Origin of the sequence: Streptomyces sp. NPDC048696, from assembly GCF_043198895.1 — a bacterium.
Classification (GTDB): Bacteria; Actinomycetota; Actinomycetes; order Streptomycetales; family Streptomycetaceae; genus Streptomyces.
This window is the reverse complement of record NZ_JBICVJ010000011.1, coordinates 1-112557: the sequence shown is the minus strand read 5'-3', so window position 1 is coordinate 112557 and position 112557 is coordinate 1. Positions and strand designations below refer to the sequence as shown.

Genomic DNA, 112557 nt, shown 5'->3' with positions numbered 1-112557 from the left:
TGGCCGATGGTGGCCGGGACTGCTGGCGTCCATGGCTGCTCGCCCCCTTCCTCTGCCGGGCACGGTGGGCCTGGCGGCCGGTGCGGGAGGTGCGGTGCCAAGGCCGCAGTGCGGCGGCCCTGGAACCGTCCGTGCAGGTCGACGACCGGCACACCCCAACACTTGCACGGTTACGCAATAAAGAGCAAGGGGTGGTGTGACAGGAGAGCCGGGGATGGCCCCGCTCAGCCGCCAGGAGCTGGCCGCGAGCACGCTCGCAGACCCGCTCGGGGTCCGTGTCGCCGCGGTCTCCCAGCACTTGGCCCAGCTGCGCACGCTGGGCCTCGTGCCGCCGCGCCGGGAGGGCACCCGCATCTACTACCGCATGGGCCCGGCAGGCGTGCGGCGTCTGCTGGCAGACGTGCGGCGCCTCACCGACGCCCGCGAGAACGACGATCACGAGGCCCTGGGCCCGGCCAGTTCGGGCACGTAGGTGTAGCCGACCCGGCGCACGGTGGTGATCGCGGCGGCGTGGGCCGGGCCGAGGGCGCGGCGCAGTCTCGCGATGTGGACGTCGACGGTGCGCAGGTCGCCGATCGGGGGCTTGTCCCAGACGGTGTTCATCAGCTGGCCGCGGGTGTGCACTCGGTGCGGATGCGCGAGCAGGTGGGCCAGCAGCTCGAACTGCAGGTAGGGCAGGTCCAGTGGCCGGCCGCTGACGGTGACCGTGCGCCGGTCGCGGTCGACGACGAGTCCCGGGGCGGGCTGGGGCGCGTGCGGCGGCTGCGGGCTGGTGCCGTTTTGGTAGTCGGGGTGCAAGTGGTGGGCGCGGCGGTAGGTCAGAGGCATGTCCGCTCCGGAAGGGACGATGGCGGGTTCTTCAGGGGGTGCCGATGGTGGAATGGTCAGCACGTGGGCTGGAGGAATTCGAGGCGGTTGCCGGCCGGGTCGAGGGTGAAGAACCGGCGGTGGCCCGGGAGTTGGCCGTCCCAGACGATGGGTGCGCGGTGGGTGCGCAGCCGGTCGGCGAGCGCGTCGATGTCCGTCACGCGCAGGCTGGGGTGAGTGCGGGTGCCGGGGTGGTAGGGGCTTTCGGCGCCGAGGTGGAGCTGGGCGCCGCCGTGTTCGCCGGTGAACCAGCAGCCGCCCCGCACCGCGAGCATGTGCGGGCCGGTGACCTCCCGCATGCCGAGCAGGTCGGCGTAGAAGGAGCGCAGCAATGGCTCGCAGCCGGCCAGGGCGGTCAGCCGGACGTGGTCCAGGGTTGCCAGCATGGCAAGGAGTCCTCCAAAGCGACGTCGCAGACGCGAAGTCGGCGGGTCAGTTGCCGTGGTGCCAGTGGGATTCGAGGTGGCGGTGCCCGTCGGGGGCGGTGACGGTGCGCCAGTGGGCGTGCGGCCGTGCGGGGGCGGAAGCCCAGGCCCGCTGCGGTGGCGGGGTGTGGGGGGCGGCCGCGCGCAGCACGCTCTGGTCGAGCGGGCTGGCGGCCAGGCGCCGCAGGACGCGGGTGAAGAGGGCGAGCAGGCCCTGGGCGAAGGGCCGGGCGGCAGTGCCGGTGTACCGGATGGGGTGGTTGATGAGTGCGGACATGGAAGTCACCTCCGTGAACGGCAAGGTGCGGCGAGTACGGGTGGCTGAGAGCGGGTCAGCGGCGTCGTGCGGCGGCCGTGATCTCGCGTGCGGCGACCGGGGGCAGCCCGGTGAAGCGGGCCAGCCAGTCGGCGTCGTGGCCCTGCTGGGCCAGCAGGTAGGCGAGGTGGACCCGGGGATCGTGGACAGGGTCGGTGTCTGCCGTACGAGCGGACGGCACAGGTTCGTCGAGCAGGTATGGGCGTTCGGTCTCGTCGGCCAGGATCAGCCGCAGCACGGTGAGGGTGGAGCGGGACATCGCAAACCTCCGGGCTCCCGGGAGACACCGCCGCCAGGGCACGGCGGCGGCTAGGGCCTGTCCGGACTGCCAGGGCCCGGACCGGGTGGAACACGACGTGGGGTCGCCACCGCCCCCGGTTACGGCAGCGGTTCGAGGGATTCGAGGCGGTTACCGACCGGATCCTGGGTGTAGAAGCGGCGGCAGGTCGGCAGGCTGGCGTTCCACACCACCGGCGCGCCGTGGGATTCCAGCCGGGCGGCCAAGGCGTCGAGTCCGGTCACCCGGATGGCCGGGTGGGCCCGGCGGGGCGGGCGGAACCCGTCCTCGACCCCGACGTGGATCTCCAGGTGGCCGCCGTCGGCGGCGGCGAACCAGCAGCCGCCGCGGCGGGCCACCCCTGCGGGTCTGGGGATCTCCATCATCTGCAGTGCGGTGAGGTAGAAGCTGCGCAGGACGTCCTCGGAACCGGCCGGGGCGGCGTGCTGGACGTGGTCGAGTGCGGCGAGCATGACGAACGGACCTCCGTTCGGCGAGTGGGGCCCAGGTGGCGGTCAACCCACCCGGGACCGGAGCGATTTCAGTGGCCGAGGGCAACCTGGACGATTTTGATGACGACCAGCACCATCGCGATCAGGAGGTAGGTGCGCAGGGCGCCCATGCCGATCTTGCGGGCGGTGGACATGGTCGGCTTGGCCAGCGTCTGCAGTGGGGGCATCCGCCAGTTCTCCCGGCCGGTGCGGTCGATGGGGTCCTCCTTGGTGGCGGTGCGCCGCCGTGTGAAGGAGTACCCGGCGGCCAGAACCCCGGCGATACCGCAGCCGGCCATGATGTCGAGGATCGCGTTCGAGGAGATGTCCGGGAACAGGACCGAGGCGGTCAGGATCACCGACAGGGAGACCAGCACCCCGACGACGGCCGCGGTGAACGCGTTGGTCTTGGGCCCGTTCACCCATGGCCCCAGCACCTGCTTGTCGTTGCACAGCAGCAGCAGGAACACCGACGCTGAGGGCAGCAGTACTCCGGCGAGGGTCTGCACGCCCTGGGTGAGCAGGCCCAGCGGTGAGCCGGGGATGAGGACGATGGCTGCGGCGGCAGTCACGAGTCCGGCGTAGACGGCGTAGAAGCCCTTGGCGCCCTGCACGCCCCGGTGCAGCGAGTGCTTCATGCCGAAGACGTCGCCGATCGCGTACGCGGTGGACAGCGACACCGCGAAGGCGCCGATGATCGAGGCATCGAGCAGGGCGATGGCGAAGAGGACGCCTGCGACCTTGCCGGCCTTGGCCTCGATCCCGGTGATCAGGCCCGCGGTGTCGTCGAAGTTCCCGACCCCGTCGGTCCCCGCGAACGCGGCGGCGACCAGGCCCATCATGGCGGCCGCGCCGATGATGACGATGGCGATGCCGATCCACAGGTCGGCCTTCTCGTACTTCATGAACCGGGGGGTGATGCGCTTGTCGATGACGTAGGACTGCTGGAAGAACAGCTGCCAGGGTGCGACGGTCGTGCCGACGATGCCGATGATCAGGAGCATCACGGTGGCCAGCTCGCCGTTACCACCGGGGATGACCGGGACGACGAAGTCGTGGGCCATCTGCGACGACTTCGGGTGGATCATGAAGTACAGCGGTACAAGCAGCAGCGAGGCGGCGCACAGGGCGATCGCGACGCGCTCGAAGCGGCGGAAGGAGCCGGTGAACGCGGAGGCGATGATGATCGCGGCGGCCAGGATCACCGACCCGGTCTTGGGCAGGCCGAGGTAGCCGGCGGCCATGGTGATCCCGATGAACTCCGTGACCAGGGTCAGGGCATTGAGCAGGAACAGGTCGATGACGGAGAACGCCCCCCAGAACTTCCCGAACCGCTCCAGGATGAGGCGGGCGTGCCCGACCCCGGTGACCGCGCCCAGACGCAGCACCATCTCCTGGTTGACGTACAGGACGGGAATGAGCAGGAGGAGCGTCCACAGCAGCTGCGTGCCGTAGTTCTGCCCGGCCTGCCCGTACGTGGCGAACGCTCCGGCGTCGTTGTCGCCGACCATCACGATCAGGCCGGGCCCGACTATCGCGAGCAGGGTCTTCAACTTGGCCGACAGGGTGCGGCGTTCGCCGCTGTCGTGCTGCTTGATGGTGCCGAGCGCGCCCCGGATGTCACCGAGGTGGGCGTCGTCCAGGACCGCCGAGCGCGGGGCCGGAACCTTCGGGGTGGTGGGTGCGGTGGTCATGAATGAGCCTCCCAACTCCCCGGGCAGGGGGAGGAATTGGGGGCACGCGGACACTCCGCGCGGGCGCGCCGGACCAGCCCGGGGACCCGGGACGGCCATGGGCCGTACGGGTACCGGGCGAACCGGGTGCCTGCGTGGGGTGAGTGTGGTTACCGCGTGCCGAGGACGAGCGAGGTCAACAACGTCATACGGATACGGGGCCGACTGTGGCCCGGACTACTACAACTGCAATCCATGACTTTCCCTCGCCTCCTCCCGGCCGGGGCGCACGCGGGCGCCGAACGACACGGCAAGGAGCGGACCCGCCCCGATGGCGGGTTCACCCCAACTCGTCAGAGCTTTGGCACTGCACGGCGTAATCCCCCTACAGAGGAAGCCACTTGGGGTCACCCCTTAAGTCGGGGAGACCTGTCCTGACCCTGGGCGTCTCTCGACGTCGTGGGGTCAGTGGCCTGTGTCCGCGCAGACGCCTCACCGAACGAGGTGCCTTCTTCAAACCTCCAGAAGGATAGCCCCTTCCTTGCGTGATCGCGCAACTTCTTGTCGGGCTCTTGACCCTGCGGTGGTGTGACGTCGGCCATGGTCGACAGTGACGTCCCGACGGCCGGTGGGTGCCCTGCGTCTCGTTCCAGCAGGGCCAGGGGCGGCATACGCCAGCTGGTCGCTGGGGAGGCATCTGGACCAGCCTGAACGGCGATGAACGAGACCAGAACTGAGACCGAATCCATGACCGGGGCCGACGCTCGGACTCGGAACGGCCGTCGAGAAACCTGCGCGTCCCGAGCGTGGATGGAGTCCCGTGGCGCGGCTTCGTAGCGATCCTGGCGTGCCCCCCGGTCGGGTGACGGCATCGGCGACTCGGTCACGGGCCAAGCCCACGCGCCGGCCAGGCCAGCGGTCAGCTGGATTCAGTGGGACTGCTTCCGCTTCCGCCCCCTTGACAGTCACGTCCCATTACCCGGAGTATCACTGCCGTGAACCTGTCAGACAGCCAGACAGGTGGTACGGGATTGCGGCGTGTCAGCGCCATGGAAGCGGTCCTCACCCACCTTCGTCGCGCCATCGAGCGCGGCGACTACGTGATCGGTGACAAGCTCCCCTCCGAGGCGGAGCTCTGCCGCACCCTGGAGGTCAGCCGCCCCGTGCTGCGCGAGGCCCTGCGGGCTCTGCAGACCATGGGGCTGACCGTCTCCAAGACGGGGAAGGGCACGTTCGTCGTCGCCAGCACCATCGAGGACCCCACCTTCGGCGACTACGCGGCCAGCGACCTGCTGGAGGTGCGCCGACACGTCGAGATCCCGGTCGCCGGCTATGCGGCGCTGCGCCGCACTCCGGAGAATCTCGATCACCTGGCCCACCTCCTGGACCGGATGGAGCGGGAGACCGACACCACCGCGTGGGTCGCGATGGACACGCTCTTCCACCTGGCCGTGGCCGAGGCCGCCCAGAACCCGGTGTTCCGCCGGATCATCGAGGAGATCCGGGACGCGCTGGCCCGTCAGTCGGCCTTCCTCAACGAGCTGGGCGGTCGGCGCGAGCAGTCCAACCGTGAGCACCGGGCGATCGTCGAGGCGCTGGTGGACGGTTCCCAAGACGACGCGGTGGAGGCCATGGCCCACCACCTCGACCGCGTCGAGACGACCCTCACCGACATCGTGCGCCCCCCGCGCACGGACATCCCCACGGAAGGCGGACCCGAGGCGTGAGCGAGCAGTCCCTGCAGGAAGAGTCCGATCAAGCGGACATACGCACCCCGTCCGGTCACATCGACGCCGGTGACGCGGGCTACAGCAAGTCCCTCAAGTCCCGGCACGTCAACATGATCGCCATCGGCGGCGCCATCGGCACCGGCCTGTTCCTCGGCGCGGGCGGCCGCCTCGCCGACGCCGGCCCCTCCCTCTTCATCGCGTACGCGGTCTGCGGCGTCTTCGCCTTCCTCGTAGTCCGTGCGCTCGGTGAACTCGTCCTGTACCGGCCCTCATCCGGCGCGTTCGTCTCGTACGCCCGGGAGTTCCTCGGTGAGAAGGGCGCCTACACAGCGGGCTGGATGTACTTTCTCAACTGGGTGACCACTGGCATCGCCGACATCACCGCCGTGGCTACCTACACCCACTACTGGGGTCTGTTCTCCGACATCCCGCAGTGGGTGATCGCGCTCGTCGCCCTGGCCGTGGTCCTCACCGTGAACCTCATCTCGGTGAAGATCTTCGGCGAGATGGAGTTCTGGTTCGCCATCATCAAGGTCAGCGCCCTCGTGATCTTCATGGCGATCGCCATCTTCCTGCTGGTCACCCGGCACCCGGTCGACGGCGCCACCCCCGGCCCTTCGCTGATCACCGACCACGGCGGTGTCTTCCCCAACGGCGTGCTGCCGATGCTGCTGATCATCCAGGGTGTCGTCTTCGCCTACGCCTCCGTCGAGTTGGTCGGCGTCGCGGCGGGCGAGACCGAGAACCCCGAGAAGATCCTGCCGAAGGCGATCAACTCGATCATGTGGCGCGTCGGCCTGTTCTACGTCGGCTCGGTCGTCCTGCTGTCGATGCTGCTGCCCTGGAACAGGTACTCCGCAGGCCAGAGCCCCTTCGTGACGGTCCTCTCCCACATCGGCGTCCCGGCGGCCGGCGCCGTGATGAACCTCGTCGTGCTCACCGCGGCCATGTCCTCGCTCAACTCCGGCCTGTACTCCACCGGGCGCATCCTGCGCTCGATGGCGATGTCCGGCTCGGCACCGAAGTTCACCGGCGTGATGAGCCGCACCCAGGTCCCCTACGGCGGCATCCTGCTCACCAGCGGCATCTGCGTCCTCGGTGTGGGCCTCAACTTCGTCGTCCCGGCGGACGCGTTCGAGATCGTGCTCAACTTCGCGGCGATCGGCATCCTGTCCACCTGGGGCATGATCATGCTCTGCCACCTGCTGTTCTGGCGGAAGACGCAGACGGGCGAACTGTCCCGGCCGAGCTACCGGCTGCCCGGCTCCCCGTGGACCGAGATCGTCACGCTCGGCTTCCTCCTCTCCGTGTTCGTCCTGATGTACGCCGACGGCGGCGCCAGCCGCACCACCGTGCTGTGCGTGCCGCTGATCGTGGCCGCCCTGGTGGCCGGCTGGTACGGCGTACGCGGGCGGGTCGCCCGTACGAAGTCCTCCAAGGTGAATGTGTGAACCACGCAGTGCTGTACGGAAGTCCGGTGGCTCAGGCTCAGGCTCCTGTGATTCGGGAGCCCCGCCACGCCCCGGTCGCCCACCTCATCCGCGGTGGAGTCGTCGAAGGCGTCCACTACGGCTCGGTCGTCCTCCTCGGCGCCGACTCCGCCGTGGATCTCCAACTCGGTGACATCGAGGCCGCCTTCTACCCGCGCTCGGCGCTCAAGCCGCTGCAGGCGGTGGCGATGGTGCGGGCGGGGCTGCCGCTCGACGGGGAGCTACTGTCGCTGACCGCGGCCAGCCACTCCGGCGAGGCACCGCACCTCGTCGGCACCCGTCGCATCCTGGAGCTGGCCGGGGTCGGTGAGGACGACCTGCGCAACGTCCCGGACCTTCCGTACGACCCGGTTGTGCGCGACACCTGGGTGCGCGAGGGGCGCCTGCCGTCCCGGCTCGCGCAGAACTGCTCCGGCAAGCACGCGGCCATGCTGTACACCTGCGAGCTCAACGGCTGGTCGCTGGAGGACTATCTCGACCCCGCCCATCCCCTCCAACGGGCCATCGCCGAGACCGTCGAGGACCTCACAGGACAGGCGATCGCCCAGGTGACCGTCGACGGCTGCGGCGCGCCCCTGTTCACCGTCTCGCTGCACGGGCTCGCGCGTGCCGCGGCCCGGATCACCACCTCGCCGGCCGGCACCCCGGAGGCCCGGGTGGCCGACGCGATGCGCGAGCACGCCGAGATGGCCTCGGGCTCGGGGCGCGACGTCGCCGCGCTGATGCGCGCCGTGCCCGGGCTCCTCACCAAGGACGGCTTCGAGGGTGTCCAGGTCGCCGCCCTGCCGGACGGCCGGGCCGTCGCCGTGAAGATCTCCGACGGGGCGAACCGGGCGCGTATACCGGTCGTTGCCGCGGTCCTCGCCCGCGCCGGCATCGACCGGGCGGCTCTCGCCGAGTTCGCGGGTGAACCGCTGCTCGGCGGCGGCAAGCCGGTCGGCAGCGTCCGGCCGGTCCATGCGCTCGACCCGCTCTCCCCCACGCAAGCCTGACCGAGCGAATCGTCCACCTCCGAAAGAGGCCCACACAGCAATGACCTCCGCAGCCCACCGCAGCGAACACGACCTGCTCGGCTACCGCGACGTACCCGCCGAGGCGTACTGGGGCATACACACCCTGCGCGCCAAGGAGAACTTCGCCATCTCGGGGACGCCGATCTCCGCGTACCCGCACCTGATCGACGCCCTCGCCGCCGTCAAGGAGGCCGCCGCCCTCGCCAACGAGGAACTCGGCCTGCTGGAGCCGAAGAAGGCCGCCGCCATCGTCGAGGCATGCCGCGAGATCCGCGACGGCAAGCTGCACGACCAGTTCGTCGTCGACGTCATCCAGGGCGGTGCCGGTACCTCGACGAACATGAACGCCAACGAGGTCGTCGCCAACCGAGCGCTGGAGCTGCTCGGCCACGCCAGGGGCGAGTACGAGCACCTGCACCCGAACGAGGACGTCAACCTCGGCCAGTCCACCAACGACGTCTACCCGACCGCCGTCAAGATCGCCACGGTCTTCGCCGTGCGCGGTCTGCTCAAGGCGATGGCCGTGCTCCAGGACGCCTTCGCCCGCAAGGCCGTCGAGTTCCGCGACGTCCTGAAGATGGGCCGCACCCAGCTCCAGGACGCGGTGCCGATGACACTGGGGCAGGAGTTCTCGGCGTACGCGGTCATGATCGACGAGGACCGCAGCCGGCTCGCGGAGGCCGTCGAGCTGGTCCAGGAGATCAACCTCGGCGCCACGGCGATCGGTACGGGCCTCAACGCCCCGGCCGGATACGCCGAGTCGGCGCGCCGCCACCTGACCGAGATCACCGGCCTTCCGCTGGTGACGGCCGCCAACCTGGTCGAGGCCACTCAGGACTGCGGTGCCTTCGTGCAGATGTCCGGCGTGCTCAAGCGGGTCGCCGTCAAGCTGTCCAAGAGCTGCAACGACCTCAGGCTGCTGTCGTCCGGGCCGCGCGCCGGTTTGAACGAGATCAACCTGCCGCCGGTGCAGGCCGGTTCGAGCATCATGCCCGGCAAGGTCAACCCGGTGATCCCCGAGGTGGTCAACCAGGTCGCCTTCGAGGTGATCGGCAACGACGTCACCATCACCATGGCCGCGGAGGCCGGGCAGCTCCAGCTGAACGCCTTCGAGCCGGTCATCCTGCACTCCCTCTCCAAGAGCATCATGCACCTGGAGCGCGCCTGCCTGACCCTCGCCGAGCGGTGCGTCGCCGGGATCACGGCGAACGAGGCGGAACTGCGGGCCGCCGTGGAGAACTCCATCGGCCTGGTCACCGCCCTCAACCCCTACATCGGCTACGAGGCGGCCACCGGCATTGCCAAGGAGGCCCTCGCCAGCGGGCGCGGCGTCGCCGAACTCGTGTTGGAGAAGGGCCTTTTGCCGGCCGAGCGGCTGCGGGGGCTGCTGCGGCCCGAGGTGCTCGCGGGGAGCGGTTCGCCGCAGCTCTGACCCCGGCCGCCGAGCGGGTGGAACGCCCCCCGGGCCGTTCTTCCAGCCACTGCTGTGCAGCCGGCACGAAAACCGCGGCCGAGCGGCTTCCAGTTGCGGGTGGTCGCGGGCTCCGAACGGCGCCGGACCAATGCAACCAAAGCTGCGACCAGAGCACACGATGGCCCCGACCGCCGCTGAGCGGTCGGGGCCGTCCGGGATGCCTCTACGGGTCCCGACCTGCGGCGATGCGATTCGTTGGCCGCATCCTGAACGGCCCTGAACAGCGGTGAATGCAACCAGAACTGTGGTGGGAGCTGCTGGACGGCTTGGTCGCCGCACTGTGCTGCTGTACAGCGGGTGCTGTTGCCGGCGCCCTTTCGGGGCTGGCCCCGGCCGCCGTGGGCGGGGCAGCTTCCTCCGCGGTGTGGGTTCTGGTCAGGCAGGGATCGATTCGAGCCAGAGCCAGTGGACCGCCGGGTTCGGACGGGCGGGGCTGCTTACTGTCGATAGGTCTGTTGGCACTTGTCCCCGGGCGGGGCGCGCGGCTTCGAAGGATCTGGGCGGGGCGGCAGCAATACCCCGCGTCCGCTGCGCGTCTTCTGCCCGCGTCGTGTGAAGCCAAGGTAGGGAGTCATTACCGTGCCCTCCGAGCTGCACTACCAGATCGTCACGGATCCGACGTCGCTTCAAGCCTCGCGCCCCGGGGCGCCGTCCGTCGGGGCGGTGCACGTGGTCATCTCCAATACGCACCTGATCGACATACGCGTACGGCACATCGATGTGGTGATACCGACCGGCAACGACAGCGATGCGCTGACGGACAAGGTCGCAGCGATCAAACCGCGTCTCACCCAGCCCTACGCGACACCGCCCGGTGAGGAGGACCCGGAGTTCACTCGGCACAGCGGGAACCGTTTCCGGCTCAGTCGCCGCTCGAAGCAGCTGATGACGTTGCCCGCACAGGAGTACTTGGTCCTGAAGCTGGAGAACATCCCTGTTTCCGAGCATGCGGGCCTGGCCCTCCTGGTGATCCATGAGATCGCCGGCAGGGGGCCTCTGGGCACGAATCCTTCTTGCACCGCTCTCGCAGTGGTGAAGCAGACGCCGCAGGTCCCGCAGAACTTCCGCGCGGACGAGTCCCTGGTGGGAGCCGACAAGAACGTCGTCCTGCGCTGGGACGGCCCGGACAGCCTGAAGTACTGGATCCGCTATCCGGACGGGGGGCCCTTGGAACCCGTCAACCCGCCCGTGCGGCCCACTCCAGTGCCGTACGGGCCCCACAGCCACACGCCTACCCGCCCCTTGAAGCGGGGCTCCACGTACACCCTCGTGGCCGGGACCGCCGACAACAGCGGGCAAGTGCAGGAGGGGTACTTCCTCACCACCACCGTCCATGCCCGCATCCCCGAGTTCGAGAGCGGCACGCGCACACCGTGGGTCGAGGGGACGACGGACAGGGGCCGGGTCACCTTCACCACGGACGGCGTGAAGGTCGAGACCGACGACCCCAAGCATGTCCTGGGAACGGTCAAGGCCCGGACTGTCGACGTGCACGACGTGAAGGCCGACAAGGTCAAGGGACAGACCGCCGCTTCCGGCTGGATCGACTTCCCGGACACGGGCATCCACGTCTACCACGGCCCGAACCCGGACCTCGGCGTCGTCACCGCTGACCGCACGGACGTCAACGGCGTCAACACCAAATGGGTCGGCGACCACGCGGCCGGTAACGGCTGGATCGAGTTCCCCAAGTCCGGGACCACCGTCCACAAGGACGGCAGCCAGCAGTTGGGTACCGTTTCGGCCCACACGGCGGCCCTGAACAGCGTGACCGCGCAGTGGGTCGAGGGGCCCAACGGTACGAAGAGCCGCCTTGCCTTCACCGACACGGGAGTGAAGATCACCGACCCGGACAAGCACCGGGGCACCATCGTGGCGGGTGAGACCAATGTTCGCAGCGTCGTCACCCCTTGGGTGTCAGGGCCTATGCCCGGAGCGGGATGGATCGCCTTCCGGGTGGAGGGGGTGGACGTGATGCGGGACAGCGAGGTCTCCTTCGGCACGATCCGAGCCGCCACGTACGAGGTCAAGCAAGGGGGGACCGGACGCGCCCTGCACCGAAGGCTCCCCGCTTACGAGTGGCCGCCGAAGTCAGGCAACCAGACACCGTCCACCTCCGGCAGCAAGCTGCGCGAGGATCCGGAGTAAGTCTCGGCCCAGGCCTTTTCCGTCGGATCGAAGCGGGCCAACGGCGGCGGTCGAGGCCGTGGCTCGGTGCTCCGCTGGTACCGAGCACCGACTACGGCACGTGGAAGCGGCTGCTTGCCGATGCCAGGCTGCGGGACGGTCGGTTCCACGGTGCCCGCCATACGGCGGCCACGGTGCTGCTCATTCTCGGCGTCCCCCAGCGGGTGGCGATGCAGGACGCGAAGGACCAGGCGCAGCCCCCGGAGGCAGGTCGTTGAGACTGTGAACGCCAAAGGGGCTGCACCGCTGAGCGGTGCAGCCCCTTCGAGCTGGCGGAGGATACGAGATTCGATGCCGCCCTGCGGCGGCGGTGCGTCAGCTCTGTGCGGTGTCGGCGCCCGTCTGCCCGTCGCCCTCGGCTGCGCCTGCCTTCTCGCGCATCTTGCGCACCAGCTCCGCCTTCTGTTCGGCGGCACTCCGGCGGTCGAGGTTACGGTGCGGGCCGTTGTTCTGGCGTTCGGCGCGGGACAGCTTCTTGCGCTGGCCGCCGCCCTGGCCCACGGGGTTGTTGATGTTCTTGCTCACGGTCATGGGTTCTCCCGGTAATGATGTGAAGTGATCTACGGATTCATCGGTGGGGGCGGGCGCGGCGACGTCGCAGGACGTCAGCAGGGGCCCGTCACGCGCTCACTCGTAAATCGGCGTCTGGAAGAACATGACCAAGACGTTACATGGTTCCGTCGGCCCCGCGCACCACACCTTTTGGGGCCCATAGGCGCCCGCACCAAGGGCGGGGCCCTCGGCACTCCCGGTTGCGCGTCGCCCACGCCTCCGCCGGTCCCAAGCGGTCCGGGCGGTGCTGGCTTGCCGTACTCCGCTCGCTCGGTCCGCGGGCGATGGAGGGCGGACCAGCGGGAAGGCGTCCACATCCGTACGGCATCCGCTGCTAGGTGGTTGCTGAGGCGCTGCCCGGGTGCCCGGGAGCGCATTTCGGCCAGGGCATTTCGCGAGACTCCCGGCAACTGAGCGGGGTCGGCTGCCTGTGGCGTGGGAGCCAGGGCGCGCGGCGTGGGCCAGTCGGCCAGGACTGTGGCCTGTTGACTCCTTTCGGCCCGGGTTCCGGGGCGGCATGCTCGTTGATCTGTGAACGGTATGCAGCGGACTCACCTGAGCGTCTCCGCGCGGGCCGTGGCCGAAAGACCACGGGCGGAGCACGGATGAGGACGGAACACCGGGCCGGCGTCCGTTCATGCTTGGGGCAGGAGCGGGCGGTGGGCCATGGCGGCCTGCCGCGTCCAGCCGGTCCGAGGGGGGCCGCCGGGGCAAGGTCGCAGCCCTCATGAAAGGGGACCTTCCCCATGTCACACAGAACTCCGTGCGTCGGCGAGAGCAGATCGTCGACAGCGCGGCCGCGCCGGGGCGGCCTGACCAGGCGGCTGACCACACTGGCTGTGCCCGGCACGATGGCGCTCGCGCTCGCCGGCGCCGGGCTGATCGCACTATCGCCCCCGGCGCTGGCCGCGACGACGACGGTCACCTTCTCCTACACCGGCAGCGCCCAGTCCTTCACCGTGCCCGCCAACGTGTACGCGATCAGCGTGGACGCCTTCGGGGCCCAGGGCCAGAACGGGCCCGAGGGCGGCAGTACGGGCGGACTCGGCGGGGAGGCCCAGGGCCAGCTCGCTGTCACGCCGGGGCAGGTTCTGCAGATCAACGTCGGTGGCTCGGGCGGCTTCGGCGGCTCGGGCGCCGCAGGTGCGGGCGGTGACCGCACCGTCGACGGCGGCGCCGGAGGAGGCGCCTCAGACGTACGCCAGGGCGGCAACGGCCTGAGCGAGAGGCTGTTGGTGGCCGGTGGTGGCGGAGGCGGAGGCAACTGGATCGGCAGCGCCGTCAGTGGGGCCGGCGGCAGCGGGGGCGGCATCAGCGGTACCGCCGGCGCCAACGGGAGCGACGGGGCACAAGGTGGCGGGGCGGGAACCGCCAGTGCCGGCGGGGCCGGTGGGCTCGGCGCGAACGGCGCCGGAACCGCGGCAGGCGGAGCCTTGGGCCTCGCAGGCACGGGCGGCGCCGGCGCCAGCGGTGCAGGTGGAGGAGGCGGCGGCGGGGGCTGGTTCGGTGGCGGAGGAGGCGGCGGCATCATGAGCAGCCCCTCCGGCACCGTCGGCTCAGCGGGCGGCGGCGGAGGCAGCGGGTACGGTCCGGCCGGCACGGTCTTCCACAGCGGTGTGCGCTCGGGCGACGGCTCGGTGAACATCACGTACGCCCCGGCCGTCGCGGACATCGCTGTGCACGTCACAGCCCAGCCGCGCCTGGGCATCCTGGTGCCCTACCTCCGCTACAACCTGACGGCCGACAACACCGGCCCGGACGCAGCCGCCTCGGCCACGATCACCGCGTCCCTGCCCCGAGGAACGACCGCGACCGGCCTGTCCGCCGGATGCACCAGCAGCCCGGGAACCGTCACCTGCACTTACGAGGCGATAGCCAGCGGTGCCGGCGCGACCAAGTCCTTCGACATCCCCCTGCATCTGCTCTCGCTGGGCCGCGTGTCGGTGACCGGCGCACGCACCGCGTCCACGCCCACCGACCCCAACGCCGCCAACGACAGTGACACGGCCGACTGCACTGTGGTCTCCATCCTCCTGACCACCTGTTCCTGACATCCCGGAGGCGCACCGGGTCCACCCCGAGTGGGAAGGTGACATTCCGTTGGGTCGATCCGGACACGGCCGTTCTGCCCGCCAAAGACCCCGTCGTTGTCGCGCGGTTGGTCGGGTCAGTCGTGCGGGGTGAGCAGGGCGATCGGGATGACACGGTCGGTCTTCGGCCCGGGGCCCGTCGTCGTGCCGGGGCAGGCGGGCGGTCAGGTGTTGTCGTGACGGCCCGCCCACACGACAGGGGTCCGGTGCGCCCAGGGAGCGGCCTGCTCCAGCTGACCGGCGACGCGGAAGAGGACGTCCTCGCGTCCGTATCCCGCGGCGAACTGGATGCCGATGGGGAGCCCCGTGGCGGGGTCGGTCTCCAGGGGGACGGACATGGCGGGGGTGCCCGCGACGTTGAACGCGGCGGTGAAGGGCGAGCGGTGGAAGAGTTGCCTGAGCCAGCCGAGACCGTCGGCGCCTTCGGCGCCCTCGGCGTACGTGCCGAGGAGGATGGGCAGTTCGGGCAGCGTCGGGGTGAGCAGCAAGTCGTACTCGGCGAAGTACTGGCCGATCGCGCGCGCGACGCTGTTGCGCATCGCGAGGGCGTGGACGAACTCGGCCCCGCTGACCTGCTGTCCGTAGGCGTAACTGGCCAGCATCTCGGGTTCGACGGTGGTGGCGTCGACGGGCCGCTCGAAGGCCGCGGCGAAGGCGTCGATCCACGTCACCAGATTGGTGCTCCACAGGCGGGCATTGGCCAGGATGAACTCCTGCCAGTCGATGCCCAGGCCGACCTGGACCTCTTCGACCCGGTGCCCCAGGGACTCGGCGAGGACCGCGGAGCGGAGTGCGGCATCGACGATCGTGGCGTCGACAGCCCGAGCGCCCCATGGCCGCGTGAGGACGCCGATCCTCAGCCTGCCCGGGGAGCGGTGGGTCTCCTGCGCGTAGGGCCGCTCCGGCTGCTGGGCGGCATAGGGGTCGCCTGTCTCGGGGCCCTGGACGAGGTCCAGCAGCGTGGCGCTGTCGCGTACCGAGCGGCTGAGGACACCGTGGACGGCGAGCCCGTTGAAGACCTCGTCCGCGTCGGGGCCCATGGACACCCGGCCACGGGTCGGCTTCAGTCCGAACAGACCGTTGCTGGCGGCGGGGACACGGATGGAGCCGGCCGCGTCGGTGGCATGCGCGATCGGGACGATGCCCGCGGCGACGGCGGCTCCCGAGCCGCCGCTGGAGCCGCCAGGAGTGCGGGTCGGGTCCCAGGGATTACGGGTGGCGCCGTACAGGACGCCTTCCGTGGTGGTGCTGTACGCGAACTCCGGGGTCGCCGTGCGTCCGAGCGTGACCAGCCCGGCGCGGCGGAAGCGCGCCATGAGCGATGAGTCGGCCCCGGCGACGTTTCCCGCGGCGATACGGCTGCCCGACTCCACCCGCTTGCCCGCCATCGCGACTGCGAGGTCCTTTATGGCGATGCAACGCCCCACCGGACCGACGAGGGGCGGTATGGCGGGCATGGAGAGAGCCAGCAGGCAGAGCAGGGTGGCCAAGTTGCCGCCCCGGGAGCGAATCCTCGACGCGGCGGAGGAACTCTTCTCGCGTGAGGGGATCAAGGCGGTGGGTGTCCAGGCGATCGCCAGCCGGGCCGAGACCACCAAGATGGCGCTGTACCGCCATTTCGCGACCAAGGACGCACTGGTCGAGGAATGGCTCCGCATCGTCGCGGCCGACTACGCCGCCGCGTTCGACCAGGCGGAGGCCTCACACCCCGACGATCCCCGGGCGCAGATCCTGGGGATCGCTCGGTTCATCGCCGACGGGCTTCCCGAGATCTCCCACCGGGGCTGCCCGTTCATCAACTCCATCGCGGAACTGCCCGACCGCACCCACCCGGCACGCAAGCTGATCGAAGCCCACAAAGCCGGCCAGGTGCGCCGGATCGCCGACCTGTGCGCCCGCGCCGGACTGGCCGATCCGGACGAGGCAGCCACGGAGATCACCTTCGCCCTTGAGAGAGCCCAGGTGAGCGCCCAGAACAGAAGCATCGAGCACGGGGCCGAGCCGCTCATGAGGATCGTCGAGGCCGTCCTGGACCGCCACTCGCCGCTCAAGGCTGCCCCGTGAAGGATCGCACCACGCAGGGATCCTGATGTGGTGAAGCGGCCGGCCGGCGGTGAGGTTCGGCCAACGGCCGGCCGGCGGTGAGCTTCGGCTCGCCCCCCCGCGCTTCGAGTCCGTGAGCGAGCCACCGCGCGATGCAGCCGACGCCACAGGCCGGCCTCGGTCCATACCGTGAAGCGGCGATGCGCGGTGGGGCGGGCGACGTGCCGAACGTCCGCGGCAGATGCCGCCAGGCACAGCCGCCGGTCAGCACGAACACCACTGCCGTGAACACGGTGAACACGGCCCGCTCGTCACCGGAGCGGTCACACCACCTTGCGGTCGGGCTAGGAACGACGGCAGCAACGGGACGGCCGGCTCCCAGAGTTCATCGGGAACCAGACGCCGCGGCAGACCCCGCACCCACGACCGGCATCATGCCGCTCGAACATCACGTCACGTGGGACAGCCCCTACGCCTTGACTGATGCGGCCGATCTGGCGGCCTGCTCGATCTTCGCGCAGTAGGCCGCACGGGCTTCCTCGTCGATCTGCTTCTCGTGCTCGGCGCGCAGCCCGGTCCGGCCGTCGAGCCCCTCGCGCAGGATGTCGGCGTGTCCGGCATGCCGGACAGACTCGCTGAGGACATGGACCATGACGGCGAACAGGTTCGTGTTCGGATAAGGCTCCGACCACCACGGCACGTGGCCGGGGGCATCAAGGGGGAGCTCGCTGATCGTCGCGTCCGAGTGTTCCCACGTGCGCCGGTAGAACCCGATGATCTGATCGCGGGTCTCGTCCTCGGCTGCCCACTGATCGCTGCCGTCGGAGTCCTGCCACCGGCACAGCGGTTCCGGGGATGGGCGGTCGAAGACCTCGCCGAAGTACCTGGCCTCGACGGTGGCCACGTGTTTGACCAGGCCGAGGAGGTTGGTCCCGGTCGCTGTCAGAGGCCGGCGAGCGTCGTATTCGGACAGGCCGTCGAGTTTCCAGAGCAGCGCCTCACGGTCCCGCCGCAGTCTTCCGTGCAGGTTGTCCTTCGCGAATTCATCGATCATGCGGCATGAGCCTGCCATGGGCTGCTCGTGGCCGAGCGCACGGCCTCCCCTGGAGAAGGGGGACGCCGTCCAAGCGGCTCGGAGCCGGATGCCGGTCCGAGTCCAGGCCGGGTCCAAGCAGTCGTCAATGTTGACGGATGGCGTGGGCGCCTGTCCCGGTCCTGCCGGGACAGACGCCCTTTGACGCCGGATCAGTTCACTTGCAGTACGGCACCGGGGCGAGGTTTTGCACATAGCGGGCGGCGACCCAGCCGGGCTTGCCCGCGCCGAGCTTGTACCAGAGCGTGTTGCCGTCCACGTTCTGGCTGTTCTTCTTGCACTGCAGGGCTGTCACCGTGCCGTTGGGCAGCAGGTTGAGGTGCTTGGACGCGGTGGTCGCGTCCTGGTGCACCCACAGACCACCGTTGGCGACGACCTTGCCCGTGGGCCCGGCCGCCGGAGCGGGAGCCTGCCGGGCTGACGCGACGCTCGCCGTCACGGACGCCGCCGATGCCGCACTGCTGCCGAGCAGGATCCCCGTTCCAGCAAGTGTCGCAACCGCTCCTGCGGCAACGACCTTACGCATGCCAGATACGTACATTTCTTCCCCTTTCCTTCCCTTTGGGATGTACGCCCTGCAAGACAGCGGATCGCGCCGACCCGTTCCATAAACGCGAAGAACGTCCTTAACCTGTACGTCAGTTGGCGCACCCCTCACGATTTTCGGACAAGCGTGTTCCGGCCCGATGCCTCCCACCCACAGTCCTCTTACGCGCCCGCCCGGCCCGGCGCGCTGGGAGCAGCGATCTCCCAGATGTGGCCGCCCGGATCGCGGAAGCTCGCCGTGCGAACTCCCCAAGGCCGCTCCACCGGTCCGTTGAGCAGTCCGACGCCTCGCCCGGCCAGGCGCCGGCACACCTGGTCCACATCCGCGACCTGAAGCGTGAACTGCGTACGCACACCCTGGTCCGGGGAGGCGACCGAGGCGGGAGCCACCAGCTCGGGAGCAGCGTCGACCGCCAGCAGATTCACCATGGTCCCCCCGAACCGGAACACGGCCGAGCTCTCGTCCTCGAAGTGGACGGGGAGCTCGAACACATCCCGATAGAACTCCCTCGCCACCGCGAGATCCTCCACGAACAACGTGACAGCTTGGATGCTTCCGGGCCAGGCGACCATGGCGGCAATTCCCTTCACGACGAGACGACTTCAGTCACCTGGATGGTCACACAGGGCACTGACATCCCCAGCCGCCACTCGATCGCCTTCGCACAGATCCGCGGCTACCACCAACGCATGGATCAGCCGCGCGGATCGCGGAAGCTCGCAGCCGGATCGGCGATGAGTTTTCGTGCCGGCCCCGGTCTACCCCCCGTACGCAACGACACCACCCACCAGGGAGCCCGACATGCCCACCATGATCTTCGTCAATCTGCCGGTGAAAGACCTCGACCGCTCCAAGGACTTCTTCACCAAGCTGGGCTACTCCTTCAACCCCCAGTTCACCGACGAGAACGCCGCCTGCCTCGTCATCAGCGACACCATCTACGCAATGCTGCTGACCGAACCCTTCTTCCAGGGCTTCACCAAGCGGCAGATCGCCGACACCGCCACCACCATCGAATCCATCGTCTGCCTCAGCGCCGACAGCCGCGAAGACGTCGACCGCCTCGTCGACACAGCACTCACCAGCGGCGGCACACCCGCCAACGACACCATGGAACAAGGACCCATGTACGGCCGCTCCTTCATGGACCCCGACGGACACCACTGGGAAGTCACCTACATGGACCCCACCGCCATCCAAAGCTGACCCCGCGCGGATACGTCACGACGGCTCACCCGGCCGCCGCCGAGGGCCCCGGGAAAGTCCCGGGGCCGGTCGTTCGGGTCAGTAGCGGACCCACAGAACGAAATGTCCTGGCGGGTGGAGCTGAGGGGGTTCACAGAAGAAGATCGGGCCCCCACTCGCGCGTCCCCTGGACTGGACTTCGCTCGCTAAGTCTGTCTCTTTTGAGGGCTAGGCACGTTAGAGCCATTCATTGATGGCTGCCGCGAAGACGGTCGCCTCGTAGCGGACCGAGCCTTGTGGTCCTGGTCGGGTTCCGGTGTGCCGGTGTGCAGCACGCGGTTGACGTGTGCGGTGTCGAGGGCGTGTTCCCAGCGGGCGACGACGAGAGTGGCGACGCTGTTTCCGGCCAGGTTGGTCAGCGCGCGGCACTCGGACATGAACTTGTCGACGCCGAAGATCAGCATGATGCCGGCGGCGGGGACGGTCCCGACGGTGGAGAGGGTGGCGGCCAGGGCGATGAAACCGGCTCCGGTGACGCCTCCAGAACCCTTGGAGGTGAGGATCATGACGGCAAGCAGGCCGAGCTGCTGGCCGATGGTGAGCGGGGTGTCGGTGGCCTGCGCGATGTAGACGGCGGCCAGGGACAGGTATATGGAACTGCCGTCAAGGTTGAACGCATAACCGGTCGGCACCGTCAATCCGACGATGTCGCGACGTACACCGAGTCCTTCGAGCTTGACCATCACCCGCGGCAGCACGCTCTCGGAGGAGGAGGTGCCCAGCCCGACGAGGAACTCTTCGCGCAGGTAGCGCAGCAATCGGAAGATGTTGATCCGGAGCAGGGCCAGGACACCGCCGAGGACCACGACGACGAAGAACAGGGAGGTGCCGTAGAACAGTCCGACGAGCGAGCCGAGACTGGTGAGGGTGGACATGCCGTATGTGCCGATGGTGAAGGCCATCGCGCCGAACGCGCCGACGGGCGCGGCCAGCATGATGTAGTGAAGGATCTTGAACACCACGGCGCTCAGCCGGTTGATGCCGTCCACGACGGGGACTCCCGTCGGTCCCAGGGCTTTGACGGCGATGCCGAACAGCACGGCGACGAAGATGACCTGAAGGATGTTGCCTTCCGCGAAGGCGCCCACCGCGCTGGAGGGCACGATGTCGGTGAGGAAGTGCCACCAGCTCTGGCCCTCGCCGTCCTTGACGTATTGCGCGGCGTGGCCGCTCAGGTGCAGCTCGCCGGGGTGGGCATGGACTCCGGCACCGGGCCGGAAGAGGTTGACCGCGATCAGCCCGACGGCCAGGGCGGCCAGGGTGCCGGCTTGGAAGTAGACCAGGGATTTGAGACCGACCCGACCGACGCGGCGCAGAGTGTCCACTCCGCCGATGCCGGCCACGATCGTCAGGAAGACGATCGGCGTGATGAGCATCTTGATGGCGGACACGAAGGTGACACCCACGGGTTCCAGGGCGACGCCGAGGCCCGGCCGGAGCCAGCCCGTCAGGATGCCGCAGCCGATCGCGGTCAGGACCCACAGGTAGAGCTGCTGGTACCAGGGCTTGGACCGCGGTGCGGCAGGAGGCGGACCGGGGGCGGGGGAAGCGGTTGCTGCCATGGCGTTTCTCCTCGTCGAGGAACGTGGATCCGCAGCGCTCGGTCACAGCAGTTGGAGGATCTTTTCCGTGAATGCGGTGGTCGTGGCGCTGCCGCCGAGGTCGGGAGTGCGTACGTCGGTCTTGGCCAGCACCGCGGCGATGGCGTCGGTGACGTCCTGGGCCGCCTCGGGGTGGCCGAGGTGGTCGAGCATCATGGCCGCCGCCCCGATCGCGCCGAGCGGATTGGCGATGCCGCGGCCCGCGATGTCGGGCGCGGAGCCGTGGACCGGCTCGAACATCGAGGGGTAGGTGCGCTCCGGGTTGAGGTTGGCGGCCGGTGCGATACCGATGGAGCCCGCCACGGCGGAGGCCAGGTCGCTGAGGATGTCACCGAAGAGGTTGGAGGCGACGACCACGTCGAAGCGCGCCGGGTCGAGGACGAACTTCGCGGCCAGGGCGTCGATGTGCTCCTGGTCCCAGACCACCAGCGGGTGAGCGGCGGCGCGCTCGGCCACCAGCTCGTCCCAGAACGGCAGGGTGTGCACGATCCCGTTGGACTTGGTGGCCGAGGTGAGCCGCCTGCCACGCCGCGCGGCCAGCGCGAAGGCGTAGTCGAGGACGCGGGTCACTCCGGCGCGCGTGAACACCGCCTCCTGCACGGCCAGTTCCTCCGGGTGGCCCCGGTTCAGCCGACCGCCGATCTCGCTGTACTCGCCCTCGACGTTCTCTCGTACGACGACCAGGTCCACCCCATCGGCCGTGGCAGTGCGCACGGGGCTGTCCACTCCCTCGAAAACGCGGATCGGTCGCAGGTTGACGTACTGGCGAAAGCCCCGGCGGATCGGGATCAGCAGCCCCCACAGCGAGACGTGATCCGGCACGTGCGGAGAGCCGACCGCGCCGAGCAGGATCGCGTCCTTCTCGCGCAACTGGTCGAGGCCGTCCTCGGGCATCATCGCGCCCTCGCGGACGTACCGCTCGCACGACCAGTCGTAGGAGGCGTAGGAGAAGCCGATGCCGCGACGGGCGCCGACGGCGTCCAGGACCTGCCGGGCGGGCGGCAGCACCTCGGCTCCGATGCCGTCGCCGGGGATGAGTGCGATGCGGTGGTGGGTCATGTGCCGATTGCAGCAACCAGGCCGCGCCGCCGTCCAAGACCGTGTGCCGATCTGCCTTATAGGACCGCCCTATCGATCCTCAGCAGCAGCAAGTGCGCAGGTCAGGAAGGCGCGAGCGGCAGGCGACTGCTCGGCGCGGCGGCTGACCAAGGCGATCCGCAGCGCCGTTGTCGGCTCGATGTCCAGCACCAGTGCGCCGGATCGCTCGGCTGTCGTGCGCCAGGACTCGGTGACCACGGCGAGCCCGACCCCCGCGAGCACCAGCGGAAGGATGGCCACCCGGTGCTCGGTCTGCGCGGCGACGGTGAAGTCGATGCCGCGCTCGCGCAGCCCGTCGACGTACGCGCGCATCCCTGTCCCCCGCTGCCCGACGATCAGCCGCTGCCCGGACAGTTGCTCGCAGGAGACCGGTCGCCCGGCGGGGAAGGGCCCCTCGGGCGGGGTGAGCAGTACGAAACGCTGCTCACCGGCCCCGTGCGAGATCACTTGTTTGTCGGTGAGCGGCTCCGACGTCGCAAGAAGCCCCAACTCGGCCGCGCCGGTGCGCACCATGTCGATGACATCGCGCGAGGTGAAGGCGGCCCGGATGTTGACCGACACCCCGGGGTAGCGTCCGCTGAACGCACGGATCATCGTGGTCAGGGGCTCCACCGCCTGAGACGGCATGGCGGCGATGTCCAGGTGTCCTTGGCGAAGTTCGTGTACGGCCGCGACCCTGGCGCGTGCGGTCTCCAGGCTGCGTACAGCCGCTCGGGCCGGTTCGATCAATGCCGTGCCTGCCTCGGTGAGCACGGCCCGGCGCCCGATTCGATGGAACAGACTGCTGCCCAAGTCACGCTCCAGCGCCTGCACAGCCTGGGAGAGGGAGGGCTGGGAGAGGTACAGCGCCGATGCCGCCCGGTGGAAACCCCCGTGATCGACAATGGCGAGGAAGTACTCCAGCTGCCTGATGTCCATGACCACCCCATCCCTCACATGTTGAAGAACGCCCCTGTCCCGTCAGCTCGTCTGAGGACCTGTCCTATGGCAGCGGCCAAGCGTTCGGCCACCCTATGAGGAATGGCCGGGAACCGAACGGTCCTGGCCCGTTGGGTGCTCTCCTCAACCCTAGGCCGGTGGGAACATGAACAGGTGCCTGAGCTTGGTGGGGTGCGTCCGGATGAGCTGTGCGTCGCTCCCCCGTCGACAGGGAGGACGGGTCCATGCGACATGACCTCACGGACTTCGACCAGGTCGTCCTGCCGACGATCGAGTTGCCGTGGGCCAGCACTCTTCATCCCGATGTCCAGGGGATGCATCTGGCCTTGGTCGACTGGTCCGAGCAGCACGCGTTGCTGCGCGACGACGCCGAGCGCGACCGGTACGCGGGTTATCGATTCGCATGGCTGGCCGGGCGCTGTTTCCCCCGTGCCGATCGGGAGTTCGCCCAGTGGGCCGCCGACTTCATGCTGTGGTTCTTCCTGTTCGACGACGTGACGGCCGATCGTGTGGAGAGCGCGGAGCAGGCGAGCGCCATGGTGCGGAGGTTGACCGCGATGCTGGACGTGGTCGATCTCGACGAGCTCGGCGAGCAGCCTGTGCACGGTGAGGCGGCATGGCTGGACCTGTGCCGCCGACTGCGCGCGTTGGTCCCCGCGCCCGAGCATTACGAGCGGTGGGCGACGGCGATGCGGCTCTGGCTGCTTTCGCTGACGACACAGATCTTCGATCAGGTGTGCACCGACCGGATCAGCCCCCGTTCGTACGCGTCGTTCCGCCGCTACTCGGCGGGCCTCAAACCCCCCTTCGCGGTCGCGGATGTGGCCAACGCGGGCCCCATCACACCCGCGGAGTTCCACGCGCCCCGGACGCGTCGGCTGGAGCGGTACGCGGTCAACGTCGTCGCGTGGTCCAACGATGTGCTGAGCGCCCCGGTCGAGGTCCATGAGCCCTCGACTCGTAGCCTCGTCACGGTCTTCAAGGACGCCGAGCCGAGCCGTTCGTGGCAGGAAGCGGTCGAGCTGGCGGCCGACCAGACGCAGGCCGAGATCACCAGGTTCGCCGAGCTGGCCGAGCAGGTGCGCCGGACCGCGAGTCCCGCGCTGTCCGGATGGATCGACGGCTGCCAGGACTGGATGACCGGCACAGTCAACTGGTCTCTGTACGACAGCGCCCGCTACGGTCACACCGCCGCCGCCCCTCTCACCACCGGTGGAACACCTATGGCTCCCTGACCAGCCGATCCCCGAGTCCGACACGACAAGGCGGTCCCGCACGATGGCCATCACCCGATCGTTACCGCCCGGACCGGCCCCCGATCGCGAGGAACTGTGGCGCCTGGAACAGCAGCCCGCGATGCTGGAGGCCTTCCGGGCCTCCTACGGCGACCTGTTCACGCTTCATCGACCGGACCAGCCGCCTCGGGTCTTCCTCAGCACTCCTCGCCAATTCCGCACCATCCTGTTCCGGCACGACCAGGAGCTCGTCGGCCTGGGCACCACCATGTACAACGACCTGATCGGCCCGCGCAGCATGCTGAAGCTGGCGGGAGCCGAGCACCGACGCATACGGCAGGTCGTGACACCACCCCTGGTCGGCGCCTCACTGCGGCGGCGGGCCGACACGGTGCACCGGCTGATCGCACAGCGGCTGCACGACCTGCGTGGACGTCCCCCGCAGCCCCTGGCCAGGATGACCATCGGGATCACCGCGCGCATCATGAACGCGCTGATCTTCCCCGATCTCCCCGAAGCCACCGATCACGCGATGGAAGACGCGCTCGTCGGCGTACTCAACGCCGTGCACGACGCACGCACGGCAGCTCCCGGGCAACGCGCACAGCTCGACGCGCACTACCGCCACCATCGCACCGCGCTGGACCGCCTCCTGTCGGCCGAGATCGCGCGTGCCCGCTCCACGGGGGCCGACCACGGCGACTCGCTGCTGGCCGCGCTGCTGGCCGCACCTCATCCACTGTCCGACCGCGACATACGCGATCAACTCGTCAGCGTCCTGACCGGAGGCACCACGACGGCCGGCAACGGCATGTCCATGGCCCTGTACTGGCTCCACCACCGCCCCGATGTCGCCGCACGCGTAACCGCCGAACTGCGGACGCTGCCGGACAACGCTTCCACACTCCAGATCGCGTCGCTGCCCTACCTGTCCGCCGTGTGCCTGGAAGCCCTGCGTGTCCCGACGATCACCCCGACCAGCGCGGCGCGGCGCGTGGTGACGCCGTTCACCGCAGAGGGCTTCCATTTCCCCGCGGGCACGGAAATCATCGTGGCGATTCACCTGGCACATCACCACGAACAGACCTACCCCGACCACGGCCGGTTCCGGCCGGAACGGTTCCTCAGCCGGCCTCCCGACCGATTGCGCTACCTCCCCTTCGGCATCGGCTCCCACCGCTGCCTGGGCGCCCAGTTGACCGAACTGGAGATGAGGCTCACCCTGGCCGAGGCTCTACGGCTGGACGGTTTCGGTCTCCTGGGGGCCGACGGCGAGTTACGACCGCGCTCGCACGGGGTCAACCTCACAACCCCTCACTCGATCCAGGTGTACTGCCGCAGTACCTGATCGGGGGGTGGAGTGCGTGCTGTGGTCGCGAGCGTTCCAGGCCGGGATGCCCCTGAAGTGTGCTTCCCCTGCCGCGACTTGATCGTTGGCCTGGCCCGGCCCCTGCTCGGTGCCGTCCACCGAGCCCAGGAGCCGATCACGTTCCGGGCGAACAGACCCAACGGGTCGATCAAAAGTGCGAGACGAGTAGCAGAGCCGCTGGCCAGGGCCGCGTCGTGAGGCAGCCGAATCGTCCCTGCTGCCGCCCGGCCCCGCCCTGCTCCGGTGTCCGCGATTCGTCGTGGTGCTGGCTGGGAAAACGTGGGTCATGTCGGCCGGCCTGCGGGCAGCTGGGCAGTCGAAGAGGGGGAAAACGCATGCCATCGACGTCACGGATCGACCTCCTGGCCCTCTACGACCCCGAGCGGGTCGCCGACGACGGCCTGCGCCCTTTCTGCGCCGCGGTCGCGATGAGCGAGCCGGTCGACTACGTACTCAGCGACGAGACCGCCGCCGCACTCGACCACATCGACAAAGCCGGCGGGTGGCGCCGGCACGCCCGCACCACAGGCGGCGTACTGACAACCGACGATCCGCTCGTCGGTACGGTCGGCGCGCTGGCCGCCCGTGCCGCTGCCCGCCCGGATGACCGGATGCTGCGGTGGGTGGAACCGTATCTGCGCCAGGTCAGTGACCACGAGTACGGCGTCGACCTGCCGGACCGGCCCTGCGTTCTCGGCGGCGGCAGGGGGAACGCACAGATGTGGCGCACAGCGCGGGAGACGGTTTCCGGCGCATGCGAGTCGGCGTCCCGATGGGCCGCCCACTGCCACTCCTCCGACGTCCCGGTCGACGTGGTCATCGCCACCATGCACCTCTGGCCGGTCATCGCCCTCGTCGACCAGCACTATGCCGGTCCGACCTGCGCGGCGGAAGTGGGGAAACTGGCCCAGGTAGCTCTCGATCACCTTCACCCCCGCCTCGACCGGCCCTGTGCGGTCGAGCAGGTGTGGGTGCCGGACCTGGGCAATCTGGTGGCCAACATGGCGACACGACTGACCTCCCGCTACCACGACCCGTCCGTGGTGCCGTTGCCGGACCGGCTGGCGATGCGCGCCGTCGACTCCGGCTCCGACGCCCAGGTCGCTCAGAACGCCTTCTACGCCGGGCTGTCCGGCCATCCGCTGCTCGACGAGTGGAAGATCGCCACGTCGCTGGCCCACGACATGTGGCAGATCCGCCACGACGAGACCAAATCCGGCGACGACTTCAACTCCTGCTCCATGCTCCTGCGGGACGGTGTGAAGGTGGCCGAGCTGGCCGACTACCTCACCTACCTCACCTGCTCCCATGACCTGCCGCCGGCGATTCGCCACTGCTTCGACGCCTGGACCGTCATGACCCTCGCCTCCCGGCGACACGCCACCCACCTGCCCAAGGCGCCACCGCGCCGCGACCGGCTCTGGGACCTCACCACAGTGGCGCGAGTGCGGCGGGCGATCGGCGCCGGCGGTGACGACGCGCCCATCGCCGAGGGCGACCCCAGTCTGTCGGGCGCCGACCTCGACCCGGCCGACATCGAGCGCCTCCTCGACCCCGAGAACTGCCGCAGCTACACAGCCTGCATCGACAACACGGCCGAGGCGAACCGGATGTGGCGGGAGTACGTCTACCGCTTCGACGTCATCCCCGGCCTGCTGTCACGGTCGAAGTACGCTCACGCCGGATAGCCGCCTGACGCTGTCGACCGGCGAGCCCGGCCGTACCCCGCCTGGCTGCGGCAGCAGTTCGGCCGGATCGTGGATCATCTCGGCATCGCCGGAATACCCAGGGCATGGCGGCGGCTGACCTGATCATGGGTGAAATTATTGTGACGGGTGCGACCGGCAATGTCGGTCGGCAAGTTGTTGTCCAACTCCTGGCCACAGGGGCTGCCGTGCGTGCATTGGCGCGTGATCCCGCATCGGCCGAGCTACCGGCCGGAGCCACGCTCGTGGGCGGGGACCTGGCTCAGCCGCACTCGTTGGAGGGGGCACTGGTCGGGAGCGACACGGTGTTCCTGATATGGCCGTTCCTTACGACCGAGGGTGCCCCTGCCGTACTGAAGGCGATCGCGCAGCATGCCCGCCGCATCGTCTATCTCTCGTCGTCGGGCGTGAACGACGATGCCGGACGTCAGACTGACCCGATCAACCAGCTCCACGCCGACATGGAGCTCCTGATCGAAGGATCCGGCGTGGAGTGGACTTTCCTGCGGTCGAACACCATCGCATCCAACGCGCGTGGATGGGCCGAGCAGATCCGCACCACGCACGTCGTTCGCGGCCCCGACATGGCCGCCACCGCGGTGATCCACGAGCGGGATGTCGCAGCCGTGGCGGCCCATGCGCTGACCGATGACAGGCATGCGGGTATGAAACACGTCCTGACCGGCCCGCAGGTACTCAGCAGAGCAGAGCAGGTCCACGCGATCGGAGAAGCGATCGGCCACCCCACGCACTTCGAGAAGGTCCCGGTGGAGATCGCACGTCAGCGCATGCTCGCCGACGGCAGGCCACCCGCTCTCGTCGAGGCCCTGTTGGCCAGCGCTGACACCCGGCCCGAATCGAACCTGATCACCTCCACGGTGGAAGAGATCACCGGAGCACCGGCGCGCACGTTCCGCTCATGGGCGGAAGAGCACGCGGACGGCTTCCGCTAGGCCGGATATCCAGGCCCGAGCGACCCACGGGAGTCGCCCGCGCGGCAGGGCCCGGACCGGCAGATCATCTTGGGCGCACCGAGCCCAACCGACAGGCAGCGCAGGGGATTTCACCGGACCGTACCTGTCCGATCGGCAGGTACGGCCCGTCCCCTGAGCGGCTGCGTCAGCACTTCGAGGGCGCAATCTGGCTGGTTCAAGACCGGCGGACAGCGGCGGGAGAACGTCCGGCGCCCGGACCGGCACGTGGTGTTGGGCGTTACCGGGCGTCTGTCGCCGCAGAGGCCCGGGCCGCCACGTCGTCCGAAGGCGGCGCGCCGCGACCGTTCTCGGACAGCTGCTCACCTGACGCCCCGGCGAGCCCGTGGCTCGGCGGGCCGATGGCCGCGCCGAGGACGGCGTTGTTGGGCAGCAGCATCTTGCCGTCTTCCGTATGCAGTTCGATGAACAGCAGGGACATGTCGGTGACTTCGCCCTCGATGCGGCCGCCCAGCGGGCCGGACTGCACACTGATCCGCGCACCGATCGTGAAGGGGTGGACCACCAGCAGCACCAGTCCGGCGAAGATGTTGCCCAGGACCGGCTGGGCGGCGATACCCAGGACCACACCGGTCAGCGCACCGCCCAGGAGCAGCTTGTCCCAGGGCACTCGTACGAGGCTCAATGCACCCAGGATCACCATGGCGTAACCCGACAGCAGGCATATCACCCGCAACGCCGCGGAGCGGTTGTCGCTGATCCGCCCGGTCAACAACTTCACCAGGTCGTTGGTGGCCCCGCGCACCGCCATCAGGGCAAACACCAAGAAGACACCAGCGCTGATCCCGGCGACGATCCTGGCTGCCAGCGAGTGATGACTGCCCGGGCTCCCGAGCAGCCCGCCGTAGGTGAGCGACACAACGAGCCCGCCCACGGCCAGTGACGTGGTCACCACGGCCCGTCGGGTGCGGATCACCCCCCGCCAATGCGGTCTGTGACCGAGGGCCATGCCGTCCCCAGCTGATTCTGCCTCGCCCACTCGTTACGTCCTCGCTGCGCTTCTGAGATGTGAATGCCGCAGTAGAGTACCCAGGCATCGCAGGGGCCGCTGCACTTGCCCTCCAGCCGGAGTTGCGTGAGTCAGTCGTAGTTCGCTGCTGGTCGTGTGCTGCCCGAGGGGCGGCCGCCAGAGCATCGCGGACCGCCGGGGACCCGCGTTCTGGCTGCCCGGCCAAGCTTCCGCAGATGCAGCGCTGCATCTGGATCTCGACCGGCGGCTCGGCGAACTGAAGAAGCACGCCTTCGGTGAGCTGGAGGTTGGTGAACGGGCCCCAGGACGGCGCTTTTGAAAGCTCCAAAAGCTCGCGGCGGAATTGAGCCGACTCGCTGACCACCTGGACGTCGTTGTCAGCGGCCCAGATACGGACTTCGACGTGCCGGTGCGGGGAGCAGTTGTCCAGCACCACGTACAGCTTCTCCCCGGGCCGGGCTGTCACATCACAGACTTGCACGAGCTTTCCAGGCACGCCCTGTTCGAGGCGAGCGCGGGCACCGCTGCGAGGCCGTCCTCGTAGCCGAGGACCGATGCGATGCCCCGCACATCCGGGTCGAAGGGATCCGAGCCGAAGCCGGCACGGGCGCGTTCGGACGGCTCGATCAGTGTGGCGCGCTCAAGGACCTCCCGGCGCTCCTCGGTCAGGTACTGGGGCAGCTCCGGTGTGGGACGAAGCACGATCACGTGCTCAGCCGCCCGGGCGAGTTCGGCGTTGGTGAGGGAGAACGTACCGCCGTCGATGTACTCCCTGCCCCCGACGTGCACCACGGGCCACAGCCCCGGAACGGCGCAACTCGCGGTGAGAGCATCCACAAGACCGACTGCCGAGGCGCTGTTGAAGACGGTGCGGCTGCCGTCGGCGCGGATGGCGGTGACGTGCAGACGATCACTGGGCCACGTGTCACTCCGGACGCGTCCCGCGACGGCTGCACGGCGCCGGGCCGGATCGATTCCCGCGCGCTGCCGGGACAACTGGATCAAGCGCTCTGTCTTCGTCGCCATGGAGTCCTCGCCGGCGTGTATCGCCAGGACGTCGGGCAGGATGTCGGCCAGTGCCACGGCGGGGGCTAGTTCGTCGCCCCGGCGCGACTTGCGCACGATTCTGTCGAACTCGGCGCTTGCCGATCCGGCCTGGAGCACGGCGGCCGCCACCGCGGCGCCCGCCGACGTACCGATCACGCGGTCGGCCGAACCCAGGCGGAGCACCCCCTGCTCCTCCAGCGCGGCGAGCACCCCGGTGGTCCAGCCGATACCGGCCAACCCGCCACCGCCGAGCACCACGGCTGTTGAGTGTCTGGACATCACTGCTCCCTCCCGGTGAACTGCCCCCTGGCAGCCCGTAGTCCGCACGCTAAACTCCGACATCAATGTCAGAGTCAAGCGGCCAAGGAAGCAGGTCGTGCATGCGGATGAAGGACATGGTCACTCGCACCGGCGTTCACGAGCGGCTGCTGCGCTACTACGAGCAGCAGGGCCTGCTCGCGCCGCAACGACTGCCCAGCGGGTACCGGGTGTTCAGCGAGGCGGACGTGGAATCGGTGCGCCGCATCCGCTGCCTGCTGGCGGCCGGCCTCTCCACGGCGGTGATCGCCCAGGTCCTGCCCTGCCTGACGGGCGACGAGAACGACGCCGCACTCACCCCAGCCTGCCCCGAGCTCGTCAGCGACCTCAAGAAGGAGCGCGCACGGATGACCGAGGAGATCAAGGCCCTGCACAGCTCCCGCGCCATGCTGGACACCATCCTCTCGGCCGCCGACAGCCCCTCCGACTGACGCAGCCAGAACCCCAAGGGTGTCAGCGGCATCGTCATCGCCCGCCCGTGCGGCGATGACGGCGGCCCGCATGTGGAGGGCGCCGCGAGCGGCTGCCTGAGCGGCGGTGGCGGGGGACGAGGTCGCATCGACGGCGACTTCGAGGGCGCGGAGTCCGGCGTGGTGCGCGCCAGCCGCGAAGAACGTCTCCGTGCGGACGTACGCCACCGAGGCGGCCAGGAGCGGGTCCTCGGCCTGGCGGCAGGCCCAGCGCATGAGTTCCACCAGGCGGGCTGACAGATCGTGGGCACCGTACTTGCAAGCGACGGCGTCGGCGGCGCGGGCCGCAGCCACGACGAGGGATGCGGCCTGATGCCGCTGCGCTGCCGCCACGGTGTGGAGGGCGCGCAGGCTGTCTTCCAGAAGATCGGGGATGGTCCGGGAGATCCGCCCGTATTGCGCCCCGAGGCGCCAGTTCACCGACTCCTCGACGGCGGTTTGCAGTTGGCGGAGCGAGCGCGTGGGCAGATCAACGGGGACGTCATACGCCGCGATGGCGGACGAGATCGCAGGTAGGGCAAGGTGGACACGGTGCTCCGTGCGGGCGTAGCCCGTGCGCAGAACAGAGGGATCGACGCCGAGGGCATCGGCGAACGCCTCCAGCGTCGAATCGCTCGGCGACCGAGCGCCGCGTTCCACCGCCTTTACCGACCAGCGAGGTAAATGACGCGCGAGCGAGATCGCTCTGGGTCATACGGCGGGAGCGGCGGGTGGCAGCGATGCGCTGCCCTACTTCACGCGCATTGTCGGCGGGCATACTGACTCCGTTCAGGGCTGCACTCCGAACGGTACCCGTGCGATCACACGCCGGATACGCGAACGGCCCCGCCCGCCAGCCGGGTCGGGGTCGTTTGCGCTTACAGCGTTCCGACGATCTCGCTAATCTCATGCAGTGAGTTGACGCGCCAGTCCGCAGCCTCGGCCTCGGCCGTGTCCGCCCATAGATAACCCCATGGGCCGCGACGGACATGGGCAGTCCGGAGACCAGCGCGCGCCGCAGGACCGACGTCGTTCGCTGGATGATCACCGACATACAGCGTCTCACCGGCGAGTGCCCCACTCTTCGCCGGGCCCCGTGGTCGGCAGACAACCGGCGATCGTCGCCGTCAACGCAGGGAGCGGATCGCCGGGTTGGCGGCGACCACGCCGGCGCATGCCAGGACGGCGCCGCCGCAGACCAGAAACAGCGTCGTCGTGCCGTAGGGGAGCAGGAAGCCGGCAACCACGTACGAGAACGGGTCGAACGCCACCGTGGCCAGCACGACGAGGCTGAGCACTCGGCCCCTCAGTTGCTTGGGCACTCGCTCCTGCAGAGTGACCACGACGACCACTCCGAGGAACGCGGACCCGAGGCCGACGAGTGAGACGACCGCCGTTGCGGCGACGACATGGGTGACGGCGGCGAGTCCGGCAACTCCTGCGCCGATCGCCGCGACCCCGCCGACCACGGTCCAGCCGCGCCGGGCGGGCGGACGCCATCCGGCCAGGAGTGAGCCGGTCAGTGAGCCGGCCCCGAAACCGGAGAGCACGACGCCCAGAGATCCCGCGCCGCCGAGGCGTTGGTCGGCGAGCACCGCGCCACCTACGAGAACGGGGCCCACGACCGCAATGTTGATCAGGGCGACGGCTGCCAGCATCCCTCGCACCAGCGGTTCATGCCAGACGTATCGCAAGCCCGCGCCGAGGGCACGTGCACTGCTGAGCCGCTCACCGTCGATGGCGTCAGGACCGGGGTCGTCCCCGGCACCTTCGCCACGTCGTACCTCGCGGACAAGCGTGCTGAGAACGACGGCGGCCAGCGCGGCCATCGCCGTGATCCCGCCGAGCGTGGCATCAAAACCGACTGCGGCGATGACTGCGGCGGCCACTGCCGGGCCGACCAGATCGCCTCCCGACTCCGCGCCCTGTACCAGCGCGTTGACCTGGGAGAGCTTCTCGGTCGGCACGACGGCGGGCAGCAGTGCCAGGGCCGCCGGGAAGTACGCGGCGTCGGCGGCGCCGAGCAGCCCGGCGAACAGCGCAACCGTTGTCACCGATGGTGAGGTGAGGGTGACCAGGGCGCCGAGGGCGAGCAGGACGGCGACCCGGAGCCAGGAGGCACTGGCCGCGACCCGGGCGGGACCGAGGCGGTCGACCAGTACTCCGGCCGGAAGCAGGAGCGCCGCTCGCGGCAGCGCCACGGCCACAAGAACGAGCCCGGTGGCGATCCCGGGTTCCGACAGTTCGAGCACGAAGAGCGTGAGCCATATGACGAACAGCGCGTCGACCACGGCCGCCAGCCCCTGTCCCACGACCAGGCGGCGCAGGTGCGGATCGCCGAGCGGTTCGCGCGGAAGGGAACGAGCGGTCGGCTCCGTCGTCATTGCTTGCTCCCCGGGTCGCCGAGTGGATCGGTCCCGCGCGAAAGGCTCGCAGGATTCATCTTCGAACCATTGCTTGGCCGTGACGGTGTAGGTGCCGAGGCGGTACGAGGCGTTGGCCGTTTGCCCGGCGGCGGCCCACCCCGCATCGCCCTCGGGTGCACGCTTCGTGGCGCTACGCGATGTGCGTGCCCCCGTCGATCGTCAAGGTGGTGCCGGTGATGTAGGACGCCGCGTCGGAGACGAGGAAGACCAGAGCCGCGGCGAGCTCCTCGGGCGCTCCGACGCGGCCCGAGAGCACCCGCGGCATCATCGCCTCCAGGTAGCCCTCGGCGTAGCCGTCGGTCATCGCGGAGGTGAAGAGGCCCGGCGCGAGGGCGTTCACGCGGATGCCCTTGCTGGGGGTCCACTGCTGGGCGAGATCGCGGGTGAGCCCGAGGATCCCGGCCTTCGACGCCGAGTAGGCGGCCTGCGGCAGGCCGCCCGTCACCAGCGCGAGGATGCTCGATACGTTGACGATGGCGCTGCCGGGCAGCATCACCGCACCCGCGGCCTGGGCCATCCAATAGGAGCCGTTGAGGTTGATGTCGATGACCTCGCGGAACTGCTCCGGTGTCTCCTGCGTCGCGGGCTGTTCACTGCTGACCCCGGCGTTGTTGACAAGGATGTCCACCCGCCCGAAGGCGTGCATGGCCGCGTCGACCAGCGCGCGGCAGTCCTGCGGCTTGGCGACGTCGGTACGAACAGCGACGGCTCGGCGGCCGAGCCTCTCGACGGCCGTGCGCGTGGCCTCCAGCCTCTCGGCGCGCCGCGCCCCGAGCACGACATCGGCGCCGGCCTCGGCCAGCGCGGTGGCGAAGGCGACACCCAGTCCGGAGGAGGCGCCGGTGACCACGGCGACGCGACCGTCGAGCCGGAACCGATCGAGGACGCTCATGACCGCCTGCCCCTGTGAAGAACCGTTCTGTGCACGGAACATCTCCCGAACACGAGCCGAACCGTGCCACGGCTGGGCCCTCCCGCAGCGGTCACCGGTGGTCGGCGATGTAGCTCACCGTCTGGCCGACGGTCCTCAACTCCGCGGCCTGGTCGTCGGGGATCTTCACCTCGAACCTGTCCTCGACCGCCACGTTGATCTCCACCATCGACAGGGAGTCGATGTCGAGATCTTCGGTGAAGGACTTCTCGGTGGTCACCTCGGCGGAGTCGACGCCGGCGACCTCTTCGACGATCTGGGCAATGGCGCTGAGGATGTCGCTGTTGTTCACCACGGGGCCTCTTTCTTGAGATGGGGTCGGCAGGAGTCGGGCGCACCTCGGCGGGGCGTCAGAGCCCGAGGCGCCGTCGGTAGGCGAGGAGGGTGCGCAGGAAACCGTCCATCTGCTCCTCGGTGTGGCCCGCGTGCGGGAACAGGCGCAGGAGCGCCTGGTTGCGTGAGACGGCCGGGTAGGAGAAGACGGGTACGAGGTAGCCGTCCTCGACGAACCACTCCCGCATCTGCAGGGCGGCGGCGTCGTTTCCGATCGGCACCGAGAGCATGTACGACTCGGTCGGCGTCGTCGGCGTGCCGGACTCGTGTATCTGCCGACGAAGACGGGCGGCATGCGCCAAGTAGTCGTCGACGATCTCCGGTTTGGCGGCGAGGGCTTCGATCGTGCGCTCGGCGGCGTGAGCGGTGGGCGGCTGGATGGCGGCCGTGAACATCGAGGTGCCGGAGAGCAGTTCGAAGGCGTCGATGGCCGCCGCGGGACCGGCGATCGCGCCGCCTTCCAGACCAATGGCTTTCGACAGCGACACCATGACGAAGTCGGCCCGCTCCCGGATCGCGGCCGCCTCACGGGCGTACGGACGGTTCTCGGGCCCGTACACCATGAAGCCGTTGGCATCGTCGATCATGCTGATGGCGCCGTGCCGGTCGCACTCGTCGAGAATCTCCGCGATCGGACCCATGGTGCCGTCGGCCGAGTAGATGCTCTCGGCGATCACCACGGTCTTGCGGGCCCGGACCCGGTCCAGGATGCGTGCCAGGTCGGAGACGTCGTTATGCCGGAACGCATGGACCTTGCGACCGTAGCCAAGCCCCTCAAGGCCCTTCCAGATACTCCAGTGGACATCACGGTCGACGACGAAAACGGTGTCGTGATTGCGCACCTCGATTCCGGCGTCGAAGTGCGCGGAACTGCTCATGGCATGGACGAACCCGATGTTGGCCAATAACCCGGTGGCGAAGCTGATGGCTCGCTCCTTGCCGGTGTGGCGGGCGATCGCCTCCTCCAGGACCTGGTGCGGGCGGCAGATCCCCTGGGTCATCCTGGATCCGCTGGTGCTCAAGCCGTGGGCGAGTGCCCCTTCTGCGAAATGACGTCGTACCGGGATATAGCGCTCCAGATCGAGGAAGCTGATGCTGGCGAAGTTCACCAGCTCTCGGCCGTTGCGGACGATGGTCGGCCCGACGGGACCGTCCACCACCGGCGGGCGATATGCCGTGTCGTGCGTGTTCGCCTCGACGAAAGCCGCGAAGGACCACGGCGCGAGACGGTCCACGGACGGTGCGGGAGTACGGGACGCGGTCATGGTGAGGTGTCTCCTCCATGAGGGGCTCGGGACGGTAAGGGCTGAAGGGCTGCGGCAAGGTGGCCGAGCGAGGCCGTTCCGGCCAGCTCGTCCGACGCGATCCCGGTGAAGCCGGACTGCTCAAGCAGCGCCAGTAGGCGAGGGACGGCGACCAGGGTGACTCCGTGGTCGGCGAGGCAACGGTTCATGTCCACCGCGTCAGGGCTGTCGACGGAGCCGACCGGCGGACCGCCGGATCCGGCAGCGGCCACGGCGGCGGCCAGAGCCCGTTCGGCACCCGTCGCGGGCGGCCGCGAGGGGACCCGCGGGGTTCCCGTGCCGCCGGTGGCGGTGCGGGACGGGTCGGGCGGACAGCCGGATTCAAGGCCGGCCGGGGACAGGACGTAGCGGCCCGGGGCCACGATTGCGGGCACCTCGCCGAGGTGGTCCAGGACGTGGCGGTGCAAGTCGTCGGCAGTGACATCAGGGGTGACGCGGGCATGCGCGACGAGGTGCGGTTCGTCTCCCTCCCCCGCGGTGTCCCCACTGGGCGCCACCGTCACGTCGAGCACTCCTGGATGGCCGCGCAGCACGCCTTCGACCTCGGTCAGACACACCCACCCCTGCGGGGCGCGCCACCATCCGGAGGCGGCCGGTGCGAGCGAGCGTGCCGGAACCGGGCACTCGGCACCGTCGGCGAGCGCGCGCAGGAGACCGCACAGGCGGACGGGCAACGCCAAGGCCTGCTCGGCGTCGAGCAGATGGTCCCCGACGGTGACATCGAGGGTGACGAATCCCTCGTCGCGGCTGAAGTCGACGTAGAGCGTCTCGCAGGGCTCGTCGGGCGCGCTGCTGGTCCACGTGGCGGACCCGTCCGGTGGAGTGTCCTGCACGGGGACCAGGTACTCGCGTGGCCACGAATAGCAGTTGTACTCGATGGTGGGTACGGTCACGACCCCGCGGCGACGGTCCATGCGCGCCTGCGCGGCGACCAGCTCCGCGGGGCGCCACTGACCGTGTCGGTAGGCGGCGGAGGAGGCGGCCGCGACCGAGGCGACCACCTCGCCGAACACCGCGCCCGGGCGGAGATCGATCTGCACCGGAACCGTCAGGGCCCGGACGCCGATGCTGTTGCGCAGAGCGGCCCGGGCCCGGTTGGAGACCACCACTGAGGCGAGGAACCGGTGTTCGCCGGTGCGGGTGGCGACATCGTGGGCCAGCGCCGCGAGCACGACGACCTCCGGGCTGACCCGATATCGCCGGGCGACGCGGTCGAGGTCGTCGTACGCGCCCACCGAGCGGTGCTGCAGGCGGTGGCGCCCCTCGCCCTTGTCGGTCCCGCCGAACGGGTCCAGCACGCCGGTGGGGTTGCTCGCCAGACGCGTCAGCCACTCCCGCTCCGCGGCGCGGGCACGTTCCAGGGGCTGCGCGGTGACCATGTCGAGCGGGTGCATCAAGGCCTCCGCCGGTATGTCGTCGCCGCGCAGTCGACCGTGCAGTTGGTTGATCAGTACTGCCAGCCCCCATCCGTCGATCACCACGTGGTGGGCGGCCATCAGGACCGCACGCGGCTTTCCCGCCTCCAACAGCACCCTGGCAAGCCAGGGCGGATTGTGTACGGGATCGATCGGGCGCGCGGCCAGCGCCGCTGTGGCAGCCTCCAGGGTGGCGGCATCGACGGCGGGAACGTCGACGTGGTCGACCGGCAGCGGGGCCCAGTCCGCGCGGTGGACGTGCTGTACCGGGCGGAGCGGGTCGACAGTGGTGCGCAGCGCCTCGTGGCGGGCGGTGAGGGACGCGAGCGCCGCGTGGACGTCGGCGACGGTTGCCGCAGGCGGGACATGGCAGTGGTCGGCGAGCGGCGTCGGGTTCACCCGCCGTGGTGCGGGAATGGTGCGTTCGAACCAGTGCCACTGCTGGACCCAGGTCAGCGGCCCGCTGCGGATGACGGTGGCGGGGCTCGGGGTCGGTTGCGGAAGGTGGTTCACGGCCGGGACCTCATACGGCCCGCACCACGAGAGCGGCATTGTGGCCGCCGAAGCCGAACGAGTTGCTGAGCGCGATCCGCAGCCGTTCGTGGTGCTGCTTCTTGTGCGGTACGAAGTTGATGTCCGGCTCGATCGGCTCGTCGCAGTTGATGGTCGGCGGGACGTCACCCGTGCGCAGGACCTGGATCGAAGCCACGAGCTCGACCGCTCCGGCGGCACCGATCATGTGCCCGGTCATCGACTTGGTGGAACTGACCGGGATCCGGGCGACCCGATCCCCCAGCACCTTGCGCAGGACGGCCGCCTCGGTGGCGTCGTTCAACAGCGTTCCGGTGCCGTGCGCGTTGACGTAGTCCACGTCCGCCCCCGTTATCCCCGCGTCGCGCAGCGCCGCCTCGACGGCGAGGCACGCGCCCCGCCCCTGCGGATGCGGGGCGGTCCAGTGATGGGCGTCGGAACTCGCTCCGTAACCCGCGAGTTCGGCCAACACCATCGCCCCTCGCCTGTCGGCCACCTCGGCGGCCTCCAGCACCAGCACGGCGGCCCCCTCACTCATCACGAACCCGTCGCGATGCGCATCGAACGGCCTGCACGCCGCAGCCGGGTCGTCGTTGCGTCGGGACAGCGCGCGGGCGTTGCCGCTGCCCGCGAGGTCGACGGTGGTGACGCAGGCGTCGGCGCCGCCGACGAGGACGACGTCGGCCTCCCCATGGCTGATCATGCGCATCCCCGCGCCCACCGCGTCGGCGCCGCTGGCGCATGCCGTGCTCTGGGCACGGCTGGGCCCCTGGGTGCCCAGCCGCATGCTGATCTCGCCGGCGGCGCTGTCCATGGCGGTCGTGACCTGGGTGAAGGGGCTGATGGCCCGCGGCCCTTTGTCGCGCAGCGTGTTCGCGGCGCGGTAGATCGACCCGACCGGGCCGTAGCCACTTCCGATGATCACGGCGACCCGCGGCGCCAGGCGGTCGTCGATGACCAGTCCGGCGTGCTCGCACGCCTCCAGCGCGGCGGCGAGGGCGTACTGCGCGTACGGGTCGGCGCGACGGCTGACCGTCGGGGGCATGTAGCGGCTGGGGGTGAATCCGCGGACCTGGCCGCCGATCCGGACTCCGAGATCAGTCACGTCGATCGCGTCCACGGTGTCGATGCCGCTGCGCCCGGCCAGCATCGCCGTCCATGTCTCGTCGACGCTGTGGCCCAGCGGCGTCACGGCCCCGTACCCGGTGACCATCACCTGGCGTCGGGCCCGGCCGCGCCTGGCGTCACCTCGCGCTCCGGTCTCTGTCACTGGGGAACCACCACCTCGGCGTCGCGCAGCGGCGGTGGGATGTCGTCGGGAGCCACCGGCACCATGAGCACGGCTGTGCCTCCCTGTGCGCACAGCCGTCGCGCGGCAAGGATCTCGCTGGTCAGCGCGGCCTTGTCGCGCAGCACCCGATAGTGGACGTCCGACCCGTCCATAACGGGCGGCGGCGAGCCGGGGCGGGTGAAGGGGTGGCGTTCGGCGTCGAGGCCGAGGCGGGCGCGTTGGGCGTCCAGCCAGCCGTAGCCGCCGTTGCACAGCACCACGTACAGAACGCCGCCGTGGGCCGGGGCGGCGACGGCGATGTCCGCGCGGGCCGCGACGAACGCTCCGTCCCCGATGAACGCGGTGACCTCATGGCCCGGGGCGGCCCGCTTGACCCCGATGGCCGCGGCCGCTCCGAAGCCCAGGGGGGTCTGCTCCGACGGCACGATGGACCCGCCACCGACGTGGAAGGGGAAGCAGTAGGACCACATGTCCTGCAGCCCGTTCTCCTGGACCAGCACGCGGGGCTCGACGGCGGTGGCGTCGAGCGCGGCGAGCAGCTCGGCGATGCGGATCCCCGGCAGCGTCGCCGCACGGGCCAACTCCGCTTCCGCCTCAAGCGACATGGCCAGACGGGCGCCGGCGATCCTCTTCGCCCACACCTCGGTCGCGTCCGCGTGCTCGGCCTTGTCGTCCGCCTCCAGCGCCCGCGTCCAGCCGAGCACGGCGTGCCGGGCGTCGCCGAGCACGCGCGGGCCCGAGAACTCGGCCGAAAGACCGCCCGGATCGACGTTGACCTGGACCACCGCGACCGGGGGCCACGGCGTTCCGCCGTCGACGACGGTCTCTTCGAGTCTCCCGGCCAGCGACACCACCAGGTCGCAGGACGACCACAGTTCACGGGCGGGGGCTGCCGCGTAGAGGCCGGCCACGCCGCAGAACAACGGGTGGCGCTCGTCGACGGCACCGCGGCCGGACGCGGTGGTGAAGAGCGCCGCACCGAGGCGTTCGGCGAAGCGCTCGATCACACCGTCGTCGTTGCGGTGCCGCATGCCGCCGCCCACCAGCACCACTGGACGACGGCTCGCGCGGATCGCCGCCAGTGCCGGTCCCGGTGTCACGGGAACGGAGTCAAGGAGCAGTGGTTCAGGCAGCGTTGGCGGCGGTCCGGTGACGGGGATCTCCGCCGTGCGGACGTCATCGGGGACTTCCAGGTACACGGGTCCGGGCGGCGGCCCCACAGCTCGGGTCAGCGCCGTAATCGTCGCGGGGACGACCCGGTCGGGATGTCCCACCCGGTGTGCCCACCGCACGAGGGGCGCTGTCACCGCGACCTGGTCGAGTTCCTGGAATCCGCCGCTGCCCCGGCGCCGTTCGGGCACGCCGGCGGCGAGCACGAGGACCGGTGCACCGGACTCCCGCGCCTCCAGCAGCCCCGTGGCCGCGTGTGTGACAGCAGGCCCTTTGCCCAGTGCGCATACCGCGAGCCGGCCTGACTGCAGCGCGTAGCCGGTCGCCATGTACATCGCGTTGCGCTGGTCACGGCACGGCACGACGTCCAGGCCGGCGGCGTCGAGGGCGCGAAGCAACTCCAGATCGTCGCCGGGTAGCCCGAAGCAGGTGTCCACCTCGTTCGCCACCAGCAAGTCGACGATGGCGGACCACGCGTCGGCGTACCGCTTTCCTGTCCGGGTCACTTCCCACCCACCCTGGCAGGGGCAGCCGTCGGGAGATTCTGCGCCACGGCCCGAGACAGGAGCAGCGGCTCGGCGTGCCGCTCGCCGCCGTAGGAGATGTAGTTCGCCCTCATCCCGAATCCGCCGAACGGGCGGTTTCCGTCCTCGGCGTCGAGCAGCGTCTCGTTGACACAGGTGTGGTGACGCTTGGCCAGAACCTTCAGCGTCTCCGGATCGTTCCCGTAGACCATCGCTCCCAGCGCGCGTTCGCTGAAGTAGGGGCTCGATAACCGTTCGCGCAACCGCCTCGCACTGGGGTAGGCCACGACGTTGAATACCGGGGCGAACATCTCGCCAAGGGGGATCTTGTCGTCGAAGCCCCACAGCAGCACGGTCGGCTCGATCCTGCGGGACGGCAGATCGATGCGTCCACCGTGCCGGATGCGACGCGCATGACGCACCAGGTAGTCCGAGCAATTCACCAGCGCCGAGTCGTAGTAGATCGGACCGTAGTCGACATCAGGGTCGCTGTTCTGCCCGAAACGCAGCGAAGCCAGTTCGGCGGACAACAGGTCGATGAATTCCTCGGTGCGGCCCTGCGGTGCGAACACGACGTCGGGTCCGAAACAGTCCTGCCCTGAGTTGTAGAGCCGGATTTTCGTGGCGTCATGGGCCGCGCGCTTGAGATCGGCGTCGGGTGCGATCACGAAGGGGTTGATGCCGCGACCGAAGAAGAGGAAGAGCTGATCTTCCTCCAGTCCCTCGCGAACGGTCTCCGCATTCGAGTACTCGCCGGTGAAGACGATGAGGTCCGCCTCGCGTACCGGTCCCGTCACGAACTTGCGCTGACTCAGTTCGAAAGGCTTGATGGGTAAGCCGTGAACCGGTGCCAGCAGGGCGTGCAAGCGCTGGATCTGGCTTTTGATCTCGGAGGACGGCCGGAACGTGATGTCGTCGGTGTAAAGGGACGCCACGAGCATGTACAGCGCGTAGGAATAGAGCGGGATGTTGGAGGGCATGAAGACCGCGGCCCGAGGCACGCGGCCGGGCCGGACCCGGCGGATCTCCTCCTCCGCTCCATCAAGAGTGGCGAGGAACGAACGAATCTCCGCGTCGGCGGTGGGGTGGGGCGAGACTTCGGTGAGAATGTTCATCACCGCGTCTTCGTGGTCGGCCACGTAGTGGCGCACCGCGCGCAGTGCGTCGACACGGTCGGCGAAGGGAATGCGGTAGTCGGTCGCATCCACCGCCGAACCGGACGCGGTCGCGTCGGTGGGTGTGTGGTGCGACATGGACAGCGAGGTCATGGCGATCTTCTCCAGAACGGCCAGGTCGGGCTTTCCCGTGCTGGTGAGCGGCAATGTGGGAAGCACGACGATGTGGTCGGGCTGCTCGTAGCGGGCGAGCACAGAGCGCAGCACCCGTTTCCAGTGCGCGGGCTCGTGATCGTCCGGGTCCGCGATCACGAACACCAGACGACAGCCCAGACGCTCGTCGGGGACGGCGACGACCTGCGTCTGTGCGCCGGCTGACTCGGCCCGCTCGGCGAGGTGGTCGGGATAGAGGGTGTGGCCGTCGCGGTGCACGGCATGCTTGCGCCCGATCGGGAAGACGCGGCCGGTGTCGTCGACGAGGCCGATGTCACCGGTGCGGTGAACGGGACCCGAAACCGGAACGATCTCACCGGCCTCGTCCAGATGGCCGGTCATCAAACCGTCGCTGCGTACGACGAGTTCGCCGAGCCGCCCGTGGGGAAGCGGCCTTCCGTGGTCGTCGTGGACTTCGACGACCACGCCGGGCAGCGGCGTGCCGCACCCAACCGGATCGGCAGGGGGCGCCAGCGCGATGTTTCCCACCTCGGTCGCTCCGTAGCCGTCGAGCAGGTGCCGGCCTGTGCGGGCGTGAAACCGGGTCGCCAGGTTGCGTCCCAGCGGCGCGCCGCCCACGCACCAGGCTCGCACCGTCTCCAGCGCGCCGGCGAGAGCGGGACGACGGTCGAGCAGGTTGAGCAGGCTGTAATACGTCGACGGGGCCCCATCGACAATGGAGAGGCCGTGGTCCGCTCCCACCTCAAGCGCACGGTCCAGGCGCGTGGTCGGCCCGTAGACCACCAGCGTGCCTCCGCCCAGCCACCAGCAGAGGACCAGCGACAGACCGTATTGGTGGGAGTACGGCAGGACGGGCAGGAAGACGTCGTCGGGCCGGTACCCCATGCGCTCCGCACTGAGTGCGAGGTTGTCCAGAATCGAGCGACCGGAGCGGACAATGCCCTTCGGGCTGCCGGTCGTACCCGACGACCACGAGATCGCGGCGTCCCGGCGCCGTGCCCAGTTCGCCACACCGGGCAGGGCCGCCGTGTGCGAAGCGGGCCGTGGCGCCGCGAGGTCGCCCGTACCGTCGCTGATGTCGAGCACCACACGCGCCTGCGCGCGGATCCGCGATCGCTGTGACGGGGTGGCGCGATGGTCGGCCAATACCACCGAAGCGTCGCAGTGAATGAGCGCGAGCAGATCGACGACCCACTCCGGGGAATTGGCTCCGCTCATCATCACCCGCGTACCGGGTTCGACGCCGCGGCGTACAAGAAGGTCGGCGGCACCGAATACCCGGGCCGTGATTTCGTCTGTCTCCCAGATCCGCCCCTCGGGCGAGATCAAGCGCCTGAAAACGGGCAACTCGTGCTCCTTAGCGCGAAAGGGTGTTGTCAACTTCCTGGACGTAATCGGCTGGTCGGCGCTGGGCTGCGCGCGGCCCCTCTGCGCGGCTTCATGAACCGAGTCTGTTCCTCGTGGGCGCCAAAGGGGAGGCATCCTCCGGCCACACCGCTCAGGCGGCGCCGCACCTGTCGGCTCGTAGTCCCGCGGGCAAGCAACGGGCCGCTCCGAAAGGGCAAACGGGCATCGGCGCAGGGCACTCGGAGTGCGGGGGCCGGGAGACCAGCACCCCGCGGGTATGTCGAAACGGACGGAAACAGTCACAACGCGTCCCGGTACGGACCCGGCGGGCCGCCACCGAGTCTGCTAGGGCGCGAAGCGCTCCACCCCGATACGGCGCTGGATTTCCCTGCTACTGCCCGACGGCAGGTGGCCGAAGATCGCGCACCCCATGCCGAACCTCCCCTGCCGACCCATCGGCAGCCAGGCCGCTTTCGAGACCGGCCCGACCCCGATTCGGCTGCCCTTGCGCCGCGGCCGGGCGCCCGCGCGGTAGGCATATGTCAGCCAGCCCTGCTCAGAGAGATATTGACTCGACCCGAAACGGGCAGACTCGGTCGTGCGAGAGCGCGGAACGGGCAGGTGTGCCGGTACGCGGCGGCGGTATAAAACTTGGCAGGCCCATTCGGGCGTCCCATGCCCGAACGGGCAGCGAAGGGCGGGAAACGGTATGCGTTCGGAAGAGCGGCACCAAAGACTCCTGACCCTGGCACGCCAGGAAGGGCGGATCGAAGTCGCGGGCGTGGCCGCGGTGTTCGGGGTCGCCCCCGAGACGATCCGACGGGATCTGCGCGAGCTGGAGCGCCGCGGTCTGGTGCGTCGCACGCACGGCGGCGCCTACCCGGTGGAGAGCGCGGGCTTCGAGACCAACCTCGCCCAGCGGGTCACCCTGCACGTGGAGGACAAGCGCCGCATAGCCGCCGAGGCGGTCAAGCTGCTGGAGGGGGCGGAGACCGTGTTCGTGGACGAGGGGTACACACCCCAGATCCTCGCCTCCCTGCTGCCGACCGACCATCCGCTGACCGTGGTGACCGCCTCGCTCTCGACGGCCGCGGCGATCGCCGACTCCGCCAACACCACGGTGCTGCTCATCGGCGGGCGGGTACGCGCCCGGACCCTGGCCAGCGTCGGACCATGGGCCTCGGCGATGCTCTCGGGCTTCGTCATCGACCTGGCCTATCTGGGGTCCAACGGGATCTCCCGGGAGTTCGGCCTCACCACGCCCGATCCGGCGGTCGCCGAAGTCAAGGCGAAGGCGCTGGCCGTGTCCCGCCGACGTGTCTTCATGGGCCACCACGGCAAGTTCGGGGCGAGCAGCTTCTGCCGCTTCGCCGAGGTGTCCGACTTCGAGACGATCATCACCGACACCGGCCTCTCCACCACCGAGGCCCACCGCTACTCGTTGCTCGGCCCCCAGGTAGTCCGGGTCTGATCCACAACCCACGCGCCCACACCGCTGACCGCACAACGACCAAGCTGACATGTGCACCTCAATACAGGAGATGATCCAGCATGGCGACAGCCAGGCGTATCTCAGCCATGACGGCCACGGGCCTGTGCGGCGCGCTGCTCGCCGCGTGCTCCGGCGCGGGCGGCGCGGGCGGCGGCTCCGACGCGCACTCCGTCAACGTACTCATGGTCAACAACCCGCAGATGGCCGACCTGCAGAAGCTCACCGCCGACCACTTCACCAAGTCCACCGGGATCAAAGTCCACTTCACCGTCCTCCCGGAGAACGACGTGCGCGACAAGATCAGCCAGGACTTCGCCAGTCAGGCCGGACAGTACGACGTGGCCACCATCAGCAACTACGAGGCACCCATCTACGCCAAGAACGGCTGGCTCTCGCCGCTCACCGGCCGGGCCAAGGGCGACACGGCCTTCGAACAGAGCGACATCCTGCCCACGGTCCAGGAGTCGCTCACCGCCGAGGGGCAGATCTACGCCGAGCCCTTCTACGGCGAATCGTCTTTCCTCATGTACCGCAAGGACGTCTTCGCGGCGAAGAACCTCTCCATGCCCGCACACCCCACCTGGGCCCAGGTCGCCGACCTCGCCGCCCGCGCCGACGGGGCACAGCCGGGCATGAAGGGCATCTGCCTGCGCGGCCAGCCCGGCTGGGGCGAGGTGATGGCACCGGTCACCACCGTCGTGAACACCATGGGCGGCACCTGGTTCGAGAAGGACTGGACACCGAAGGTGAACAGCCCCGAATTCACCAAGGCCGTCGCGTTCTATGTGGACCTGGTCCGCACGCACGGCGAGGCGGGCGCCCCGCAGGCGGGCTTCACCGAATGCCTCAACGACATGACCCAGGGCAAGGTGGCCATGTGGTACGACGCCACCTCCGCCGCCGGGGCCCTGGAAGCCTCCGGATCACCCGTCGCCGGGAAGATCGGCTACGCGCCCGCGCCGGTCGAGAGGACCAAGAGCTCCGGCTGGCTCTACACCTGGGCGTGGGGCCTGCAGAAGGCGAGCACACACCAGGACGACGCCTGGAAGTTCATCGCCTGGGCCTCCGGCAAGGGCTACGAGAACCTGGTCGGCGAGCAGCTCGGCTGGTCCAGGGTCCCGGCGGGCAAGCGCACGTCCACGTACGCCAATGCGAAGTACCTCGCCGCGGCCCGGGCGTTCGCCGCTGCCACCAAGGACGCGCTGAGCGGCGCCGATCCGCTCAACCCGGGCGTCCAGCCCCGGCCCGCCCCCGGTATCCAGTTCGTCGGCATCCCCGAGTTCACCGACCTGGGCACCCGGCTCTCCCAGCGGATCAGCGCCGCCATCGCCGGGAAGACCAGCGTCGCCGACGCCCTCAAGAGCGGCCAGGCCCGCGCCGAGACCGTCGCCGACAAGCACCGGGGACAGTGACATGGCCGCCCCACCCCTCGCCCGGGCGGATCGCCCCACACGGCTGCCCGCCGCCCGCACCGCCCCGCGGCCGCGCGGTGCGTGGGCCCGCCGCGCACCCCTGCTGCCCGCCCTGGTGTTCCTCGTCGTGGTCACCCAACTCCCCTTCGTGGGCACCCTGGTGATCTCGTTCATGCGGTGGAACGCGCTCGAACCCGACCAGCGAGCGTTCGGCGGCCTCGCCAACTACAGGGCCGCCTTCACCGACCCCGACCTGCGCTCCTCGATCCTGACCACCATCGTCCTGACCGCGGCCGTCGTCCTGGTCAGCCTGCTCCTCGGACTCGGCCTCGCCCTGCTCCTCGACCGGAAGTTCCTCGGCCGGGGCATCGTCCGCACGATGCTGATCACCCCGTTCCTCGTGGTTCCCGTCGCCTCCGCACTGCTGTGGAAGCATGCGCTGTACAACGCCTCGTACGGCTTCATCAACGGCTCGCTGACCTGGCTGTGGCAGCTCTTCGGCAGCGACAGCGCACCCCAGCCCGACTGGATGTCCTCGACACCGCTCATCGCCGTCGAGGTGTCGCTGATCTGGCAGTGGACCCCGTTCATGATGCTGATCCTGCTCGCCGGGCTGCAGAGCCGCCCGCCCGACATCGTCGAGGCCGCCCGCGTGGACGGAGCGAGCAGCCGGCAGATCTTCCGTCACCTCACCTTCCCCCACCTGCGCCGCTACCTGGAGCTGGCCGCCCTGCTCGGCAGCATCTACGTGGTGCAGAACTTCGACGCCGTCTTCACACTCACCTCCGGCGGCCTCGGCACCGCCAACCTCCCCTACACCGTGTACGCGACCTTCTACCAGGCGCACGACTACGGCCAGGCATCGGCGGAAGGCGTCATCGTCGTGCTCTGCACCATGGCCGTCGCCACCTTCGCACTGCGCACGGTGTCCTCCCTGTTCCAAGAGGAGACAACACGGTGACCTCGATCCGGGGAAGCGTCCGCCGAGGCGCCTCGGGCATCACGGCCTGGGCCTGCGGCCTGCTCTTCTTCCTGCCGTTCGGCTGGATGGTGCTGACCTCCCTGCACTCCGAACCGGACGCGGCCACCAACCCGCCCAGCGTCGGCGCCGCCCTCACCCTCCAGGGGTACCGGGAGTTCTTCGGCGCCGACACCGGCGCCAGTCCCTGGCCGCCGCTCGTCAACTCCCTGACCGCGAGCGTCACTTCGACCGCGCTCGTGCTCACCCTCGCTCTCCCGGCCGCGTACGCCCTCGCCATCAAACCGGTCCGCAAATGGACCGACGTGCTGTTCTTCTTCCTGTCCACGAAGATGCTGCCCGCCGTCGCCGGACTGCTGCCCGTCTACCTCATCGCCAAGAACGCCGGAATGCTCGACAACATCTGGCTCCTGGTCGTCCTCTACACCTCGATGAACCTGCCGATCGCCGTCTGGATGCTGCGGTCCTTCCTCGCCGAGGTGCCCGTCGAGATCCTGGAGGCCGCCTCCCTCGACGGCGCCGGACTGCCCACCGTCCTGGTCCGCATCGTCGGCCCGATCGCCGCGCCCGGCATCGCCGCGACGGCCCTGATCTCCTTCATCTTCAGCTGGAACGAGCTGCTGTTCGCCCGGGTCCTGACCGGCGTCGTCGCCGGCACGGCACCCGTCTTCCTCACCGGGTTCGTCACCAGCCAGGGCCTGTTCCTGGCCAAGGTGTGCGCCGCCGCCGTCTGTGTCTCGCTGCCGGTGCTCGTCGCCGGGTTCGCCGCCCAGGACAAACTGGTCCAGGGCCTGTCCCTTGGAGCAGTCAAGTGAAAGCCGCCGTCATCAGCGCCCCCGGAGCAGTGTCGATCGAGACCGTCGACGATCCGGCGCCGGGCCCCCGGGAGGTGGTGGTCCAGGTCGCCGCGTGCGGCCTGTGCGGAACCGATCTCCACATCCTCCAGGGCGAGTTCGCGCCCTCCCTGCCTCTCGTACCCGGCCACGAGTTCACCGGCGACGTCGTCGCTCTCGGCGCCGACGTCCACGAACTGGCCCTCGGCGACCGGGTCGCGGTCGACCCCTCCCTCTACTGCAACGGGTGCCACTACTGCCGCCTCGGCCGCAACAACCTGTGCGAGCGCTACGCCGCGATCGGCGTCACCACTTCCGGCGCGGCGGCCGAGTTCGCCCTCGCCCCCGCCGCGAACTGCGTCCGGCTGCCCGACCACATACGGACGGAGGACGCGGTCCTCATCGAACCGCTGTCCTGCGCGGTGCGCGGCTACGACGTCCTGCGCACCCCGATGGCCTCCCACGTCCTGATCTACGGCTCCGGCACCATGGGCCTGATGATGCTGGAGCTCGCCAAGCGCACCGGTGCCGCCAGTGTCGACGTCCTCGACATCAACCCCCAACGCCTCGCCACGGCAAGTGAGTTGGGCTGCACAAACGCCGCCGCGACGGCCGACGAGATCGACCGGCCGCGCGGCTGGGACGTCGTCATCGACGCCACCGGCAGCGAACGGGCCATCCAGGACGCCATCGGCAGAGTGGCCAGGGGCGGCACCTACCTCCAGTTCGGGGTGGCCGACTACGCGGCGCGGGCCACCATCGAGCCGTACCGCATCTACAACCAGGAGATCACCATCACCGGTTCGATGGCCGTGCTCCACAGCTTCGAACGCGCCGCCGCCCTTTTCGCGGCGGGCGTCCTCGACCCCGAGGTCTTCATCAGCGACCGCCTCCCGCTCACCGACTACGCCGCCGCGCTCGGCCGGTTCGAGGCCGGGCGCGGCCGCAAGATCCTGGTGACGCCGTGACGGCCGAAGTACCGCCCCCCAGGAGCCGCCCGCGGGCGCGCCTGGGTGCACGGGGTTCGGCGCCGTCACCTGCGCGGCTTCCGGGCAGCAGCTTGTTCACATCAGTGTCCTGCTTTCCTGTTTCGAGGTCGGTGATCGGCCGCGCCGAAGCCCCGTGTTCGCTTGCGCGTTCGATGACGCCGGGCATGACCGCGGTGACACGGGTCCAGATCGTGCACGTGTCGGTCAGACCGGTCGGCTCCGGTCAGACCGACACTCCGATGGTCAGTCAGTGACTGGGCAGCTCGAACCCGAGGGCGGTCAGTGCCTCCTCGGCGGCTTGCTGGTCCTGCTCGTAGGTGCCGCCCGAGATGCCGATACCGCCGATGCACTGGCCGTTCTCGGTGATCGGATAGCCACCGCCGACAGCCATCAGGCGGGGGTGGCCGGCCAGCGGCGCGACGCGCGGGTTGGCGAGGTAGTCGTTCCACACATGGGTCGGGATGTGGAAGGAGGCCGCGGTCCATGCCTTGTCGAGCGCGACCTCGGCGGTGAGGAGGGGCGCGCCATCGGCGCGGTCGAACGCCTTGAGGTGTCCGCCCTGGTCGGTGACGGCGACGGCGGCCGTGAAGCCGATCCGGGCGGCGGCGGTATGCACCGCCGCGATGAGTGCGCCGGCGGCGGCCTGGGTGATCGTGGCGGCGGGGGCCGACTTCTGGAGTGTGTCCGTGCTCATGACGGTTTCCTTCGGGACTGGGCGGTGCTGGTGGCGCTGCGGCGGTGAGGGCCGGGTCACCGCAAGGGCGAGGCAGGTGTGGGGGTGACACGAGTGACGACGGACTTCTCGGGTATCAGCAGGCCGTACACCACCGGGCCGATTTCGCTCTTCCAGCGGTCGTGCTCGTAGACCGCCGTGTACAAGGCCTCGCTCTGGGCCTCGTCCTCGAACCGGCGGATCCACACATAGCCGTCCTCGTCCTGGGCGTCGACGAAGGAGGCGGTCACGTCCATGCCCAGCGAGGCCTGGAACGGGATGACCACGTCCTCCATGTATCGCACCCACTCCTCGCGACGTCCGGGCTGCGCCTGGTAGCGGCGGATCTCGTAGTACATGCTGCTCATCCGAATCTCTTGGAACAGTGATCAGTTGGTGACGGTCAGGACGAGCTTGCCGCGGGTGCGACCGGCCTCGCCGCGGGCGTGGGCCGCGGCGGCCTGCTCCAGCGGGAAGGTCTCCTCCACCTCGACGGCGACCTCGCCGGCGTCGATCAGCCCGGCGATCGTGGCCAGCGCGGCGCCGTCCGGCTCGACCAGGAACGGAGTGACCCGCACACCGGCCGCCTTCGCCGCCTGCGCCAGCTCCGGGGAGACACCGGCCGGGATCGCGACCAGCAGGCCGCCCGGTCGCAGCACCTTCAGCGAGCGGGTGCTGGTGCTGTCGTGGGCGTCGCCCACCAGGTCGATGACGACGTCGACGTCGGCGACGGCGTCCTCGAAGCGGGTGGTGGTGTAGTCGATGCTCTCGTCCGCGCCGAGCTCCTTGAGCCAGGAGTGGCGGGCGGCGCTGGCCGTGGCGATCACGTGGGCGCCCAGATGCCGGGCGAACTGGACCGCGAAGTGCCCCACCCCGCCGGCGGCGGCCGTGACCAGGACCCGCTGACCGGCCGTCACCTGGGCGGTGTCGACCACCGCCTGCCAGGCGGTCAGCGCCGCCAACGGCACGGCGGCGGCGTGCACATGGTCGAGGGTGACCGGCTTGCGGGCCCACTGGCGGGCCGGCGCGGTCACGAACTCCGAGTAGGCGTTCGCGACGCGCGGGAACCACGGCATCCCGTACACCTCGTCGCCGACCTTCAGGGTGGTCACCCCGAAGCCGACCTCCTCCACCACACCGGACACGTCCCAGCCGAGGGTGAACGGCGGCTCACCCAGCAGGCCCGCCATGCCCGTGCCACCACGGGTCTTCCAGTCCACCGGATTGATCCCCGCCGCGCGCACCCGCACCAGCACCTCGGTCGGCAGCGGCACCGGGCGCGCCACCTGCTGGACCCGCAGCACCTCCGGGCCGCCGAAGGTGTCCTGAACCACCGCGCGCATCATGTCTGCGGACATGCGTCATCTCCTGAAACAGCTCTCTGCGGAGGGCCGTTGACGGCCCTCCCTCGACGTCGACGACGCTATCCCCGTGGGTATAGTTACCTTCAAGGTCCAGTACTTCCCTTTGGGAAGTGACCTGGTGAGGAGCATGAGTATGACGACCACCTGCCCCAGCGGCCAGCACGCGCACCACGACGTATACGCCGCCCAGTGCCCCTGCCGCGCCCTGCTCGATCTGCTCGCCAACAAGTGGTCCGCACTGGCCATCGGCGCCCTCGAAGGCGGCCCCCAGCGGTTCGGAGAGCTCCAGCGCAAACTCCAGGGCGTCAGCCCCAAGGTCCTCACCCAGGCGCTCCGCCGCCTGGAGGACTTCGGCATCCTCAACCGCACGGTCTACCCCGCTGTCCCACTGCACGTCGAGTACTCCCTCACCCCACTCGGGCGGAGCGCCTCGATCCCGCTCAACGCACTCCGCGCATGGGTCGAGGACAACATCGACCACGCCTACCGACCCGAGCCGGTCGCATCCTGAGAGACCGTCACCTCCGCGTGCAGGTGACGGCGGACTTCGGCCGGCGGGGACAGGCTGTCCGAGCCGAAACTGACACTGCCAGGGGCACGTACGCACAGCCCGGCAGGCCCACACTCGACCCATGAGCAAAAAGTCGGAGCTGGGAGAGTTCCTGCGGACGCGCCGCGCGCAGTTGCAACCCGCAGACGTCGGGTTGCCGGTGTTCGATGAGCGCCGACGGGTCGCCGGGCTGCGGCGCGATGAACTGGCCCTGGTCGCCGGGGTCAGCGAGTCGTACTACACGCGGCTGGAACAGGGCGTGTCACTCAACGCGTCCAAGGAAGTCCTGGACGCCCTCGCCCGGGCCCTCCGCCTGGACGAGACCGAGCGCCGGCACCTGAGCGATCTCGCCGCAGGCGTCGTGCGCAAGGGGAACGGCCGAGCCCGCAACCCGGCCCCCGAGCACCTCAGCGACACGACGCGGCAGCTGATCGAGGCCTTCGGGGACACTCCGGTCATCGTCCTTGGCCGCCGCAGCGACGTGCTGGCGTGGAACCGCACCGGGCACGCGCTGTTCGCCGGGCACCTCGACCCGCAGAGCCCTGAGCATCCGGCGCAGCGGCCGAACACCGCGCGCCTGGTCTTCCGCGACGCCCACACCCGCGATCTGTACGAGGACTGGCCGAAGAAGGCGCGAGACGTGGTGGGACGGCTGCGCATGGCCGTCGGCCGGCATCCGGACGATCCGCTGCTGGCCGCGCTGATCGGCGAACTGGTGATGCACAGCCCGGAGTTCACCGCCTTGTGGTCCGAGCACAAGGTCCGGGCCTGGGACGTCGCGGACTACCGGATGCAGCATCCGCTGGTGGGGACTCTGGACGTGACCCAGCAGGCCATGGCCGTCCCGAGCGGGCGCGGGCAGCGCATGGTCGTGGTCACCGCAGCGGCCGGTTCGAAGGCCGCGCTGGCCTTGCTCGCCCAGGCCACCGCCGAGACCCCCGTCCCCACCACGGCCGCGCCCGAACAGGCGCGTCCGGCGCGCGCAACGCCCGCCTCCTAGCGGCCCGATCCACTTCCGACGGCCGCCGGCTTCCACCGGCACCCGCCGCGTCCTGACCCTCGCGTCCCACGCGGCTTCAGCCTGCCCGAAACCCGCCGAAGACCCTTCGAAGACCCTTCGGTGAACCCCGCCATATCCCTGCCCGCACCCCGCGGCATCCACGAATGGAGACAACCATGTCCGTGCTCTACACCACCGAGGCCATGTCGAGCGGCGACGGCCGCAACGGCGAAGTCCGCACCCTGGACGGCGTCTTCGACGTGGCGCTCGCCGTCCCGAAGGAAATGGGCGGCCCCGGTGGCGACAGGACCAACCCCGAGCAGCTGTTCGCCGCCGGCTACGCGGCCTGCTTCCACAACGGCCTGCGACTGATCGCCGGCGGCCAGAAGCTGAAGCTGACCGGGTCGACCATCACCTCCACGGTGAGCCTTCTCGCCCTGGACGAGGGCAAGCGCTTCTCCCTGGCCATCAAGCTGAGCGCGCACCTGCCCGGCCTGGACCAGGCCACCGCCGACCAGCTGATGCAGACCACCCACCAGGTGTGCCCGTACTCCAACGTCACCCGCGGCAACGTGGACGTCGTACTCGAAGCAACCGTCTGACACCCCCTCAAACGGCGTCAGGCCGTCCGTGCCGGGCGGCCTGACACCTTTCATTCGTCAGGCTTGGGCCGTGGCGGCTTGGAAGTAGTGCCCCTTCTCCAAGTCGTCGATCAGGCCCGGACGCGTCGGCTGCCACCCCAGCAGTTCGCGGGTGAGCGTGCTCGACGCCGGGCAGTCCACTGCGAGGAAACCGCCCAGCCAGCCGAAGTGTTCGCCGGCCTTCTCGGGGGCGATGGAGGCCGCGGGCAGGTCGAGGTGGCGTGCGATCACCTCGGCGACAGTGCGGAGCTGCACGCCCTCGTCGGTGATGGCGTGCAGCGTCGAGCCCGCCGGAGCGTCCTCCAGCGCGAGCCGGAAGAGGTGGGCGGCGTCGAGCCGGTGCACGCCGGGCCAGCGTGTGGTTCCGGCGCCGACGTACCCGGAGACACCCTTGCTCCTGGCCGTCGCGACCAGTGTGGCCATGAAGCCGCTGTCCCCCGCGCCGTACACCGTCGGCGGAAGACGCAGGACGGAGGCGCGTATGCCGCGTGCGGCGAGCGAGAGGGTCAGTTCCGCGGTGACGCGGCGGCCTTCCGGTCCCGCGTCGAGGCGCGCCGCGTCGTGCGGGTCGATGTCGTGCCCGTCCCGCTCCGTGCTCACGCGTCCCGGCATGAGCCCGGCCAGGCCGGAGGCGAGGACGAAGGGCCGGTCGGACCCGGCGAGCGCGTCGCCGAACGCCTCGACGACGCGGCGGTCGGCCTGGACGGCGCCTGCGAAGTCGCCGGAGAAAGCGATGTCGTGCTTGAACGCGAGATGGATCACGCCGTCCGACGCGGCGGCCGCCTTCCGCAGGCCGTCGAGGTCGTCGAGGCTTCCGCGCCGTACCTCGGCCCCGGCGGCGGTGAGGGCGTCAGCCGAGGCGTCCGAGCGTGCGAGCCCGACGACCTGGTGCCCCGCGCCGATGAGCTCGGGAACGACGGCGGAGCCGATCCAGCCGGAAGCGCCCGTGACGAATACACGCATGAGAAGACCTCCTGGTGAGGTGCCCCGCGTTGCTGCGGATCCGCAGCAACGGGCACTGATGTCAGTCACTGACATTCAAGGTAGCACCCGATGACAGCGACTGCCATCGTCTTCGCGTAGGATCCAGTCATGGGTCGATGGCAGCCAAACGCACGCGGCCGGCTCGAACAGGCCGCCATGGAGCTCTTCACCGAGCGAGGGTTCGAGCAGACCACCGTGGACGAGATCGCCAAGCAGGCGGGCCTGACGGAGCGGACGTTCTTCCGGCACTACGCCGACAAGCGCGAGGTCCTGTTCGGGGGCTCGGGGGTACTGCAGGATCTCTTCGCGGACACCCTTGCCGGTCTTCCCGCGTCCGTGGCACCGATGGACGCGGTGGGTACGACCCTGGAGGCCGTCGCCGCCGAGTTCCGCGAGCGCCACACGTACGCACGAGAGCGCCAGGCCGTCATCGCCGCCAACGCGGAGCTGCGAGAACGAGAGCTGATCAAGCTCGCGTCCCTGGTCACGACCCTGGCCGACGCGTTGCGCCGACGCGGCGTCAAGGAGCCCGCCGCAAGCCTCGCCGCCGAGGCGGGCATCGCCGTCTTCAAGGTTGCCTTCGAACGGTGGACCGCCTCGCCCGGCCGCCGGGACCTCTCGGTCTTCATCCGGGAAGCACTCGCCGAGCTCCGGGCCGTCACGGCCGGGGCACCATCCGACGACACGCAGGCCCTGCCCACGTAACCGGATCGGAGAGGGCCTGCAGACGCCGCCGCGGGCGGGGGTGCCTCTCGCACCTCGTCGCCCTGCCGGACTTACGTTGCGCAGGAGCTTCACGCTTCGCACCGTCGTGCACTCAAACGGCATCACAGCGGCGTGCGGCTGACGGCGGCCGAGTACGGCGTGGCCTGCTTAACAGGTGCGATGACAGTGGACCGTTGGGCCACCGAGCGACTGGCGCTGTGCCGCCCGAACCAGCAGAGGCTGCTGTTCGGCGCGCTCGCGCGAGCCCTCGTTGGCCGGTGTCGCCATGTCTCAGGCGGCCTGGGTGAGTTGGGCGCGGCCGAACAGGAGGGCGTAGCCGGTGGGGAGCTGGTTGAGGATGCGTGTGATGAGGTCGGGGCCGGCGAGGGTGTTGACGGCGGCCAGGACGGCACCCGTGTCCCAGCGGGTGGTCGCGGGAGTGGCGCCGGTGCGGGTGGCGAGGTCTTTGACGAACGCCCAGCCGGTGAGAGGCTCTACCGCCGGGATCTGCTGGGTGAAGGTGGCGGCGGCTTCGAAGGGCAGGCGGGCTGCCAGTTCGACGCGTTCGTCGCCGGTCAGCTGGCGTCCGAGCCCCGAAAGGACCAGGCGTACGGCTTCGGCTGCCCGCTCCCGGGTGGGGTAGGCCCCTTCGTAGCGGACCTTCTCCAGCATCTCCTCGAACGTCATCGCCGGGAGGTGCAGGGTGGCTTCGCGCTGGTCGGACATCACTGCGATGGTTGCCTTTCTCGTCGTCGAGGTGGTGGTGCGGGTGTCCGGCGAGCCCGGGCACCCGGTGGGCGGGTGGTCACGTGGGCTGGGGGCGGCCGAAGAGGAGGTCGTAGCCGGCGGGCAGCTGGAGCAGGATCTGCCGCATGAGGTGGTCGCCGGCCGCGTCGGCGGCGGTGCTGAGGACGGCGCTGACGTCCCAGGCCGCGGTCGCTTCGGTGGCCCCGTCGATCCAGGCCGCCGTTGCTCGCACGAACCGCTCGGGAGAAAGCGGTTCGGCGCTCTGCAGCGGGTTGAGGAGGATCAGGGCGAACGCTTCCGGCAGGCGTGCGGCCAGTTCGGCACGCACACCGCCGACCAGGTGGGCACCGAGCAGGGCGAGAACGACACGGGCCGCGCGTTCGGCTTCCTGAACGCTCTCGTACTCGCCGCGTTCCTTCACCCGGTCGAGGAACGCTTCCCATCGCAGGGTCACCTCAGCCACCACCTCTCTTGACCCCCGGGGTGCGCGGGACGGGCGGAGGGGGGAGATCAGGTGCCCGTCCCGCGCCGCTCACCGGCCCGTGCCGCCGGTTCAACCGGTTCAGCCGGAGATCTCCTTGCGGGAGGAGGTCCCGCCGACGGAGATCTTGCGGGGCTTGGCGCGCTCGGCGATCGGGATGCGCAGGGTCAGCACCCCGGCGTCGTAGTCGGCCTCGATGCGCTCCGTGTCCAGGGTGTCGGCGAGCACGAGCTGGCGGGAGAACACGCCCAGCGGCCGTTCGGAGAGTTCCATCTGCACGTCGTCGGCCTTCGTCACGGGCCGGCGCTCGGCCCTGACGGTCAGCATGTTCCGCTCGACGTCGATGTCGATCGACTCCGCGCTGACGCCGGGGAGGTCGAAGGCCACCACGTAGTCGTCACCCTCGCGGTAGGCGTCCATCGCCATCGCGGCCGGACGCGTCCAGGTGCCGGTTCCGGTGCCGGTCAGCTGCTGAGCGAGGCGGTCGAGTTCACGGAAGGGATCGGTGCGCATCAACATCGCGAAACACCTCCAGAAGGTTCGGGCAGTAGCTGCCAATGCGCTTCACTGAAACCGTTGTAGCATGTCATCCAATGGATGACAAACAACTTGTCGTCGGAAGGATGACAGCCGAAAGGGGTTTCCCGTGACAGCAGCAGGCCAGCCGCCCCCCGTCGGCGCCGACACGCCCAGCCCGGCCTCGTTCCTGGCCGCGGCGGCGGCCCTGGAAGCGATAGACCACGCCCTGCACGACGCCAACAGCCAGGCCCCCGACCCCGCCGGCTCAGGCGCCGGCCCGGAGCAGGCCCTGGCCTCCCTGCTACTACTGCGGCAGGTCCGTGAGCAGCTCGCCGGGTGGGAAACCGGCCTGATCGAAACCGCCCGCGACGCGGGCGCCAGCTGGGCCGACCTCGCCCACCCCCTCGGCGTCGCCAGCCGCCAGGCCGCCGAACGCCGCTACCTGCGCAACCGCCCGGGACCCGCCGGAACCACTGCGGAACAACGCGTCCAGGCCACCCGCGAACGCCGCGCCGCCGACCGCACCCACACCGCCTGGGCCCGCGACAACGCCGCGGCCCTGCGCCGCCTCGCCGGGCAGATCACCGCCCTCACCGACCTCCCACCGGCCTCCCGCACCTCCCTCGGCCACCTCGACGCGGCTCTCGCCCACGACGACCCCGCAGCCCTCGTCAGCCCACTGGCCGCGACCCGCCCCTACCTGACCGCCGCCCATCCCCGCCTCGCCGCCCAGCTGGACACCCTCATCGGGCCCGCCACCCAGCACCCCGACCGGCCCAGCCACCCGTAACGACAGCAATGCGCTCAGCCGCCCCGTCCAGATGCCGACCGGTTTCCGGGCCGCCGCCACTCCTGGTCCGTTCGAAGCCGACTGCCTCACGGTCGGACACGAGAAAATCTATGTCGGCTGGAGTAGACATTGGGTGGTGGCGTCGTTATGGTTTCTCTCGTAGCCGAGATCAAGCAGAGCCCGGCAGAACGAACTGCCGGGCAGCAGTACCCGCATGTGCAGGACGGTGCGGTGGTGGAGTGTCGAAGCCAAGCGGTTGCAGGACGGCGACGGGACTGACGACCGGACCGGGTGGCCCGCAGTGATCAGGGGCCGCCGCGAGCAGTACCGCAGTAACGCAAGTGGCAGTTCAGCAAGTGCAGTTCGCAGTACCAGCAGTATGCAGTTCCGCAAGTGATTGGTTCAGAGGGAGAGAAACGGAGGAGTTGAGCGCCATCAGGATCGCCCGGGCCAGCAGTTGTAGGTCCGGGTACCGCAGGACATCGATAGTGAGGTGGTCTCCGGTCACGCATCCGCGATCCCCGCAGCCCCGGCGCCGTTCAGGCCGGGCTCGCGGAAACAGAAGGTCGGCGCAGTATCAAGGCCGGCCGATGGTGTAGCAGTTCCTTCGGGGCCCTGGTGCCACATGGCACCAGGGCCCCTCGATGCGTTCCACCCCCCACCTGCTGTCCAACCCGCCCATCGGGTCGCGGGAGCAATTGGGGTGTCCAGGCGGACACTGTGTCCACCTGGATCGCGAGGTGGTCGAAACCGGTCCCCATGAGCATCACGAGGTGACCCGCGTCGCCACCCCCGACCCGGCCCAGCTCGACGTAGCCCAGGGCCGTGTAGAAACCGAGCGAGCGGTCCAGGTCGGCGACGCGGTAGGAGACGAAGGGCGCCTTCACGCGGCCTCCCCGGGTCGGCACACCCGGTAGCGCAGGTGCGTGACGTCTCGATCGTCGAGCCGTCGGAGGTCTCCCCCACGGCACGGGGACGCACCGCTTCTCGCCCCGGCGAGGCGTAGATGCCGGGCAGGCAGGGGCAGCCGATCAGTCGCGGCCGTGCCGGCTGCGCGAGCCTCGGGGCCGTTCGCCGAGCCGACCGCGTTCGAAGCAAGCCCTCCCCGGGCCCCCGTGAACCGCACCCCGCACGCAACGACCCTCTATTAAACTTGGTAATCATTTTCATGTAAGGTCTCGTCGCGTACCGACGATGGAGGTTCCTTTCCCATGGCCGTCCCCAAGCGGAAGATGTCCCGCTCCAACACCCGTCACCGCCGCGCCCAGTGGAAGGCGAGCACGCCCCAACTGGTGCCGGTCACGGTCGACGGCTCCGTGTATCTGGTGCCGCAACGGCTGGCGAAGGCGTACGAGCGCGGCCTGCTCCGTCCCGAGGGCTGAGGCTGCCGGAGGGCTCGCCCTCATCGGCCCATCCCTCCCCCGCCGCAGATGCTTGGAGTCACCGTCATGCCCCTGGAATTCCGCCGCGGCAGGCCCGCGGCGGCGCCGTACCTGAGCGAACTGAGAGCAACCGTGCGGGCCCTGCTCGGACTCGACGAGGACACCGCCGTGGTGATCCGGCAGCTCGCCTGCACCGAACCGGGCTGTCCGCCGCTGGAGACGGTCATCGCCGTACTGCCGGGACAGACACCCTTTGCCGCCGGATCAGCCGCGCGGATCGCGGAAGCTCGCAGCCGGATCGGCGATGAGTTTTCGTGCCGGCCCCGGTCTACCCCCCGTACGCAACAACACCACCCACCAGGGAGCCCGACATGCCCACCATGATCTTCGTCAATCTGCCGGTGAAAGACCTCGACCGCTCCAAGGACTTCTTCACCAAGCTGGGCTACACGTTCAACCCCCAGTTCACCGACGAGAACGCCGCCTGCCTCGTCATCAGCGACACCATCTACGCGATGCTGCTGACCGAACCCTTCTTCCAGGGCTTCACCAAGCGGCAGATCGCCGACACCGCCACCACCATCGAATCCATCGTCTGCCTCAGCGCCGACAGCCGCGAAGACGTCGACCGCCTCGTCGACACAGCACTCACCAGCGGCGGCACACCCGCCAACGACACCATGGAACAAGGACCCATGTACGGCCGCTCCTTCATGGACCCCGACGGACACCACTGGGAAGTCACCTACATGGACCCCACCGCCATCCAAAGCTGACCCCGCGCGGATACGTCACGACGGCTCACCCGGCCGCCGCCGAGGGCCCCGGGGAGTCCCCGGGGCCGGTCGGGCGGCACGACCGGCTGCGGGCGTGCGCGCGGCACGCGCAGCCGCATCGCCTGTGTGGTCAGGGCCGGTTGGGCCCGCGATACGGCAGCGTCTGGCTGTAGACGACGCTGGTGGTCGTGCTGCCGAAGCCGGCCAGCTCGTCCATGAGCGTTTCCAGATGCCCCATGGAGGTCGCGGCCACCTTCAGGGTGTAACAGTCGTCGCCCGTGGTGCGCAGGCACTCCAGGATTTCCCGTCGCTCGGCGAGCAGGCGACGCAGCGGCTGGTGGCGGTTGCCCGGGTACTTCAGCCGTACGAGAGCGAGTACGGGATAGCCGGCCTTGCCCAGGTCGACCACTGCGTGGTACCCGGAGATGACGCCCCGCGCTTCGAGCTGGCGCACCCGTTCCGTCGTGGCCGATGAACTGAGGCCCACGCGGCGCCCCAACTCGCTGAGGGAGATGCGTGCTTCCTGTTGCAGCTGGTCGATGATCGCCCAGTCCACGTCGTCAAGGTTCCCGGTCATTACGCGACTCTACCGGCAGATCCACGGAAGGATGCCGTGATCACCAGGAAAACATGGTTCCGCTGTTCGTGATCACCGGGATAGCCTCCGATCATGCAACTGGGCGTCAACGTAACGAACTTCGGGCCTGGCACCGACCCCGGCATACTGCGCGAGTGGGGACGGACCGTGGAAGGGCTCGGCTTCGACCTCCTCATGGTGTCCGACCATGTGGCCATCACCCCTGATATCGCCGGGCGGTACCCCGAGCCGTTCTACGAGCCCTTCACCACACTGTCCTGGCTGGCCGGCATCACCACCCGGGTGCGGCTGGGTACGACCGTACTCGTCCTCCCCTACCGGCATCCGCTGCTGGTGGCGCGCATGGGCGCCAACCTCAACCAGCTCAGCGGCGGCCGATTCGTGCTCGGCGTGGGCGTCGGCTGGGCACGTCAGGAATTCGCCGCGCTCGGGGTACCGTTCACCGAACGCGGCAGGCTGACCGACCAATACCTGGCCACCCTCCGCGACACCTGGCGCGAGGAGGCGGGCGGGCACACCGCCTCGGTGCCCATCTGGGTCGGCGGCAACAGCGAAGCCGCCATCCGACGCGCCATCAGGTTCGGCGACGCCTGGCACCCGCTGCGCCCCACCCTCTCCTGGCTGCGCTCCACCCTGACCGACTCCTCGCTTCCGGCCCTCGCGCCGCGCATCTCCCTGCGCCTCACCACCATACCGATCGACGCCCCCGACCGGCCCGCGGGCACCGGCAGCATCGAGCAGATCCTCGGCGATCTCAACGAGCTGCGCCGCCTCGGTGCCGACACCGTCGTCCTCGACCCGTACCACGGAGATCCCGAGGAAACCCGTCGGCCCGACACGGCCTGGCACGCACTGACCACCGTGGCCACACACTGGAGGACGTCCTCGTGATCACCACCGCCGACGAAGAACTCCTGCGGCGCGCGATCGCCATCGCGGCCCAGGCCATCACCCTGGGCGACGCACCCTACGGCTCCCTACTGGCCGACCAGGACGACGTGGTCCTCGCCGAAGCCCACAACACCGTGCGCCGCGACAACGACATCACCGCCCACCCGGAACTGAAACTCGCCCGCTGGGCAGCACGCGAACTCGACCCGGACACGGCCGCCCGCACCACCTTGTACACCAGCTGCCAGCCATGCGACATGTGCGCCGGAGGGCTCCTGCGCTCCGGCATCGGCCGGGTCGTCTACGCGCTCTCCACCGAGCAACTCATCGAACTCAACCCGCAGTCGGGCGCCTGGCCGACAGTGATCGAGAGCGGCCCGGCCCTGTTCGAGCAGGCACGCGTCCCCATCGACACCTACTACCGGCCGCACTGACGACACCGCCTCGCAGCGCACTGCCGCAACACTCGGCCGTTGCCGATGAACCGCCTTGTCTGTCACCGAATCCAGTCACGTAAGGCCGCTCGTCCATGAGTCACATGAGTCACATGAGTGTTCACTCGCCCCTGCCCCCCGTCACCTCCGTGGCGGCGCCGCCCCGTTGGGCGGTCCGGGCCGCGCACCTGACCACGCTGATCGTGCTGCCGAGCGGGCTGTGGCGCATCGCCATGGTGCTCGGCTACCCCGCCGGCTACACCGAGGACGGCTTCGTTTCGTTCGATACACCCTGGGCCAAGGCGTGGATGCTCACCCTGAGCGTGCTCAGCGAGCTGGTCGCCTTCCTGACCACCGGGCTGGTACGGCCGTGGGGCGAGGTCGTCCCACGCTGGATACCGCTGATCGGCGGGCGCAGGGTTCGCCCCATGGCCGCTGTCGTCCCCGCCGCCCTCGGCGCGGTCGCTCTGACGATGATCTGGGCCAACGTCCCGTGGTGGTGGACGTATCCGCACGAGGACATGACACCCACCGGAAACCTGGTCGTCGGCATCCTCTACCAGCCCTTGGTCCTCTGGGGCCCGCTGACCGCAGCCGTCACGATCTCCTACCACCGACGCCATCGCACCGCACAGCGCCGGGGATCGACCGACTGATCCGCATCAGCCCGAGCGGTCGGCCTCGCGCTGGGCGAGCGACTCCGTCAGGCGCTCCAGGCGCATGGCGAAGGCGGCGGCCTCACCCGGCGGCCACGTCGCCATCTCCTCGGCCAGGAAGGATTCCATCGCCCCTCGCAACGCCGCGATCGCACGCTCGCCCTCATCGGTGAGGGCCAGCCTGGTGGCGCGGGCGTCAGCGGGGTCGGGGCGACGGGTGATCAGCCCGGCCTCCTGCAACCTGGTCGCATAGCGGGTGGTGACCGTGCGGTCCATACCGATCGCCTCGGCGAGCTTGGTGGCGGTGGCGGGGCCCACGCGGGCGAGCCCGGACAACACCGGGTAGGTCGTGGCGTCCACGCCCGCCACCCCGGAGGTCAGCCGACCGTAGAGCCCGGCACGGGTGGCCCGCAGGGTCAGCGCCCCGATGGCCGCGGCCACCCGTGCGGCGGACGCGCTGTCATGCGTCGTTTTACTCACAGCTCGATGATACGTGCAAAAAGCACGGAGTCCTGCTAGCGTGAATGCGTGCAGAAAGCACGTGCATTCAACACGCAAAGGATGGCCATGTCGCACTCCTCCACGAACCCGAACCAGCCCGCCGTACGCCCCGAAGACGTCCTGCCCGAGGGGATCGACTCGACCGCGATCAACGGACTGACCGTCCGCAAGGGGTCGGTGGCCGCATTCGTCGCCAACGCCCTACGACTGGAGGACCTCACCGAGGGCACTCCCGAGCACACGGCCGTCGTCACGCAGATGCGAGAACTCGCTCCCGCCCTGCGCACCATCGGCCTCCTCGACGTCTTCGAGCCCCGCTCCCCGGCAGTGGAGCGGATCCTCGCCGAGGCCGCGTAGCGCGGCGCGTGCACCGGCGCCACCCCGCTCACCGTGGCGTGCCGAACCGCCGCCCGAGCGGAGCCCGTCCTCGACGTCCTCGGAGGGCAGGGATGTTGCCCCTCCTGTGTGCCCGGGCGGCCCTTGAGGCACGCAGAGGGCGGACCCCACTCTCGTATGTACGGGATGTGAGGGCGGCGGGAGGGCGCGGGTGTACGGACGCCGGGACGGCGAGACCGAGCGCAGCCGACGGGCACCATCGGTACGTGTCGCGTCGGCTGTGCAGAGCACCGAGGAACCCGTCCGCACCGGGAGCGGCCCCGGACGGCCGAACTCACCGGAGATCGCGGCCCTGCAGCGTACGTCCGGCAATCGCGCGGCGGCGACCGCCGTCCAGCGGGCGCGGCAGGACGAGGCGGACGCGGATGCCCGGGCGAACGAGAGCCCGCGTCCCGCCGACGAGGCGGACCTCCAGAGCTCCCGGGATCCCCAAGCGGTGATGGTCCGGCTCAGCGCCTCCATCGAGGCCAACGCCCTGCAGAAGAAGCGCAAGTTCAACTTCTGGGAGCTGCACAAGAAGTGGCCGGAGGACTGGCTGCCGGAGAAGACCCGTCTGCAGTGGGTCCTGGAGCGGCGGCTGGTGCTGGGCAAGACCTTCCAGCCGGACGAACTCGCCGACATCGAGCTGCTGTCGGAGCACAACGCCGCCTGGCTGAACGGCGTGGGCATCGGCACCGTGGCCGAGGGTCGACGCATCGCCGCGGGAATGCGTGACGAGGCCGGTGGGGGCGAGGGTGCGCGCGGGAAGCGACCGCAGAGCGAGGCCGCGGAGCAGGAGCGCGCGACCTACGCGAACTGGCTGAAGCTCACCCCGGGGCGGCGCATCCTCGCCGCGACCCTGGCTCTCCACAGCCAGGCCCCGGGACCGGGCGCCGCCGTACCGACGAATCCGGCCTACACACTCGGCCGCTTCATGCGTACACAGGAACTGCCCGGCGAGGACGAGGAGCGGGCCGCCCTCGCGGCCGAGCGCGACGGGCAGATCCTGGAGACGACCGTCGACACCCTCTTCCCCGAGGGCTTGCGCGCGGAGCAGCTGCACGAGTCCGCGGCCACGTCCGTCACACCGGAGACGCGGGAGCGGGACGACTTCGCCCGGACCATCCTCACCAACGTCATGCTTCTCCTCCAGAACGGTCTGCAGATCATGGGTGCGGACGGCACCCACGCCGACTACCGCGAGGGAGACGTCGTCCGGGCGCTCGCCCACGGAGGACGCGTCAATATCCGCATTCCCGCGCTCCGAGAGGGCGAGAACGCCCATCAGCTGCTGGACTTCCTGGGAGCCACCGCCAACGGCACCCCGCATCGGCACCTCATCAAGCGCGATTTCGCGACGCACCGGTCCTCCATCGGCAAGAACAAGCCCGGCGCGCCCGGCAAGTTCACGGAAAAGGGTGGGGTCGGGGCGTCACTGACGAACATGGCCTCGGCGTACACGCCCGGCGTCGCCACCCCGCAGCTGCTGGCCGCCAACCTCTCCGGCGGCGGCCTGGGCACCAAGGACTGGAACGGCGACGTGGTCCTGCCCAACGGCTCCTACGGCCACATGCTCCTGGTGTTCACCGAACCGACCGCAGACAAGGACGGCTCTTTGCTGGTCGGCATCGAGACGGTGGCCCCGCACGCGCCCAGCCCGGTCGGCTACCACCATGGCATCAGGTCCACGGAGGCCACCGCCAACCCCGAGTCCGTCCTGCACGGCCACAAACAGGACAAGATCGGTGCCGGGAAGCTGAAGGACAATCAGCGTCTGGTCGACCTGGGCAAGATGGGCGGAGCGGACTGGTACACGTTCCTTCAGGAGATCAAGCAGAAGTGGGTGGACCGGCTGGCGGCGGCCCAGGACGCGGCGGATCAGCGCGAGCTGTACCGGGAGCTGGCCGGTCCGCGCGCCTAGATGAACGGGGTCAAGGGCTCGTAGCAGTAGGCTCCCGCGAGCGGTGGCACACGTCTGTGCCACCGCCTTGAGTCTCCAGTGACTGGAGACAGCAGAGTAGGGGACATGGACGCGACGACCCTCTACTCGATCGGGGAGCTGGCCCGGCGGACCGGCTTGTCTGTGAGGACCATCCGGTTCTACTCCGATTCGGGGGTGGTAGCGCCGACCACTCGAAGTCCCGCCGGCTATCGGCTCTACGACCTCGAAGCACTGCGCAGCCTGGAACTCCTCCGCACCCTGCGTGAGCTGGGCATCGACCTGGCCACGATTCAGCGGGTCATGGACCGGGAGCTCTCGGTGGCGGAAGTCGCGGCTGCGCACGTCGACGCCATCGACGTCCAGATCCGGGCGCTGCAACTGCGTCGGAGTGTTCTGCGAGTCGTGGCCGGACGCGGTTCCGATCCCGAGGAGACCACGCTTATGCACAGGCTCACGCAGTTGTCCGTCGAGGAGCGACGACGTTTGATCGACGACTTCGTGGAGGGCACATTCGGCACGGTGGACGCCGACCCGGCCGGGGTGGCCATGGTTCGTGCTGCCACTCCCGATCTCCCCGACGACCCGTCCAGCGAGCAGGTCGCCGCCTGGGTGGAAATCGCCGAGTTGGTCAGCGACGACGACTTCCGGACCCGGATGCGCCGAACGACCTTGCACCAGGTCGCCGGGCATACGCCAGCCATAGAGACCGAGGCGGGCGAGGGGTTGATGACCTTTACCCGTCAGCAGGTGACCGAAGCCATGGAGTGCGGCATCGACCCACTCACCGACAGGGCCGCACCCATCGTCGACGACCTCGTGGAACGCTTCAGCGAGGTGTTCGCGCACGCTCCTGACAAGGAGTTCCGGGACTGGATGGCCCAGAGGTTCGAAGAAGCGCACGATCCCAAGGTCGACCGTTATTGGCGGCTCGTCTGGATCGTCAACGGATGGCAGGTGGTACCGAACCTGATCCCGGTGTACTCCTGGCTCATCCAGGCCCTGCGGATCGACCGCGACGCATAGTCACCGCGCTGGGGACAGGCCGGATCAAAGGATCGCCTGCGGACATGACGTGAGGGCGTCCACGGTCAGTGCGAGCGACGCCGGCTGCGCCGAGCCGGACGGGACTTCCGGCATCCGTTCCCGTATCTGCCCGGCCGGTCCGGCTACAGCAAGCGTCTACGGGCCGCGTCGTCGCTGCTCACACACATGATGGACTCATTCATCCAGAGCACCCGCCCGAGCACCGGAGGAGGCCGCCGGGGGATATCGGCCACTCGTTCGCAGCTGTCGTCCGTGGCCGAGGCAGCGGTGCGCAGGTGCAAAGGCACCGGTCACGGTCGCGGGCGGGGCAGGGTACGCAATCCGGCCGCGCTCCGCGCTGTATCGATTTTCGGCCGGTGTACATCCCCCCTCTTTCCCTTGCGTCACACGAGGTGAACGATGTGATGTCGAGTCACATCACCGCGTGGTGTCGCTCAACACACCGCTGACGTTCAGGACTTCGTGGCACCGCTGGGCCTGACGGCCGGTGGCAGGTGTTCCCGGCTTCGCACAGGTGACCTGCACGGTGACGGTGCGGGCTTCGGGGATCTTGATGGGGGTGACCCAGTGGTAGTCCTGGTTGCGGAAGGTCTCCAGCGCGATGGTGGTGATCTTGCGGTCGCCGAAGGTAATGGTCATCACCCCCTCATCACCCTGGAAGTTGGCGACGACGATGTCCGTGACGCCGAAGATCTTTCCCTTGGGCACCGCATAGGTACCGGTCTCTGTCTGTCCTGCGGACGACTGCAGGTCGATGGTGGCCGAGCTCTGCTGGCCCCCGCCGGCCGAGGAGCCCGGCTCCCCGCCGGTGCCGCCGGATCCCGAGCCCGCGGGTGGGTTCGTTCCCTGGCCACCCGGTTGGGCACCCACGCCCTTGCCGGACCCGGTCCCCGGCGACTGCCCGTCGGACGCTCCGGCGGGCGTGGGCCGCGGCCGGACCACCTCGTCGGCGGCATCCTTCGCCGTGCTCCGCACTGCCGGACGTACCAGCGTGAACCAGGCCAGCACCAGCGCGAGCAGGGCCGCGAGCAGGGCCAGCAGCCACTTGGGGAACACCGGGATCTGTACGAACTCGGCTTCCAGCGGCGGCCGTACGACCGGGTCGGCCTGCTCGGGGGACTCGTCCGTCACCCCCGTCTCGGTGGTGCGTACCGTGAACGGCCAGACCACCGGACGGCCGAACCAGACCGGCTTGCCGGTCCGCACCCGCAACCGGGTCTCCGCCGACTCGCCGGGCTCCAGCTTCAGCTCGGCGGGGGTGAAGGCGAAACGCAGCTCCTCCCCCGCCTGCTCCGGCGTGAAGGACACCCGCACCGGGGAGTTTCCCTCGTTGCGCACGGCCATCCGATAGCGGCCCCGCAGCCAGCCACGGCGGCGCCGTGGGACCAGTTCGGCGCGCAGTTCGCGGAACGCCTCCACATGCACCGTGGTCTCGGGCACCATGACCGACTCGGGGTGCTCGGCCGGGAGCACCCGCACGCCCAACGGCACGTCGCCCGCCCGGACCTGCGGGGACCGGGGCGGGTGCACACGGATGGTCACCGTCTCGGAGGTGCCGGGGTAGAGCGAGACCCGCGCGGGTTCCACGGTGGTCCAGGCGGCGCAGTCGCCGACGACCTCAAGGTCGTACGCCTCGACGATGTCGCTGTCGTTGCGGACGGTCAGAGAGGTCGAGGCCGTCCCGCCAGGAGCCACCGTCACGGCCGGGAGGTCGAGGCCGGGCGTTCCGGGACCGGAGGAGGATGCAGATGGCGTCACGCCATGACGGTAGGCCTCGGGCCACAGCGTCACCAGAGATACGAGGGCAACGCCCGGGCAGTCGGCCTGCCCCGGACGGTCAGCGCCACCTCCCTTGGCCGGACAGTGAGTTGAGCGCACAGCGGGCGGCTGCGGCCGCGTAGCGCACCCTACCCACCCGCCCTGCCGCTCCCGAGAAAGCCGAGGCCCACATGTCCGACTTCGCGAACGAAATCCCGTTCATGACCGCCCGCACCTCGCCCGGTACCACCACCGCGACCCCCACCGCCGCCGACCGCAGACGGGTGACCGTGGCCGTGTACTCCCAGGACAGGGTGTTGCACATCGGCATCGTCCATCAGCTGCGCCAGCGCCCCGAGGTGGCACTGGTCGGCGACGCCGAGGCCGACGGGGCCGAGATCTCCCTCGTGGTCGTCGACGTCGTGGACGACGAAGTGATCGCCCTGCTGCACCGGTTGCAGCGCAACGCCGCGACCCGTACCGGTCTCGTGGTGGGCACGTTCGACTCAGTGGCACTGCAACGGGTGATCGAGTGCGGGGTCGCGGCGGTCCTGCGGCGCGCGGAGGCGGACCAGGACCGGCTGCTCCACCTGGTGCTCGCCCTGGCCAACGGCGAAGGTGTCCTGCCGGGCGACCTGCTGGGCAGACTGCTGACCCACGTCGGCAGCCTGCAGCGCTCACCGCTCGACCCGCGCGCCCTGTCGCTGTCCACGCTGACCGCGCGCGAGGCCGACATGCTGCGCCTGGTGGCGGAAGGGCTCGACACGGCGGAGATAGCGCAGAAGACGTCGTACTCCGAACGCACCGTCAAGAACGTGCTGCACGAGGTCATCACACGCCTCCAGCTGCGCAACCGCACGCACGCCGTGGGCTACGCGCTGCGCAACGGGCTGATCTGACGCCTGCCGTGCCCCCGGCACTGCCCGAAAGCGCAGCCCCGTTTCCCCCGGGCACGGTCGGCCGGCCCTGCCGCGCACTCCGGGTGAACCCCACAGTGGCAGGGCACACCCAGGTGTTTCCCAGACTGCGAGGTGGACCGTGAACGGCACCGCTGGTCCCGGTGGACGGGCTCGGCTCGGCAGACTCGGCGGCGCGTCGCTGCTGCTGGTCCCGCTGCTCGCGATGACCGCGGCCGCCGGGCCGGACGGCGCCGCCCCCCAGCCGCAGGCCGCCGACACGGCCGCCGCCACCCGGGTCACCTACGCGGGCACCGGGCACCACAGTCTGGGCCGGGTGGCGACGACCACCCACAGTGAGCCGCTGTTCGGCCCTGGAGCTGCCCACTTCGACGTCCAGCCGACGGCACTCGGGAACACGATGGTCTTCGCGAGCCGCCGCGACGACAAGCACCCGCAGATCTACCTGCGCGCCGCCGACGGGTCGGTGCGCAAACTGACCAGCGGCCGGGACGCGGCCCACCCGCGGCTCACCCCGGACGGCACGGCGGTGGTGTTCGACTCGGCGGAGCCGGGCGGGCCGAACGGCGGGCAGCAGCGCGACCTGTGGCTGGTGCGCACCGACGGCACCGGGCTGACCCGGCTGACCGACACGCCGTCCGACGAGGAGTGCCCGAGCGTGTCGGCCGACGGCAGGCTCCTGGCGTACTCAAGCAACAGCGACGCGGCGGCCGGTGAGCAGATCTACGTACGCCCCTTCGCCGGCGGCACGGCGACCCGGGTCACCGGGGCGCTTGGCGGAGCGGCCACCGAACCCGTGTGGAACCCGGTCGACGATCCGGCGCACCGCGGCCTTCTCGCGTACACCGGCACCGCCGACGCGGCCACCGGCCCGCGGCTGCGGTTGCTCGGCGGCGAGGGCGGCGACCGGCCGCTTCTGGCGGGCACGCAGGCACAGTGGCGGACCCACGGGGCAGCGTGGCTGCCCGACGGGAACGGGGTGCTGTTCCTCAGCCCGGACCGCACCTGCAACTGCGAGGGCGACTGGGACCATGTGTTCCGGGTGCCGACCGCACAGTCCACCGAGGTCCCGGAGCTGGTGCTCAGCGAGGACCGCGCGGTCGGCCCGCCCACCTGGGTCGGCCCGATGAACGGCGGATACGTGGTGGTGGACCGCACCTCGCCCCCCACCACACACACGGCTTCGCTCCAGGACGTACGGATGGACGGCGCCGACCCGCGCGACCTCGCGCTGCCCCTCCTGACCGAGGACCCGGCGGCGGACACCAACACCGACCCGGCCAAGGACCCGCTCTTCAACCCGGCGCCCGACCACGACCCGTGGACCGAGCGGCAGAACTACACACCGGACGGGCGGCGCATCGTCGTCACCCGGTTCGAGGGCCCCTGGAACGCACGCATCGAGCGGATCTGGACCGTGGACGCCGACGGCTCCAACCCGGCGCCCCTGCCCCTGGCCGGACGCGGCCCCCGGGACTGGGACACCGATCCCACCTTCTCCCCCGACGGCAAGTACCTGGCCTTCACCCGGACCTCACCGGGCGGCGTCGGCCCCGCATCCGGCCCCGGCCGGATCCTGATCGCCGACGCCGCCACCGGCGCGGTCCGCAAGGAGATCACGCCGCCGGACGGGCAGCGCACCGGCGATGCCCAGCCCACCTGGTCCTCCGACGGCACCACCCTCGCCTTCACCCGCAACGCGGTGATCGCCGGGCAGGGCGGCAGCAAGCACATCTGGACCGTGCCGGTCGCCGACCTCGCCCAGCAGCACGACCTGAGCGCGGCCATCTGCCCCGGCGGGTGCGCGGTCATCGACGACAGCCCGGCGTTCTCCCCGGACGGGAGCCGGATCGCCTTCAACCGCAAGAACGGCGCCGGACGCGTCGACGAACGCAACGGCATCCTCCTCACGTCCGTCTCCGGCGACGACTGCCGGGTCCTGCTGCCCGAGGCGGCGCACGGCACCGCCGACGCCTGCCATCAGGAGCTCCCGGACACCTCACAGACCGGACCGCACCAGCCGCGCGACGCCGCCTGGACGCCGGACGGCACCCAACTGATCGTCAGCTCCCGCCAGCACCTGCCCGCCAATTCCCCCGAACGGCTGAAGGTCGTGACCGTGGCGACCGGCGAAGTGGCCTGGCTCACCGACGAGTTGCCCGGCCGCCAGAAGGAACCCAGCGTGCAGCAGTCGGTGGACCTCGCGGTACGGGCCCCGGCCGGCGTGCCGCCCCTCACCGTCGGCACCTCCACCGATGTCCGCGTCGACATCGTCAACCACGGCCCGGCCGCCTCGCCCGGCACCCGGCTGACCCTCGCCCCGGCGCCCGGCGTGAGGGTCACCGGGATCCGCCGGCCGGGCGGCACCTGCGACGCCGCGTCCCTCCAGTGCGACGTCGGCGTGGTGCAGCCCGGCGCGACGGTGCCGGTCACGGTGACGCTCACCGGGCACATGGTCGGCGAACAGCCGGTGGACTGGTCGGTGACCGGCAGCGTCCTCGACCCGCAGCCGGCCGACAACACCGCCCGGACCGTCGTGCCGGTGCGCCTGGCGCCCCCGCCCACCCACAGCCCGGGCCCCGGCCCGACCTACTCCAGGCCGCCCGCACCACCCGCGCCGCCGCCCCCCACGCCCCCGGCGCCCAAGGCCGGACCGGGTGTGCACGTCACCGCTCAGCCCAACCCCGGATACGTCGGCGGGCGGGTCGTGGTGACATACACCGTGCGCAACGGCCGCAACGCCCTGGCCACCGGGCTGCGACTGCGCCTCGGCCTGCCCGCCACGATCCCCCACGGCGGGCCGCCGCCGGGCTGCGACACCGGGTGGGTGTGCGCGCTGCCGGACCTGGCACCGGGCACCTCCAGCGTCATACAGGTGGTCCTCGCCCCCGACCGGGCGCTCACCGCCCGCGTCACCGCCGACCTCACCACGACCGGCACCGACGCGGACCCCAGCGACAACACGGCCCGCGCGACCCTGCGGATCCTTCAGCCGCGCATCGTCGCGGTTCCGCCCATCGGCAAACCCGGCTTCGTCACCTCCGTACGCGGGACGGACTTCCCGCCGGGCGCACCCGTGCGGTTCACCTGGCAGCCCGGGATCACCGCGGCCGCCGCACCGACCCTGCCCAAGCCGGACGGCACCTTCATCGGCCAGTTGCTCATCCTCGGCAAGGACCAGACGGGACCGCGCACCATCACCGCGAGCGGCCCCGGATTCTCGCCCGTCAAGACCGACTTCCTGGTGGTCAGCGGCACCGTACAGCCGCCCGACGAGGTGACCCGCCGGTGATCCACGAGGTCGACGAAGCCCTCCAGGGGCTGCTCGGCGAATCCGCGCTCGCGGCGTCCGGCGTCGAGATCGTCTTCGACGCGCCCACCCGCGACTGGGCGGCGCGTCGCAACGCCCCCACGGTCTGTGTGTTCCTCTACGACATCCGCGAGGACGTCACCCGGCGCGGCAGCGGCGCCGGGGAGGTCCACGACGCGGACGGATACGTGGTGGCCCGCCGCACCCCGCCCCGCTGGTTCGAGCTGACGTACTTGGTCACCGCGTGGGCGAGCCGCCCGCAGGACGAGCACCGGATGCTCTCGCAACTGCTGGCCTGCCTGACCGCGACCGACGCACTGCCCCCTCGGCTGCTCACGGGCACCCTCGCCGCACTCGGCCTGACGGTGGACCTGGACACCGCCGGGACCGGACTCGACGCCCCCGCCGCCTCCGACGTGTGGTCGGCGCTCGGCGGCGAACTGAAGGCGTCGCTGGGCGTACGGGTGCGCGCGCCGCTCGCCGGGGTGAGCCGCCCCACGGCTGCACCGGTGACCGAGGGCCTCGTGGTCCGCTCCGCCGCCCGCCGGCCGAGCGTCGATCCGGTACCCGGACGGCGACTGCGGTACGAGGAGGTCGACGATCCCGGTCCGGAGGGCTTCGCCGGACCGCGCGAACGGCTTCCAGCTCCCGCCCGCCGCCACCGGGGAGGCCGCCAGCCGTGACGTCCACCGTCGAACCCGGCACAGCCGTCGGCGCCCAAGCCCTGTGGGAACGGCTGCGCCTCGTCGAGGAGCGGGTGCGTCACGCGGTGGCGGCCCGCCGCCGCACCGACCCCGACCCCGACGACCCGTACCGGGGCCAGTACCTCTCCCCCGAGGCCGTGGAGCGGATCCTGGCGGGGCAGGGCGGCCTCGACCTGCCCGGCTACGCGCCGGCGCCCCCGCCGCCCGGGTCCCCGCTGGGCACGCTCGCCGAGCGCTTCGGCCTGTCGCCGCTGGACACGGATCTGCTGCTGGTCGCGGTGGCGCCGGACCTCGACGCTCGCTTCGAGCGTCTCTACGGCTATCTCAACGACGACCTGTCCCGCCGTCGGCCGACGGTCGGTCTGGCCCTGGAGCTGTGCGGACTGGAGGCGGCGTCCACCGCCCGGTTCCGGCTCGCCCCGGGCGCGCCCCTGATCTCCGGCGGCCTGGTGGAGCTCACCGAGCCCGAACGCCCGGTGCTGTCACGGGTGTTGGCGGTCCCGGACCGGGTGATCGCCCATCTGCTGGACGGAGCCGGGCCGGACGCCCGGCTCGCGGGAGTGCTCACCGAAGCCGGGGACGATCCGACGGCCGAGGCGGCGCAGGTCGGCCGGGCGGCCTCGGCGGCACACTCCGGAACCGGCCTCGTACACCTGCTCGATCGCGGCGGCGACGCACCGGGCCTCGCCGCCGCGGCCCTGCGCGCGGCCGGGCTGCGTCCGCTGGCCGTGGACGCGTCGGCGCTCGCCCGGAGTCCGGTCGGCATCCCCGCGCTGGCACGGGTGGCGGCTCTGGAGGCCCGGCTGACCGGAGCCGGTGTCATCCTCGGCCCGCTGCAGGCGCTGCCCGCGCAGCCGGGCGAACAGGCTCGCATTATCCAGGAGTTCAGCACCGCGCTCAGCGGCACCCCCCTGTTCACCTATGGAACGCAGGGCTGGGATCCGGTGTGGGCGGCGCAGACCCCGGTCGTTCTCGCGGTGGACCCGCCCTCCCCGGCCCGACAGGCCGCGCGCTGGCGCCACGCCCTGGAACAGGAGGCCGCCCCCGGGGCGGCGGCCAACGACATCGACGAGCTCGCCCGTGCGGTCGCCGCGCACCGGCTCGACGGCGGGCAGCTGCGCCGCGCCGCCGGGGCCGCCGTGCGCACCGCCGCGCTGGCGGGCCGCCCGGTCTCCCCGGACGACCTGCGCTCCGCCGTACGGGCGCAGAACGGCGCGGGCCTCGCGCGGCTGGCCCGCCGGGTGGAACCGGCGGTCACCTGGGACGATCTGGTGCTGCCCGCGCCGACCCACCGAGGGCTGCGCGAACTCGCCGTGCGGGCCCGCCACCGCGAGCAGGTTCTCGGGCAGTGGCGGATGCGGCCGGGCGGCGGCCGCGGGCGCGGGGTGATCGCGCTGTTCGCGGGCGAGTCGGGCACCGGCAAGACCATGTCCGCCGAGGTGGTCGCGGCGGACCTCGGCATGGACCTGTACGTCGTCGACCTGTCCACGGTCGTCGACAAGTACATCGGGGAGACCGAGAAGAACCTGGAACGGATCTTCGCCGAGGCGTCCGCGGTCAACGCGGTGCTGCTCTTCGACGAGGCCGACGCGATCTTCGGGAAGCGCTCGGAGGTCAAGGACGCGCACGACCGGCACGCCAACATCGAGTCCGCCTATCTGCTCCAGCGCATGGAGTCGTTCGACGGGATCGCCGTGCTGACCACCAACCTCCGGGCCAACCTGGACGAGGCGTTCACCCGGCGCCTCGACGTGGTGGCGGAGTTCCCGGTGCCCGACGCCGCCCAGCGGCTGGCTCTGTGGGAGCGGAGTCTCGGCCCACGTCTGCCCCGCGCCGACGACCTGGACCTGCGCTTCTGCGCGGACCGCTTCGAACTCGCCGGAGGTTCGATCCGGGCGTGCGCGGTGACGGCCGCCTATCTGGCGGCCGAGCGCCGACAGCCGCTCACCATGGGGCAGTTGGTGACAGCGGTGGCACAGGAGTACCGCAAACTCGGACGCCTGGTCCTGGAGGGCGAGTTCGGGCCGTGGACACAGGAGGTTCTGACGCCGGGCTGAGAGACGCCCTCACCGCTCCTCCCGCATCTTGTCCATGCGACGGCGCATGGTGCGTTCCGAGATGTACAGGAAGGCACCGATGGTGCTGCCGGTGTACACGTCCACCATCCGCCGCAGGACGTTCTCCATCGCCTCCGAGAACGCCGGCCGCGCGTCGGCGTCACCGATGCCGTCCCGCATGGCCATCCACCAGGCCTGGAACTCCGGACTCATGGCATTGCGGAGCAGATCCCTGCCGTTGTCGTCCAACGGGCGTCCCAACGTCCTGGTCCGGCCGCCCTTCGTGGGCGCCGCCGACGACGAGCTCACCTCGTTGTCGTCCGTCCGCGGCCTCTTGCTGCCGACGGTACGGCGCTCCACGGTCTCCTTGAGGCGCCCGGGGGCCACGCCGAGGTGCCCGGCGATGCTGTTCGTCGACACGTTCTGCTCGTCGACGAGCCTGCGGATCGCGTCCAGCAGGGCCGGCGGGTAGTTCAGGGCCGCGTTGCTCTTGCCCTGCGCCTTGGCCGATCGGCGGGCGGCCAGGAGCTCCTTGAACTCCGCCCCCATCACCTCGTCGAGCATCGCCTTCTGGTCGTCGTCTATCTGCTCCTTGCGGGGACGCTTGGGCTTGGGCCGGGGGGCCTCCGACCCGGAATCCGCACTCACGACGCCCCGGATGCCGCTCAGGTCCAGATCGGCGAAGGTGCTCGTCAACGAACCGTCGCTCTCCTCGACCACATCGGTGTCGGAGACCGTCTCATGGCCTCCGGTGCCGTGCTCGGCATGCGTGTGCGTGGTCTTGCCGTCCTTCATCCGCTCCTTGGCCGTGACCCTGGTCTGCCTGCCGCCGCGTGATCCCGTCTCCGCGCCGACGGGGGCCCGTTCGCCGGAGTACGCGGAGACGCGCGTACCGTCCTGGGCCTTGGTGACGATCTGCTCGGACATCCAGTTGCCGCCGCCCTCGCCGCCGGGCGGCTGGGCCACGTGCGAGAGGTGCTCCATGATGGTGGCTGCCGACTCCTGGAAGAACGCGCCGAAGTCCTGGTTGAAGCTGAGCGGGAAGCCGCGCCGGCGGTAGTGTTCGAGCATCGCCCAGCACGCCTTGCAGGGCCGCTTCACCCCGCGGACCACGATCTTCTCGCCGCGTTGTTCCTGCGGCAGGTCGGCTGCCTCCAGCGCGAGCATCAGTTTCTGCTCGGCGTGCATCGGCTTGGTGCCGTCGGTGTTCCCGCGCGGCCCGGTGGAGTGCTTGAGCAGGATCACCACGCCCCGATGCTCGTCGGCCGTGAGCAGTTCCCGCAGCCGGGCCAGCGCCTGGGGATCGGTGGGCTGTGCCTCCAGCTGTACGACGGGACCCCTGCGCTGCATCGCCGCGGCCGTCTCGCTGGCCCGCTGGCCCTGGTACACCTGCTGGATCTTCAACCGGGCGCGCCGGTTGACGGCGATCACATCGTCGGCTTCCCGCGTCGCCCGCCCCGCGCGCAGCGCTCGCTCCGAGGGCTCACGGTTCATCAGATGCGACAGGTCCAGGCCGGGCGCGTCTTCGGGCCGGCCCTCGGACTGAGCCCGCAGATATTCCATCAGCAGGGTGATGGAACGGTTCCGGTTGGTCGCGAACACCAGGCGCCCGTTGATCAGCATGCCCTGGACCTCGGATTCGCGGGGCGGCCCCTTCTTCTTGGCAGCCGCCTTGCCCTCGGCCTTCGTACTCCCGCCCGGTTCGGCCATCATGGCGGCCGTGGCTTCCTCGGTGCTCTGGGCGGCGGCCGCGGACGACGCCTCCTGCATAACGGTGTCGCCGTCCGCGTCCGGGGCGGGCCCCGCACCGGGCATGTTCTGCCGCGCGACATCGTGCAGATAGCGGATGCAGTTGAAGAGCCGGATACAGATGTGCCGAAGGCTCTGCTCGGCCCGCTCCCCGCTCTGATCGCGCGGGAACCTGACCACGGCCTGCTGGGTGGACCGGCCTTCCTGCTGCAGCACCGGATCACAGGTGCAGGCGCGTACGTCCTGGACGAGCTGCTGGAAGACCTCGTCCTGCGCCATCGCCTCGGCGGCATCGGACTCGTCGTCGCCGAGGTAGTCCTCCTCGTCGTCGGAGTACAGCCGCTGCACCGCCACCTCCTCGGGCCCGGCCTGCGCCGCAGCCTCGGGGAGTCGCACGGCACCGGGCTCCGTCGCGCGCAGCACCGGCACCGGACGGCTCAGCACCCGCCGTGCCTGCTTCTCCGCCGCCACCTCCCACCGGTCGCCGGGATCCGAGAGCGCCAGCCCGCGGTCGTCGAGGGTGCCGCCGACCGGGCCCTGCCGCTGCTGGAGGACATGACCCAACTCATGGGCCAGGGTGTGTTTGTCAGCGCCCCCGGGCCCGACGACGACATGCGGGCCCGAGGTGAAGGCGCGGGCGCCCACCTCCCGGGCGGAGTCCCGCGCCAGCCGCCCGCTGTGCAGCCGTACTGCGGAGAAGTCCGCACCGCCGAAGCGGGCCTCCATCTCCGTGCGCACCGCGGCGTCGAGGGGCTTGCCCGGGCCGCGCAGCACCTCGTGGACCAACGAGGAGCGCTGCACCGGTTCGGCGCTCCCCTCGCGGCCGGGCTCCGGCTCACCCTCGGGGCGGAGCCGTGACCGCTGAATCATCGAGGACACCACGGCGTTGCCGACCGACCGCTGGAGCGCGGCTGCCTGCCCCGGGCTCAACGGCACCCCGGGCACCGGTGCGGCGGGCTCGGCGGCCCGGCGCCGTGCCTGCGCCGAGGCCGCGGGCGAGTCCTGCGACCGAGCCCGGCCGGTAGCGGTTTCACGCACTGGGAACGCCTCCCCCGTCGACGCGGTGAGCACCGGCCATGGACATGAGCCAGGGCAGTGCGGTGACCTTCTCACTTCCGCGATACGCGTTCCAGGGGTGTACGCGCCGGTTACGGGACGTCCCGGTTGCCCTAAAGGGAAGTCCCGCTGCCCGGCGGCGCCCGATCCCGCGGCCGCAACAACCGAACGGCGGCCGCCGGGGCGGGCGTTTGGGCGCACGGACCCCGGTGGCGCGCTGGTACGCGCACTCCGGGACGGTTGGCCGCCGTCCGCTCCCCCAGGCGCCCGGGAAGGCAGTGCGGTTGCCCCTGGCCAGGTCCCCGGGCCCCTGTCGCCGTGCCGCACCGGCCGCCGAGACTCGGCACCGACGCTGGTGATCCCCGATGGAGCACAAAGGAGCGAGTATGCCGACGTACCTCACCCCGGGCGTGTACGTGGAGGAGGTGCAGTCCGGTGCCCGCCCGATCGAAGGGGTCGGCACCGCCGTCGCCGCGTTCGTCGGGTTCGCCCAGACCGGGCCCTTCCACCAGCCGACCCTCGTCACCAACTGGGACCAGTACACCCAGCAGTTCGGCGGCTTCACCGAGGGCACCTATCTCGCGCACGCCGTCTACGGCTACTTCTCCAACGGCGGCGGCGCGGCGTACGTGGTACGGATCGGCGGGTCCGCCGACGACTCCTCCGCCCCCGCCGCCGAGGGCAACCGCCGGCCCCGCGAGGTGCGGGCGGCCGAGCCGGTGGCACTCGGCGGGTTCCTGGTCACGGCGCGGCCCGGTGTCACGGGCGTGTCGGTGGAGATCGCGGACCCGGAGGGCGAGAACCCGCCCGAGGACCGCTTCAAACTGCTGGTCCGCCAGAACGACCAGGTGGTGGAGACCTACGACGTCTCCACCAGGAAGAACGTCAAGGGTTTCGTGGTCACCCAGGTCCGCGCCTCGAAGCTGATCGAGGTCACCGAGCAGCGCGAGGCCGTACAGACCCGGCCCGCCGGTCAGACCGTGGCGGTGCCCGACGCGCCCGCCGCCCCCTCGGTCCCGGCCGCCGGCCAGGTGTCCCGGCTGGATCCGGGCGAGTACGTCGGCGACGCCGCCGCCCGGACCGGGTTCGGCGGGCTGGAAGCCATCGACGAGATCACCATGGTCGCCGTCCCGGACCTGATGGGCGCCCATCAGCGCGGCGACATCGACGCCGAGGGCGTCCGCACCGTACAGCTCGCGGTGATCTCGCACTGCGAGCAGATGGGCGACCGGGTCGCGGTCCTGGACACCCCGCCCGGTCTCACCGCCCAGCAGGTGCGCAACTGGCGCAACGACGAGGCGGGCTACGACTCGCGGTACGCCACCGTGTACTACCCGTGGGTGCGGGTCTTCGACCCGGCGGCCGGACGCAACACGACGGTCCCGCCCAGTGGTCACATCGCCGGTGTGTGGGCCCGCAGCGACGGCGAGCGCGGCGTACACAAGGCACCGGCCAACGAGGTCATCCGTGGTGCGGTGGATCTGGAGACCCGGCTCAGCAAGGGCGAGCAGGACCTGCTCAACCCGATCGGTGTGAACTGCGTGCGTGCCTTCCCGGGCCGCGGCATCCGGGTGTGGGGCGCGCGCACCCTGTCCTCCGACCCGGCCTGGCGCTATCTGAACGTGCGCCGTCTGTTCAACTACCTCGAAGAGTCGATCCTGCTGGGTACGCAGTGGGTGGTCTTCGAGCCGAACGACGACCGGCTGTGGTCGAGCATCCGCCGCAACGTCACCGCGTTCCTCACCGAGGAATGGCGGCGGGGCGCGCTCTTCGGCCGCACGGCCGACGAAGCGTTCTATGTGAAGTGCGACCGCGACAACAACCCGCAGGAGTCCATCGACCAGGGGCGGGTGGTCTGCGAGATCGGGGTCTCACCGGTCAAACCCGCGGAGTTCGTGGTGTTCCGGCTGGCCCAGTTCTCCGACAGCACCAGCCTCATCGACGAGTGACCCGCGGGTCCGCAACGGAAGGTGACAGACAGTCATGGCAGAGGGCGACGCTCTTTCCACCCACGTCTTCGGCGTGCAGCTCGGCGGCTACCTGGTCGAGTCGATCCAGGAGATCAGCGGACTCACCGTCGAGGAGGAGGTCGTCGAGGTCCGGCAGGTCAGCTCGGAGGGCAAGCAGATAATCCGCAAGCAGCCCGGCGCCCGGCAGGCCGGCGAGATCACGATCAGCCGGGGACTCGACAAGAGCAGCGAGTTCACCAAATGGATCAAGGAGACCCTCAACAACGGTGCCGTCGACACCGCGCGGCAGAACCTGACCATCGAGATCAAGGACTCCAAGGGGGAGACGGTCCGCCGCATCCAGTTGATGAACGGCTGGGCCTCCAAGTGGGAGGGTCCCTCCCTCAAGGCCGGTGAGTCCGCCGCGGCCACCGAGTCCGTCACGATCGTGTTCGAGGAGATCGTCGTCGAATGAGGCGCCGTACGGTCACGGCGGGCAACCTGGACGAGATCCTGGAGGCCACGGCACCCGCCCCGGCATCCGAGCAGTCACCGCCCCCTGCCGCCCGCCCGACGGCACCCGAGGAGCACGGGCTGCGCACCGACTTCGAGTTCGAGCTGCCGCGCGGATACGTGGACGAGACCGGCACCGTGCACCGGCACGGCGCCATGCGCCTGGCGACCGCCCGCGACGAGCTGCGGCCGCAGATCGATCTGCGCGTCAAGGAGAACCCCGCATACCTCAGCGTGGTGCTGCTGAGCCAGGTGATCACCCGGCTCGGCACCATCACGGATGTGCACGCGGGGATCGTGGAGCGGATGTACGCCACCGACGTCGCGTTCCTCCAGGACTTCTACCGCCGCGTCAACAGCGAGGGCCACACCCGCGCGGCGGTGACCTGCCCGCACTGCGAGGGAGACTTCGAGGTCGACCTCTCGGGTGGGCGCCTGGGGGAATCGTGACGTACGCCCTCCCCCGGCTCCGGGAGGAAATCGCGTACGTCGCCTACCACTTCCACTGGCAGCGCGCCGAGGTCCTCGACCTCACGCATGCCGAGCGGCGGCAGTGGGTGGCCGAGATCGCCCGCATCAACACCCGTATGAACGAGGGTGGTTGAGTCTCATGGCATGGCGGATCAGGCTGCGCCGCGACCGTGCCGCGTCGGGAACGGGAACGGGAACGGTAGCCGCGACGCCCGGCGGCGCCCGCGGACCCGCGACGCCGGGAGGCCCCGGCGGGTCCGGTCCCGGCGCCACGAGCCGGTCCGTGCCCGGCGACTGGGACGGCGGCTGGCGCCGCGTCCCGCCCCCGACACCGACGTTGGCCCGTACCCCGCTCGGGGTCAGTGACGGCCTCGTCTTCCGGTCCGTCCTCGCCTCCTGGCAGAACCCGTCCTTCGGCACGGGCCTCGGTCACGCGCTGCTGCCCTCCGGCCCGGTCGGCCTGGTGCACGGAATCGCGGGACCGGCGACAGCGAGCACTCCGCACGCCGACGGCGGCCCGCTGCTCCTGCGGGCGCCGCGCCCAGAGGTCTCCCCGACCGATGACGCCTCCCCCACGGACGCGGAGGGCCGGCACTTGGCACGGGAGCGCGGTTCCCGCTCCGTGCGGCGGCCGGACACCGGCCCCTTGGCTCACTCGCCCGATGGCGGCTCACGGCGGAGCGAGACGCCATCGCTCCAGCGCTCCACCGGCCAGGTGGTCCAACCTGCCGACCCCGGCCGCGCGGTGACCGTTGCGGACGCTCTGCCGGTGCGGCGCGTCGCGGTGGTGCCGCCTGCCCCGGCACGCGCACAGGGTGCCGGGACGAAGGCGGACGGCACGCCCGTCGCACGAACCGGCACCGCACGTGGCAGCGGCGCGCCACCGTCATGGAAGAAGTCCACCTCGTCCGACCCGGTGGTCCAACGGGCCGCCGCCACGGGCGAGTCGACACACCCGCACACCCCGCGCGGCACCACCACCGTGCGGCCCCAGCCCCTGGGGCCGTCGCCGACCGTTGCCCGGCCGATCGCCGCACCGGCCCGCCGGATCACAGCGCTGCGGCCCGACGCCCTCTCCGCCGGGACAGCGCATCCGGCCGACTCCCCGGAGGCGCGAGAGCCCGCGGCGCCACCTCCCACCGCCGCCCGGACAGCGCGGGCGGCCGCTGTGACGCCACCGGGGAGCCAAGCACCCCTGGGAGCCCCGGTTCCCGAACTCCCCACCACCGCCCGCCCGTTGCCCCTCACCCCACCTGGGACGGCCACCTCCTCTCCCAGCACCCCTCCGGCAGCAGGGCCGACGCTCCCCGTCGTGCAGCGTCAGGCTGAGCAACCTGGTTCCACGCCGAGTCTGTCCGGCGCCGCCGCCTCCTCCCGCACGGCGAGTGGCACGGCGCCGACGTCACCGGACGGCCCGGGTCGCGCACGCCCGGACTCGCCATCGGGTCCATCCGGAGCCCGTAGCCGTGGCGGGCTGGGAGCGCCCTTGCCCGCGTTGCCCGCGACCGCGAGCCTCCCCGGCTCACGTCCTTCACCCGGATCCCCTGGTGCTCCGCACGGCCCGCAGCAACGTGTTGCCCGGAACGCGGCACCGGGCGGGCGCCCGGCCGACGTGCAGCGGGCACCCGACACCCGCCGCCCGCCGGAGGTTGGGCGCGTGCCGGGCGGCCGGGACACCACCGCCGACCGGGGCACTTCGGCTGACCGGGACACGGCGGACGGCCGGGGGCCCGATGCGGTCCAGCGAGCTCCCCTGCGTCCTGCGGGCGCCGGACACACCGCGCCCCACCACGACGCCGCCGCGACGGGTGCCGATGACGCACCCCTGCTCGGCGCCCGGCGGTTGGGTCCGGCTGCCGACTCCGCTCGTACGGAAGACTCCGCGCCCTCGGCAGCGGTCCCGCCCTCGCCGGAGCCCACCCCGCAGACTCTCGCCACTCCACTGGTGGCACCGGTCGGCCCGTCGCCCGCGTCCCCGGCAACGCCCCCCGTACGTACGGCACTCGGCGGCACGACCACCCCGGCCGACCTGCCGGGTTACGCGCCCCCCGCCCGCATCCAACACGGCAGCGACACACCCGCCACCGGCCGGGACGTACAACGCGCGGGCGCACCCCGCTCCGGCGGCCGCCAGTCACCGCCACCCGTCGTCGTCGCGCGCGCCGTCGCCCCTTCCGGCCGTGCGCGGCCCACCCCGCATCCCTCGCACGGGCCGGCCGGACCGCGCCCCGGCACCACTCACCTTCCGCCGCCCGGCGCCCACGGCCCGCTGCCCCTCCAGCGCACCGGCACGCTCGCCACGGCGGCACCGCCCCGCGCTCTCGCGCTCCTCGCCGAACGTCCTCTCAAGGTCACCACGCGGCGTCCCGAAGACGCCATGCCGCCTGGCGGTGGCCGCGAGGCCGAACGGCCCGTCGTAGCCGCGTCATGGCGCCGCGAACCAGCTCCGGCGGCACCGGACATACAGCGGACCCCGGCAGCGGAGCCGGCCGCGCGTCCGGCGCCAGGTGCGCCTCCCGGCGCGCTCGGGGCGCCCCGGGTACGGCGAGCCGCCTCCGCCACGGCAACGACCACACCCTCGTACCCCGCACCGCCTACCGGCGCCGGTACCCGGCACCAGCGGTCCGTCGTACCCGCTGTACCCGTCGTACGGCCGGATCAGTTCGTCCAGCGGGCGGCGACGGGTGCCGACACGGCGGGGCGCCCGTCGGGGTTGCCCCTGTCCGATCCGCAGACCCTGCCGATCCAGCCCGCCCGCGTCCAGGACTCCCTTCCACCACCGGCCGACCCGGGACCGGGCATACCGGTGGTCCGGGTCACGCGCACGGCGACGAGGCCGGAGCAAGGAGCGGGACGCGCCGCCGCCTCCGCGGTGCCGGTCGTCCAGCGGGACATGGTCGCCGGTGTCCCCGCCGGGGTGCCGGTGACGGCGGCGCCCGCACGCGGGCGGCAGCGGTCGGCGTCCTCGCCGCCGGAGCGCGCGCGGCCCCCGGAGCGGGCCGCGCGGCAGACGCCGGTGCCGCAGGAACCGGGCATCGACCTGGACGACCTGGCGCGGCGCCTCCTGGACCCGCTGTCCCGGCTGCTCCGCGCCGACCTGCGGCGCGGCCGGGAACGCGCGGGACGCCCCTACGACGGACGCCGCTGAGAACACGGAACGGACGGACAACGATGACCGACAGCATCTTCGCGACGAGCGTGTTCTTCCGGCTCGCGATCGGCGGCAACGACCTGGGGGCCTTCCACACCTGTTCCGGTATGGGCGCGGAGGTGGAGATGGAGAGTTACGCCGAGGGCGGCAACAACGGATTCACCTGGCAGCTGCCGGGCCGGGTCACCTGGTCGAACATCACGCTGACCCGGCCGGTCACCGCCGACACGGCGAAGATCGGGCGCTGGCTCGACGAGACGCTGCGGCGGGTGGAGCCGAAGGACGGTGAGATCGTGGCGCTCAAACCGGACCTGACCCGGATCATCAGCTGGCAGGTGCTGGGCATCGTGCCGGTGCGCTGGCAGGGTCCCTCCTTCGACCCGTCCTCCTCCCAGCCGGCGGTGGAGACGTTGGAGATCGCCCACGAGGGACTACGGCCGTCCTGACACTCAGTCAACTGCCGTTGTCACACCCACCACTCGCCTCTCCCCGCCCCGAACGCAAGGAGTCCCCGGTATGTCCACCACGTTCCGCACCAGCCGGGCCAGGGCTCAGCTCACCCTCAAGGAACCCCCGGCCGCGGTCGGGGCGAAGCCCGGCGGAACGATCGCCCAACTGGACCTGCAGTTCAACCCGACCACGCTCCAGTTGCGCAAGACCACCGAGTGGCGGCGCAGTCCGTCGCGGATGGCCGGGCAGTCGGCACTGCCCGAGTTCGTGGGCAGCGGGCCGCGCGAGCTGAGCCTGGAGGTCTTCCTCGACGCGACGTCGACCCACGACAACTCCGTGGAGGAGGCGGTGGAAAAGCTGATGAAGGCGTGCGTGCCGACTGCGGCGAGCCTCGCGCGGAAGAAACCCGCCAGTCCGTGGGTGCGGTTCGCGTGGGGTACCACCCGCACGACCTCGTTCGACGGCGTGCTGTCGAACCTGTCGGTGACGTACACGCTCTTCGACGTGGACGGCAAGCCGCTGCGGGCGACCTGCGCGCTGTCGGTGGAGGAGGCGAGCGTCGACCCGCCGGGCCAGAACCCCACGTCCGGTGCGCGCACGGCCCGCAGAACGCACACGGTGGTGGCCGGGGACAGCCTGGCGCTGCTGGCGTGGCGCGAGTACGGCGACGCGACGGCCTGGCGGGTCATCGCGGAGGCGAACGGGATCGACGACCCGATGGCCCTGACCCCCGGCGCCGAACTGGTGGTGCCCGGGCTACGGGACCCGGGAGCCGGGGAGGAGCGATGAGCACATCCGAGGCGCGGGGCGGCCGGTCGTTCGCGGCCGACCCCGTCGTGGAGAGCCCCGGCGAACTGCCGCAGATCTGGGCGGCTCAGCTGGTGAGCTGTGTCGTGGACGAGAACGTGGGCCTGCCGGACACCGCCGTGCTGACCTACCGGGATCCCGACCACGAGTTCCTGAAGTCGACCGGCATCACCCTGGGCACGCCGCTTCGGGTGTCGGTGGTGACGGTGACCGGGCAGGCGCGCGAGCGGCTGTTCAACGGCGAGGTCACGGCGGTGGAGATCGACCGGGACAGCACCGGTTCGTTCACGGTGGTGCGGGCCTACTCCAAGGCGCACCGGCTCCAGCGCGGGCGCAAGGTGGTGGCGTACCGGAACATGACGGCCGCCGCCATCGTCCGCAAGGTGGCCGCGGGGGCGGGCCTGACCTGCGGCAAGGTGGAGGCCGCACCGGTCACCTACAAGCAGCTGTCACAGGCCAACGTCTCCGACTGGGACTTCCTGCAGTATCTGGCGGGCGAGAGCGGCGCGCTGGTGCGGCTCGACGACAAAGGCGTGCTGCAGTTCACCCGGCCCGAGAAGGCGTCGGGGGCACCCGCGCCCTCGACTCCGGCCACGCAGAACCCGCTGGTGCTGGAGTACGGGCGGAACCTGCTGGCGCTGCGCGCGTCGCTGTCGGGCGCGGACGGGGCGGGGTCGGTGGAGGTCCGGGGCTGGGATGTGACCACCAAGACCCGGCTGGTCGCCCGGCAGCCCGCGGTACGCAGCGACACCGTGCTGCCGGGCCTGAGCCCGGCCCTGGCCGCCCGGTTCGGCGCGTCGGCGAAGGTGACCGTGACCGACACCCCCTACCGTACGCAGGCCGAGACCAAGGCGGCGGCCGAGGCGATCGCCGCTCAGGTCAGTTCCGGTTTCGGGGAACTGGAGGCGGTGGCCGAGGGCAACCCGCGGCTGCGGGCGGGCACGCCGGTCGCGCTCGGCAACGTCGGACCGGCTTTCTCCGGGCGGTACACGGCGACCGCGGTGCGGCACAGCCTGGACCCGCACGGCGGCTACCGCACCACGGTCTGGGTCAGCGCCAGCCCGGACCGCTCCCTCGCGGGTCTGGTGACGGGTGCGAACGCGCCCGGCCGCAGCCCGCGCATACCCGGCCTGGCGATCGGCGTGGTCACCGATGTACGCGAACCCGGCGGCGCGCAGCAGGGCGGAGTCCGGCTCAAGTTCCCCTGGCTGGACGAGACCTATGTGACGGACTGGGTGCGCACCGTGCAGTGGGGCGGCAAGGGCGGCGGGGGCGTGGTGAGTCCCGAGGTCAACGACGAGGTGCTGGTCGGCTTCGAACAGGGGATGCTGGACCGCCCGTACGTCATCGGCGGCCTCTACAACGGCGTGGACCAGCCCTCACCGCACGACGTTCCGTTGGTGGACGCGACCAGCGGAAAGGTCAACCGGCGTTCCGTGGTGTCGCGTTCGGGCCACCGTGTCGAGCTGCTCGACGCGCCGGCTCCGGGCGTGTCCGGCGTACGCCTGCGCACCGCGGACGAGCGGCTGGAGGTGCTGCTGCACGACCGCGACAACCGGATCGAGCTGACGGTGTACGCGGCCGGCGGCCGGCGCGCGCTGTCCTCGGTGCGGCTGGACCAGCACGGCATCACGCTCGACGCGCGGACCGGCAAGGTCAGTGTCAAGGGCAGCGCCGTGGAGATCGACGCCACCGCGGCGGTCCGGATCGGCGGCCGCTCCGTCAACGTCGCCGGACAGGCGGATCTCACCCTCGACGGCGGCCTGTTGGGGGTGTTGAAGGGGACTCTCGTACGCATCAACTGACCGACCCCGTCTGGAGGAACCCGGCATGCCCGCCGCAGCCCGTACCGGCGACCCCACCGACCACGGTGGTGCCGTCGCCACCCCGCCGCCCGGCGCCGCCGCGACGGTCGCGCGCGTGCTCATCGGCGGCCGGCCCGCCGCCGTCGTGGGCAGCCTGCACATCTGCGCGATGCCCCCGCACGCGGCCCTGGGACCCGCCAACGTCGTGCTGCCCAACCCGGCGGCGCTCGCCACGGGCACGGTGCTCATCGGCGGGTTGCCGGCCGCCCGGGCGGGCGACAAGACCGCCTGCGGCGCGACCGTCCGACTCGGCGCCGTGAACGTGCAGATCGGGGGCCCGCTGTGAGCGAACAGTTCATCGGACGCGGCTGGGCCTTCCCGCTGCGGGTCGGACCGACCGGCGGGATCGGCCTGGTGGGGGGCGTGCGGGAGATCGAGGAGGCGATCCGGCTGGTCCTGGGCACCGCGCCGGGCGAACGCCCCATGCGCCCGGAGTTCGGCTGCGGCGTCCACGACTACGTCTTCGCACCGGGCGACGGCGCCACCGCCGGGCTGATCGCCCAGCAGGTGCGCGAGGCGCTGGAGCGCTGGGAACCGCGCATCGCGGTGGACGACGTGGTGGTCGCCTTCGACGAGGTGGACGCCGGAACCCTCTATATCGACGTGCGCTACACCGTCCGCACCACCAACGACCGGCGCAACCTGGTGTTTCCCTTCTACACGATCCCCTCGGAGGAGGGGGCCGAGGAAGCGGTCGCGAACTGATGGCCCTGCCCTCCCCCAACCTGGACGACCGACGGTTCCAGCAACTCGTCGACGAGGCGAAACGCTATGTGCAGCAGCGCGCCCCGGAGTGGACCGACCACAATGTCTCCGACCCGGGCGTCACCCTGATCGAGACGTTCGCCTACCTCGTGGACCAGTTGCTGTACCGGCTGAACCGGGTGCCGGACAAGAACTACACCGCCTTCCTGGACCTGTTGGGCATCCGTCTCTTCCCTCCGGCGGCGGCCTTTGCCGAGGTCGACTTCTGGCTGTCCGCGCCGCAGCCCGACACGGTGATCCTGCCCGCGGGCACCGAGGTGACCACCGCCGACGGCGAGTCGGAGGACCCCGTGGTGTTCGCGACGACGCGGGAACTGCGCATCCTGCCCAGCGAGTTGATCCGGCTGGTCACCGCCCCCCGGAGCGGCGAGCAGACGGATCGGACCGGAGCGCTCGCCGAAGGCCGCGACGTGCCGTGCTTCCAGCGGGCCCCCGAACCGGGCGACGCGCTGTTGTTCGGGCTGCCCACGGCGGTGCCGAGCTGTGTGGTCGCGGTGCGCCTGGACAGCCGGGTGGAGGGCGTGGGCGTGGACCCGCGCCAGCCGCCGTTGGCCTGGGAGGCGTGGGACGGCGGCCGCTGGCTGGTGTGCGAGACGGGTTCGGACACCACGGGCGGCCTGAACCGGCCCGGCGAGGTGGTCGTGTACGTGCCGTCCGGGCACACGGCGTCCGTGATCGGCGGAACCCGGGCGGGCTGGCTGCGCTGCCGGGTCACCGAGGCGGAACCGGGCCAGCCGTTCTACTCGGAGTCCCCGACCGTACGGGAGGCCGCGGTGTTCACGATCGGCGGCACCACCTCGGCGGAGCACGCCGAGACCGTCACCGATGTGCCCCTCGGTACGTCGGAGGGGGTCGCGGGCCAGACGTTCCGGCTCGGCCGCCCGCCGGTGCTGCTGGACGACGGACCCCCCGTCGTGGAGGTCTCCTCGGCCGACGGGTGGCAGCGCTGGGAGGTGGTCGAGCACTTCGGGCGCTCGGGCCCCGCCGACCGGCACGTCCGGGTGGACGCCACCGCCGGCGAGTTCGTCTTCCCTCCGGCGCTGCGCGAACCGGACGGCACGCTGCGCCGGTGCGGCGCCGTACCGGAGAAGGGCGCCCGCATCCGAGTGGCCCGCTACCGCACCGGCGGCGGGCCCGCCGGCAATGTCGCCCGCGGCGCGATCTCGGTCCTGCGCAGCTCCGCGCCGTACATCGCACGGGTCTCCAACCGCGAGGCGGCACGCGGCGGCGTCGAGGGCGAGACCCTCGCCAACGCCAAACTCCGCGCCCCGGAAGCGCTGCGGATGCAGGAGCGCGCGGTGACCGCCGAGGACTACGAGATCATCAGCCGTCAGGCGGCCCCCTCGGTACGCCGGGTGCGCTGCCTGCCCGCCGCGAACGAGCCGGGCGCGGTGCGGGTGCTGGTGGTGCCGGACGCGGTGGCCGACGACGGCGACCAGCTCCGGTTCGAGCAGCTGATCCCCTCGGACCAGGTCCTCGCCGCGATCACCGCGAGTCTGGACGAGCGGCGGCTGATCGGGACCCGGCTGGTGGTGGAGCCCCCCGTCTACCAAGGCGTCACCGTGGTGGCCCGGCTCTCGGCCGCACCCGGCGACACGGACCGGGTGCGGGAGGCGGCACTCGCCGCGCTGTTCCGCCACCTCAATCCGCTGCGCGGCGGCCCGGACGGCGACGGCTGGCCGTTCGGGCGGCCGGTGCAGTACGGGGAGGTGTTCGGCGTGCTCCAGCGTGCGACCGGCAACGCGCTGGTCGAGGAGATCCTCCTGTTCGCCGCCGACCCGATCACCGGACGGCGGGGCGCGCCGGTGGAGCGCGTCGACGTGGCCCCGGGCGCCCTGGTCTTCTCCTACCAGCACCAGGTCGTCGTCCAGCCGCTGGCACCGGAGGCCCGGACATGAGCCGACGCGCCGCCGTTCCGGGGCTGCCGAGCCGGTATCCGATCGGCGGCCAGCTGCCCGGCCTCTACGCCGACGACGACTTCGCCCAGCGGTTCACCGCCGGCCTGGACACCGTCCTCGCGCCCGTGTTCGCCACCCTCGACAACCTGCCCGCCTATCTCGACCCACGTGTCGCACCGCTCGACTTCGTCGCATGGCTGACGTCCTGGGTGGGAGCCGGCGACGACCCCGCATGGCCGCCGGAGCTGCGCCGGGCCGCGGTGATACGGGCAGTGGAACTGCACCGGTGGCGCGGCACCCGGCGCGGCCTGCTCGAAAGGCTGCGGCTCACGCTCGGGGTCGACGCCGACGTCAGGGACGACGGCGGGGCGGTGTGGTCGAGTACCGCGGGCGCCGATCTGCCGCCCGAGCGGTCCGGTGACGTGGTCGTGCGGGTGTGGCCCGGCCGCGGCCCGGACGTCGACGAAGAGCGCGTACGGGAGATCATCCGGGACCTGTGCCCGGTGCACGTCTCGTGCCGGGTGGAGATCCTGCCCGGCCCGCCCGCCGACGAGGGGAGGTGACGTCATGCGTACGTGCCCGCAGTGCGGGGCGTCCAACGGTCCCGATGACGACTTCTGCGGCAACTGCGGTTCCTACCTGGGCTGGTCGGACCCCGCGCACCAGACGTCCACCGGGGACGATGCCCCCGAGCCGCCCGCCCCGGCCCACCACCATCCGGACGCACCGCACACCGCGTCGTCCCCCGACCCCACGGCCGAGGCCGACGCGCCGGCCGCCACGACCCGCACCTCGACGTCCCGTACGTCGTCCCTGCGGACGCGACTGACGGGGCGCGCGCGGCGGGATCCCGAGGAGTCGCGCGTGCCGGGGGCGCCGGGCGTGACGGCTGGGCCAGGCGTACGACCCTGGGCGCCCGACACCGACAGCGCGTCGCCAGGCCGGGGCCCCGCCGCCGAACCACGCCCGGACCCGGCGGCGGACGCGGGCAGCCAAGCGCCCCAGGAGGTGACACCGCCACCCGACGGCCCTGCGGCCGACGACCACGTCCGGGCGGACAGCACGGCACCGGCGGCCACATCCGCGTCCGCGTCCGCCCCGGAGCCAACCGCCCCGGACGCAACGGGAGATCGGCCACCGGCGGCAGCGGAGCAGCCGGCCCAGCCCGCGCCCGTCCTGCCCGCCAAGCCCGTCGCGGCGCGCCCCACGGTGCGGCCCGTCACCGCGACGGAGGAGGAGGCGGGGCTGCCGTGCGGCGCGTGCGGCACGCTCAACCAGCCGGAACGCCGCTTCTGCCGCCGCTGCGCCGCCCCGCTGCACCCGGCGGCGCCCACCGCTCCGCTGCCGTGGTGGCGTACCGTCTGGCCGTTCCGCCGCCGGGTGCGCGCGGGTTCCGGACGTGGTGTACGCCTCCTGGTCGCCCTCGCCGCGGTCGTGGCCCTGGCCGTGGCAGTCTTCCTGCTGCTGCCCGCCGGGCGCGCGCTCTTCGAGGACACCAAGGACAAGCTCGGCGGCACCAAGGCCATCACCCCGGCGAACATCACGGCGAGCGCCGAGTTGCCCGGGCATCCCGCGACGAACACCACGGACGGCCTCCGCAACCGCTACTGGGGCGCGCCGAAGCCAGGGGCGACCGTGACGTACACCTTCGACAAACCGTTCCGGCTGGTCGACCTCATCATCACGAACGGCGCGTCCGTCTCGCCGGAGCAGTACGCCCAAGAGGCGCGGGCGCTCCAGATGGACATGACCGCCACTTCGGCGAACGGGACGACGCACCGCAAGACACTGTCGCTGAGCGACAAGCCGGGACCGCAAACCCTGGTCACGGGGTTCGACGACGTGGTCACCGTACGGCTGGAACTGCGATCGGTGACGGGACTCACCCCAGGCCGTCATATCGCGCTCGCCGAAGTGGAGTTCTTCCAGCGAAGCTGAGGCGGGACCGTCGGCGTGCCACCGGCCGGATGCGGGGGTCTGTCTGCCCCGCTTCAGGGAGTCGGGTGGCCCGCCAGCCAGTCCTGGAGTTCGCGGTGGCGGAACTGGTAGGCCGCGCCGGAGATGCGCAGCAGACCCCCTTCGTAGGCCCAGTGAAGGAAGGCACCCAGCCTCAAGGGGAGCCGCCCGCGGGAACAGAGGAGAAAGACCAGGTAGCGGCGGCCGGCTCCGGCGATCAGGTACAGCCCGGCGGCCACTCCCGTCGCGAGTCCGCTCGCGAGCCAGCCCGCGAGGAGGAACGCACGCCCGTTGGTGAGCCCGGCCGTGAATCCGGTCGTGAATCCGCTCTTGAGTCCGGTGGTGAGGGCATCGAGACCGGCTCTGAGAGCGCTGAACCCGGTGGGCTGCCCGGTGACGACCCCCGCGGTGAGCGTGGCGCCGTACATGGTGCCCAGCAGGATCGACAGGCCGCACACTAGCGCGTACGCCAGTCCCAGCGTCGGCCCCGCCGCCAGCCCGACCACGAGGTCGGCGCGGACCGGATGGCGGGGGTCGGTGGGCGGAGCATCGCCCACCGGGGTCGTGAGCCCCTTTGTGATGACCAGCGCGGCGGAGCCCAGCAGCCAGAGCACCAGTGCGACGGCGATCGCGCTCGTCATGTCGTCTGCCAGCCCGTGCGTCGGCCGGTCCGCCAGTACGCCCACCACCGAGATCGTCAGCCCGATCGGCAGTGTGGCCGCGAGAGTGCGGACGACCGTGGTGGCGTCCCGCCCACTGACATGGTCGGAGCTGCGGAGCCGGTGGAGCCGGAATGTGTGGAGGCGGTCGGGAACGCCGGCGCGGCCCGCGTTCCAGATCGCTGCGAGCCAGTACAGCCCCACGGTCGCGCCGGCGAGCAGACCGGCAGGGGAAGAGTCGTCCACCTGTGCCACCAGCGGGAAGGTGCAGGCGAGGGCGAGGAACACGGCGAGCACGGCGTCAGTGATGCGGACACGAGTGCGCCCGGCCATGGGCCAGAGCTGGAGCAGGGCGATGTCGGTACCGCCCGCGGAGGTGTTGGCGGCGAGGTGCGCGGCGAGGGCGGCGAGCCAGCGGTGGGCCTGGTCGCCCGAGTAACGGCCGGGGCGGGTGTGGTGCTGGCTGGTGACGGCGGGCAGGTACAGGGCCAGCAGGTGGTCACGGACGGCCGAGGGCGAGGCGAGAGTGAGCAGTTGGTCGGGGTGGCGCAGGTGGGCGAGGGTGGCGCGGTCGCGTTCCTCGTAGGCGGTGGCGGCGAGGTTGAGCCGCCAGGGAGTGTCCAGGGCGCGGGCCAAGGTGCCGCCCGGGGCGGTGGTGAGGGTGGTGATCACGGTGGCCCAGCGGCCGGGGCTGGTGGTGCGCGCGGTGAGGTACGCCGTGGCCTGGGCGGGAGTGACGGGATCCAGTTCGATGCGGGCGGCTTCGCGCATCCGCACGTCCAGGGCGGCGAGTTCGGCGTACTGCGGGGTCCGGCAGGTCAGGACGAGGGGGGCGTTGCCGGTGGGGTCCTGGTAGGCGCTGAGCTGCTCCAGGGCGCGGGCGGCTCGGCGTCGGGCAGCGGGAGTGGTGGAGGTGTCCATCTCGTCGAGGCCGTCCAGGACCGGCAGGACGCGGTGGCCGTGGACCAGCCGACGGGCGTCGGCGAGGCTGAGCCGGCCGGAGAACTGCTCGTGGATCTGCTGGGCGAGCCACTGCTGCAGCGGTCTCTCGGTGTCCCAGCCGGACAGCGAGAGGCGGACCGGCACGGGATCGTCGGGAGTGCGGCCCGGCTGGGTGAGCAGGCCGAGGACGAGTTCGATGGCCAGGAGAGTCTTGCCCGCGCCGGGCGCACCGGTGATGACCAGCCGGGCCGGGCGCAGCCGCTGGTAGTAGGCGACGACATCGGTCAGCCGGCCGCCGGGCTGGGCGCCGGTGGCGTTGTTGGCGGGCTCCAGCCGGTGTGTGAAGGCGACATCGATGCGGTGCGCACCGGGCCCGATCAGCTGGGCGCGCTGCCGCGTCTCGGCGGCGGCCACCGCGGCGGCCAGCGTCCTGCCCTTGGCATCGGTGTCGGCCGCCGCCTCGGCGCGGTCCTCGCGGTAGGCGGCCCAGGCCAGGTAGGCGCCGGGCACGGTGGGTGCCAGGGCAACGGCTGTGGCGGCCATCCGGGCCACCTGGAACTGCTTGGTCAGCCACAGAGCGACAGCCGCGGTCGCCGCCTGCAAGGCGACATAGACAACGGTCACCCGGCGCGTTCGTGATGCCCCCATGCCCGGCATCCTCCCGCTTCGCCCCTGGGCGCGGGGAGTGGTCACCGTAATTGGGTGACTGGTCATGACCACACGGGCGCGGACACCGCGCCGCCTTCCGAAAGAACCACCGCCTGGCGGGGGGCATCAATGGCGCGATTGATCATGCCGAGACGGGCCCAGCCCGCCCATGTCGTTCAGGGGCCGTGGAGTTCGGTCTCCCAAGCCTGGAACGGAGGCTCGACCCGGTAGCTCCGGTCGCAGTGGGCGCGGATCCACTGCGCGGCGCGGTACTGAGCGTCTCCTTCGTTCAGCACCCGACCGTGTGCGTCAACTTGCAGCACATTGCAGTAGATCGCGAAGACCTGCTCCAGTGGTGAGCCGAACTGGAAGAGAGCCGGACGGTAGTCGATACCGTCGAGCAGATCAACGTCGATGGTGCCATTCGACAAGTAGAAGGCGAAGAAGCGGAGTGACGCGCGCACGTCGACAGGCAGATGTCCCACCCGCACATCATGCCTGGTGTTCACCCTGGCCCGACGTGATCCTTTGACGCATGTGACCTCCCGGCGCCGCCGGCGGCAGCAGCCCGCTGACGAAGCCGGCGGTGCATACCGCTGCGCCCCCTGGAGGGTGAACCTCGATCTCCGGCGGGCCCCGTCCGCATATCCTCCGGACATGGTTGATCAACGCTTCCTCGACGTTGGTGAGGTCCGGCTGGCTTATCAGCTGTCGGGTCCTTCGGATGCTCCGCCGCTCGTCCTGTTGCACGCACTGGGCGAGGACGCCACCGACTGGGAGGCGGTAGTGCCCGCCCTCGCCCGGAGTCGAAGGGTGTATGCCGTCGATCTTCGCGGTCACGGCAGAAGCGACTGGCCAGGGAACTACTCACTCGAACTCATGCAGGCCGATGTACTCCGGTTCCTGGACGCACTGGGACTTGGAACAGTGGATCTGATCGGGCATTCCATGGGCGGGATCGTGGCCTATCTGCTCGCGCAGAACCATCCGCAGCGGGTGAGCCGGCTCGTCCTGGAGGATGTGCCACTCCCCCGTCCCCGCGAGCCGAGCACTCCGGCCAGGCCGGACGGCACCCTGACCTTCGACTGGGAGATGGTGCTGGCCATCAGGCCGCTGATCGACGTGCCCGACCCCAGTTGGCTGGAGCGACTCGGCCGGATCACCGCCGAGACCCTGGTGCTCGCCGGCGGCCCACACAGCCATGTCCCCCAGGCCGGTGTCGCCGAACTTGCCCGCCGCATCCCCGGCGGACAACTGGTCACCATTCCGGCGGGACACCTGATCCACCACTCAGCGCCGGAAGCGTTCCTGCAGGCGGTTTCGGCGTTCCTGGACGCGTCGGGCCGCCCCGCTGCAACCCATTCCCCGCCGCCCGGGGTTCCAGGTCCGTGCCGCACCGCGGCCGGCCACACCGACGGAGTTATGGACCGGTGAGCTCTGCCTTCTTTGGCTCTGTCCACAGGGCCATGGGCACGACAGGGTGAGGGGACATCCAACCTGTGTGGAGGCCCCCTTGAGCATGGCGTTCCTGCTGACCACCCTTGCGGTGGTCGCCACTCCCGGCACCGGTGTGCTGTACACCCTGACGGCCGCCCTGTCCCACGGCCGCCGGGCGAGCGTCGTCGCCGCGCTCGGCTGCACCCTCGGGATCGTGCCGCATCTCATGGCGAGCGTCACTGGTCTGGCCGCTCTGCTGCGCACCAGCCCGGTCGCGTACGACGTGGTCAAGTACCTCGGTGTCGGCTACCTGCTGTACATGGCGTGGGCGACGCTGCGCGACAAGGAAGCGCTGGCGGTCGAGACCGGCACCGAGCCCCGGCCGACGGTGCAAGTGATCGCCTCCGGGGTCCTCGTCAACGTCCTCAACCCGAAGCTAACGATGTTCTTCGTCGCCTTCCTGCCGCAGTTCGTCCCCGCCGGGGAGTCCGGCTCACTGCCCGCGATGCTCCGGCTGAGCGCGGTGTTCATGGCGCTGACCTTCGTGGTCTTCGCCGCGTACGGCATGTGCGCGGCCGCCGTACGCGACCATGTGCTCTCCCGGCCGAGGGTGATGACCGGCCTGCGCCGGGTGTTCGCCGTCGGTTTCGTGGGCCTCGGCGTGCGGCTGGCGGTGGCGTGAGCATGCGTTTTCGGCACGCGGACGCGATCCGGTCCGACTACCCCGAACTCACCGCCGGAGTGCTCCACACCACCGGCGTCCACCGCGCCGTGGACACCGGACCCGCGGTCGCCGCGTACACGTCCCGCGCCACGGCCCGGCTGGCCGGAACCGCCGAGGGCGCGTTCCCCGAAGTCCTCTCCTGGCGGCGGGCGTTCACGCGGATGGGGCTGCGGCCGACGCAGTACCGGTGCGCCTCGGAGTCGCTGCTGCGGCGGCTGCGCAAGGACGGGGCGCTGCCGCGTATCCATCCGGTGGTCGATCTGTGCAACGCGATCTCGGTCGCGTACGCCGTACCGGTCGCGGTCCTCGACACCGACCGCGTCACCGGCCCGCTCCTTGAGGTGCGTCATGCTCATGGTGACGAGCAGTACACGACGTTCGGGGGCGACATCGAGCACCCCGTGCCCGGCGAGGTGACCTTCGTCGACTCCGCCGGACGGGCACACGCCCGCCGCTGGACCAACCGGCAGAGCGGGCACTCGGCGGTCGACGCGCACACCAGCGCGATCCTGGTGGTGGCGGAGGCCATGCACGACGGCGGCGCAGAGGTCGTACCGGAGGTGTTGCAAACGATCGGCCGGGAGCTCGCCGCGCACTGGTCCGTCGACCCCACGATGGCTGTCCTCACCGCCTCCGCACCGGAGTTCGCCTTCGACGACCAGGGGTGTGCGCTCGACGCCGGGCAGGTCATCCCGGCACACGGCCAGCCTGGCGGCGCATCACACCATGAGCCGGTGAACGAGGGAGAACGGGCGATGGACGCGACGGCAGCCGCATCCATGGCGGCGGCCGTGGACGGCGGATCACCCGGGTACGGCTCCGACTTCCTGCAACTCGACGCGGGCACCGCACCCGTGGGAGGCAAGGCGGAGTGGCTCGCCGGGCGGCTGCGGCAGGCGATAGCCGACGGGCGGCTGTCCGTGGGCAGCAGACTGCCGCCCACCCGTGTGCTCGCCGCCGAACTGCGCGTCTCCCGGGGCGTGGTCACCGAGGCGTACCGGCGGCTGACCGAGGACGGCCAGGTCGAGGGACGCCGACGCGGTGGCACGGTGGTGGTCGCGGCACCGCACGCGTCGCCGCCGACGCGCCCCGCGACCGCACCCACCCCGGCCTCCGTGCCGTCGGGCGCCGCGACGTCGGGCGCGCTCTTCGCCGGCGAACCCGGCTCCGACGTCTTCGACGCGCTGCGCGCCGCTCCCGCCCGTATCGACTTCACGCCCGGACGGCCCGACCTCGCCGCGTTCCCCCGCACCGCCTGGCTGCGCGCCGAGCGGGCCGTGCTCGCCGAACTCTCCGCCGACCAGCTCGGCTACGGCGACCCGCGCGGGGAGCCGCGGCTACGGCGGGCCGTCGCTCAATGGCTGGCGCACGGCCGGGGCATCCGGGTCGAGCCCGACGAGGTGCTGATCGTGGCCGGGACCGCGCAGGCGCTCACCCTGCTGCACCCCGTGCTGCGGGCCGACGGCATCGACGGCGTCGCGGTGGAGGACCCGGGCGCGCTCGGCGCCCGGCAGCATCTGCGCAACGGAGATCTGGCCACCCCCGCCGTCCCGGTCGACGACGACGGCGTACGCGTCGACGCCCTGCGCGCCACCGGTGCCCGGGCCGTTCTGCTCACCCCCGCGCACCAGTTCCCGATGGGCGTGGTGACCAGCGGCGAGCGCCGCCGCGAGCTGCTCCGCTGGGCGACGGACGGCGGACTGATCATCGAGGACGACTACGACGCGGAGCACCGCTACGACCGGCCGCCGGTGCCCGCGCTGCGGGCCCTGCTCGCCGACCGGGTGTGCTACTCGGGCAGTGTCTCCAAGCTGCTCGCGCCCGCGCTGCGGATCGGCTGGATGGTGCCGCCGCCCCGCTACCGCGACGCGCTGACGGATGCCAAGCGCTTCGTCGACCTGGGCAACCCCGTACTGCCCCAGCTGGTACTCGCCCGGTTGATGGAGTCCGGCGATCTGGAACGGCATCTGCGCCTGCTGCGCGGTCGCCACCGGCGCCGCCGCGACGCGATGATCGACGCCATCGCCGAGCATCTGCCGGGCGCGACCGTGCACGGCGCCGCCGCGGGCCTGCATCTGACGCTCACCTACACAGCCGAGGTGCCCGACACGGTCCTGGCCGCCGCCGCGCTCGCCCGGGGAGTGAAGTGCCAGCCGCTGTCGTGGCACAGCCAACTCCCCGGGCGCCCCGGCCTCGTACTCGGTTACGCCGCGACCCCGCCCGGTGCCGTCGCCGAAGGAGTGGCGGTACTCGGCGAGGTGCTGCGTGAGCTGGACTGACACCCGGTCTGTGAGGGCACGGAGGCGAAGAGCGGTCTGCGGGGAGCCGCACGTACCGCAACGCGATCCGCGCGGCGCAGGGCATGCAGGTCAGGCAGTCTTCGACGCCGCTGCCGTCAGCTTCTGCGCGGCCTTGGCCAGGGCCTTGTCGAACGCCTCCTTGCCCCGGTCCCCGTGGTCGCTGTAGTTGTTCAGGACCGTCGTGATCGCGCCGTGGCTGCGTACCGTGCCGAAGTCGAAGTCCATCTGCATGTCGCCCGAGACGACAGTGACGGCGTAGGCGATCGACTCGTCGCCGTACGCCGGCTGCCGGGTGGCCTTCTTCACCTTCACCGTGGCCTTCTTGCCGCTCTCCTTCGCGCTGAAGACCGCGCACTTCTCGACCGCCGTCCGCAGCCCGGCCATGGCCTTCTCGGCCTGTGCCCGCGAGTAGCCGCTGACGTCCTGGGCGACCGTCGTCTGGTCGCCCTTCTTCGTGAAGACCACCTGGGCGTTGGCCTTGTGGTCCTCCTCCAGCCGCCCCGTGTTGAGGACCGCCGTGATCGGCGCGCACTCGGGCTTGGAGGGGCCGGAGATCTCGTCCTCCCCGCCCTGCGACTTGTCCAGACCCGTGTCCGGCTCCAGCTTCCAGCCGACCGGCAGGTCCCCGAGGGCGACGAGCGCCTGCTGGGCCTGGTCCGCGGTGATGGAGGCGGGAACGGAGGGCACGCCCTTGTCCTTGCTGCCGCCGGAACCCGCGGACTTGGCCGGAGCGGACGAGGAGTCGGAGCCACCGTTGCAGGCGGTCAGCAGCACCGACGAGGCGGCCAGCGCCAGGAGAGCGGTCCGGCGGGGGCGAACGTGCACGGGGTTTCCTTTGAACAGAGACCGAAAAGTCGAACGTAAGTATGCATGTCCCGGCGTCGCCGCCGCTCCACCAGCCTTCAGATCCACCGGCGAGGTAACCGGACCGCCCGGCGCAGCCGTAACCCTCCTGCTGGTCTTTGTGCTGCTGGCGCGGCCCCGGGCACGCAATCCCCTCTGAGCCAGCTCCGGCAGTTGGACCGGCCCGGGTCTGTCGGCGGGCAGCGCGTGATAACCGATTGCCGTGCTGCATCTCGGCGCATACGGTCCACGCATGTCGCAACCGGATCAGTTGCCTCCCAGGATGGCGTGGGCCGAAGGGCTGCTGCGGGAGGTGTTCCCCGACGCCGAGGTGATCGAAGCGGTGCCGCGTACGGGCGGCCAGTTGAGCGCGGTGTACGAGATGCGCTGTGCTGATCCCGCCCACTGCGCGATCTTCAAGGTGTACGCGCCCGAGTGGGCGTGGAAGCAGGCAAAGGAGGTTCACGTCTACCGGATGCTTGCGCGCCTTGGATCCCTGCCGGTGCCGAGCGTGCTGCACCGCACGCGGGGCGGAGGGCCTGGAGGTCGGGCCGTCACGGTCCTGAGCCTGCTTGCGGGGCGCCCGTTGTCCGAGGCGTCGAAGGATCTGGACCCGGCACGAATTCCGTCGTTCTACCGGGAGATGGGTGCCGCCCTGGCCACGATTCATCAGATCGGCCAGGAGGCCTACGGGTATGTGACCGACCACATCCTCGATCCGCGCTTCGACAACGGGAGCCACATGCGGCGCCAGTTCGCCAAGAAACTCATGGAGTTCAAGGTTCTGGGCGGCGACGGCCGGCTGCACGACGCGGTCGCGCGGCGGGTCGAGCGTGACGGGGCGCTGTTCGACAACTGCGAGACCGCCGTGCTCTGCCACAATGACCTGCATGAGGGCAACGTGCTCGTCGCACGGCGTCCGGGCGGCTGGGAGCTGACCGGCGTGATCGACGTCGAGAACGCGATCGCCGCGGACCCGCTGATCGACCTGGCCAAGACCGACTACTACTCCCTCGGCCGAGGGGAGCCGGAACGCAGCGCGCTGTTCGAAGGCTACGGGCCGCTTCCCGCCGACGCCGTCGAGCGGCTCGAACTCTACCGGCTTTACCACGCGGTCGAGTTGTGGGACTGGTTCCGTTCGACCGGCACGGTCGGGCCCTTGGGTGGTATCGCCGATGACATCGCCCGGCTGGCGGGTTAGGCAGTCCGGCGCGGCGGCGTTCGAGCGGTCCGGACCGAGGGACCGTGTCATGCCCGCCACCACCCGCGTTACGTCGGGAAAATAGTGCGGAAGTGTCTGACCTTGGGCGATATCCTTCCGGTCTAGACCTCGTGGGGGGATCCGCAAGGCCGGTGTGTCGGCGCACGCGCTCTCGTCTGAAGGCGCGACACGCCAACTGCCGTGCGTCAGCGCTGGTTCCTTCACGCCCTTCCATCGTCCGGAGTTCCTTGTGAAGAAACCTTTCCACGGTCGGCGCGCGCTCGCACGCGTGGCCACGGTGGCGACGGCCGTCGCCCTGGCCGCCACGGCCGCCGGCACGGCCGTCGCCGACAGCCCCGCCGCGTCCCGCTCGGCGAAGAGCAGCGCCGTGGGTGCTGTCGCGGCCGGGGCGGCCAAGCCGACGCCCGCCGCGCCGTTCTACTTCCTGTCCGGGATCCTCCCGTCGGGGCAGATGTACGTGTACATGAACGACGGGAAGGGCGGCTTCGAGGCCCGGTCCGGTGCCTACGTATGGCCGCACTTCAAGTACGGGGCGTCGATCGACCTGGAGATGACGGGCTACCAGGACGGCGCGTACCACGTCATGGACGACGGAACGCTGAACCTGTGGCGTCACGGGGAGCTCAAGCGGGTGGGCGGCGGCTGGAGTCCGTACGACAGTGTCTTCGTGCCCGGCGCCCTGGGCGGCGCCAAGCACCCTGACCTGCTGGCGCGTGACAAGCAGGGCGTCCTGTGGCGCTGGCAGACGCGCACGGACGGCTCGCTGGCTCCGCGTACGCAGATCGGGGGCGGCTGGAACCAGTACTCCCAGATCACCGGCCTCGGTGATCTGACCGGCGACACGAAGCCGGACATCGTCGCCCGCGACAAGCAGGGCGTGCTGTGGCTGTACAAGGGCACCGGCGACCTGCGCAAGCCGTTCGCCCCGCGGGTCCGTATCGGCGGCGGCTGGAACCAGTTCAACAAGCTGGTGGCCACCGGGGACGTCGACGGCGACGGCCACAGCGACCTGATCGCCCGTGACACCAAGGGCGACCTCTATCTGTACAAGGGGACCGGCAAGGCGGCCGCTCCCTTCAAGGCCAAGGTCAAGATCGGCTACGGCTACAACCAGTACCGCGACCTCTTCTGATCGCCCGGTCGTCCTCCGGCCCTCCGGTCGCCTGAGCGCGAGGATCGGACGCCCCTGCCGCCGGCTGCGAGAGCACTCGCTGCCGGCGGCTGCGGCATAGGGCGTTCCCGCCGCCCTGGGGGCACACAGCGGGCATCAGCACCGACGGGCACCCGTCGGCCGGCCCGGCCAGTACGAGCGCCCCGCCTCCTCGACCGCGAGGCCCGGCTCGCTGGGCGACAGGCTCGCGGTGAAACCGGCATGGACCGCCGGTACTCATCCAGCGGGGCCTTGTTGGTCTGGGGCTGGGGCCGAAGTCCCGCTCCTGCGCTGAGCGTTGTGGTCGTCCTGTTGACCGGCGCGGTCGGCAGCATCGCCGCCGCCAAGGCCCGCAGTCGTCCAGACCGCCGGTGGCCGTGGCTGCTGGGGGCGGCGGTGCTGACCATCGTCGGCGCCGTGGCGGTGTGGTTCGTCCTCTACGGCAGTACCTGCGGGTGCACGTAGGTGGGAGCGTGCCAGCCGCAGGCCATGGCTGAAGCTGCCGAGACCGGGCGAGGACGGGTCCTCCCACTCACCCCACCAACTCCAGCCCGCTCCAAGCACGTCCCGCGGCCGCCGCCCACGCGTCCAGCAGCTGTCGGCCTCGGCCTCCCGCTCGGCCAGCCAGACCTGCTGGAACCGCTGTGCGTCGGCGTTCCGGCCTCATCCCAGTCGAGGCAGCCCTCGCTGCAGCAGGCACACAGCACATGCGATCTCGCCGAAGCGGCGGCCACCGGTCGCCGGCACGTTCATCACCCGCCCCCGCGTGGGACAGAGCCGCTCCACACCACCTCCCGCTCGCCTCCCGTAATCCAGCCGCACGCACGCCTTCCTGAAGGAACCGTTGATCTCCCCTTCACCCTGCGGCATGGGACTCCCGAAGCCCTCCCAGGCGTCCCGGGCAGTCACCCAGTCGCGCTGGATGGTGGCCGCGACGCCCAGGTTCCAGAACGCCGGGTCCTGCAGAGTCTCCTCGGCAGCGGATGCGGAACCTGCCGTGCCGTCCGGGGGTTCTCCCTACCCCGCACGGCCCGCTGGCGGGACCCCGGATCGGCCCACTGACCGGATGGATCGGTCCTCTTGATCACGGAGGCTGAGCACGTCCCACCTGCTCGTCCGATCGGAGAACCAGTGTTCAGCTTGAAGTCCTCCCGCCGCACGGCGGCGCGCACCGTCGCGGTGGCCCTGGCCGGAGCGGCGTGCGCCGCCATGATGACCGGCAGCGCCGAAGCCATCGTCAACGGGAGGGATTCCACGCAGCGTTACCCGTTCATGGTGTCGATCCCGGTGACGGGTGTGGGCGACCCGACGTTCAAGGGTGTCTGCGGGGGGGCGTTGATCGACTCACAGTGGGTGCTCACAGCTGCCCACTGCGTGGACCCGGGGCTTGTCACCCTGGACGGCACCGTCCGGATCGGCAGTGAGTGGAAGAGCTCCGGGGGCACGATCTGCTCCGTCGCGAAGACGGTGTCCCACCCGGGGTACAGGAACGGCGAGGGCACCAGCTTCAACCGGAACGACGTCGCCTTGATCCGACTCAACCGACCCGTCGCCGAGAAGCCCATCCGCATCGCCGACAAGCCGGGGCGGCCCGGCACCCCGACCCGGCTCCTGGGCTTCGGCAGGACCGACGACACCCCCGACACCCCATGGGTCTTCCCCGACCGGCTCCAGGAACTCGACACGCGCCGGGGTGCGGTCTCCGAGTGCGCGCCGGGCTATGCCGACAGCACCCTTCTCTGCACGATCAGCCAGGTGCCCAAGGCCATGGCATGCAACGGCGACTCGGGCAGCCCCCAGCTCCAGCGGGACCCGAAGGGGCGCTGGGAACTCACGGGCGTGACCTCGGGCCCCGGCGCCCCCGGCGTGCGCTGCAGTGAGGGCCCGGGGCTCTATACCAGCGCGCCCGCCTACGCGGGCTGGATCCATGAGGTGATCGGCCGCAACGGCTGAGTCGGGACCCCGACACGGTGCCGGTGCCGCTCGCTACGCCGTACGCACCGGCACCGGCTCCGGGGCGAAGGCAGCCCCTGTTGATGCCCTGTGGTGGTGCCGCGAAGGAGAGATCGGGGACGCCGCGAAGACAGGGCGACGAAGCGTCCCGTCATCCGGCTGCCTTCCGGCACCGGGCGAGGAGGGCGGGACCGACACGGTCGACGTCCAGCAGCTCCAGGTCGGCCGGGGGGCCGTCGGCGGGGAAGAGCCGGCGACCGGCTCCGAGGACAGTGGGGAAGGTCAGCAGCCGGTACTCGTCCACCAGGTCCGCACCTTCGTTCCCGCATCGGCCGGCCGGTTCCCTGTCCGCGTTCTCGGCGGCCCGACGGCCCTGTTCGAGTACGGCGGCCTGCGCTTCCTGACAGACCCGACCTTCGACGGTCCCGGCGACCACGCGGTGCCCGGCGCGACGCTGACCAAGACAGCTCCCTCCACCGTCACCCCCGGCGACCTCGGCCCCGTCGACGTGGTCCTGCTCTCGCATGACGAGCACCCGGACAACCTCGACAACGCGGGCCGGGCCCTGCTCGCCGACGTCCCGCTCACCCTCACCACCCCCGACGGCGGACAGCGCCTGGGCGCGAAGGCCAAGGGCCTGGCCGACTGGGAGTCCATCGAGCTGAACCGCCCCGGCGGCGGCACGGTGACCGTGACCGGCGTACCCGCCATTCACGGCCCCGGGCCTCGCGAGGAGGTGGAGCCGGTCCTCGGCCAAGTCGTCGGCTTCGTCCTGACCGGGGAGGGCCTGCCCACCGTCTACGTCAGCGGCGACAACGCCTCGCTCGACGCGGTCAAGGAGATCTCCGAGCGCTTCGCTCCGGTGGACACCGCCATCCTCTTCGCCGGAGCCCCCCGCTTCCCCATACTTTTCGACGGCGGGCTGATCGTCCTGGACAGCGCCCAGGCCGTCGAGGCCGCCCAGGTCCTCGGCGCCTGCCGCGTCGTTCCCGTCCACTGCGACAGCTGGGCCCACTTCACCGAGGGCCACGACGAACTGGAAGCGGCCTTCACCGCCGCAGGCCTGGCGGACCGCCTGGACCCCGACTGGGCCCGGCACACCCGAGCCGGATCACGGCACTGATCGGGGCACGATGCAAACGTCCTCCGGGGCCGGGCCAGGCGGTCAGATTCTCCGGGCGCCGTAGAAGCTGCCGAGGTAGCTCATCTTCTCGTAACGGACGAAGGCGCCGGGCTTCGGGGCGTGCAGCACCATGCCGTTGCCCGCATAGATGCCCACGTGCAGAAGGTTGTTGAAGAAGACCAGGTCACCGGGGGCGAGCTGGTCGAAGCTCACCGGGTTGCCGTCGTTGATCTGCGTGTACGTGACCCGCGATATCTGGACGTTCACCTGGGCGAAGGCCCACTGGGTCAGACCCGAGCAGTCGTAGGAGTCGGGGCCTTCGTGACCGGACTGGTACGGCTTGCCGATCTGCGTCGCGGCGGCCTGCAGGGCGGCGTAACCGCGCCCGGAACCCGGCTTCTCGTGGCCCAGGTTCACGCGCTCGCCGGCGTCGCGGCTGGCGCGGCTCTCGTCCTGCTGGAGGGTGGCGCGCTCGGCGGCGGTGAGGGTGTTCAGGAGCTTCTGCGCCTCGGCGAGCTTGCCCTGAAAAGCCTTCTTCTTCTCGCCGGCCGTCTTGCGGACGTCCGCGAGGTCGGCGAGCTTACGGGCGGCCTCGGCACGCTTCTGCGCCAGGGCCCGCTGCTTGGCCTGGATGGTCTCAAGGGCCTGTGTCTGCTTGGCGCCCAACTGGTCGATCGCGGAGGCCTTGTCGAGGAAGCTGTCCGGGTCGGTGGAGAGGAACAGCTCGACGGACGGGTCCAGACCGCCGGAGCGGTACTGGGCGCTGGCGAGCGAACCGATGCCGTTGCGCAGGGCGTTGAGCTCGGCCTGGCCGCGGGCCACCTGGTCCTGAAGGGCCGTCACCTCCTTCTGGAGGGCGGTCTGCTTCTCGTTGGCCCCGTTGTACTCCTCGGTGGCCTTCTCCGCCTGGTGGTAGAGCTCGTCGACCTTCGACTTCACCTCGTCCTTGCTCGGCTTGGCAGGTGCGGCGTTGGCGGCCTGGGAGCTGAGGGCGACGGCTGCGGCGGCCGTGGCGGTGAGCACGCTGATGCGGGCGCGGCTCGGATTTCTGGGACGACGGTGGGACCCCACGGAGGGCAGCTCCTTCTTCCTCAGAGCCGCCGAACTACGCAGACATGGCGGCCCCTTCGCCGACACCCCGAATGGGTGAACGATCGAGCGAAGGTTCGGAACATGACCTTAGTGACCAAGTTGTGATTGATTCAAATCTTCGTGAGAAAAATCTGGCTCGCGGAGCACGGTTTTTACACACGTCGCACACACGGAACGGGTGGCGGCGGCAGCGTTGGTCAAGGGTGCGGCGGGTCACCGGTGTTGGCACCATCAGAGGTGCTCACACACCTTGGCGAGGGCGGGGCGGGTCCGCCGACGCTCATGGCGAAATCACTGCACGGGAAGCCGGAGAACGTCCGGTGCCGCCCCCCTTCGCCGGAGGTGATCGCCGAAGTCACCAGCCTGCTCGACCCCGGCGACCGCAGTCGCTGAACCCAACTCCGCGGGCCCGTGGGCTCGTTGACCGGGTCATGAGCGAGTAGTGAGCGCCAGCCGCGCGAGCCGCTTCTCGCGGGCGCCGTCCGAGTGTGGCCGGAGGTCTTGGCCTCTCCGGTGGGCCCCGTTGTGTTGGCGTGCCGGTCGGAGGCGCGCCGAGTCATCACCCGACAGGCTCGGCTCCCCTATAACATGATCCGGACAATTGCGGCGCACAGTTCGGCACGCGGCCAGCCAGCCGAATGATCGGCGGCGCCTGCCTCCGATCCTTCCCGACCGAACGGCCGTACATTCGCGCACGAAATGCTGCCCTCTCGATCGACCGGCGGGCACATTTCCGCTCGCCAGGAGACGGTAACTGTCCGCATCAGATCGGGTACGCAGGATGGCGAGTGGATCGCGCAGAGACCGAAAGCCCCGGGCAGCTCAGGCAACTGGCACCCAGGACGCCGACGACCGCGACGGCGGCAAGCGCCTAGGGCCTGTCCGGTGGATCTGGCCGCCTTCGGTCCGGGACGCCGTTTCGGTGCCGGTGAGTGGGGGTGTGGTGCTTCCCCAAGCTCTCAACCTCGTTCGAGCAGGGGAGACCCCAATGCTGCAAGGCGGAGGAGGGCGGCGACGCGGAGCGTCGGCAACCGACGACAACGCGGCAGATGGGCGTGCCACACCCCCGCGTCCCAGGCAAGATCCACCGGACAGGCCCTAGCGGTACGGTCAGTGGGAGTCCGGTCTGGGAATACGGACCCCGGCGGAGCGCAGCTTGGTCTCGACGAGTGCGACCATGCGGGCCGCCGTCGATCCCTGCTCTTCACCGTGGTGGGCGATCATCTTGTACCGGGTCGCGGCCTCGGTCCGCGCCTGCAGGCCGGTCACGATCTTCAGGTGCGCGGGGTTGGCGAGGTAGTGGTCGGCCATGGCGGTGGCGAGCTCGGCGATGCGTGGGTCGTCCGGCTCCCAGGCCGCGGCTTCGGCGCCGCGCTGGATCAAGGCGACGTACTGGGGGTCTTCGAGGGCGTGCTCGACATGGGCGAGGTAGTCGTCGAAGCCTTCTGGGACCAGGGCTTTGGCCAGCACCCAGCCCTCCCTGGTGGCCGCCACCTCGTCCGCGGGGAAGCCGAGGCCGGGCATGCGCTCCAGCAGCGCCACAGCGCGGTCGGGCAGGAGAGCGCGGTCGCCGTCGGCGAGCCGGTGCAGCGTGTCACGCCGCGCGGTCAACTCCTCGATCCGTTCGGTGAGTTGCCGCTCGACGTCGGCGAGGGCTGCGGCGAACTGCTCGGCGTCGGCGTTGAGCAGGAGCCCGATCTCGGCCAGCGGCACGCCGGCAGCGGCCGACGTCCGGGACGGCCGCCGAAGGTCCCGTTACTGGAGCCATTGGTCCCGCACTGAACAGGCCTTTGGTCCCGCGAGAGACGCGGCTGACGCTCCTTCAGTTCGTGGATGGGCACGAGCGTGTCGCGATTCCGTTGGCGTTACTTGATCTCGTGTCTCTCGTTACCGCTGGCGTGACGGTGATGACGTACTTGTCCTCGCCGAGCGGGCGGGAGGGGCGGTCTCCCCTTCGCGTGAGGCTTGTGCTGGACTGTCCCGACACCATCCGTACACGGCAATGGGGTGAATCCAATGCCTCTTGAGGGCGAGTACGAACCGAGTCCGGCGCAGTGGGTGCGCGAACAGGTCGAGCTGTATGAGAGTTCGGGTGGCACACAGGGCACGACGCTCCGGGACACGGGCCTGCCGGTCGTCATCGTCACGATGCGCGGCGCGAAGAGCGGCAGGATCCGCAAGATTCCTCTGATGCGCGTGGAGCACGAGGGGCGGTACGCGGCGGTGGCCTCGAAGGGCGGCTTCCCGCGCCACCCGGTCTGGTACTTCAACCTCAAGGCCGACCCGCACGTGGAACTTCAAGACGGCCCCGAACGCCAGAGCATGACGGCCCGTGAGGTCACCGGGGACGAGAAGGCCGAGTGGTGGCAGCGCGCGGTCGCCGCGTATCCGCCGTACGCCGAATACCAGGAGAAGACCGACCGCATGATCCCGGTCTTCGTATTCGAACCCGAGCACCCGGCCGGGCCGGCGAATCCCGCGGCGCCGACAAGGAACTGAGCTTCGGACCCCTTTGCCGGACCGGCTTCCGTGGGGGCGGCCCGTTCCAGGATCAGCTCAGCTCAACTCAGCCGAGAGGTGCGGTACGCCTGGATGGCGTCGCGCTGGTAGGTGGCCAGGCCCGGCGCGATCGCCTCGTAAGCGGCGCGCCAGGCGTTGTTACCCACGCAGGAGCGGCCGATGGCACGGTACTCCTCGGCGGATACCGTCCGCAGTTCGGTTCGGGTCCGAGCCCAACAGGCAGCACAGAAAAGGGTCCTGGTCTCCATACAGAGACCAGGACCCTCGTTCATCGAGCGCTGGGCAGGCCTTGCACCTGCATCTCCCCACAGGAAGTGGGGCGCCTTTCCTTGGACCACCAACGCCAGTCCCGCCGCCGCTCATCGCGGCTGCAAGCTCAAGATCCACTATAGCCCATCCCCCACACCCTGTGAAACGCGTGATCTCGCCCTGCCGCGCTGCTTTGGGTGCGTCCTGCTCCGGAGGACTGGGTTCGCCGCCCCGGGCGTCTGCAGCGGTCGATGCCGTGCAGGTCGGTTCGAAGTTGGGTCACGGCTTGTCAGCACTCTGGTCTAGGGTCGCCCGCATGGCTGCCCCCTCCTTTCTGACCGCTGTCCGGGAGTCGTACGACACGGTCGCCGCCGATTACGTCGTACGTGTCCCGCCTCCGGCCGAGATGGATCCGCTGTCACGCGCGATGCTGGTGGGGTTCGCCGAACTCGTGCGGACGGCCGGTCGGGGGCCGGTCGCGGACGTGGGGTGCGGCCCCGGCCGCGTGACGGCGCACCTGGCCGGGCTGGGGGTGGCCGCCTTTGGCGTCGATCTGTCGCCGAAGATGATCGGGCTGGCCCGGCAGGCCTATCCGAACCTGCGGTTCACCGAGGGCTCCATGACCGCACTGGAGACGGGGGGCGACGAGCTCGGTGGCATTCTGGCCTGGTATTCCACCCATCACACGCCTCCGCGGTGGCTGCCGACGGTGTTCACCGAGTTCCACCGCACTCTCGCGCCCGGCGGCTACCTGCTCTGGGGAGACTATGTCGGCGACGAGCGGCTGCAGCCGACCCACGGCTATGGCCATCCGGTGTCCTACGAGTCGTACCTCCTGCCCCTGGACCGCATGGTCGGTCTGCTGGAGCAGGCCGGACTCGTCGTCACCGCGAGACTGGAGCAGGAGCCCGGCGGACGGCTGACGAGACCGCACGCCTGCCTCCTGGCCCGCAAGCCCGAGAAGCCCTGACGGGGCTTGTTCCGGCCGGATGCTCGGGAGGCCGTGTCTGAGGCCGTGTTCGTGGACACGATCCGCCCGGCGCTCCACCACATCGGGGCCACCGCGAGGCCGTGATCGGCGCGGTGATGTCCTGGCCCTCACCGTCAGTTGTATCCGCTGTATCCGCGCCGTTCGTCGCCTGCCGTCTTGGCCTGCTTGCGGTAGGCGCCGGGTGGCGATCCGAAGTGTCGTTTGAAGGCTTTGGCGAAGGCGAACTCCGACGTGTACCCCGTGTGCTGCGCGATGGTGCTCAGCGGGGCGGGCGATTGGTGCAGCAACCGCGCCGCGGTGGCCATCCGCCAGTTGGTCAGGTAGGTCAACGGCGGCTCGCCGACCACCGAGGTGAAGCGGCGGGCGAATGCCGCGCGGGACAGCCCGGCGCGGCTGCCCAGCGACTGCACGGTCCAGGGATGGCCGGGATCGTCGTGGATCGCCTTCAGGGCCGGGGCGATTGCCGGGTCGGTCAGCGCGGCCGCCCAACCCCGGGTCCGCTCCTTCGGTAGTTCGGCGTACCACGACCGGAGGATGTACAGCAGCAGCAGATCGACGAGCGCCGTGACGACCGCGTCCGAGCCCGGCTGCGGCGCGTGGAACTCGGCGCACAGCTGATCGACCGCCGACCGCAGTACCGGGTGGCGGCCCGGAACGGCGGGGAGGTGGATGACCTCCGGCAGATCGCTGAACAGCGGATGCGGGCGATCGACGTCGATCGCGTACGCCCCGCACACCAGCACCGTGCGCGGCCCCGGTCCGTCCACGGTGACCTGGCCGATGGGCGAGGAACGGTCCACGCGCTCCGGTACGAAGTCCACCGGATCGCGGCCCGGCACGTCGCACAGGGTGTGTCCGCTGCCGCGCTGCAGGAACACGATGTCGCCGGGTGCGAGCGCGAGCGGTGGGCCGTGTGGTGGCAGCAGGTGGCAGTGCCCTTCCACGACCACATGGAATCCGGCTCCTGAGATGGGTTGGAACTTCAGGCCCCACGGGGCGTGCGCGTCGGTGCGCGTCACCATCGGGCGTCCCGTGCGCAGGACTTCGAGGGTGTCGCTCAGGATGTCCATAGCGCCACTCTAGTGCCGTGTTGGCGAGACGATAAGACAGGGAATCAAGATTTCAAGTCATTCACCGTCTCGATGTGAGGGCATACGTTCTTGCCATGGCGGTTGCCGAACTCCGGCACTGCATCAACGAAGGAACGGATCCCATGTCTCTGGCCGGCAAGAAGATCGTGATCATCGGTGGCACCTCCGGCATCGGCTTCGCGGTAGCCCAGCAGGCCGCGGCGGCCGGCGCGGTCGTCCTGGTCGCCTCCAGCAATCAGGACCGCGTGGACGCCGCGGCGAAGCGGTTGGGCGAGCCCGCCGAAGGCCGCCGCCTGGACGTCGCCGACGGCGACGCCATCGCCGCGTTCTTCGAGCAGGTCGGGGAGTTCGACCACCTCGTCTACACCGCGGGCGAATCACTGCTGATCAAGCCGTTGGTCGACACCACCCCGCAGGAGGCCAGGGCCGTCTTCGAGCGCCGGTTCTGGGGCGCGTTCCTCTCCGCCAAGTACGCTGCGCCGCGGCTGCGCGACGGCGGATCGATCACCTTCAGCTCCGGCGTCCTGGCGATCCGCCCGCTGTCCGGAACCGCGCTCACGGCAGGTATCACCGGCGGCATCGAATCCCTGTCCCGGGCACTCGCCGTCGAACTCGCCCCTGTGCGCGTCAACGTGGTCCAGCCCGGTGTGATCCGCACCGAGCTGTGGGACGGCAGTGTCCCGGACCCGGAGGCTTTCCTCCAGGACGCCGGGTCCGAGCTGCTCACGCGACGTGTCGGCACTGCCGAGGAGGCCGCGGCGGCCTATCTGTTCGCCTTGTCCAACGCCTACGTCACCGGCACCACGCTCGCGATAGACGGCGGCGCGGCACTGGTGTGACGTGGCGCCACGCATATCAGCTCAGCCAACGGAGCAACACCGCCCCGACGTAACGCCGTTCGTCGCCGCGGCAGCAGCGGCCCATCACGGGAGTCGACAGCCAGGAAAATGCGTGGAACGCGGAGTCGGCCTTTGAGAAGGTCGTGAGCGCCCCGGAACTACCGCGAGAGGAAGCCCGTGCCGCGTGCCGTCACATTGATTCGCTCTGCCTCCCTGTCCGATGTTGCCGAGTACGCCTACGCGGCCACGGCCCCGGCCGAGTCTCGGCTGATCTTCCTGGCCGGAGCATGCCCTCTGAATGAGGACGGCTCCGCTGCGGCGATCGGGGACGTCGCGGGGCAGGCGGCCAGGGCTGCGGAGAACATGCGGACCGCTCTGGCGGACTCCGGCGCGTCACTGCACGACGTCATCAGCACCCGCGTTCTCGTTGCCTCCCACCGGCGGGAGGACCTGGTGACGGCGTGGCAGGTCGTCCGGACCGCGTTCGGCGACCACGACGTGCCCAGCACACTGATGGGCGTCACCGTGCTCGGCTATGACGGCCAGCTCGTAGAGATCGAAGCCATCGCCGCCGTGCTCGATTCCTGAGCGGACGAGCCATCCCTGCCCGGGAACCAACCGCCCCGCCCGGGATGTGGCTCCGGTCACGACCGGAACCACAGCAGGAGGGCGGCAGCGGTGACGGTGCCGAGACAGACGTACCGCGCTTTGTCGTAGCGGGTGGGTGCGCCACGAGGCGCCATGGAATCGAGTGAGGTGAGAGACCTTCACCACCGGGTTGTCGCAGCAACCCGGCTGAAGCT

The 112557-nt window shown here is 70.5% G+C and carries 102 protein-coding genes, 6 pseudogenes and 1 riboswitch; of the genes and pseudogenes, 63 read left to right on the top strand and 45 right to left on the bottom strand.

The features are described from left to right. The first annotated feature begins 214 nt into the window (after positions 1-214). Positions 215-472 carry an ArsR/SmtB family transcription factor gene (locus tag ACGFRG_RS23690; RefSeq protein ID WP_393266879.1) on the top strand — a complete coding sequence of 86 codons (258 nt, stop codon included), beginning with the start codon at positions 215-217 and terminating at the stop codon, positions 470-472. Here ACGFRG_RS23690 and ACGFRG_RS23685 read toward each other — a convergent pair. From ACGFRG_RS23685 to ACGFRG_RS23660, 6 genes are all read right to left on the bottom strand, one after another. After that, on the bottom strand, positions 436-828 hold the full coding sequence (locus ACGFRG_RS23685; protein ID WP_393266877.1) for a winged helix-turn-helix domain-containing protein: 393 nt from the start codon (positions 826-828) through the stop codon (positions 436-438). The genes ACGFRG_RS23690 and ACGFRG_RS23685 overlap by 37 nt on opposite strands. A 56-nt stretch (positions 829-884) precedes the next feature. Further along, positions 885-1253 carry a VOC family protein gene (locus ACGFRG_RS23680; protein WP_393266874.1) on the bottom strand — a complete coding sequence of 123 codons (369 nt, stop codon included), beginning with the start codon at positions 1251-1253 and terminating at the stop codon, positions 885-887. 46 nt (positions 1254-1299) lie between these two features. Next, positions 1300-1569: a hypothetical protein gene (locus tag ACGFRG_RS23675; protein WP_393266871.1), complete on the bottom strand. Its 270-nt coding sequence runs from the start codon at positions 1567-1569 to the stop codon at positions 1300-1302. A 55-nt stretch (positions 1570-1624) separates the two neighbouring features. After that, on the bottom strand, positions 1625-1867 hold the full coding sequence (locus tag ACGFRG_RS23670; RefSeq protein WP_393266868.1) for a hypothetical protein: 243 nt from the start codon (positions 1865-1867) through the stop codon (positions 1625-1627). 119 nt (positions 1868-1986) lie between these two features. Beyond that, the gene (locus ACGFRG_RS23665) at positions 1987-2358 is read right to left on the bottom strand and encodes a glyoxalase (protein WP_393266866.1); all 372 of its coding nucleotides are present in this window, start codon (positions 2356-2358) and stop codon (positions 1987-1989) included. A gap of 68 nt (positions 2359-2426) precedes the next feature. Beyond that, on the bottom strand, positions 2427-4070 hold the full coding sequence (locus ACGFRG_RS23660; protein ID WP_393266863.1) for an NRAMP family divalent metal transporter: 1644 nt from the start codon (positions 4068-4070) through the stop codon (positions 2427-2429). A 316-nt stretch (positions 4071-4386) separates the two neighbouring features. Further along, a riboswitch (M-box (ykoK) riboswitch) is annotated at positions 4387-4560 on the bottom strand. 538 nt (positions 4561-5098) lie between these two features. On the opposite strand from ACGFRG_RS23660, the gene ACGFRG_RS23655 reads away from it, so the two are divergent. From ACGFRG_RS23655 to ACGFRG_RS23630, 6 genes and pseudogenes are all read left to right on the top strand, one after another. Next, positions 5099-5776: a FadR/GntR family transcriptional regulator gene (locus tag ACGFRG_RS23655; RefSeq protein ID WP_361424500.1), complete on the top strand. Its 678-nt coding sequence runs from the start codon at positions 5099-5101 to the stop codon at positions 5774-5776. Then, entirely contained in the window at positions 5773-7230 is a 1458-nt protein-coding gene (locus tag ACGFRG_RS23650) for an amino acid permease (protein WP_393266860.1), read from the top strand. The genes ACGFRG_RS23655 and ACGFRG_RS23650 overlap by 4 nt, the downstream gene beginning before the upstream one ends. Positions 7231-7256: 26 nt before the next feature. Next, positions 7257-8261 (top strand): asparaginase, encoded by a 1005-nt coding sequence (locus tag ACGFRG_RS23645; RefSeq protein WP_393266857.1) that lies wholly within the window; start codon positions 7257-7259, stop codon positions 8259-8261. 40 nt (positions 8262-8301) lie between these two features. After that, a complete protein-coding gene (gene aspA / locus ACGFRG_RS23640; RefSeq protein WP_361424119.1) occupies positions 8302-9714 on the top strand; it encodes an aspartate ammonia-lyase in 1413 nt (470 codons plus the stop codon). 621 nt (positions 9715-10335) lie between these two features. Continuing rightward, positions 10336-11904: a hypothetical protein gene (locus ACGFRG_RS23635; RefSeq protein ID WP_393266854.1), complete on the top strand. Its 1569-nt coding sequence runs from the start codon at positions 10336-10338 to the stop codon at positions 11902-11904. A gap of 62 nt (positions 11905-11966) precedes the next feature. Then, a pseudogene (locus tag ACGFRG_RS23630) lies at positions 11967-12119 on the top strand (site-specific integrase); the annotation flags it as partial. A 139-nt stretch (positions 12120-12258) separates the two neighbouring features. On the opposite strand, the gene ACGFRG_RS23625 reads toward ACGFRG_RS23630, so the two are convergent. Further along, complete coding sequence (locus tag ACGFRG_RS23625) at positions 12259-12474, bottom strand: DUF6243 family protein (RefSeq protein ID WP_361424125.1); 216 nt, start codon at positions 12472-12474, stop codon at positions 12259-12261. A 767-nt stretch (positions 12475-13241) separates the two neighbouring features. Here ACGFRG_RS23625 and ACGFRG_RS23620 point away from each other — a divergent pair. Continuing rightward, on the top strand, positions 13242-14546 hold the full coding sequence (locus ACGFRG_RS23620; protein ID WP_393266851.1) for a glycine-rich protein: 1305 nt from the start codon (positions 13242-13244) through the stop codon (positions 14544-14546). 203 nt (positions 14547-14749) lie between these two features. Here the strand turns inward: ACGFRG_RS23620 and ACGFRG_RS23615 are convergent, their stop codons facing one another. Beyond that, positions 14750-16042, bottom strand: coding sequence for an amidase (locus ACGFRG_RS23615; protein WP_393266848.1), 1293 nt, complete (start codon positions 16040-16042; stop codon positions 14750-14752). Between ACGFRG_RS23615 and ACGFRG_RS23610 the strand changes: the two genes are divergently transcribed. Further along, complete coding sequence (locus ACGFRG_RS23610) at positions 16041-16649, top strand: TetR/AcrR family transcriptional regulator (RefSeq protein WP_393266845.1); 609 nt, start codon at positions 16041-16043, stop codon at positions 16647-16649. The two genes, ACGFRG_RS23615 and ACGFRG_RS23610, sit on opposite strands and share 2 nt — an antisense overlap. A 448-nt stretch (positions 16650-17097) precedes the next feature. Here ACGFRG_RS23610 and ACGFRG_RS23605 read toward each other — a convergent pair whose 3' ends face one another. The 3 genes from ACGFRG_RS23605 to ACGFRG_RS23595 all read right to left on the bottom strand — a co-directional run bounded on the left by ACGFRG_RS23605 (position 17098) and on the right by ACGFRG_RS23595 (position 18840). Continuing rightward, positions 17098-17682 (bottom strand): DinB family protein, encoded by a 585-nt coding sequence (locus ACGFRG_RS23605; protein WP_361424137.1) that lies wholly within the window; start codon positions 17680-17682, stop codon positions 17098-17100. 196 nt (positions 17683-17878) lie between these two features. Next, positions 17879-18247, bottom strand: coding sequence for an SH3 domain-containing protein (locus ACGFRG_RS23600; RefSeq protein WP_361424140.1), 369 nt, complete (start codon positions 18245-18247; stop codon positions 17879-17881). Between the two features lie 182 nt (positions 18248-18429). Continuing rightward, positions 18430-18840, bottom strand: coding sequence for a VOC family protein (locus ACGFRG_RS23595; RefSeq protein ID WP_361424143.1), 411 nt, complete (start codon positions 18838-18840; stop codon positions 18430-18432). Between the two features lie 229 nt (positions 18841-19069). Here ACGFRG_RS23595 and ACGFRG_RS23590 point away from each other — a divergent pair, with 229 nt between their 5' ends. Continuing rightward, positions 19070-19474 carry a VOC family protein gene (locus ACGFRG_RS23590; RefSeq protein WP_393266840.1) on the top strand — a complete coding sequence of 135 codons (405 nt, stop codon included), beginning with the start codon at positions 19070-19072 and terminating at the stop codon, positions 19472-19474. Between the two features lie 185 nt (positions 19475-19659). Here the strand turns inward: ACGFRG_RS23590 and dctA are convergent, their stop codons facing one another. The 3 genes from dctA to ACGFRG_RS23575 all read right to left on the bottom strand — a co-directional run bounded on the left by dctA (position 19660) and on the right by ACGFRG_RS23575 (position 23130). Continuing rightward, positions 19660-21075: a C4-dicarboxylate transporter DctA gene (gene dctA, locus ACGFRG_RS23585; protein WP_393266838.1), complete on the bottom strand. Its 1416-nt coding sequence runs from the start codon at positions 21073-21075 to the stop codon at positions 19660-19662. Between the two features lie 42 nt (positions 21076-21117). After that, a complete protein-coding gene (locus ACGFRG_RS23580; protein ID WP_393266835.1) occupies positions 21118-22173 on the bottom strand; it encodes a tartrate dehydrogenase in 1056 nt (351 codons plus the stop codon). 69 nt (positions 22174-22242) lie between these two features. Then, positions 22243-23130 carry a LysR family transcriptional regulator gene (locus tag ACGFRG_RS23575; protein WP_361424155.1) on the bottom strand — a complete coding sequence of 296 codons (888 nt, stop codon included), beginning with the start codon at positions 23128-23130 and terminating at the stop codon, positions 22243-22245. Positions 23131-23375: 245 nt separating this feature from the next. Between ACGFRG_RS23575 and ACGFRG_RS23570 the strand changes: the two genes are divergently transcribed. From ACGFRG_RS23570 to ACGFRG_RS23555, 4 genes are all read left to right on the top strand, one after another. Beyond that, the gene (locus tag ACGFRG_RS23570) at positions 23376-24386 is read left to right on the top strand and encodes a hypothetical protein (protein ID WP_361424158.1); all 1011 of its coding nucleotides are present in this window, start codon (positions 23376-23378) and stop codon (positions 24384-24386) included. Between the two features lie 43 nt (positions 24387-24429). Further along, positions 24430-25734: a cytochrome P450 gene (locus tag ACGFRG_RS23565; RefSeq protein ID WP_361424161.1), complete on the top strand. Its 1305-nt coding sequence runs from the start codon at positions 24430-24432 to the stop codon at positions 25732-25734. A 356-nt stretch (positions 25735-26090) separates the two neighbouring features. Further along, on the top strand, positions 26091-27443 hold the full coding sequence (locus ACGFRG_RS23560; protein WP_393266831.1) for a hypothetical protein: 1353 nt from the start codon (positions 26091-26093) through the stop codon (positions 27441-27443). Positions 27444-27547: 104 nt separating this feature from the next. Continuing rightward, on the top strand, positions 27548-28414 hold the full coding sequence (locus tag ACGFRG_RS23555; protein ID WP_393266828.1) for an NAD(P)H-binding protein: 867 nt from the start codon (positions 27548-27550) through the stop codon (positions 28412-28414). Between the two features lie 259 nt (positions 28415-28673). On the opposite strand, the gene ACGFRG_RS23550 is transcribed toward ACGFRG_RS23555, so the two are convergent. From ACGFRG_RS23550 to ACGFRG_RS23540, 3 genes and pseudogenes are all read right to left on the bottom strand, one after another. Next, entirely contained in the window at positions 28674-29432 is a 759-nt protein-coding gene (locus ACGFRG_RS23550; protein ID WP_361424171.1) for a mechanosensitive ion channel family protein, read from the bottom strand. Between the two features lie 214 nt (positions 29433-29646). Beyond that, positions 29647-29814, bottom strand: a pseudogene (locus ACGFRG_RS23545) (VOC family protein); the annotation flags it as partial. A 71-nt stretch (positions 29815-29885) separates the two neighbouring features. Next, entirely contained in the window at positions 29886-30749 is an 864-nt protein-coding gene (locus ACGFRG_RS23540) for a patatin-like phospholipase family protein (protein WP_393266825.1), read from the bottom strand. A 101-nt stretch (positions 30750-30850) separates the two neighbouring features. Here ACGFRG_RS23540 and ACGFRG_RS23535 point away from each other — a divergent pair, with 101 nt between their 5' ends. Beyond that, on the top strand, positions 30851-31219 hold the full coding sequence (locus ACGFRG_RS23535; RefSeq protein WP_361424177.1) for a MerR family transcriptional regulator: 369 nt from the start codon (positions 30851-30853) through the stop codon (positions 31217-31219). A gap of 896 nt (positions 31220-32115) precedes the next feature. On the opposite strand, the pseudogene ACGFRG_RS23530 reads toward ACGFRG_RS23535, so the two are convergent. The 9 genes and pseudogenes from ACGFRG_RS23530 to ACGFRG_RS23490 all read right to left on the bottom strand — a co-directional run. Beyond that, positions 32116-32319 (bottom strand): annotated as a pseudogene (locus ACGFRG_RS23530) (HAD hydrolase-like protein); the annotation flags it as partial. A 45-nt stretch (positions 32320-32364) separates the two neighbouring features. Further along, the gene (locus ACGFRG_RS23525; protein ID WP_393266823.1) at positions 32365-33621 is read right to left on the bottom strand and encodes an MFS transporter; all 1257 of its coding nucleotides are present in this window, start codon (positions 33619-33621) and stop codon (positions 32365-32367) included. Positions 33622-33793: 172 nt separating this feature from the next. Further along, entirely contained in the window at positions 33794-34555 is a 762-nt protein-coding gene (locus ACGFRG_RS23520) for an SDR family NAD(P)-dependent oxidoreductase (RefSeq protein ID WP_393266820.1), read from the bottom strand. Positions 34556-34646: 91 nt separating this feature from the next. Beyond that, positions 34647-34889 (bottom strand): acyl carrier protein, encoded by a 243-nt coding sequence (locus ACGFRG_RS23515; protein WP_361424186.1) that lies wholly within the window; start codon positions 34887-34889, stop codon positions 34647-34649. 55 nt (positions 34890-34944) lie between these two features. Then, complete coding sequence (locus tag ACGFRG_RS23510) at positions 34945-36192, bottom strand: aminotransferase class I/II-fold pyridoxal phosphate-dependent enzyme (protein WP_361424189.1); 1248 nt, start codon at positions 36190-36192, stop codon at positions 34945-34947. Then, the gene (locus ACGFRG_RS23505; RefSeq protein ID WP_393266816.1) at positions 36189-38159 is read right to left on the bottom strand and encodes a condensation domain-containing protein; all 1971 of its coding nucleotides are present in this window, start codon (positions 38157-38159) and stop codon (positions 36189-36191) included. Before ACGFRG_RS23505 ends, ACGFRG_RS23510 begins: the two co-directional genes overlap by 4 nt. Before the next feature lie 10 nt (positions 38160-38169). Next, positions 38170-39447 (bottom strand): beta-ketoacyl-ACP synthase II, encoded by a 1278-nt coding sequence (gene fabF / locus ACGFRG_RS23500; RefSeq protein WP_393266813.1) that lies wholly within the window; start codon positions 39445-39447, stop codon positions 38170-38172. Further along, positions 39444-41144, bottom strand: a complete 1701-nt coding sequence (locus tag ACGFRG_RS23495) for a thiamine pyrophosphate-binding protein (protein ID WP_393266810.1) — start codon at positions 41142-41144, stop codon at positions 39444-39446. The genes fabF and ACGFRG_RS23495 overlap by 4 nt, the downstream gene beginning before the upstream one ends. Then, a complete protein-coding gene (locus ACGFRG_RS23490) occupies positions 41141-43798 on the bottom strand; it encodes an aldehyde dehydrogenase family protein (protein WP_393266807.1) in 2658 nt (885 codons plus the stop codon). The genes ACGFRG_RS23495 and ACGFRG_RS23490 overlap by 4 nt, the downstream gene beginning before the upstream one ends. Before the next feature lie 709 nt (positions 43799-44507). Between ACGFRG_RS23490 and ACGFRG_RS23485 the strand changes: the two genes are divergently transcribed. The 5 genes from ACGFRG_RS23485 to ACGFRG_RS23465 all read left to right on the top strand — a co-directional run bounded on the left by ACGFRG_RS23485 (position 44508) and on the right by ACGFRG_RS23465 (position 49482). Then, the gene (locus ACGFRG_RS23485) at positions 44508-45269 is read left to right on the top strand and encodes a DeoR/GlpR family DNA-binding transcription regulator (RefSeq protein ID WP_361424204.1); all 762 of its coding nucleotides are present in this window, start codon (positions 44508-44510) and stop codon (positions 45267-45269) included. Positions 45270-45349: 80 nt separating this feature from the next. Continuing rightward, positions 45350-46702 carry a sugar ABC transporter substrate-binding protein gene (locus tag ACGFRG_RS23480; RefSeq protein WP_361424207.1) on the top strand — a complete coding sequence of 451 codons (1353 nt, stop codon included), beginning with the start codon at positions 45350-45352 and terminating at the stop codon, positions 46700-46702. 1 nt (position 46703) lies between these two features. After that, entirely contained in the window at positions 46704-47663 is a 960-nt protein-coding gene (locus tag ACGFRG_RS23475) for a sugar ABC transporter permease (RefSeq protein WP_361424210.1), read from the top strand. Then, positions 47660-48496 carry a carbohydrate ABC transporter permease gene (locus ACGFRG_RS23470; protein WP_393266803.1) on the top strand — a complete coding sequence of 279 codons (837 nt, stop codon included), beginning with the start codon at positions 47660-47662 and terminating at the stop codon, positions 48494-48496. Before ACGFRG_RS23475 ends, ACGFRG_RS23470 begins: the two co-directional genes overlap by 4 nt. Further along, entirely contained in the window at positions 48493-49482 is a 990-nt protein-coding gene (locus tag ACGFRG_RS23465; protein WP_361424216.1) for a zinc-dependent alcohol dehydrogenase family protein, read from the top strand. Before ACGFRG_RS23470 ends, ACGFRG_RS23465 begins: the two co-directional genes overlap by 4 nt. A gap of 268 nt (positions 49483-49750) precedes the next feature. Here the strand turns inward: ACGFRG_RS23465 and ACGFRG_RS23460 are convergent, their stop codons facing one another. The 3 genes from ACGFRG_RS23460 to ACGFRG_RS23450 are packed head-to-tail and all read right to left on the bottom strand — an operon-like array spanning position 49751 to position 51573. Further along, complete coding sequence (locus tag ACGFRG_RS23460) at positions 49751-50197, bottom strand: heme-binding protein (RefSeq protein WP_393266797.1); 447 nt, start codon at positions 50195-50197, stop codon at positions 49751-49753. 56 nt (positions 50198-50253) lie between these two features. Beyond that, positions 50254-50583, bottom strand: coding sequence for an NIPSNAP family protein (locus ACGFRG_RS23455; RefSeq protein ID WP_393266794.1), 330 nt, complete (start codon positions 50581-50583; stop codon positions 50254-50256). Positions 50584-50604: 21 nt separating this feature from the next. Then, the gene (locus ACGFRG_RS23450) at positions 50605-51573 is read right to left on the bottom strand and encodes an NADP-dependent oxidoreductase (RefSeq protein ID WP_361424223.1); all 969 of its coding nucleotides are present in this window, start codon (positions 51571-51573) and stop codon (positions 50605-50607) included. Between the two features lie 139 nt (positions 51574-51712). On the opposite strand from ACGFRG_RS23450, the gene ACGFRG_RS23445 reads away from it, so the two are divergent. From ACGFRG_RS23445 to ACGFRG_RS23435, 3 genes are all read left to right on the top strand, one after another. Further along, positions 51713-52090 (top strand): winged helix-turn-helix transcriptional regulator, encoded by a 378-nt coding sequence (locus ACGFRG_RS23445; protein WP_393266790.1) that lies wholly within the window; start codon positions 51713-51715, stop codon positions 52088-52090. Positions 52091-52211: 121 nt separating this feature from the next. Further along, the gene (locus ACGFRG_RS23440; protein WP_393266788.1) at positions 52212-53129 is read left to right on the top strand and encodes a helix-turn-helix transcriptional regulator; all 918 of its coding nucleotides are present in this window, start codon (positions 52212-52214) and stop codon (positions 53127-53129) included. A gap of 176 nt (positions 53130-53305) precedes the next feature. Next, the gene (locus ACGFRG_RS23435; protein WP_393266786.1) at positions 53306-53731 is read left to right on the top strand and encodes an organic hydroperoxide resistance protein; all 426 of its coding nucleotides are present in this window, start codon (positions 53306-53308) and stop codon (positions 53729-53731) included. A 57-nt stretch (positions 53732-53788) separates the two neighbouring features. Here ACGFRG_RS23435 and ACGFRG_RS23430 read toward each other — a convergent pair whose 3' ends face one another. Then, a complete protein-coding gene (locus ACGFRG_RS23430) occupies positions 53789-54733 on the bottom strand; it encodes an SDR family oxidoreductase (RefSeq protein WP_393266783.1) in 945 nt (314 codons plus the stop codon). 129 nt (positions 54734-54862) lie between these two features. Here ACGFRG_RS23430 and ACGFRG_RS23425 point away from each other — a divergent pair, with 129 nt between their 5' ends. Continuing rightward, complete coding sequence (locus ACGFRG_RS23425) at positions 54863-55459, top strand: TetR family transcriptional regulator (protein ID WP_393266780.1); 597 nt, start codon at positions 54863-54865, stop codon at positions 55457-55459. A gap of 291 nt (positions 55460-55750) precedes the next feature. On the opposite strand, the gene ACGFRG_RS23420 is transcribed toward ACGFRG_RS23425, so the two are convergent. From ACGFRG_RS23420 to ACGFRG_RS23410, 3 genes are all read right to left on the bottom strand, one after another. Beyond that, positions 55751-56185 (bottom strand): DUF2267 domain-containing protein, encoded by a 435-nt coding sequence (locus ACGFRG_RS23420; protein ID WP_361424241.1) that lies wholly within the window; start codon positions 56183-56185, stop codon positions 55751-55753. Between the two features lie 79 nt (positions 56186-56264). Beyond that, a complete protein-coding gene (locus tag ACGFRG_RS23415) occupies positions 56265-56660 on the bottom strand; it encodes a DUF2267 domain-containing protein (RefSeq protein ID WP_361424503.1) in 396 nt (131 codons plus the stop codon). Between the two features lie 108 nt (positions 56661-56768). Beyond that, on the bottom strand, positions 56769-57206 hold the full coding sequence (locus tag ACGFRG_RS23410; protein ID WP_361424244.1) for an Hsp20/alpha crystallin family protein: 438 nt from the start codon (positions 57204-57206) through the stop codon (positions 56769-56771). A gap of 127 nt (positions 57207-57333) precedes the next feature. Between ACGFRG_RS23410 and ACGFRG_RS23405 the strand changes: the two genes are divergently transcribed. From ACGFRG_RS23405 to ACGFRG_RS23395, 3 genes are all read left to right on the top strand, one after another. After that, a complete protein-coding gene (locus tag ACGFRG_RS23405; protein WP_361424247.1) occupies positions 57334-57996 on the top strand; it encodes a type III effector protein in 663 nt (220 codons plus the stop codon). A gap of 1211 nt (positions 57997-59207) precedes the next feature. Continuing rightward, positions 59208-59378 carry a 50S ribosomal protein L32 gene (rpmF, locus tag ACGFRG_RS23400; protein ID WP_393266776.1) on the top strand — a complete coding sequence of 57 codons (171 nt, stop codon included), beginning with the start codon at positions 59208-59210 and terminating at the stop codon, positions 59376-59378. A 371-nt stretch (positions 59379-59749) separates the two neighbouring features. Further along, positions 59750-60154: a VOC family protein gene (locus tag ACGFRG_RS23395; RefSeq protein ID WP_393266773.1), complete on the top strand. Its 405-nt coding sequence runs from the start codon at positions 59750-59752 to the stop codon at positions 60152-60154. A 130-nt stretch (positions 60155-60284) separates the two neighbouring features. Here the strand turns inward: ACGFRG_RS23395 and ACGFRG_RS23390 are convergent, their stop codons facing one another. Continuing rightward, the gene (locus tag ACGFRG_RS23390; protein ID WP_393266770.1) at positions 60285-60731 is read right to left on the bottom strand and encodes an Lrp/AsnC family transcriptional regulator; all 447 of its coding nucleotides are present in this window, start codon (positions 60729-60731) and stop codon (positions 60285-60287) included. A 93-nt stretch (positions 60732-60824) separates the two neighbouring features. On the opposite strand from ACGFRG_RS23390, the gene ACGFRG_RS23385 reads away from it, so the two are divergent. From ACGFRG_RS23385 to ACGFRG_RS23375, 3 genes are all read left to right on the top strand, one after another. Continuing rightward, a complete protein-coding gene (locus tag ACGFRG_RS23385; RefSeq protein WP_393266767.1) occupies positions 60825-61643 on the top strand; it encodes an LLM class flavin-dependent oxidoreductase in 819 nt (272 codons plus the stop codon). Beyond that, positions 61640-62077: a nucleoside deaminase gene (locus ACGFRG_RS23380; RefSeq protein WP_393266764.1), complete on the top strand. Its 438-nt coding sequence runs from the start codon at positions 61640-61642 to the stop codon at positions 62075-62077. The genes ACGFRG_RS23385 and ACGFRG_RS23380 overlap by 4 nt, the downstream gene beginning before the upstream one ends. 113 nt (positions 62078-62190) lie before the next feature. Further along, complete coding sequence (locus tag ACGFRG_RS23375) at positions 62191-62733, top strand: hypothetical protein (RefSeq protein ID WP_393266761.1); 543 nt, start codon at positions 62191-62193, stop codon at positions 62731-62733. Positions 62734-62739: 6 nt separating this feature from the next. On the opposite strand, the gene ACGFRG_RS23370 is transcribed toward ACGFRG_RS23375, so the two are convergent. Further along, positions 62740-63213, bottom strand: coding sequence for a MarR family winged helix-turn-helix transcriptional regulator (locus tag ACGFRG_RS23370; RefSeq protein ID WP_393266758.1), 474 nt, complete (start codon positions 63211-63213; stop codon positions 62740-62742). Between the two features lie 87 nt (positions 63214-63300). Between ACGFRG_RS23370 and ACGFRG_RS23365 the strand changes: the two genes are divergently transcribed. From ACGFRG_RS23365 to ACGFRG_RS23355, 3 genes are all read left to right on the top strand, one after another. Further along, entirely contained in the window at positions 63301-63591 is a 291-nt protein-coding gene (locus ACGFRG_RS23365) for a hypothetical protein (RefSeq protein WP_361432575.1), read from the top strand. Positions 63592-63850: 259 nt separating this feature from the next. Further along, positions 63851-65530: a PE-PGRS family protein gene (locus ACGFRG_RS23360; RefSeq protein WP_393266755.1), complete on the top strand. Its 1680-nt coding sequence runs from the start codon at positions 63851-63853 to the stop codon at positions 65528-65530. A gap of 105 nt (positions 65531-65635) precedes the next feature. Further along, positions 65636-66574 (top strand): MerR family transcriptional regulator, encoded by a 939-nt coding sequence (locus tag ACGFRG_RS23355; protein WP_361432579.1) that lies wholly within the window; start codon positions 65636-65638, stop codon positions 66572-66574. 438 nt (positions 66575-67012) lie between these two features. Here ACGFRG_RS23355 and ACGFRG_RS23350 read toward each other — a convergent pair whose 3' ends face one another. Next, a complete protein-coding gene (locus ACGFRG_RS23350; RefSeq protein WP_393266752.1) occupies positions 67013-68353 on the bottom strand; it encodes a hydrolytic protein in 1341 nt (446 codons plus the stop codon). A 221-nt stretch (positions 68354-68574) separates the two neighbouring features. Between ACGFRG_RS23350 and ACGFRG_RS23345 the strand changes: the two genes are divergently transcribed. The 4 genes from ACGFRG_RS23345 to ACGFRG_RS23330 all read left to right on the top strand — a co-directional run bounded on the left by ACGFRG_RS23345 (position 68575) and on the right by ACGFRG_RS23330 (position 75341). Beyond that, positions 68575-69252 carry a LuxR C-terminal-related transcriptional regulator gene (locus ACGFRG_RS23345; protein ID WP_393267223.1) on the top strand — a complete coding sequence of 226 codons (678 nt, stop codon included), beginning with the start codon at positions 68575-68577 and terminating at the stop codon, positions 69250-69252. Positions 69253-69391: 139 nt separating this feature from the next. After that, positions 69392-72562 (top strand): hypothetical protein, encoded by a 3171-nt coding sequence (locus ACGFRG_RS23340; RefSeq protein ID WP_393266749.1) that lies wholly within the window; start codon positions 69392-69394, stop codon positions 72560-72562. Continuing rightward, positions 72559-73263 carry a DUF4255 domain-containing protein gene (locus ACGFRG_RS23335; RefSeq protein WP_393266747.1) on the top strand — a complete coding sequence of 235 codons (705 nt, stop codon included), beginning with the start codon at positions 72559-72561 and terminating at the stop codon, positions 73261-73263. Before ACGFRG_RS23340 ends, ACGFRG_RS23335 begins: the two co-directional genes overlap by 4 nt. Next, a complete protein-coding gene (locus tag ACGFRG_RS23330; protein WP_393266745.1) occupies positions 73260-75341 on the top strand; it encodes an AAA family ATPase in 2082 nt (693 codons plus the stop codon). The genes ACGFRG_RS23335 and ACGFRG_RS23330 overlap by 4 nt, the downstream gene beginning before the upstream one ends. A gap of 9 nt (positions 75342-75350) precedes the next feature. On the opposite strand, the gene ACGFRG_RS23325 is transcribed toward ACGFRG_RS23330, so the two are convergent. After that, entirely contained in the window at positions 75351-78128 is a 2778-nt protein-coding gene (locus tag ACGFRG_RS23325; RefSeq protein WP_393266742.1) for a DUF4157 domain-containing protein, read from the bottom strand. Between the two features lie 404 nt (positions 78129-78532). Here ACGFRG_RS23325 and ACGFRG_RS23320 point away from each other — a divergent pair, with 404 nt between their 5' ends. From ACGFRG_RS23320 to ACGFRG_RS23260, 13 genes are all read left to right on the top strand, one after another. Next, positions 78533-80095: a phage tail sheath family protein gene (locus tag ACGFRG_RS23320; RefSeq protein ID WP_393266739.1), complete on the top strand. Its 1563-nt coding sequence runs from the start codon at positions 78533-78535 to the stop codon at positions 80093-80095. A gap of 34 nt (positions 80096-80129) precedes the next feature. After that, the gene (locus tag ACGFRG_RS23315; protein WP_361432596.1) at positions 80130-80570 is read left to right on the top strand and encodes a phage tail protein; all 441 of its coding nucleotides are present in this window, start codon (positions 80130-80132) and stop codon (positions 80568-80570) included. Next, the gene (locus ACGFRG_RS23310; RefSeq protein WP_361432598.1) at positions 80567-81058 is read left to right on the top strand and encodes a hypothetical protein; all 492 of its coding nucleotides are present in this window, start codon (positions 80567-80569) and stop codon (positions 81056-81058) included. Before ACGFRG_RS23315 ends, ACGFRG_RS23310 begins: the two co-directional genes overlap by 4 nt. Beyond that, positions 81055-81213: a DUF6760 family protein gene (locus tag ACGFRG_RS23305; RefSeq protein WP_361432600.1), complete on the top strand. Its 159-nt coding sequence runs from the start codon at positions 81055-81057 to the stop codon at positions 81211-81213. The genes ACGFRG_RS23310 and ACGFRG_RS23305 overlap by 4 nt, the downstream gene beginning before the upstream one ends. A gap of 1523 nt (positions 81214-82736) precedes the next feature. Then, positions 82737-84227, top strand: coding sequence for a hypothetical protein (locus ACGFRG_RS23300; protein WP_393266734.1), 1491 nt, complete (start codon positions 82737-82739; stop codon positions 84225-84227). 23 nt (positions 84228-84250) lie between these two features. Beyond that, the gene (locus tag ACGFRG_RS23295) at positions 84251-84676 is read left to right on the top strand and encodes a phage tail protein (protein ID WP_205385740.1); all 426 of its coding nucleotides are present in this window, start codon (positions 84251-84253) and stop codon (positions 84674-84676) included. 70 nt (positions 84677-84746) lie between these two features. Beyond that, entirely contained in the window at positions 84747-85469 is a 723-nt protein-coding gene (locus ACGFRG_RS23290) for a LysM peptidoglycan-binding domain-containing protein (protein ID WP_393266731.1), read from the top strand. Beyond that, positions 85466-87292 carry a VgrG-related protein gene (locus ACGFRG_RS23285; protein ID WP_361432607.1) on the top strand — a complete coding sequence of 609 codons (1827 nt, stop codon included), beginning with the start codon at positions 85466-85468 and terminating at the stop codon, positions 87290-87292. The genes ACGFRG_RS23290 and ACGFRG_RS23285 overlap by 4 nt, the downstream gene beginning before the upstream one ends. Positions 87293-87317: 25 nt before the next feature. Further along, positions 87318-87638, top strand: a complete 321-nt coding sequence (locus tag ACGFRG_RS23280; protein ID WP_393266729.1) for a PAAR domain-containing protein — start codon at positions 87318-87320, stop codon at positions 87636-87638. Beyond that, positions 87635-88057, top strand: a complete 423-nt coding sequence (locus tag ACGFRG_RS23275; protein ID WP_361432611.1) for a GPW/gp25 family protein — start codon at positions 87635-87637, stop codon at positions 88055-88057. The genes ACGFRG_RS23280 and ACGFRG_RS23275 overlap by 4 nt, the downstream gene beginning before the upstream one ends. Next, positions 88057-90015, top strand: coding sequence for a putative baseplate assembly protein (locus ACGFRG_RS23270; protein WP_393266726.1), 1959 nt, complete (start codon positions 88057-88059; stop codon positions 90013-90015). Before ACGFRG_RS23275 ends, ACGFRG_RS23270 begins: the two co-directional genes overlap by 1 nt. Then, positions 90012-90578, top strand: coding sequence for a phage tail protein (locus ACGFRG_RS23265; protein ID WP_361432617.1), 567 nt, complete (start codon positions 90012-90014; stop codon positions 90576-90578). The genes ACGFRG_RS23270 and ACGFRG_RS23265 overlap by 4 nt, the downstream gene beginning before the upstream one ends. Positions 90579-90582: 4 nt before the next feature. Beyond that, complete coding sequence (locus ACGFRG_RS23260) at positions 90583-91953, top strand: NADase-type glycan-binding domain-containing protein (protein WP_393266722.1); 1371 nt, start codon at positions 90583-90585, stop codon at positions 91951-91953. Between the two features lie 53 nt (positions 91954-92006). Here the strand turns inward: ACGFRG_RS23260 and ACGFRG_RS23255 are convergent, their stop codons facing one another. Both ACGFRG_RS23255 and ACGFRG_RS23250 read right to left on the bottom strand, forming a co-directional pair. Further along, entirely contained in the window at positions 92007-94220 is a 2214-nt protein-coding gene (locus ACGFRG_RS23255; protein ID WP_393266719.1) for an NACHT domain-containing protein, read from the bottom strand. A gap of 176 nt (positions 94221-94396) precedes the next feature. Continuing rightward, positions 94397-94729, bottom strand: coding sequence for a hypothetical protein (locus tag ACGFRG_RS23250; protein ID WP_393266716.1), 333 nt, complete (start codon positions 94727-94729; stop codon positions 94397-94399). Positions 94730-94877: 148 nt separating this feature from the next. On the opposite strand from ACGFRG_RS23250, the gene ACGFRG_RS23245 reads away from it, so the two are divergent. From ACGFRG_RS23245 to ACGFRG_RS23230, 4 genes and pseudogenes are all read left to right on the top strand, one after another. Beyond that, complete coding sequence (locus tag ACGFRG_RS23245; protein ID WP_393266713.1) at positions 94878-95654, top strand: alpha/beta fold hydrolase; 777 nt, start codon at positions 94878-94880, stop codon at positions 95652-95654. Positions 95655-95733: 79 nt separating this feature from the next. After that, complete coding sequence (locus ACGFRG_RS23240) at positions 95734-96339, top strand: LysE family translocator (RefSeq protein ID WP_393266710.1); 606 nt, start codon at positions 95734-95736, stop codon at positions 96337-96339. Between the two features lie 2 nt (positions 96340-96341). Beyond that, positions 96342-96902 (top strand): annotated as a pseudogene (locus ACGFRG_RS23235) (B3/4 domain-containing protein); the annotation flags it as partial. 258 nt (positions 96903-97160) lie between these two features. Then, complete coding sequence (locus ACGFRG_RS23230) at positions 97161-98660, top strand: PLP-dependent aminotransferase family protein (RefSeq protein WP_393267220.1); 1500 nt, start codon at positions 97161-97163, stop codon at positions 98658-98660. Positions 98661-98750: 90 nt separating this feature from the next. On the opposite strand, the gene ACGFRG_RS23225 is transcribed toward ACGFRG_RS23230, so the two are convergent. Continuing rightward, the gene (locus ACGFRG_RS23225) at positions 98751-99506 is read right to left on the bottom strand and encodes a hypothetical protein (RefSeq protein ID WP_393266707.1); all 756 of its coding nucleotides are present in this window, start codon (positions 99504-99506) and stop codon (positions 98751-98753) included. A gap of 271 nt (positions 99507-99777) precedes the next feature. Between ACGFRG_RS23225 and ACGFRG_RS23220 the strand changes: the two genes are divergently transcribed. The 4 genes from ACGFRG_RS23220 (at position 99778) to ACGFRG_RS23205 (ending at position 103849) form a co-directional block, all read left to right on the top strand. Then, a complete protein-coding gene (locus tag ACGFRG_RS23220) occupies positions 99778-100725 on the top strand; it encodes a phosphotransferase family protein (protein WP_393266704.1) in 948 nt (315 codons plus the stop codon). Positions 100726-100975: 250 nt separating this feature from the next. After that, complete coding sequence (locus ACGFRG_RS23215; RefSeq protein ID WP_361432637.1) at positions 100976-101878, top strand: VCBS repeat-containing protein; 903 nt, start codon at positions 100976-100978, stop codon at positions 101876-101878. Between the two features lie 318 nt (positions 101879-102196). Beyond that, positions 102197-102361, top strand: coding sequence for a hypothetical protein (locus tag ACGFRG_RS23210; RefSeq protein WP_361432640.1), 165 nt, complete (start codon positions 102197-102199; stop codon positions 102359-102361). 666 nt (positions 102362-103027) lie between these two features. Then, the gene (locus ACGFRG_RS23205; protein ID WP_393266702.1) at positions 103028-103849 is read left to right on the top strand and encodes a S1 family peptidase; all 822 of its coding nucleotides are present in this window, start codon (positions 103028-103030) and stop codon (positions 103847-103849) included. A gap of 151 nt (positions 103850-104000) precedes the next feature. On the opposite strand, the gene ACGFRG_RS23200 is transcribed toward ACGFRG_RS23205, so the two are convergent. Beyond that, positions 104001-104153: a hypothetical protein gene (locus tag ACGFRG_RS23200; RefSeq protein ID WP_393266699.1), complete on the bottom strand. Its 153-nt coding sequence runs from the start codon at positions 104151-104153 to the stop codon at positions 104001-104003. A gap of 33 nt (positions 104154-104186) precedes the next feature. Between ACGFRG_RS23200 and ACGFRG_RS23195 the strand changes: the two are divergent. After that, a pseudogene (locus tag ACGFRG_RS23195) lies at positions 104187-104972 on the top strand (MBL fold metallo-hydrolase); the annotation flags it as partial. A gap of 42 nt (positions 104973-105014) precedes the next feature. On the opposite strand, the gene ACGFRG_RS23190 reads toward ACGFRG_RS23195, so the two are convergent. Both ACGFRG_RS23190 and ACGFRG_RS23185 read right to left on the bottom strand, forming a co-directional pair. Then, positions 105015-106043 (bottom strand): NlpC/P60 family protein, encoded by a 1029-nt coding sequence (locus tag ACGFRG_RS23190; RefSeq protein ID WP_393266696.1) that lies wholly within the window; start codon positions 106041-106043, stop codon positions 105015-105017. A 1131-nt stretch (positions 106044-107174) separates the two neighbouring features. Next, complete coding sequence (locus tag ACGFRG_RS23185) at positions 107175-107777, bottom strand: MerR family transcriptional regulator (protein ID WP_393266693.1); 603 nt, start codon at positions 107775-107777, stop codon at positions 107175-107177. A 303-nt stretch (positions 107778-108080) separates the two neighbouring features. Here ACGFRG_RS23185 and ACGFRG_RS23180 point away from each other — a divergent pair, with 303 nt between their 5' ends. Further along, a complete protein-coding gene (locus ACGFRG_RS23180) occupies positions 108081-108563 on the top strand; it encodes a nitroreductase family deazaflavin-dependent oxidoreductase (RefSeq protein WP_393266690.1) in 483 nt (160 codons plus the stop codon). Between the two features lie 62 nt (positions 108564-108625). On the opposite strand, the pseudogene ACGFRG_RS23175 reads toward ACGFRG_RS23180, so the two are convergent. Next, positions 108626-108793: pseudogene (locus tag ACGFRG_RS23175) on the bottom strand (TipAS antibiotic-recognition domain-containing protein); the annotation flags it as partial. Between the two features lie 356 nt (positions 108794-109149). Here ACGFRG_RS23175 and ACGFRG_RS23170 point away from each other — a divergent pair. Beyond that, positions 109150-109803, top strand: coding sequence for a class I SAM-dependent methyltransferase (locus tag ACGFRG_RS23170; protein ID WP_393266687.1), 654 nt, complete (start codon positions 109150-109152; stop codon positions 109801-109803). Positions 109804-109937: 134 nt separating this feature from the next. On the opposite strand, the gene ACGFRG_RS23165 is transcribed toward ACGFRG_RS23170, so the two are convergent. After that, positions 109938-110894: an AraC family transcriptional regulator gene (locus ACGFRG_RS23165; protein WP_393266685.1), complete on the bottom strand. Its 957-nt coding sequence runs from the start codon at positions 110892-110894 to the stop codon at positions 109938-109940. Between the two features lie 143 nt (positions 110895-111037). Here ACGFRG_RS23165 and ACGFRG_RS23160 point away from each other — a divergent pair, with 143 nt between their 5' ends. Next, positions 111038-111754 carry an SDR family oxidoreductase gene (locus tag ACGFRG_RS23160; RefSeq protein ID WP_361425492.1) on the top strand — a complete coding sequence of 239 codons (717 nt, stop codon included), beginning with the start codon at positions 111038-111040 and terminating at the stop codon, positions 111752-111754. Between the two features lie 177 nt (positions 111755-111931). Beyond that, entirely contained in the window at positions 111932-112342 is a 411-nt protein-coding gene (locus ACGFRG_RS23155; RefSeq protein WP_393266682.1) for a RidA family protein, read from the top strand. Positions 112343-112557 lie beyond the last annotated feature (215 nt).

Excerpts from the sequence above, each read along its gene's own strand:
- ACGFRG_RS23690 (WP_393266879.1), top strand. The coding sequence starts at position 215 with ATGGCCCCGCTCAGCCGCCAGGAGCTGGCCGCGAGCACGCTCGCAGAC.
- ACGFRG_RS23685 (WP_393266877.1), bottom strand. The coding sequence starts at position 828 with ATGCCTCTGACCTACCGCCGCGCCCACCACTTGCACCCCGACTACCAA.
- ACGFRG_RS23680 (WP_393266874.1), bottom strand. The coding sequence starts at position 1,253 with ATGCTGGCAACCCTGGACCACGTCCGGCTGACCGCCCTGGCCGGCTGC.
- ACGFRG_RS23675 (WP_393266871.1), bottom strand. The coding sequence starts at position 1,569 with ATGTCCGCACTCATCAACCACCCCATCCGGTACACCGGCACTGCCGCC.
- ACGFRG_RS23670 (WP_393266868.1), bottom strand. The coding sequence starts at position 1,867 with ATGTCCCGCTCCACCCTCACCGTGCTGCGGCTGATCCTGGCCGACGAG.
- ACGFRG_RS23665 (WP_393266866.1), bottom strand. The coding sequence starts at position 2,358 with ATGCTCGCCGCACTCGACCACGTCCAGCACGCCGCCCCGGCCGGTTCC.
- ACGFRG_RS23660 (WP_393266863.1), bottom strand. The coding sequence starts at position 4,070 with ATGACCACCGCACCCACCACCCCGAAGGTTCCGGCCCCGCGCTCGGCG.
- ACGFRG_RS23655 (WP_361424500.1), top strand. The coding sequence starts at position 5,099 with ATGGAAGCGGTCCTCACCCACCTTCGTCGCGCCATCGAGCGCGGCGAC.
- aspA (WP_361424119.1), top strand. The coding sequence starts at position 8,302 with ATGACCTCCGCAGCCCACCGCAGCGAACACGACCTGCTCGGCTACCGC.
- ACGFRG_RS23625 (WP_361424125.1), bottom strand. The coding sequence starts at position 12,474 with ATGACCGTGAGCAAGAACATCAACAACCCCGTGGGCCAGGGCGGCGGC.
- ACGFRG_RS23620 (WP_393266851.1), top strand. The coding sequence starts at position 13,242 with ATGTCACACAGAACTCCGTGCGTCGGCGAGAGCAGATCGTCGACAGCG.
- ACGFRG_RS23610 (WP_393266845.1), top strand. The coding sequence starts at position 16,041 with ATGGAGAGAGCCAGCAGGCAGAGCAGGGTGGCCAAGTTGCCGCCCCGG.
- ACGFRG_RS23615 (WP_393266848.1), bottom strand. The coding sequence starts at position 16,042 with ATGCCCGCCATACCGCCCCTCGTCGGTCCGGTGGGGCGTTGCATCGCC.
- ACGFRG_RS23605 (WP_361424137.1), bottom strand. The coding sequence starts at position 17,682 with ATGATCGATGAATTCGCGAAGGACAACCTGCACGGAAGACTGCGGCGG.
- ACGFRG_RS23600 (WP_361424140.1), bottom strand. The coding sequence starts at position 18,247 with ATGCGTAAGGTCGTTGCCGCAGGAGCGGTTGCGACACTTGCTGGAACG.
- ACGFRG_RS23595 (WP_361424143.1), bottom strand. The coding sequence starts at position 18,840 with ATGGTCGCCTGGCCCGGAAGCATCCAAGCTGTCACGTTGTTCGTGGAG.
- ACGFRG_RS23590 (WP_393266840.1), top strand. The coding sequence starts at position 19,070 with ATGCCCACCATGATCTTCGTCAATCTGCCGGTGAAAGACCTCGACCGC.
- dctA (WP_393266838.1), bottom strand. The coding sequence starts at position 21,075 with ATGGCAGCAACCGCTTCCCCCGCCCCCGGTCCGCCTCCTGCCGCACCG.
- ACGFRG_RS23580 (WP_393266835.1), bottom strand. The coding sequence starts at position 22,173 with ATGACCCACCACCGCATCGCACTCATCCCCGGCGACGGCATCGGAGCC.
- ACGFRG_RS23575 (WP_361424155.1), bottom strand. The coding sequence starts at position 23,130 with ATGGACATCAGGCAGCTGGAGTACTTCCTCGCCATTGTCGATCACGGG.
- ACGFRG_RS23570 (WP_361424158.1), top strand. The coding sequence starts at position 23,376 with ATGCGACATGACCTCACGGACTTCGACCAGGTCGTCCTGCCGACGATC.
- ACGFRG_RS23565 (WP_361424161.1), top strand. The coding sequence starts at position 24,430 with ATGGCCATCACCCGATCGTTACCGCCCGGACCGGCCCCCGATCGCGAG.
- ACGFRG_RS23560 (WP_393266831.1), top strand. The coding sequence starts at position 26,091 with ATGCCATCGACGTCACGGATCGACCTCCTGGCCCTCTACGACCCCGAG.
- ACGFRG_RS23555 (WP_393266828.1), top strand. The coding sequence starts at position 27,548 with ATGGCGGCGGCTGACCTGATCATGGGTGAAATTATTGTGACGGGTGCG.
- ACGFRG_RS23540 (WP_393266825.1), bottom strand. The coding sequence starts at position 30,749 with ATGTCCAGACACTCAACAGCCGTGGTGCTCGGCGGTGGCGGGTTGGCC.
- ACGFRG_RS23535 (WP_361424177.1), top strand. The coding sequence starts at position 30,851 with ATGCGGATGAAGGACATGGTCACTCGCACCGGCGTTCACGAGCGGCTG.
- ACGFRG_RS23525 (WP_393266823.1), bottom strand. The coding sequence starts at position 33,621 with ATGACGACGGAGCCGACCGCTCGTTCCCTTCCGCGCGAACCGCTCGGC.
- ACGFRG_RS23520 (WP_393266820.1), bottom strand. The coding sequence starts at position 34,555 with ATGAGCGTCCTCGATCGGTTCCGGCTCGACGGTCGCGTCGCCGTGGTC.
- ACGFRG_RS23510 (WP_361424189.1), bottom strand. The coding sequence starts at position 36,192 with ATGACCGCGTCCCGTACTCCCGCACCGTCCGTGGACCGTCTCGCGCCG.
- ACGFRG_RS23485 (WP_361424204.1), top strand. The coding sequence starts at position 44,508 with ATGCGTTCGGAAGAGCGGCACCAAAGACTCCTGACCCTGGCACGCCAG.
- ACGFRG_RS23480 (WP_361424207.1), top strand. The coding sequence starts at position 45,350 with ATGGCGACAGCCAGGCGTATCTCAGCCATGACGGCCACGGGCCTGTGC.
- ACGFRG_RS23475 (WP_361424210.1), top strand. The coding sequence starts at position 46,704 with ATGGCCGCCCCACCCCTCGCCCGGGCGGATCGCCCCACACGGCTGCCC.
- ACGFRG_RS23460 (WP_393266797.1), bottom strand. The coding sequence starts at position 50,197 with ATGAGCACGGACACACTCCAGAAGTCGGCCCCCGCCGCCACGATCACC.
- ACGFRG_RS23455 (WP_393266794.1), bottom strand. The coding sequence starts at position 50,583 with ATGAGCAGCATGTACTACGAGATCCGCCGCTACCAGGCGCAGCCCGGA.
- ACGFRG_RS23450 (WP_361424223.1), bottom strand. The coding sequence starts at position 51,573 with ATGTCCGCAGACATGATGCGCGCGGTGGTTCAGGACACCTTCGGCGGC.
- ACGFRG_RS23445 (WP_393266790.1), top strand. The coding sequence starts at position 51,713 with ATGACGACCACCTGCCCCAGCGGCCAGCACGCGCACCACGACGTATAC.
- ACGFRG_RS23440 (WP_393266788.1), top strand. The coding sequence starts at position 52,212 with ATGAGCAAAAAGTCGGAGCTGGGAGAGTTCCTGCGGACGCGCCGCGCG.
- ACGFRG_RS23435 (WP_393266786.1), top strand. The coding sequence starts at position 53,306 with ATGTCCGTGCTCTACACCACCGAGGCCATGTCGAGCGGCGACGGCCGC.
- ACGFRG_RS23430 (WP_393266783.1), bottom strand. The coding sequence starts at position 54,733 with ATGCGTGTATTCGTCACGGGCGCTTCCGGCTGGATCGGCTCCGCCGTC.
- ACGFRG_RS23425 (WP_393266780.1), top strand. The coding sequence starts at position 54,863 with ATGGGTCGATGGCAGCCAAACGCACGCGGCCGGCTCGAACAGGCCGCC.
- ACGFRG_RS23420 (WP_361424241.1), bottom strand. The coding sequence starts at position 56,185 with ATGTCCGACCAGCGCGAAGCCACCCTGCACCTCCCGGCGATGACGTTC.
- ACGFRG_RS23410 (WP_361424244.1), bottom strand. The coding sequence starts at position 57,206 with ATGTTGATGCGCACCGATCCCTTCCGTGAACTCGACCGCCTCGCTCAG.
- rpmF (WP_393266776.1), top strand. The coding sequence starts at position 59,208 with ATGGCCGTCCCCAAGCGGAAGATGTCCCGCTCCAACACCCGTCACCGC.
- ACGFRG_RS23395 (WP_393266773.1), top strand. The coding sequence starts at position 59,750 with ATGCCCACCATGATCTTCGTCAATCTGCCGGTGAAAGACCTCGACCGC.
- ACGFRG_RS23390 (WP_393266770.1), bottom strand. The coding sequence starts at position 60,731 with ATGACCGGGAACCTTGACGACGTGGACTGGGCGATCATCGACCAGCTG.
- ACGFRG_RS23385 (WP_393266767.1), top strand. The coding sequence starts at position 60,825 with ATGCAACTGGGCGTCAACGTAACGAACTTCGGGCCTGGCACCGACCCC.
- ACGFRG_RS23375 (WP_393266761.1), top strand. The coding sequence starts at position 62,191 with ATGAGTGTTCACTCGCCCCTGCCCCCCGTCACCTCCGTGGCGGCGCCG.
- ACGFRG_RS23365 (WP_361432575.1), top strand. The coding sequence starts at position 63,301 with ATGTCGCACTCCTCCACGAACCCGAACCAGCCCGCCGTACGCCCCGAA.
- ACGFRG_RS23355 (WP_361432579.1), top strand. The coding sequence starts at position 65,636 with ATGGACGCGACGACCCTCTACTCGATCGGGGAGCTGGCCCGGCGGACC.
- ACGFRG_RS23345 (WP_393267223.1), top strand. The coding sequence starts at position 68,575 with ATGACCGCCCGCACCTCGCCCGGTACCACCACCGCGACCCCCACCGCC.
- ACGFRG_RS23320 (WP_393266739.1), top strand. The coding sequence starts at position 78,533 with ATGCCGACGTACCTCACCCCGGGCGTGTACGTGGAGGAGGTGCAGTCC.
- ACGFRG_RS23315 (WP_361432596.1), top strand. The coding sequence starts at position 80,130 with ATGGCAGAGGGCGACGCTCTTTCCACCCACGTCTTCGGCGTGCAGCTC.
- ACGFRG_RS23310 (WP_361432598.1), top strand. The coding sequence starts at position 80,567 with ATGAGGCGCCGTACGGTCACGGCGGGCAACCTGGACGAGATCCTGGAG.
- ACGFRG_RS23295 (WP_205385740.1), top strand. The coding sequence starts at position 84,251 with ATGACCGACAGCATCTTCGCGACGAGCGTGTTCTTCCGGCTCGCGATC.
- ACGFRG_RS23290 (WP_393266731.1), top strand. The coding sequence starts at position 84,747 with ATGTCCACCACGTTCCGCACCAGCCGGGCCAGGGCTCAGCTCACCCTC.
- ACGFRG_RS23285 (WP_361432607.1), top strand. The coding sequence starts at position 85,466 with ATGAGCACATCCGAGGCGCGGGGCGGCCGGTCGTTCGCGGCCGACCCC.
- ACGFRG_RS23280 (WP_393266729.1), top strand. The coding sequence starts at position 87,318 with ATGCCCGCCGCAGCCCGTACCGGCGACCCCACCGACCACGGTGGTGCC.
- ACGFRG_RS23270 (WP_393266726.1), top strand. The coding sequence starts at position 88,057 with ATGGCCCTGCCCTCCCCCAACCTGGACGACCGACGGTTCCAGCAACTC.
- ACGFRG_RS23265 (WP_361432617.1), top strand. The coding sequence starts at position 90,012 with ATGAGCCGACGCGCCGCCGTTCCGGGGCTGCCGAGCCGGTATCCGATC.
- ACGFRG_RS23260 (WP_393266722.1), top strand. The coding sequence starts at position 90,583 with ATGCGTACGTGCCCGCAGTGCGGGGCGTCCAACGGTCCCGATGACGAC.
- ACGFRG_RS23255 (WP_393266719.1), bottom strand. The coding sequence starts at position 94,220 with ATGGGGGCATCACGAACGCGCCGGGTGACCGTTGTCTATGTCGCCTTG.
- ACGFRG_RS23245 (WP_393266713.1), top strand. The coding sequence starts at position 94,878 with ATGGTTGATCAACGCTTCCTCGACGTTGGTGAGGTCCGGCTGGCTTAT.
- ACGFRG_RS23230 (WP_393267220.1), top strand. The coding sequence starts at position 97,161 with ATGGCGGCGGCCGTGGACGGCGGATCACCCGGGTACGGCTCCGACTTC.
- ACGFRG_RS23220 (WP_393266704.1), top strand. The coding sequence starts at position 99,778 with ATGTCGCAACCGGATCAGTTGCCTCCCAGGATGGCGTGGGCCGAAGGG.
- ACGFRG_RS23180 (WP_393266690.1), top strand. The coding sequence starts at position 108,081 with ATGCCTCTTGAGGGCGAGTACGAACCGAGTCCGGCGCAGTGGGTGCGC.
- ACGFRG_RS23170 (WP_393266687.1), top strand. The coding sequence starts at position 109,150 with ATGGCTGCCCCCTCCTTTCTGACCGCTGTCCGGGAGTCGTACGACACG.
- ACGFRG_RS23165 (WP_393266685.1), bottom strand. The coding sequence starts at position 110,894 with ATGGACATCCTGAGCGACACCCTCGAAGTCCTGCGCACGGGACGCCCG.
- ACGFRG_RS23160 (WP_361425492.1), top strand. The coding sequence starts at position 111,038 with ATGTCTCTGGCCGGCAAGAAGATCGTGATCATCGGTGGCACCTCCGGC.